Source organism: Aliiroseovarius sp. PrR006, assembly GCF_010500215.1.
GTDB lineage: Bacteria > Pseudomonadota > Alphaproteobacteria > Rhodobacterales > Rhodobacteraceae > Aliiroseovarius.
Genome location: NZ_JAAGOY010000007.1, coordinates 652,501 through 765,770, shown reverse-complemented (window position 1 = coordinate 765,770; position 113,270 = coordinate 652,501). Strand labels below are relative to the sequence as shown.

General features: G+C 59.7%; 107 protein-coding genes and 2 tRNA genes (1 of these 109 running past the window's edge). 59 read left to right on the top strand and 50 right to left on the bottom strand.

Annotated elements, in window-relative coordinates:
* The 4 genes in view from G0Q00_RS12225 to G0Q00_RS12210 are tightly spaced (each overlapping or abutting the next) and all read left to right on the top strand, a layout consistent with a single transcriptional unit that may run on beyond the window.
* A protein-coding gene (locus tag G0Q00_RS12225) for a DUF1538 domain-containing protein (protein WP_163039692.1) crosses the window boundary here: on the top strand, positions 1–91 show its 3' end. 650 nt of this gene lie to the left of the window's left edge; the window shows 91 of its 741 coding nt (coding positions 651–741); its start codon lies beyond the left edge, outside the window; it ends in the stop codon at positions 89–91.
* A complete protein-coding gene (locus G0Q00_RS12220; RefSeq protein ID WP_163039690.1) occupies positions 88–885 on the top strand; it encodes a DUF1538 domain-containing protein in 798 nt (265 codons plus the stop codon). Before G0Q00_RS12225 ends, G0Q00_RS12220 begins: the two co-directional genes overlap by 4 nt.
* Positions 875–1,228, top strand: a complete 354-nt coding sequence (locus tag G0Q00_RS12215; protein ID WP_163039688.1) for a P-II family nitrogen regulator — start codon at positions 875–877, stop codon at positions 1,226–1,228. Before G0Q00_RS12220 ends, G0Q00_RS12215 begins: the two co-directional genes overlap by 11 nt.
* A complete protein-coding gene (locus tag G0Q00_RS12210) occupies positions 1,228–1,632 on the top strand; it encodes a CBS domain-containing protein (protein ID WP_163039686.1) in 405 nt (134 codons plus the stop codon). The genes G0Q00_RS12215 and G0Q00_RS12210 overlap by 1 nt, the downstream gene beginning before the upstream one ends.
* 103 nt (positions 1,633–1,735) lie before the next feature.
* Here the strand turns inward: G0Q00_RS12210 and G0Q00_RS12205 are convergent, their stop codons facing one another.
* The 12 genes from G0Q00_RS12205 to G0Q00_RS12150 all read right to left on the bottom strand — a co-directional run bounded on the left by G0Q00_RS12205 (position 1,736) and on the right by G0Q00_RS12150 (position 17,158).
* Positions 1,736–2,836, bottom strand: coding sequence for a transporter substrate-binding domain-containing protein (locus G0Q00_RS12205; RefSeq protein WP_163039684.1), 1,101 nt, complete (start codon positions 2,834–2,836; stop codon positions 1,736–1,738).
* 39 nt (positions 2,837–2,875) lie between these two features.
* Positions 2,876–4,138: a transporter substrate-binding domain-containing protein gene (locus tag G0Q00_RS12200; protein ID WP_163039682.1), complete on the bottom strand. Its 1,263-nt coding sequence runs from the start codon at positions 4,136–4,138 to the stop codon at positions 2,876–2,878.
* A 33-nt stretch (positions 4,139–4,171) separates the two neighbouring features.
* Entirely contained in the window at positions 4,172–4,957 is a 786-nt protein-coding gene (locus G0Q00_RS12195) for a PP2C family serine/threonine-protein phosphatase (RefSeq protein ID WP_163039680.1), read from the bottom strand.
* A gap of 2 nt (positions 4,958–4,959) precedes the next feature.
* A complete protein-coding gene (locus G0Q00_RS12190; protein WP_163039678.1) occupies positions 4,960–5,880 on the bottom strand; it encodes an FHA domain-containing protein in 921 nt (306 codons plus the stop codon).
* A 197-nt stretch (positions 5,881–6,077) separates the two neighbouring features.
* Positions 6,078–8,102 carry a protein kinase gene (locus tag G0Q00_RS12185; RefSeq protein WP_163039677.1) on the bottom strand — a complete coding sequence of 675 codons (2,025 nt, stop codon included), beginning with the start codon at positions 8,100–8,102 and terminating at the stop codon, positions 6,078–6,080.
* Positions 8,103–8,439: 337 nt separating this feature from the next.
* Positions 8,440–9,756 carry a dynamin family protein gene (locus G0Q00_RS12180; protein WP_163039675.1) on the bottom strand — a complete coding sequence of 439 codons (1,317 nt, stop codon included), beginning with the start codon at positions 9,754–9,756 and terminating at the stop codon, positions 8,440–8,442.
* Positions 9,753–11,789: a dynamin family protein gene (locus tag G0Q00_RS12175; protein ID WP_163039673.1), complete on the bottom strand. Its 2,037-nt coding sequence runs from the start codon at positions 11,787–11,789 to the stop codon at positions 9,753–9,755. Before G0Q00_RS12175 ends, G0Q00_RS12180 begins: the two co-directional genes overlap by 4 nt.
* Positions 11,790–11,866: 77 nt before the next feature.
* Positions 11,867–12,781, bottom strand: a complete 915-nt coding sequence (locus G0Q00_RS12170; protein WP_163039671.1) for a hypothetical protein — start codon at positions 12,779–12,781, stop codon at positions 11,867–11,869.
* 6 nt (positions 12,782–12,787) lie between these two features.
* Entirely contained in the window at positions 12,788–13,195 is a 408-nt protein-coding gene (locus G0Q00_RS12165; protein WP_163039669.1) for a hypothetical protein, read from the bottom strand.
* A gap of 23 nt (positions 13,196–13,218) precedes the next feature.
* A complete protein-coding gene (locus tag G0Q00_RS12160; protein ID WP_163039667.1) occupies positions 13,219–14,877 on the bottom strand; it encodes a dynamin family protein in 1,659 nt (552 codons plus the stop codon).
* A gap of 4 nt (positions 14,878–14,881) precedes the next feature.
* Positions 14,882–16,894 carry a dynamin family protein gene (locus G0Q00_RS12155; RefSeq protein ID WP_163039666.1) on the bottom strand — a complete coding sequence of 671 codons (2,013 nt, stop codon included), beginning with the start codon at positions 16,892–16,894 and terminating at the stop codon, positions 14,882–14,884.
* 3 nt (positions 16,895–16,897) lie between these two features.
* Positions 16,898–17,158: a hypothetical protein gene (locus G0Q00_RS12150; protein ID WP_163039664.1), complete on the bottom strand. Its 261-nt coding sequence runs from the start codon at positions 17,156–17,158 to the stop codon at positions 16,898–16,900.
* A 781-nt stretch (positions 17,159–17,939) separates the two neighbouring features.
* Here G0Q00_RS12150 and G0Q00_RS12145 point away from each other — a divergent pair.
* The gene (locus G0Q00_RS12145) at positions 17,940–18,383 is read left to right on the top strand and encodes a cytochrome c family protein (RefSeq protein ID WP_163039662.1); all 444 of its coding nucleotides are present in this window, start codon (positions 17,940–17,942) and stop codon (positions 18,381–18,383) included.
* A gap of 71 nt (positions 18,384–18,454) precedes the next feature.
* On the opposite strand, the gene G0Q00_RS12140 is transcribed toward G0Q00_RS12145, so the two are convergent.
* A tRNA-Pro gene (locus tag G0Q00_RS12140) sits at positions 18,455–18,531 on the bottom strand.
* A gap of 133 nt (positions 18,532–18,664) precedes the next feature.
* On the opposite strand from G0Q00_RS12140, the gene G0Q00_RS12135 reads away from it, so the two are divergent.
* Positions 18,665–20,260, top strand: coding sequence for a Na/Pi cotransporter family protein (locus tag G0Q00_RS12135; protein ID WP_239058429.1), 1,596 nt, complete (start codon positions 18,665–18,667; stop codon positions 20,258–20,260).
* Here the strand turns inward: G0Q00_RS12135 and leuB are convergent.
* From leuB to leuC, 5 genes are all read right to left on the bottom strand, one after another.
* Positions 20,257–21,360, bottom strand: a complete 1,104-nt coding sequence (gene leuB, locus G0Q00_RS12130) for a 3-isopropylmalate dehydrogenase (protein WP_163039661.1) — start codon at positions 21,358–21,360, stop codon at positions 20,257–20,259. The genes G0Q00_RS12135 and leuB overlap by 4 nt on opposite strands.
* 75 nt (positions 21,361–21,435) lie before the next feature.
* Entirely contained in the window at positions 21,436–22,512 is a 1,077-nt protein-coding gene (locus G0Q00_RS12125) for an endonuclease/exonuclease/phosphatase family protein (protein WP_163039659.1), read from the bottom strand.
* Complete coding sequence (locus tag G0Q00_RS12120; protein ID WP_163039657.1) at positions 22,509–23,351, bottom strand: hypothetical protein; 843 nt, start codon at positions 23,349–23,351, stop codon at positions 22,509–22,511. Before G0Q00_RS12120 ends, G0Q00_RS12125 begins: the two co-directional genes overlap by 4 nt.
* Positions 23,352–23,602: 251 nt before the next feature.
* Positions 23,603–24,208, bottom strand: a complete 606-nt coding sequence (gene leuD, locus G0Q00_RS12115) for a 3-isopropylmalate dehydratase small subunit (protein WP_163039655.1) — start codon at positions 24,206–24,208, stop codon at positions 23,603–23,605.
* 12 nt (positions 24,209–24,220) lie between these two features.
* Positions 24,221–25,630 carry a 3-isopropylmalate dehydratase large subunit gene (gene leuC / locus G0Q00_RS12110; protein WP_163039653.1) on the bottom strand — a complete coding sequence of 470 codons (1,410 nt, stop codon included), beginning with the start codon at positions 25,628–25,630 and terminating at the stop codon, positions 24,221–24,223.
* 254 nt (positions 25,631–25,884) lie between these two features.
* On the opposite strand from leuC, the gene G0Q00_RS12105 reads away from it, so the two are divergent.
* From G0Q00_RS12105 to G0Q00_RS12055, 11 genes are all read left to right on the top strand, one after another.
* Positions 25,885–27,252, top strand: coding sequence for a mechanosensitive ion channel domain-containing protein (locus G0Q00_RS12105; RefSeq protein ID WP_163039651.1), 1,368 nt, complete (start codon positions 25,885–25,887; stop codon positions 27,250–27,252).
* A 125-nt stretch (positions 27,253–27,377) separates the two neighbouring features.
* Positions 27,378–27,794: a ribosome silencing factor gene (rsfS, locus tag G0Q00_RS12100; protein ID WP_370458578.1), complete on the top strand. Its 417-nt coding sequence runs from the start codon at positions 27,378–27,380 to the stop codon at positions 27,792–27,794.
* A gap of 16 nt (positions 27,795–27,810) precedes the next feature.
* Positions 27,811–28,281, top strand: a complete 471-nt coding sequence (rlmH, locus tag G0Q00_RS12095; RefSeq protein WP_163039647.1) for a 23S rRNA (pseudouridine(1915)-N(3))-methyltransferase RlmH — start codon at positions 27,811–27,813, stop codon at positions 28,279–28,281.
* Between the two features lie 87 nt (positions 28,282–28,368).
* Entirely contained in the window at positions 28,369–28,890 is a 522-nt protein-coding gene (locus G0Q00_RS12090; protein ID WP_163039645.1) for a carboxymuconolactone decarboxylase family protein, read from the top strand.
* 76 nt (positions 28,891–28,966) lie between these two features.
* Positions 28,967–30,487, top strand: a complete 1,521-nt coding sequence (gene gpmI / locus G0Q00_RS12085) for a 2,3-bisphosphoglycerate-independent phosphoglycerate mutase (RefSeq protein WP_163039643.1) — start codon at positions 28,967–28,969, stop codon at positions 30,485–30,487.
* On the top strand, positions 30,484–31,650 hold the full coding sequence (locus G0Q00_RS12080) for a murein hydrolase activator EnvC (protein WP_370458568.1): 1,167 nt from the start codon (positions 30,484–30,486) through the stop codon (positions 31,648–31,650). Before gpmI ends, G0Q00_RS12080 begins: the two co-directional genes overlap by 4 nt.
* A gap of 4 nt (positions 31,651–31,654) precedes the next feature.
* Positions 31,655–32,989, top strand: coding sequence for a S41 family peptidase (locus G0Q00_RS12075; RefSeq protein ID WP_163039641.1), 1,335 nt, complete (start codon positions 31,655–31,657; stop codon positions 32,987–32,989).
* A 94-nt stretch (positions 32,990–33,083) separates the two neighbouring features.
* Positions 33,084–33,578: an RNA pyrophosphohydrolase gene (locus tag G0Q00_RS12070; RefSeq protein WP_163039639.1), complete on the top strand. Its 495-nt coding sequence runs from the start codon at positions 33,084–33,086 to the stop codon at positions 33,576–33,578.
* Positions 33,578–34,069, top strand: a complete 492-nt coding sequence (locus G0Q00_RS12065) for a hypothetical protein (protein WP_163039637.1) — start codon at positions 33,578–33,580, stop codon at positions 34,067–34,069. The genes G0Q00_RS12070 and G0Q00_RS12065 overlap by 1 nt, the downstream gene beginning before the upstream one ends.
* Positions 34,070–34,156: 87 nt before the next feature.
* Positions 34,157–34,849, top strand: a complete 693-nt coding sequence (gene rpe / locus G0Q00_RS12060; RefSeq protein ID WP_163039636.1) for a ribulose-phosphate 3-epimerase — start codon at positions 34,157–34,159, stop codon at positions 34,847–34,849.
* A 127-nt stretch (positions 34,850–34,976) separates the two neighbouring features.
* Complete coding sequence (locus tag G0Q00_RS12055; protein WP_163039634.1) at positions 34,977–35,924, top strand: MBL fold metallo-hydrolase; 948 nt, start codon at positions 34,977–34,979, stop codon at positions 35,922–35,924.
* 77 nt (positions 35,925–36,001) lie between these two features.
* Here G0Q00_RS12055 and G0Q00_RS12050 read toward each other — a convergent pair whose 3' ends face one another.
* Genes G0Q00_RS12050 through dapE form a run of 3 tightly spaced genes read right to left on the bottom strand, consistent with a single transcriptional unit; the run spans position 36,002 to position 40,589 of the window.
* On the bottom strand, positions 36,002–37,168 hold the full coding sequence (locus G0Q00_RS12050; RefSeq protein ID WP_163039632.1) for a lytic murein transglycosylase: 1,167 nt from the start codon (positions 37,166–37,168) through the stop codon (positions 36,002–36,004).
* Positions 37,169–37,179: 11 nt separating this feature from the next.
* On the bottom strand, positions 37,180–39,435 hold the full coding sequence (rnr, locus tag G0Q00_RS12045; RefSeq protein ID WP_163039630.1) for a ribonuclease R: 2,256 nt from the start codon (positions 39,433–39,435) through the stop codon (positions 37,180–37,182).
* Positions 39,432–40,589, bottom strand: a complete 1,158-nt coding sequence (gene dapE, locus G0Q00_RS12040) for a succinyl-diaminopimelate desuccinylase (RefSeq protein ID WP_163039629.1) — start codon at positions 40,587–40,589, stop codon at positions 39,432–39,434. Before dapE ends, rnr begins: the two co-directional genes overlap by 4 nt.
* A 165-nt stretch (positions 40,590–40,754) precedes the next feature.
* On the opposite strand from dapE, the gene G0Q00_RS12035 reads away from it, so the two are divergent.
* The gene (locus G0Q00_RS12035; protein WP_163039627.1) at positions 40,755–41,327 is read left to right on the top strand and encodes a hypothetical protein; all 573 of its coding nucleotides are present in this window, start codon (positions 40,755–40,757) and stop codon (positions 41,325–41,327) included.
* Between the two features lie 4 nt (positions 41,328–41,331).
* Here the strand turns inward: G0Q00_RS12035 and G0Q00_RS12030 are convergent, their stop codons facing one another.
* Together G0Q00_RS12030 and G0Q00_RS12025 are read right to left on the bottom strand one after the other, a co-directional pair.
* Positions 41,332–41,961: an HAD hydrolase-like protein gene (locus G0Q00_RS12030; protein ID WP_163039625.1), complete on the bottom strand. Its 630-nt coding sequence runs from the start codon at positions 41,959–41,961 to the stop codon at positions 41,332–41,334.
* Positions 41,958–42,311 (bottom strand): hypothetical protein, encoded by a 354-nt coding sequence (locus tag G0Q00_RS12025; RefSeq protein ID WP_108858316.1) that lies wholly within the window; start codon positions 42,309–42,311, stop codon positions 41,958–41,960. Before G0Q00_RS12025 ends, G0Q00_RS12030 begins: the two co-directional genes overlap by 4 nt.
* Before the next feature lie 162 nt (positions 42,312–42,473).
* On the opposite strand from G0Q00_RS12025, the gene G0Q00_RS12020 reads away from it, so the two are divergent.
* Complete coding sequence (locus tag G0Q00_RS12020; protein WP_239058428.1) at positions 42,474–43,490, top strand: transporter substrate-binding domain-containing protein; 1,017 nt, start codon at positions 42,474–42,476, stop codon at positions 43,488–43,490.
* Between the two features lie 65 nt (positions 43,491–43,555).
* On the opposite strand, the gene dapD is transcribed toward G0Q00_RS12020, so the two are convergent.
* Entirely contained in the window at positions 43,556–44,383 is an 828-nt protein-coding gene (dapD, locus tag G0Q00_RS12015) for a 2,3,4,5-tetrahydropyridine-2,6-dicarboxylate N-succinyltransferase (RefSeq protein WP_163039621.1), read from the bottom strand.
* Between the two features lie 217 nt (positions 44,384–44,600).
* Here dapD and G0Q00_RS12010 point away from each other — a divergent pair, with 217 nt between their 5' ends.
* Complete coding sequence (locus tag G0Q00_RS12010) at positions 44,601–45,443, top strand: TIGR00730 family Rossman fold protein (RefSeq protein ID WP_163039619.1); 843 nt, start codon at positions 44,601–44,603, stop codon at positions 45,441–45,443.
* Between the two features lie 21 nt (positions 45,444–45,464).
* Entirely contained in the window at positions 45,465–46,094 is a 630-nt protein-coding gene (locus tag G0Q00_RS12005) for a LysE family translocator (RefSeq protein WP_163039617.1), read from the top strand.
* A gap of 56 nt (positions 46,095–46,150) precedes the next feature.
* Here the strand turns inward: G0Q00_RS12005 and G0Q00_RS12000 are convergent, their stop codons facing one another.
* The 3 genes from G0Q00_RS12000 to G0Q00_RS11990 form a co-directional block, all read right to left on the bottom strand.
* Entirely contained in the window at positions 46,151–47,029 is an 879-nt protein-coding gene (locus tag G0Q00_RS12000) for a Hint domain-containing protein (protein ID WP_370458567.1), read from the bottom strand.
* 478 nt (positions 47,030–47,507) lie between these two features.
* On the bottom strand, positions 47,508–48,698 hold the full coding sequence (gene rlmN / locus G0Q00_RS11995; protein ID WP_163039615.1) for a 23S rRNA (adenine(2503)-C(2))-methyltransferase RlmN: 1,191 nt from the start codon (positions 48,696–48,698) through the stop codon (positions 47,508–47,510).
* A gap of 106 nt (positions 48,699–48,804) precedes the next feature.
* Positions 48,805–49,332 (bottom strand): invasion associated locus B family protein, encoded by a 528-nt coding sequence (locus G0Q00_RS11990; RefSeq protein WP_163039613.1) that lies wholly within the window; start codon positions 49,330–49,332, stop codon positions 48,805–48,807.
* A gap of 183 nt (positions 49,333–49,515) precedes the next feature.
* On the opposite strand from G0Q00_RS11990, the gene G0Q00_RS11985 reads away from it, so the two are divergent.
* Entirely contained in the window at positions 49,516–50,520 is a 1,005-nt protein-coding gene (locus G0Q00_RS11985; RefSeq protein WP_163039611.1) for an asparaginase, read from the top strand.
* A 69-nt stretch (positions 50,521–50,589) separates the two neighbouring features.
* Here the strand turns inward: G0Q00_RS11985 and G0Q00_RS11980 are convergent, their stop codons facing one another.
* Positions 50,590–51,348, bottom strand: a complete 759-nt coding sequence (locus G0Q00_RS11980; protein ID WP_163039609.1) for a TSUP family transporter — start codon at positions 51,346–51,348, stop codon at positions 50,590–50,592.
* Positions 51,341–52,219: a phosphoserine phosphatase SerB gene (serB, locus tag G0Q00_RS11975; RefSeq protein WP_163039607.1), complete on the bottom strand. Its 879-nt coding sequence runs from the start codon at positions 52,217–52,219 to the stop codon at positions 51,341–51,343. The genes G0Q00_RS11980 and serB overlap by 8 nt, the downstream gene beginning before the upstream one ends.
* Positions 52,220–52,495: 276 nt before the next feature.
* Between serB and G0Q00_RS11970 the strand changes: the two genes are divergently transcribed.
* The 3 genes from G0Q00_RS11970 to G0Q00_RS11960 all read left to right on the top strand — a co-directional run bounded on the left by G0Q00_RS11970 (position 52,496) and on the right by G0Q00_RS11960 (position 56,139).
* Entirely contained in the window at positions 52,496–53,641 is a 1,146-nt protein-coding gene (locus G0Q00_RS11970) for a phosphoserine transaminase (protein ID WP_163039605.1), read from the top strand.
* A gap of 63 nt (positions 53,642–53,704) precedes the next feature.
* The gene (gene serA / locus G0Q00_RS11965) at positions 53,705–55,297 is read left to right on the top strand and encodes a phosphoglycerate dehydrogenase (protein WP_163039603.1); all 1,593 of its coding nucleotides are present in this window, start codon (positions 53,705–53,707) and stop codon (positions 55,295–55,297) included.
* Between the two features lie 95 nt (positions 55,298–55,392).
* The gene (locus G0Q00_RS11960; RefSeq protein ID WP_163039601.1) at positions 55,393–56,139 is read left to right on the top strand and encodes a metallophosphoesterase; all 747 of its coding nucleotides are present in this window, start codon (positions 55,393–55,395) and stop codon (positions 56,137–56,139) included.
* 31 nt (positions 56,140–56,170) lie between these two features.
* On the opposite strand, the gene G0Q00_RS11955 is transcribed toward G0Q00_RS11960, so the two are convergent.
* The 5 genes from G0Q00_RS11955 to G0Q00_RS11935 all read right to left on the bottom strand — a co-directional run bounded on the left by G0Q00_RS11955 (position 56,171) and on the right by G0Q00_RS11935 (position 60,766).
* Positions 56,171–56,641, bottom strand: a complete 471-nt coding sequence (locus tag G0Q00_RS11955) for an aminoacyl-tRNA deacylase (protein WP_163039599.1) — start codon at positions 56,639–56,641, stop codon at positions 56,171–56,173.
* A gap of 194 nt (positions 56,642–56,835) precedes the next feature.
* Positions 56,836–58,983 carry a polyribonucleotide nucleotidyltransferase gene (pnp, locus tag G0Q00_RS11950; RefSeq protein WP_163039597.1) on the bottom strand — a complete coding sequence of 716 codons (2,148 nt, stop codon included), beginning with the start codon at positions 58,981–58,983 and terminating at the stop codon, positions 56,836–56,838.
* Between the two features lie 180 nt (positions 58,984–59,163).
* Positions 59,164–59,880 carry a sterol desaturase family protein gene (locus G0Q00_RS11945; RefSeq protein WP_163039595.1) on the bottom strand — a complete coding sequence of 239 codons (717 nt, stop codon included), beginning with the start codon at positions 59,878–59,880 and terminating at the stop codon, positions 59,164–59,166.
* A 156-nt stretch (positions 59,881–60,036) separates the two neighbouring features.
* The gene (rpsO, locus tag G0Q00_RS11940) at positions 60,037–60,306 is read right to left on the bottom strand and encodes a 30S ribosomal protein S15 (protein WP_163039593.1); all 270 of its coding nucleotides are present in this window, start codon (positions 60,304–60,306) and stop codon (positions 60,037–60,039) included.
* Positions 60,307–60,448: 142 nt separating this feature from the next.
* Entirely contained in the window at positions 60,449–60,766 is a 318-nt protein-coding gene (locus G0Q00_RS11935) for a DUF5665 domain-containing protein (RefSeq protein WP_239058427.1), read from the bottom strand.
* A gap of 194 nt (positions 60,767–60,960) precedes the next feature.
* Here G0Q00_RS11935 and G0Q00_RS15960 point away from each other — a divergent pair, with 194 nt between their 5' ends.
* The gene (locus tag G0Q00_RS15960) at positions 60,961–62,121 is read left to right on the top strand and encodes a calcium-binding protein (protein WP_163039591.1); all 1,161 of its coding nucleotides are present in this window, start codon (positions 60,961–60,963) and stop codon (positions 62,119–62,121) included.
* Between the two features lie 9 nt (positions 62,122–62,130).
* Here G0Q00_RS15960 and G0Q00_RS11925 read toward each other — a convergent pair whose 3' ends face one another.
* On the bottom strand, positions 62,131–62,637 hold the full coding sequence (locus G0Q00_RS11925) for a DUF1643 domain-containing protein (RefSeq protein WP_163039590.1): 507 nt from the start codon (positions 62,635–62,637) through the stop codon (positions 62,131–62,133).
* 88 nt (positions 62,638–62,725) lie between these two features.
* Here G0Q00_RS11925 and deoA point away from each other — a divergent pair, with 88 nt between their 5' ends.
* Entirely contained in the window at positions 62,726–64,033 is a 1,308-nt protein-coding gene (deoA, locus tag G0Q00_RS11920; protein ID WP_163039588.1) for a thymidine phosphorylase, read from the top strand.
* An 87-nt stretch (positions 64,034–64,120) separates the two neighbouring features.
* Here deoA and dapB read toward each other — a convergent pair whose 3' ends face one another.
* Positions 64,121–64,930, bottom strand: coding sequence for a 4-hydroxy-tetrahydrodipicolinate reductase (gene dapB, locus G0Q00_RS11915; RefSeq protein WP_163039586.1), 810 nt, complete (start codon positions 64,928–64,930; stop codon positions 64,121–64,123).
* Between the two features lie 98 nt (positions 64,931–65,028).
* Between dapB and rbfA the strand changes: the two genes are divergently transcribed.
* Positions 65,029–65,451 carry a 30S ribosome-binding factor RbfA gene (gene rbfA / locus G0Q00_RS11910; RefSeq protein ID WP_163039584.1) on the top strand — a complete coding sequence of 141 codons (423 nt, stop codon included), beginning with the start codon at positions 65,029–65,031 and terminating at the stop codon, positions 65,449–65,451.
* Positions 65,451–66,356, top strand: a complete 906-nt coding sequence (truB, locus tag G0Q00_RS11905; protein ID WP_163039582.1) for a tRNA pseudouridine(55) synthase TruB — start codon at positions 65,451–65,453, stop codon at positions 66,354–66,356. The genes rbfA and truB overlap by 1 nt, the downstream gene beginning before the upstream one ends.
* A gap of 122 nt (positions 66,357–66,478) precedes the next feature.
* Here truB and G0Q00_RS11900 read toward each other — a convergent pair whose 3' ends face one another.
* Positions 66,479–66,706: a DUF1674 domain-containing protein gene (locus tag G0Q00_RS11900; protein ID WP_163039580.1), complete on the bottom strand. Its 228-nt coding sequence runs from the start codon at positions 66,704–66,706 to the stop codon at positions 66,479–66,481.
* A 68-nt stretch (positions 66,707–66,774) separates the two neighbouring features.
* On the opposite strand from G0Q00_RS11900, the gene G0Q00_RS11895 reads away from it, so the two are divergent.
* The 10 genes from G0Q00_RS11895 (at position 66,775) to G0Q00_RS11850 (ending at position 79,366) form a co-directional block, all read left to right on the top strand.
* Positions 66,775–68,034: an RsmB/NOP family class I SAM-dependent RNA methyltransferase gene (locus G0Q00_RS11895; protein ID WP_163039578.1), complete on the top strand. Its 1,260-nt coding sequence runs from the start codon at positions 66,775–66,777 to the stop codon at positions 68,032–68,034.
* Between the two features lie 82 nt (positions 68,035–68,116).
* On the top strand, positions 68,117–69,904 hold the full coding sequence (locus G0Q00_RS11890; RefSeq protein WP_163039576.1) for a heparinase II/III family protein: 1,788 nt from the start codon (positions 68,117–68,119) through the stop codon (positions 69,902–69,904).
* Between the two features lie 30 nt (positions 69,905–69,934).
* A complete protein-coding gene (purH, locus tag G0Q00_RS11885) occupies positions 69,935–71,524 on the top strand; it encodes a bifunctional phosphoribosylaminoimidazolecarboxamide formyltransferase/IMP cyclohydrolase (protein WP_163039574.1) in 1,590 nt (529 codons plus the stop codon).
* A 4-nt stretch (positions 71,525–71,528) separates the two neighbouring features.
* On the top strand, positions 71,529–72,005 hold the full coding sequence (gene lspA, locus G0Q00_RS11880) for a signal peptidase II (RefSeq protein WP_370458566.1): 477 nt from the start codon (positions 71,529–71,531) through the stop codon (positions 72,003–72,005).
* Positions 72,006–72,062: 57 nt separating this feature from the next.
* Positions 72,063–72,590, top strand: a complete 528-nt coding sequence (locus G0Q00_RS11875) for a DUF3035 domain-containing protein (RefSeq protein ID WP_163039573.1) — start codon at positions 72,063–72,065, stop codon at positions 72,588–72,590.
* A 139-nt stretch (positions 72,591–72,729) separates the two neighbouring features.
* Positions 72,730–74,064: a pitrilysin family protein gene (locus tag G0Q00_RS11870; RefSeq protein WP_163039571.1), complete on the top strand. Its 1,335-nt coding sequence runs from the start codon at positions 72,730–72,732 to the stop codon at positions 74,062–74,064.
* Positions 74,064–75,374, top strand: a complete 1,311-nt coding sequence (locus G0Q00_RS11865) for a pitrilysin family protein (protein WP_163039569.1) — start codon at positions 74,064–74,066, stop codon at positions 75,372–75,374. The genes G0Q00_RS11870 and G0Q00_RS11865 overlap by 1 nt, the downstream gene beginning before the upstream one ends.
* 51 nt (positions 75,375–75,425) lie before the next feature.
* On the top strand, positions 75,426–77,288 hold the full coding sequence (mutL, locus tag G0Q00_RS11860; RefSeq protein WP_163039567.1) for a DNA mismatch repair endonuclease MutL: 1,863 nt from the start codon (positions 75,426–75,428) through the stop codon (positions 77,286–77,288).
* Positions 77,285–78,514 (top strand): DNA recombination protein RmuC, encoded by a 1,230-nt coding sequence (locus G0Q00_RS11855; protein ID WP_163039565.1) that lies wholly within the window; start codon positions 77,285–77,287, stop codon positions 78,512–78,514. The genes mutL and G0Q00_RS11855 overlap by 4 nt, the downstream gene beginning before the upstream one ends.
* A gap of 66 nt (positions 78,515–78,580) precedes the next feature.
* On the top strand, positions 78,581–79,366 hold the full coding sequence (locus G0Q00_RS11850; RefSeq protein ID WP_163039563.1) for a formate/nitrite transporter family protein: 786 nt from the start codon (positions 78,581–78,583) through the stop codon (positions 79,364–79,366).
* Here the strand turns inward: G0Q00_RS11850 and G0Q00_RS11845 are convergent.
* From G0Q00_RS11845 to G0Q00_RS11820, 6 genes are all read right to left on the bottom strand, one after another.
* The gene (locus G0Q00_RS11845) at positions 79,363–80,139 is read right to left on the bottom strand and encodes a DUF6782 family putative metallopeptidase (protein ID WP_163039561.1); all 777 of its coding nucleotides are present in this window, start codon (positions 80,137–80,139) and stop codon (positions 79,363–79,365) included. The genes G0Q00_RS11850 and G0Q00_RS11845 overlap by 4 nt on opposite strands.
* 53 nt (positions 80,140–80,192) lie before the next feature.
* Positions 80,193–80,780 carry an HD domain-containing protein gene (locus G0Q00_RS11840; RefSeq protein WP_163039559.1) on the bottom strand — a complete coding sequence of 196 codons (588 nt, stop codon included), beginning with the start codon at positions 80,778–80,780 and terminating at the stop codon, positions 80,193–80,195.
* A 68-nt stretch (positions 80,781–80,848) separates the two neighbouring features.
* A complete protein-coding gene (locus G0Q00_RS11835; protein ID WP_163039557.1) occupies positions 80,849–81,991 on the bottom strand; it encodes a saccharopine dehydrogenase family protein in 1,143 nt (380 codons plus the stop codon).
* A gap of 14 nt (positions 81,992–82,005) precedes the next feature.
* Positions 82,006–82,254, bottom strand: a complete 249-nt coding sequence (locus G0Q00_RS11830) for a SemiSWEET family sugar transporter (RefSeq protein ID WP_163039555.1) — start codon at positions 82,252–82,254, stop codon at positions 82,006–82,008.
* Complete coding sequence (locus G0Q00_RS11825) at positions 82,254–83,309, bottom strand: saccharopine dehydrogenase (RefSeq protein ID WP_163039553.1); 1,056 nt, start codon at positions 83,307–83,309, stop codon at positions 82,254–82,256. The genes G0Q00_RS11830 and G0Q00_RS11825 overlap by 1 nt, the downstream gene beginning before the upstream one ends.
* Positions 83,310–83,335: 26 nt before the next feature.
* Positions 83,336–83,986 carry a histidine phosphatase family protein gene (locus tag G0Q00_RS11820; RefSeq protein ID WP_163039551.1) on the bottom strand — a complete coding sequence of 217 codons (651 nt, stop codon included), beginning with the start codon at positions 83,984–83,986 and terminating at the stop codon, positions 83,336–83,338.
* Between the two features lie 146 nt (positions 83,987–84,132).
* Here G0Q00_RS11820 and fdhF point away from each other — a divergent pair, with 146 nt between their 5' ends.
* Both fdhF and G0Q00_RS11810 read left to right on the top strand, forming a co-directional pair.
* A complete protein-coding gene (gene fdhF / locus G0Q00_RS11815) occupies positions 84,133–86,883 on the top strand; it encodes a formate dehydrogenase subunit alpha (protein WP_163039549.1) in 2,751 nt (916 codons plus the stop codon).
* Positions 86,884–87,020: 137 nt separating this feature from the next.
* Positions 87,021–87,998: a sterol desaturase family protein gene (locus tag G0Q00_RS11810; protein ID WP_239058426.1), complete on the top strand. Its 978-nt coding sequence runs from the start codon at positions 87,021–87,023 to the stop codon at positions 87,996–87,998.
* A gap of 12 nt (positions 87,999–88,010) precedes the next feature.
* On the opposite strand, the gene G0Q00_RS11805 is transcribed toward G0Q00_RS11810, so the two are convergent.
* Both G0Q00_RS11805 and G0Q00_RS11800 read right to left on the bottom strand, forming a co-directional pair.
* The gene (locus tag G0Q00_RS11805; RefSeq protein WP_203565001.1) at positions 88,011–88,700 is read right to left on the bottom strand and encodes a response regulator transcription factor; all 690 of its coding nucleotides are present in this window, start codon (positions 88,698–88,700) and stop codon (positions 88,011–88,013) included.
* Between the two features lie 8 nt (positions 88,701–88,708).
* The gene (locus tag G0Q00_RS11800) at positions 88,709–90,631 is read right to left on the bottom strand and encodes a PAS-domain containing protein (RefSeq protein ID WP_163039547.1); all 1,923 of its coding nucleotides are present in this window, start codon (positions 90,629–90,631) and stop codon (positions 88,709–88,711) included.
* A 214-nt stretch (positions 90,632–90,845) separates the two neighbouring features.
* Here G0Q00_RS11800 and G0Q00_RS11795 point away from each other — a divergent pair, with 214 nt between their 5' ends.
* The 7 genes from G0Q00_RS11795 to G0Q00_RS11765 all read left to right on the top strand — a co-directional run bounded on the left by G0Q00_RS11795 (position 90,846) and on the right by G0Q00_RS11765 (position 99,497).
* On the top strand, positions 90,846–93,011 hold the full coding sequence (locus tag G0Q00_RS11795) for an AMP-binding protein (protein WP_163039545.1): 2,166 nt from the start codon (positions 90,846–90,848) through the stop codon (positions 93,009–93,011).
* On the top strand, positions 93,008–93,832 hold the full coding sequence (locus tag G0Q00_RS11790; protein WP_239058425.1) for an ABC transporter ATP-binding protein: 825 nt from the start codon (positions 93,008–93,010) through the stop codon (positions 93,830–93,832). Before G0Q00_RS11795 ends, G0Q00_RS11790 begins: the two co-directional genes overlap by 4 nt.
* 11 nt (positions 93,833–93,843) lie before the next feature.
* Positions 93,844–94,830: a branched-chain amino acid ABC transporter permease gene (locus tag G0Q00_RS11785; RefSeq protein ID WP_163039543.1), complete on the top strand. Its 987-nt coding sequence runs from the start codon at positions 93,844–93,846 to the stop codon at positions 94,828–94,830.
* Positions 94,831–94,833: 3 nt separating this feature from the next.
* Positions 94,834–95,910, top strand: a complete 1,077-nt coding sequence (locus G0Q00_RS11780) for a branched-chain amino acid ABC transporter permease (protein ID WP_163039542.1) — start codon at positions 94,834–94,836, stop codon at positions 95,908–95,910.
* A 102-nt stretch (positions 95,911–96,012) separates the two neighbouring features.
* A complete protein-coding gene (locus G0Q00_RS11775; protein ID WP_163039540.1) occupies positions 96,013–97,299 on the top strand; it encodes an ABC transporter substrate-binding protein in 1,287 nt (428 codons plus the stop codon).
* A gap of 71 nt (positions 97,300–97,370) precedes the next feature.
* Positions 97,371–98,195, top strand: coding sequence for an ABC transporter ATP-binding protein (locus tag G0Q00_RS11770; RefSeq protein ID WP_163039538.1), 825 nt, complete (start codon positions 97,371–97,373; stop codon positions 98,193–98,195).
* An 81-nt stretch (positions 98,196–98,276) separates the two neighbouring features.
* Entirely contained in the window at positions 98,277–99,497 is a 1,221-nt protein-coding gene (locus G0Q00_RS11765) for a phenylacetate--CoA ligase family protein (RefSeq protein ID WP_163039536.1), read from the top strand.
* Positions 99,498–99,644: 147 nt separating this feature from the next.
* Here the strand turns inward: G0Q00_RS11765 and ykgO are convergent, their stop codons facing one another.
* Together ykgO and G0Q00_RS11755 are read right to left on the bottom strand one after the other, a co-directional pair.
* Positions 99,645–99,770 carry a type B 50S ribosomal protein L36 gene (gene ykgO, locus G0Q00_RS11760; RefSeq protein ID WP_005850168.1) on the bottom strand — a complete coding sequence of 42 codons (126 nt, stop codon included), beginning with the start codon at positions 99,768–99,770 and terminating at the stop codon, positions 99,645–99,647.
* Positions 99,771–99,852: 82 nt separating this feature from the next.
* Positions 99,853–99,927: transfer RNA gene (locus tag G0Q00_RS11755), tRNA-Val, on the bottom strand.
* Between the two features lie 154 nt (positions 99,928–100,081).
* Between G0Q00_RS11755 and G0Q00_RS11750 the strand changes: the two genes are divergently transcribed.
* A complete protein-coding gene (locus G0Q00_RS11750; protein ID WP_163039534.1) occupies positions 100,082–100,942 on the top strand; it encodes an N-formylglutamate amidohydrolase in 861 nt (286 codons plus the stop codon).
* Positions 100,943–100,945: 3 nt separating this feature from the next.
* On the opposite strand, the gene G0Q00_RS11745 is transcribed toward G0Q00_RS11750, so the two are convergent.
* A complete protein-coding gene (locus G0Q00_RS11745) occupies positions 100,946–102,199 on the bottom strand; it encodes a DNA polymerase IV (protein WP_163039532.1) in 1,254 nt (417 codons plus the stop codon).
* A 51-nt stretch (positions 102,200–102,250) separates the two neighbouring features.
* Here G0Q00_RS11745 and G0Q00_RS11740 point away from each other — a divergent pair, with 51 nt between their 5' ends.
* From G0Q00_RS11740 to G0Q00_RS11730, 3 genes are read left to right on the top strand one after another with little or no spacing between them, the layout of a single operon-like run.
* A complete protein-coding gene (locus G0Q00_RS11740) occupies positions 102,251–102,685 on the top strand; it encodes an NUDIX hydrolase (RefSeq protein ID WP_163039530.1) in 435 nt (144 codons plus the stop codon).
* A 58-nt stretch (positions 102,686–102,743) separates the two neighbouring features.
* Complete coding sequence (locus tag G0Q00_RS11735) at positions 102,744–103,631, top strand: SPFH domain-containing protein (protein WP_163039528.1); 888 nt, start codon at positions 102,744–102,746, stop codon at positions 103,629–103,631.
* Positions 103,631–103,900: an NfeD family protein gene (locus tag G0Q00_RS11730; RefSeq protein WP_163039526.1), complete on the top strand. Its 270-nt coding sequence runs from the start codon at positions 103,631–103,633 to the stop codon at positions 103,898–103,900. The genes G0Q00_RS11735 and G0Q00_RS11730 overlap by 1 nt, the downstream gene beginning before the upstream one ends.
* A gap of 61 nt (positions 103,901–103,961) precedes the next feature.
* On the opposite strand, the gene pyrF is transcribed toward G0Q00_RS11730, so the two are convergent.
* A complete protein-coding gene (gene pyrF, locus G0Q00_RS11725; protein WP_163039524.1) occupies positions 103,962–104,657 on the bottom strand; it encodes an orotidine-5'-phosphate decarboxylase in 696 nt (231 codons plus the stop codon).
* 178 nt (positions 104,658–104,835) lie between these two features.
* Here pyrF and clpB point away from each other — a divergent pair, with 178 nt between their 5' ends.
* The 3 genes from clpB (at position 104,836) to G0Q00_RS11710 (ending at position 109,144) form a co-directional block, all read left to right on the top strand.
* Positions 104,836–107,451, top strand: coding sequence for an ATP-dependent chaperone ClpB (clpB, locus tag G0Q00_RS11720; RefSeq protein WP_163039522.1), 2,616 nt, complete (start codon positions 104,836–104,838; stop codon positions 107,449–107,451).
* Positions 107,452–107,560: 109 nt separating this feature from the next.
* A complete protein-coding gene (locus G0Q00_RS11715) occupies positions 107,561–108,178 on the top strand; it encodes a hypothetical protein (protein ID WP_163039520.1) in 618 nt (205 codons plus the stop codon).
* A gap of 342 nt (positions 108,179–108,520) precedes the next feature.
* Positions 108,521–109,144 carry a hypothetical protein gene (locus G0Q00_RS11710; protein WP_163038406.1) on the top strand — a complete coding sequence of 208 codons (624 nt, stop codon included), beginning with the start codon at positions 108,521–108,523 and terminating at the stop codon, positions 109,142–109,144.
* Between the two features lie 115 nt (positions 109,145–109,259).
* Here the strand turns inward: G0Q00_RS11710 and G0Q00_RS11705 are convergent, their stop codons facing one another.
* Positions 109,260–109,493 carry an EF-hand domain-containing protein gene (locus G0Q00_RS11705; protein WP_163039518.1) on the bottom strand — a complete coding sequence of 78 codons (234 nt, stop codon included), beginning with the start codon at positions 109,491–109,493 and terminating at the stop codon, positions 109,260–109,262.
* A 356-nt stretch (positions 109,494–109,849) separates the two neighbouring features.
* On the opposite strand from G0Q00_RS11705, the gene G0Q00_RS11700 reads away from it, so the two are divergent.
* From G0Q00_RS11700 to msrQ, 4 genes are all read left to right on the top strand, one after another.
* Complete coding sequence (locus tag G0Q00_RS11700; RefSeq protein WP_163039516.1) at positions 109,850–111,340, top strand: FMN-binding glutamate synthase family protein; 1,491 nt, start codon at positions 109,850–109,852, stop codon at positions 111,338–111,340.
* Between the two features lie 99 nt (positions 111,341–111,439).
* Positions 111,440–112,348, top strand: a complete 909-nt coding sequence (gene msrP / locus G0Q00_RS11695) for a protein-methionine-sulfoxide reductase catalytic subunit MsrP (protein ID WP_163039515.1) — start codon at positions 111,440–111,442, stop codon at positions 112,346–112,348.
* On the top strand, positions 112,348–112,557 hold the full coding sequence (locus tag G0Q00_RS15910) for a GDCCVxC domain-containing (seleno)protein (protein ID WP_239058424.1): 210 nt from the start codon (positions 112,348–112,350) through the stop codon (positions 112,555–112,557). Before msrP ends, G0Q00_RS15910 begins: the two co-directional genes overlap by 1 nt.
* The gene (gene msrQ / locus G0Q00_RS11690; RefSeq protein ID WP_370458565.1) at positions 112,554–113,195 is read left to right on the top strand and encodes a protein-methionine-sulfoxide reductase heme-binding subunit MsrQ; all 642 of its coding nucleotides are present in this window, start codon (positions 112,554–112,556) and stop codon (positions 113,193–113,195) included. The genes G0Q00_RS15910 and msrQ overlap by 4 nt, the downstream gene beginning before the upstream one ends.
* Positions 113,196–113,270 lie beyond the last annotated feature (75 nt).

The following is a 113,270-nucleotide window of genomic DNA, read 5'->3' as shown; positions in this document are numbered from 1 at the left end:
CCCTATGATCGACGGGTTCGGGTTGATCGCCTTTGCCTCGCTGATGCCGATCATCTTCGTGCTGCTGTTCGGATTGGTGGTGGCGACATGATCACGATCCTGACGGACCTTTTGTGGACCTTCCTTAGCGTAGTGCGCGATGTGCTGCCCATCGCGGCGGTGCTTTTGCTGTTCCAGCTCGTGATCCTGCGCAAACCCATTCCCCATCCCAAGAAAGTGGCGATGGGTATGTTCTATGTGCTCTTGGGTCTCGCGCTGTTCCTGTCAGGGCTGGAGCTTGCTCTGTTCCCGCTGGGGCGCGAGATGGCCGCACAGCTGACTGACCCGGCCTTTTTAGGTATCGAGCCCGGCGCCGCAGTCGCGTGGCTGGATTACTACTGGGTCTATATCTTCGCCTTCGCCATCGGCTTTGCGACCACCATCGCCGAGCCGTCCTTGATTGCCGTCGCCCTGAAAGCGCAGGAAGCATCGGGTGGTGCGGTGAAGGCCAATGGATTGCGCATCGCCGTGGCGTTCGGGGTGGCGATCAGCCTTGCGGTGGGGACCTTCCGCATCGTGACGGGCACGCCGCTCTATCAATACATGATCGTGGGCTATGTGATCGTCGTGATCCAGACCCTCATGGCCCCGCGCATGATCATTCCGCTGGCCTATGACAGCGGCGGGGTGACGACCTCGACCGTGACGGTGCCTTTGGTGGCGGCCCTTGGGTTGGGCCTTGCCAGCACCGTGCCGGGGCGCAGTCCCCTTCTGGACGGGTTCGGCCTGATTGCCTTGGCCAGCCTATTTCCCATGATTACCGTGATGGGCTATGCCCAAATCAGCAACTGGTTGTCGCGCCGCAAGGCCGATCAGGACAGCCAAGGAGAGAACCATGAAGTTTAAACTGATCATAGTGATGACACAGGATGAACTGACGGACACCGCCATCGAAGCGGCCCGCGAGAAGGGCGCAACCGGGTGTACCGTCATCACCTCGGCGCGGGGCGAGGGGCTCCACCCGACCAAGAGCTTCTTTGGCCTGACCGTCGCCGGGCAGCGCGACGTGATCCTGTTTATGGTCGAAGAACACCACAGCCGACTGATCCTTGAAAGCATCGGTGCGGCCTGTCGATTTGACGAAGATCCCGGAACCGGGGTCGCCTTCCAACTGGATATCGAGGACGCCATTGGCCTGTCGGGCCAGATCGCCTCGATCCAGGAGGAAATCAGCAAGGAGGACTTGTGATGGACGAGAACAAGAAGAAGGTCCGCGATGTGATGCAGGGCACGATCTATATGATCTCTGGTCTGGCAACTGTGCGCGAAGCCGTGAACGAGATGGAGGCCAAGGGCGTCACCGCGCTGGTGATCGAACGGCGGCACGAGGATGATGAATACGCCATCGTCTCGATCGACATGATCGCTGAACGGGCGATTGCGCTGAACAAGTCGCTGGATCGCACCAATGTCTACGAGGTGATGGACAAGCCCGCCCTGACCGTCTCGGATCATATGGCTGTGAAATACGCGGTACGGCTTCTGTCGCGTCTGGATCACCGCCGCGCTTTGGTGATTGAACATGGCAAAGCCTGCGGGCTGGTCACGCTGCGCGATATGGTACTGAGCTATGCTGCTGAGCCCAAGGAATAGGGCTTTTACCTGACAGCGCGCCGGAAGGATCAGGAGCACCTTTTAAACGAAAATGGCCGGCATATTTGCCGGCCATTCGCATTTTTAGACTAAGCGGTGTGGCTTAGTTCGCGTTCATGCGGTCGTTATGCTCGCGCAGGGTGTCCGAGATGATGGCGTACCATTCACCCGACTCACGCATCTCGTTCAGGCCTTTGTTCATCATGGCGACGTACTGGCGGCCAAACGGGTTGGTGCGGTGTACCAGGAAGGCCAGCGACGACAGGGTCGATACAAAGGGGTTCTCGACCAGATCGTTCTGGGTCAGACCCATTTCGCTCATGGTGTCTGCAGCAAGCTGAACTTCGAACGATGCTGCGTCGGCGGTGCCATTCAGAACAGCATCCAGACATTCGCGCGCGGTCTTGGGGCGAATAACAGTCACGTTGTCTACGTTCAGACCTTGTTCCTCAAGGTCGATCATGCTCCAGCCGTCCATACGGCAGATGGTGGCACCTTCGAATTCCGCAAAGGTGGTCGCGGTCACGTACGAGCTTTCCGGCAGGGTGTAGAAGCCACGCACGGTGTCATAGACGGGGACAGTCGCGTAGAATTGCGTGCAGCGCGTGGTGGTCTCGTCCGACCATTCATACGAGCGGTTGGTACAGTCGGGCATGGTCCATGCAATGGATACGTCGAACGCGCCAAGCGGCAGCAGCGTGCTGAGGTGTGCGCCCCAGTCATCCACAAAGCTGACCGAGTAATCGCGCGAGTTGCCAGCACGGTGAAGGCTGGTGGTTGCGATACGGGTCATGAAACCGCCGCCATTCAGCGATTCATCGGTGAAAGGTGCCCAGCCGTTGCCCGTCACCAGACGGATCGGAGGTTCATAGGCGTTCGAACGACGGGTAGCTTCGAAACGGCTTTCTTCCGCGGCAATCACTTCCTGAGCCGAACGACCGTCGGGCAAGCTGCCATCCTCACAGGGCAGGACCAGCACCAGACCCTGTTCCAGGTCGTTGGGGTTACTTACGATATTGCGGTTGGCGTTGAAGATCTGCTGGTAGTTCGAGGTGCCATACGCTGTGATCGCAATCGTCGCCAGCGTGTCACCGTCAGCTACGGTATAGTTGGTACAGGCCTGCTGAGCGCTTGCCACGCCAGCCGACAAGGCGACGGTGGCGGTTGTCGCGATTGCGAGCTTTTTCGCAGTTTGTTTAAACATTTCCTATCCTCCAGGTATTCTTATCGGCCTGAAACGGCCTTAGCTATTTTCCATTTGATGACGCAGAGCGGTGGACACGATGTCCCGCCATTCTCCAGATTGCTGCATGATGTCCAGACCGCGGTTCAGGATCTCAAGAACAGCTTCCCCGTCAGGGTTATCCACGTGGGTCATGACATTCAGACCCTTGATTGCCGCTAGGTTGGGGTTCTCGATAATCTCGTCCTGATAGCCAAGGCGGCTGATGGCCTCGACGGCGAGGTGCGCTTCGATCGCGACGATATCGACGGTGCCGTTGGCAACGGCGTCGAAACAGGCGTCGGGTTCGATGGGACGGAACAGAGTGATCGCGGGTTCATACAAGCCGACCGCGTCCATATGGGTCAACGACCAGCCTTCCGGGCGGCAAATCGTGGCGCCCGCAAAGTCTGCGTGGCTCATGGCAGTTTCATAACCCGACCCGTTCCGTGCGAAATAGGTATCGACCACTTCGTAGAAGGGGTTCGAGAAGTTATAGGTCTCGCAGCGGGTGCGGTCGCTTTCCGACAGAGCGTCGGCTTCTTCGCAATGGGGGCGAGACCACGGGAAGGTGCCGTCAAACGCAAGCGTTGGCATCAACAGATCCAGATGCGAGCTCCAGTCGTTCACGAACTGAATTTTGTAAGCCTGCTCGGGTGCGGCGCGCAGAAACGCGGTTTCCACCAGCTTGGTATATAGGCCGCGATTGGGCAGGGCTTCGTCGGTGAAGGGGGCATAGTTGCCACCGGTAATCAGCAGGATCTGACGTTCATCGACGGGCGACGCATCTTGCGTTCCAGCCTTGCGGATCAACGCTGCACCTTCCGCGCGGGCGGCTTCGATGGCGGCTGTCGCTTCTGCTTTTGCTGCAGCGACGGCTTCTTCGCTGGCCTTCAGTGCTTCCGCTTCGGCATTCGCAACACGGGCCTCGGCCTCGGCAATGGCGGCTGCTGCGCGGGCTTCGGCATCAGCAATCAGCTCGGCTGACATCTCGCGCGCCATTTTCTCTGCCTCGGTGACGGTCGCGGCGTGTGCCGCTTCGCGTGCCGTCGGGCAGGGGATCTTCAGGGTCATGCCCAAACGAATGATGTTGGGGTCTTTCCCGATGGCATCCTTGTTCGCGTTATAAATCGGGCGGAAATCCGTACTGCCGAATACACGCAATGAAATCTGGCGCAGGCTGTCGCCGCGTTCGACCACATAATTCGAACAAGCCTCTTGAGCGAAGGCGGTACCGGTGATTGCAGTCAGGGCCAGACCGGATGCGAAGAAGAGGTTTCTCATATTTCTTTTGGGTCCTCAGTTAGAAGCGTCGTTTCAAATATTCAGGGGTTTGATCACGGCAATCGTGACGTTGTCCTGATCAGGGTGGGCCTTGGCCCGCAGCGCCTGAACAAGAGCAACGGCAAGATCGCGGGCGGGGTGATCCTTGTAGGAGCTGGCAAGGGTCTGGATCTGTTCATCATCCAGATATTGAAGGCCATCGCTGGCCGCCAAAATCACATCCCCCTTTGCCAGTTCGACCGGCGCGTCCGGGCAGTCCAGCTTGGGCACCGGCGCACCCATGATGACCGAGGTCAGCTGATTGCGGTCGGGATGGGTGCGGGCCTCTTCCTCGGACAGGGTGCCATCCGAGATCTGCGCATCGATCATCGGGGCCATCGAGTGGTCCTCGTTGATCTGCATCATGAAGCCGTTGCGGCACAGATACAGCGGTGAATCCCCGACCGAGACCCAGTTCAGATGCTTGCCGCGCAACAGCACACCCAAAAGGGTTGAACCCATCCGAATTTCGGATCCGTTCTCTTCCAGATAGGTTGCAACGGCGTCGTTGGTGCGCAGCGCGATTTGGGTCAGGTTTTCCGAGACCTGATCATCATCGCACCCACCGTTTTCCAAAAGGCCGTCCAGCTCGGACTGCCACGTGGTTTTCACAAGACCCGAGGCAACGTCCCCAGCATCATGACCGCCCATGCCGTCAGCGACGACGACATATCCTGTATCAAGGGCATCGAAGAAACGCGCAGCAATTGCGTCTTCTTGGGTATCCCGTTTGCCCTGATCAGCCACTAGGGCGATATCATATGCCGGGTTGGCCAACATGTTTAGCTGTCCTGCCAGTCGAAGACGTCATCGCAGAACGCAACAAACCGCAAGGTGGTGTCGCTGATGCGGATCATGTCGCCGTTCGACAGGGGAACAGTGCTAAGAACCGGGCCGCCATTCAGGCGCACCAAATTGGCCTTGCCGCCGTGACCCAGATAGCAGGTCCGATCTTCGACGTTGTATGCCACGACCGCGTGTCCAGCGCGCGAAATGCCGTTGTCGCCAAAGTCCAGCTGAACTGCCTGGTCGTCATTGCGACCGATCTGCGCCAAACCTGCGACCAGCGTGAAGCTGGTGCCGCGACCCGGGCCTTGAGTGACGACCAGCCAGCCGACAGGGAACGAGTTCTGCTCGACCACCTGCTTTGATACCGGAGCAGCTTCCATGCTGTCCTGAACATGTGCGTCTGGACGTTCGAAGCCTAGGAAGGTGGTCTTTACGCGTTCGCTGCGGTCGGCAGCTGGGGCAGGGGCTGCAGCCTCGACAGGTTCTGGCGCGGTGTCGACCGGCTCATCAACCTGCGGAACTTCGGCAACTTCCAGCGTTTCTGTCAGTTCGATGTCAGGCGTCCGTCCGGGCAGATCTTCGGCCAGGATCGTGCTTACGATCGTATCTGCGGCGTCGTCCTCGGACAAGATGCCTTCCTCGACCACCGGGGTCTCTTCGACCTCAAGCGGCGCGATGTCTTCGACGCGGATTTCGTCGATCTGAACGTCTTCGGCAACCAGCTCTTCCGCAGGTTCTTCGGTCTCGGCTTCAGCGGTCTGATTGCCACCGGCCAGAACTTGTCGAAGGGCGTTCAGATCCGCAATCGGCTCTTCCGCGGCTTCATCGCGATCATCCTCGTGGGAATCGTCCTTATTCGCGTGTTTAGCGCTACCTTCGAGCAGCCGGCTCAGGGGGCTTTTGTATTTGAACATGGCAACTTCACCTTTCACTCTCTTCGCCAAGACGGGGGGCTTGGTCCATGACGTATCATTCCAGTCGGGCAGAACACCCTGACAGAATTTGATGTGGATACTCGGTTACTTGCTAATTTCTGCGGCGGGTCCAACATCCGCCCGAGTCACTTAGGCTCGCAGAGAACACAATCTGGCAGTCAGTGTATTGGCTTGTGTCAGGAGCTCCCTGCAAGTTGCATGGTGACCTGAACCTCGGCGCCGTTGCGCAAGGCGGTCAGGCGTGCTTGGGACACGCCATCGGCGACGAGGGTTTCAAGAATACGATCAAGGCTTTCGATGGCGTTGATCTGCTGGCCGGTGGTGTTTTCAGACAGCAGAATATCGCCGACGCGCAGACCGTCTTTATAATCTGCGGGCAAGCGGGTGACGCTTACAGCCCAGTTGCCGTTATCCGCGTTGTGTGCCGTCAATGTTACGCCGTTCTCAAGACCAAAGAAGCGGATTGCAGGCAGAGCCAACAAGCCATTCAGGGGGCGCGCATTGCTGTTCGCACGATACCGGGCGGCGACGCGAATATAGCCGTCGGGATCAACGGTTACATCGTCAAGAATGCGGGTCACAAAGCTGGCGCTGTCGGTGACAGGTTCGCCATTGATCGTATAGATCACGGCCCCGCGGGCGACCCAGTCGCCAATGATCGACATGTCCCGTTTGGGGTCTGTGCCGGTGATCGCGACAGCGCTGCCTGTGGACAGGCGGCGCGTGCTGGTGGCGAAGGGAATTTCAACGTCCCAGTGTCCAAAAGCGATCTGCTTCGGCAGCAGATCCTCGGCCGCGACAGGGGCAGGTGCCGGGACTACCTCAGGTTCTGTTGGGGCGGGAGCTTCAGCGGGTTCAGCTGCAGGAGCAGGCGTCGCATCAACCACGGGTTCGGCTTCCGGTTCTGGGGTGGGCACAGGTGCGACCGGTGCCGGGGTCACAGCCGCCACCGCGACTGGTTCCGAGCCCTCGGATCCGTCCGATCCGCTGAAGGCAAAGTATCCACCGGCACCAAGCACGACCAGAGCGATCACGCCAGCAATGGCCTTGCCGCCTCCGCCCGAGCTGCTTTTGACCACCGTGACCGACGGGTCGCTTTTGGGTTGTGCCCGCGTCAGCCCTTCCGACTGCGCGGTCGTTGCCACGTCATCATTGCTGGACAGAAGCGCGGTGACGATCGCTTCGGCATTTTCCGAGTCCGCTTTGCGCTCTTCCGGGCGTTCCAGCGCCACGATCACCGAGCTGGGGCGATAGCCGAATTCCTCGAATACAACGGTCGGGCCGCGGAACATGCGCAGCCATTCCAGTGCAGATTGCGGACGATTCACGATGTGTACTTCCATCGCCTTGTCCAAGGCTTCGAGGAATCCGTCTGGATAGCCGTCGAAGCGGCCAGCCAGCGGGACATACGGGTCTTCTTCGCCCGCGTTGAATGCGTCCAGACGCGACTTCCCGTCGATCGGGCGTTCACCGCTGATGGCGTGATACAGCGTGGCGGCCAGGACATACAGGTCGCTGGTCGCGTCCTGATCGGCGCCGCGCGCGTAAAATTCGTGCGGAGAATATCCGTCCTTGATCACCCGCAGCGTCAACAGCGCCGCCGAGCGATTTGCAGCCCGTTCCCGCGCTGCACCAAAGTCGATCAGAACCGGCTGGCCGTCTTCGTCGATCAGGATGTTGTCGGGCGAAATATCGCGATGCAGCATCCCGTTGTCGTGGATGAACGACACTGCCGACAGCATCTTTTCCGTGACTTGCACGATGAAGTTCGGGGTCACTGCGTTGCGTTTATCTTGAACGTAATCAAGCAGATCGCCGCCGTTGATCAGGTCCATCGCGATATAGGCGGTCTGGTTGTCTTCGAAGACCTGATGCACGTTCACGATGTTTGGATGCACCAGACGTGCGTGATTTCGGGCTTCCTGAATGAACAGCCCAATGATCGATCTTAGATCTTCTTCATAGGCGGGGTCAGATGCTTCGACATTGCTGCCAACGCGGCGACACAATGCACCCGGGAAACATTCTTTGATGACGACATTCCGGTCCAGACTGTCGCGGGCCAGATAGGTGATGCCAAAACCACCGTTGTTCAGGAAACGAAGGATCTCGTACTGATCGCGCAGCAGTTTTTCACCTGGCTGCAACGCTGCGATCTGGGGACTGTCTGCTGTCTGTCCCGATGCCCGATTATGGCTCATGTAGTCTTACCTGCGTCTCGTTTCCTGGCAGAGAGATTTCCCAACCGTTGGGTCAATTTATCAAGGTAAATTCAACCAGCGATGCCATCGAAGTTAGACTTAGGAATTTAGACCAAACTGTGGCAGCCACATGGCTTCGCTATGACTCGGGGCGACAAAACAGGCGATGTAACCCCTTTGTTGCTGAATCAAAGAAGATAGACCAGCTGCTGACTTAGGGACGGTCGTGGAATCTGTCAAAAATCGAGCTGTTCCTTGGGTCTTCTATAGCGCGAAGTATCAGGTGATTCTGCCTGAAGTTGACGCGATTCTGTGGATAACCTGTCGAAAACGGCGTTTATGCGTCCTTGGCCTGCGTTCCTGCCCAAGACAGGTTGTCGCTGAGCTGAGTCATGATGTTCAAGACCGTCTCGGTTGCGTGCGGCGTGTCTTCGAACTGCATCAACGTCAGTAAATCCGAGGCGTTCTCGAACTCGCCCACGACCCACTCGGCAGAGGAATCAATGCTGCGGCCGGGTTCAAGCTGTTCGATGAAATCGTCGACCAGTTCTTGGCAGCGCTGTAGCAGGTCCGTGATCTCGAGGTCCGGGGTGTCGCGCAGGTCAGTCAGCAAGGCGCGCAAGGCGGCTTTCCAGTTGTCCAGCAGGGGGTTTTCCAGATCAGAGTCTTCAGGTTCCGGTTCGGGTTCAGCCGCCGCGTTCTCTGCCGCCGCTGCTGCCGCAGCAGCAACAGCCGCCGCCGCTTCCTTCAGATCGGTTTTGGCGGGCTCTTCTGCCACACCCAAAGCCGCCAGCGCCGGGGTCAGCTTCGTTTCAAGGTCGCTCTTGGCCCTCTCAAGATCCCGTGTTTTGCGGGTCGCCGCCAGACCAAGCACCTGCTGCGCCAGGTCCTCTCCGCCACATTCGGACCACAGCTCGAAATCCGGTTCCGGCTCTTGCGCCATCGCTTGCACGGCGACGGGCGTGCCGATGGGCACAACGGCCTGAAACATGCCTTCGCTGTCGCGTTCCAGATGCGGCACCAGTTGCGGTAGAGACTCTTGCACCACCGGAAGGTCCGTGTGGGTCACGGCAAGCAAGCTGTTGTCCTGAAGGTCCTTGGTGACATGCGACCATAAGAACCGCTCGGTTTCGCGCCAAGCGTTCGTGCCGTTGGTGCACCAGATCGCGCAATCGACGAATTTCAGAAGCTCCAGTGTCTGCTTATAGCTTTCATCCAAAGCGCCCGAGCCGGGAAGGTCGAACAGTACAAGTTCCTGAAGGGCGTCAGACGGCAACCCGATCGAGATGAAGTCGGGCGCGTATTCGGCCGCTTTTTCCAGATCGACCCCGGCGAAGGTTTCAGGGGCCATGTCCCACCACCCCACCGTGGTCTCGGGCTTGGCGGCGTATTTCACGATCACCAAGGGCAGCTTCAGGTGCTGTGGGCCCGTGGGCAGGATGTCGGTGCCCGCCAGCATATTGGCCAGACTGGATTTGCCCGCCCCGAACTCGCCCGCGAAACCGATGGTCACGGCGCTGGTCAGTTGGTCGATATGACCCCGCGCCAGCGTGCGCATGCCATCCAGCGGGGCCGAGCGTGGCGCGGCCTCGGTTTTCGAAAGAAACGCTTTCAGTTGCCCAAGAACCGAATCTGTTTCTGGAAAGTTGATCACGTTACCGCCTCGAGTTGCTCTACAGGTTCGATACCCTCTTCGAACAACTCTTCCAACTCATTTGCAAGCCTCCTGGCGTTTTCCAACGCTGCGTGTGCATCCGGTCGCGACGCGGACTGGGTCTTGTCCAGCTCTTCAAATCGGGTCGCAAGCACAGCCAGATGATGCTCGATAACCGTCTTCAGACGGCTTGCCAGATCGGAGTGGAACTGATTCACAAGATCAGTGGCGATGGATTGGAACTCGTGCGTGATCACTTGTTCCGCGCGGGTCACGACGGATTGCTGCTTTAGCAGGCGCGCCAGCCACGAAACGCGCAGCTCGACCGTGATGCCGCGGGTTAGGATGCTGGTATCCGGGCGATACCACCTAAGCGCGCTGGCATCCACATTCAGCGGGGCGTCCGTATCCTCTGCGTCGCCATCCGCAAGCGCGGCGTTAGACCGCATGTCCAGTGCGAACAGCTCGTTCAGCATTTTCTGACGCTGGGCATGCGCTGCATCTAGCAGCCGATCGCGCATGATCTGGCGCAGGTCGCTGAAGTTCAGCTCGGTTGCGCCGCCGGTGGACAGCAGCGGTGACACCCCGTCCTCGCCCTGCACCACGGTCGAGACCATGGACCGGACGATGTCATCAAGCTCTTGCCGCAGCGCGACCATGTCATGCTGGGCTCCACTGGTAAGGCTATCCTTGGTATTTATCACCATCTGGCTTAGCTGCGTGCGGATTTGGTCCTCGGCCTGGGCGAAATGGGCGTCCGCGGTATCGTCATCGACGATCTTCAGGTGCACGCGGCGGCGCTCCAGCTCGCTATTGGCGAAGTTGCGCAGATGCTGCGCCGCGATGTGAATGCGTTCGCTGCGGGGGCCGATCGACATTTCGCGCATCACGTGGCTGCGCAGGTCAGGCAGGCCCGAGGCAATCATGGCGGCCAAGCGCAACGCGCTTTCGGCGGCGCCGTCCCGCTTGGTTTGTTTCAGTTGTTCAACGCCCTCAAGGAAACGCTGCATTTTCTGCGGATGGGCTTTCAGCCACGCCAAAATCTGGTCGTGGTCGATGCCGGTTAAGTCCCCGGTCAGCGCATAATGCGCCCACTGCGCGCTGCCCATGATCACCGTCATGCGGCTGCTGTCCAGCGCGCGCTCAAGCCCGGCATGCACGTCCGCGTGCACACTGGCGGCATCCTCGACGCCCCGGTTCAGCTCGTCCACCCGGTTCACGAAAACCACCATCTGCCCCAGCTCAAGCGCCTGCATCAGGCGGAACAGCTTCAGATCCGCCTGCGACAGCGCCTGATGCGCGGACAGAACCACGACGAAAAAGTCGGAATTGCGCAGATATTGATGCGAGATTTCTTCCCGGATCAGCAGCGGATCATTGATGCCCGGCGTGTCTGTTACCGTCAGGGGGAACGCGAAATGGCCCTGTTCAAAGAAGACTTCGGCCTTGCGGGTCAGATCGCTGTAATAGGGTGCGGTGTCACTGTCCATCTGCGCGGGTTCGTCTTCGGGATCGGCACCTGCGCTGACGTAACGGGCTAGATCTCCTTGTGTCAGGCCCTCCAGATCATGGGACGTGCCCAGCAGGTCTTCATAGCGAGCTCCAAGCCGGGCCTTGGCGCGGGCTTTCATCGCCTCGATCTGCTCTTCGATGATCTGCCGTTTATAACCGTCTTCGCCATCCGGCAGCAGGTCGCGGATCTCGTCCCCTTCGGACAAAAGCGCCTGCCATTGTGCGTTGTCGAAGAAATGGAAGATCCCACCATTTGTGCGGCCCGAGGGGTGCCCGAAATGCATGTCGGTTACGACCGTGGTCCACGGGTTCACATCGGAAGGCAAGAAGTTCGCCTGCCCTGTGAAGCCGTTGATCAGGCGCGACTTTCCAGCCTTGATTTGGCCGACAAACGCGACGCCCGGTTTCAACGATTTCAGGTCCGCCAGGATGCGCGAAATGAACGGCTTCGCTTCATCGCTTGCCGTTTGCGACATCTGCTCGGCGATCCGAACTAATTCCTGTCGGCGTACCTCATCCATAATTTGACTTCCAACTCGTTATTCAAAGCAAATCGCTGACCCAAATCCCAACGTGAGAAGCGGGCGTTTCATAGTATTCAGCTAAAATTTTCGTGCGACGTCAATGATTTCCACAACTGCATGACCGAACCCAACCTACGCGTGTGGTGGGCGGCCATTGTTGTTGCTTCCGTGTCGCGACAAATGGTCAAACTGGGCATATCCTGCCCCTGCGACCGCAGAATAATCAGCTGCGGCCCCCAATCTTCTTCGTTACTGTCAGCGTCCCAGGCCGACAGGTCATCCATCAGCTGTTGTACGGAGTCCAAATTTTGCGACAGAACCCCGTCCGGACCGGCAACGGTGGAGTCTGCGTGACGGATCAGGATCCGCTGATCGCTGACCCGCGTTGCGTTCTCATAGAACCGCGCGGCGATGCCGTTGCCAATCTCGTCGTCTGCCTGCGGCTCTGCGTTTGGTTCCGGTGTCGGGACTGGCGCGACGACCTTGGCGACGGGAATGTCGGTCTGGATCTCGGGCTCGACGGCTTCCGGGCCCGAGGGTGCGGACGGTGCGGGCGGCGGGCTCATGGGTTCAAGCGCGCTGATGGCGGCGTCGATGTCGGACATCTTCAGGCCGGTCGCCACGACGTCTTCGCCATCCTCGGGCGGTCTGCTGCGTATCTTTGCGCCAGAGCCAGAGCACACCATGCTGAGGATCTGGGCCACATTCTGGGCGGTGGTCTTGGGCGGGGTGGCGTGTACTCCGTCCATCACGGCCTCGGTCAGGTTGGCGACACGTCCGTTGCTGACCGTCAGGCTGACCGCGTCCTCCTGATCATTGGTGATCTGAATGACGCGTGGCAGGAATGTCGTCCGCACAGCATCAAGTGCGGCCTGGCTGCGGGCCTCGGCCGTGCTGTGGGTCAGCGCAATGCTTTCGCCGCGCCGGGGTTTCGCGTCGTCCACGATGCGTTCAAGCCGGTCAAGGATATCTGATTGGATCACAGTCATCTCTGTCTACACCGCAGCCGAGATCAGTTTCATGTTCGCCGCAGATTTGGCCAGAGCCAGCCCAACATTTGCGCTGTCATCCGAGACATAACAAATCAGGTGATCGGGCTGATCCGGGCGTCTAAGCAGCAGGTACAGGCGCTTGCCTGAACAGATTGCGATCTCGCCAAAGCCTGCGCCTTGGGTGTCGTCACCGGACAAAAGCTCTTCAACGGCGCGCACGCCGCGCCCCAGAATCAGGTTGGCGATCGAGGTCGATATCGCTTCCAGCGCGGCGATGCTGTCATCATCGCGCCCTTGAACGCCCAGAAGAAACCCGGTTTGCATGTCGACATACCCCGCCGCGACGCAGTTCGGTACGGTTCGCATGCTGGCTGAAAGCGCGTCGTCCAAAGACAAAGTCGCGTCAGCCAAAGTGTTTGTATGTATCATCTGATTTATAGCACGTGCCAGACAGTATCGCTGTCGGATGCCGTGTCGCTAAGAGATTGTAGGGTACCTTCAGACTGCTGCGCATGGTGATCGCGGGCGCGGTCGTCGAATAGCTTCAGGAAGCGCTCGAATTCCTCATGCAACGCAGCCGGGTCGTCGATATCCCCAAGGGATGACATGTGTTCGGCCCAGGCATCAAGCGCGCTTAGCGGTTGCGACTCCGGAATGCTGAAGACAGGCTGGCTCGGGGCCAAGGCGATCGTCTCGGAGGTGACAGCCACGTCGGCATCTTCTGCCTGATCTTCATAGTCCTGCCCCCGGTCGGAAACCAAATCGGTGATCGACGCAATTAGCCGTTCGGAATCATCCTCTTCCGTGTCCTGAGCGGGCTCTTCGATTTCATCAATCGCCATATCATCTTGGGCGTCGAGCGGCTCGTCCTCGTCCTCGTCCTCGGTCTTGGCGACTTCGGCCTCGCCCCATTCAGTCGAGGTCTCGTCGGCGATGTTCTCTTGCAGTTCAGAGACATCGTTCACCAGAGTTAAGGGCTCGGGCAGGGCGTCTTCTGCAATCGCATCCTCGTCCAAGCTTTCCTCGACATGAAAGACGGATTTCAGCTCTTGCATGTCCTGGTCTTCTTGGGCGTCGGCCTGCACTTGCGCGCGCAGTTTGTCCGCTTCGTCCGCATCAATGCGCTGTCGGGTCTCGGAGGTATCACTTCCCTGCGTTTCGCGGCGTGGACGGGCAGGGCGGATCCGCACAACATTGTCGGCATTGCCTTCCATCGGAATAGGATCGACCTCATCCGCGATGGACATGACCGGCGGGCTCCAAACGCGGGTAGAGGTTTCCCCACCCAACTGCAGTGCGTTGGTATCCACCTCTTCGCTGGTGCCGTCTTTCTCGTAGCGCGCCAGCATTTCAGCGCGTGCGGCCATGATGTCGGCGGTGATGGTCAGGAAGTTGTCCACCAGCTTGCCGCCTCCGCTTCCAGCCCAAAGATCTGCATGCTCTTCGTTCTCACGTGCAATGATGGCATCGCGGGCGGAAATCATGATCGTACGGCGGAACATGTCGCCTGCTTCGCGGTTGATGCGGCGCAGCACCTTGGCCTGATCCGTTTCGTTCAGCGCATCGGCACGCGTTACCAGCAGAAGCGAATTCTGGCGCAGACGTTTGGGCAGCGAGGCCCACGTCGCGCGTTCGGTCTCGCGCCAGGCTTGCGTCGAGTGGGTGCACCACAAAACGCCATTGGCCTGACCCACGGCGCGTTGCCAAACATTGGACGAGATCTTCGGGTCCGAGATGCCGGGCGTGTCGATCAGGTCCACCGCTTCCAGAATGTCAGCTTCCAGATAAACACGCACAAAATGCGCGCCCTGTACGCCGACTTCGCCGATTTTCTCAAGCTCGATCGGTTCGCGGCTGCCGTCCAGGTTTTGCACATAGGAAGGCTTGTTACCCCACGAGAACCAAATCGGTGGCAATTGCGTCGCCGTGACTTGGGTGGGCAGCGTTTCCTTCTTCAGAAGAAAGTTCAGAAGCGTCGACTTGCCGGCGCTGAATTCGCCCATCAAGGCGAAAACCGGTTTACGGTGCGACCAGCGCTTTAGACGTTTCCATTGCTCTGCTGTGACAATGCGTGGGGGAATGTGATCTTTCATTTTATCAGGCCGCCTCGGTGCCAAGATCCTTCAGGATATCTCCCAAAAGTTCATCCGGAGACTTCGCGGTTTTAAGGCCAGCTGCTTTCAAGGCTTCCTCGTCCATTTGCGCCTGAGCCGACTGCGAAATTCCCAGAAGTGTTTCCTGCTGCTCTACCATGAATTCTGCCAGCGCGGCGCGAACGTTCTCAAGCACTGCCGCGATCTGGTTTTCTTCGATGTCCTTGGTGATCGAACTGGCTTCGGATGCAACCAGTCGAGTGTAATCAGCGGCATACGAGGCCACGCCCCGACGACGCTGCCACCAGCGGCGCCACCATGTGCTTTGCAGGTCCAGCGCGATGGTGCGTCCAATGGCAAGGGGGGGCGGCACGTTGGGCACGATCGGTGGTTCAATCGAGAACTCGCCCAGATGTTGCCCTAGCATGTTGCGGTACACGGTTTCGATGTCATGCGCCGCCGAGGTATAGAGCGCGCCCACGTCTTTGCGCATTGCGCGGGCGAAATTGAAATAGGCGGATTTCTGAAGCGCGCGGAAGCCGGCAGGGTCGTATTGCCATGTACCATCTTCGCCGTTCTGCTCTAGATGCTCAAGCAACGACTCGGTGGCACGTTTGATGAAGTTCTCTTCCGTGCGGGCCAGTCGCTGCATCACCTTGTCCCGCAGAGTGTTTGTCAGTTCGGCCACGCGGTGTTCATAGTCATTCGCGACGGTGCGGATGGCGTCTTCGGGCGTCTTACCGTCCAGATCATAGACCATCGTGCCGGTGTCGGTCAGCGTCTTCGCGACCGAGGTGGCGCGGATCTGGCTGGCCATGTTGCGGGCGCGGTTGCGTACCTTGTTGCACAGACGTGCGCCTGCACCTTCGGCGATCCGTTCGTTGATCGACAGAAGCAGATCCGGAAGACCTGATAGCGCCCAGATATGGTCGAGCGACATGCTTTCGCCGTCGAACCCGGCAGCGGAATAAAGCTTGTTCAAAGACGATGCTGCGTGGTCCGTCAGAAGCTCTGAGTTTCCGGTCAGGGCGGCTTCGGCCCAGAGGGCGCTGCCAAAGATGACGCCCGCATCGGCGTTGATGCTGCTTTGCTTCAGCATTCCATTCACGCGGTCGCGGATCTCCGGTACTTCGCGCACCGGGTCATGCAGTTCGTCGATGCGGTTGATGAACAGGATGATCTGACGGTTCTCAAACTGCGAGATCATGCGCATCAGCGCCAGATCCATTGTGGTCAGTGCCTGACTTGCCGCCATCACAACCACACAGACCTCGGACCCGCGCAGGCTGCGCAGGGTGATCTGTTCGCGGACCATGAATGTATCGTTCACACCCGGCGTGTCGCTCAGGTTGATCGCCATCGGGTATTGCGGGATGTCCAGATACAGCTCGGCTGTTTTGGTCACATCCGCGAAGCGTCCGCTATCGGCGCTGATATCCGGGTCATCTTCGTCGCCCATGCAGACATAGCGCTGCACCAGATCGTCGTCGAAATAGTCATACGAGTGGCTTTGACCCATGATCAGGTCGAAATGCTTGCCCAACCGCTCTTCCGAGCGGGCCTTCATATCTTCAACCTGCTTCCGAATGTCGTCCATTTCGTCATCGGCACCAGCACGGTGGGCCAGCTCGCCCAGACGTCCACCGCCGGCGGTCAGGTTCTGCCATTCATCGTGATCGAAGAAGGTGAACTTGGCCTTGGTGTCACCCGGCGTCCGGGTGTTCACATGCAAGGTGGTCGCCACCGAGGTCCACGGGTTGACGTCCGACGGCAACAGGCCCGGGCGTCCCGCCATGATGTTCACAAGCGACGACTTGCCCGCCTTCACCTGACCCACAAAGGTCACGTTGGCGGTGAATTCATCCATCCGCGACTTCAGCTTGGCCAGTCGGGCCGAACTGCGTGCGTCTGCGATCGCTGTGAGCTGGTCAATAGTCGCGTTCAACCCGCCAAACGCATCGTTCAGCGGGTCCAGAGCTTCGTTACCTGTTGCCAGTAGATGTATGTTTCGCGCCATGGCTTAACCCTCGGTACCGTTCAAGACGTTCCTCAGACCATATTCCGTTTGCAGTTGTCCAGCGGGTAAAGCTGATGGTGTGTCGATCAGCTCGACCAGATTGATGACATCCAGAACCAGCTGCATTTCTGGCAGATTCTGGCGGACGGGGCCGTCCGGAATGTCCGCAAAGACTTGAATGGTCTGAAAGCGCTCGCCGCTTTCCAGTTTGGCGACCTGTTCGCCCTTCGGAAAGCCATCCGCTTTGTTGGCAGGAAGTGCCATTTTGGGATTGGCGAGCAAGTAGTGGTCTCCTCGCTTGGTTGTCAGCGAGACGCCAAAGCCGACCTGGGGGTACTCTGCGCTAAGATACTGCAACCTATCGCTGAGCCCTTTGCGCATGACAAAGGCGGCATTTGCCTGAATATCAACAACATTGGACGATGCGTGCACTGTATGGTCCTCGGCGTTAGGTAGAGTGGGATACCGGACAGACCTCGGGATACAAGAGGTCGAGAACTCATAACTACACCTCAACGAGTGTGACCCAGAACGGGGCGTAATTGAGACACAATTGAGGGTTGTTTAGGCCTCAAATGGGGCGCAATTATGGCGCATGAAAAATGCTTTAGTTTCTACCGTTAAGGGAGAGCACCTGCGCGCGCGCGATGGCAGAAATCTTGTCTCTGCGGTGATGCGCAAGCCCAGATATGCATAAAACACAAGTAACTAAGGCAATTTAGGGTGCAGAATCACCCCTGTGCAGCGATTCGCACACTGCGGGTTTGCGCATTTGAGGGTCGAATTCACCTTTATGGTTGTATGAGGGCGAAGGTTCGGACCTGTTTGTTCAGATATTATGACGATATGCCCTGCCGGAAATCCCCCCGAATTGCGGTGTCAAACGGGGAGAATCACCGGCAACAGAAGCGCCAAGAGTGAGTGCGAGTCGGTACGATGCCAAACAACCCTGTGGTGAAAAAAATCGCCTCGTTTGATCTGCGACAAATTGCGCCTCCGCCTCGTCAGCTAGGTAACAGGCGAATCCATCACATGAGGCTCTCAAATGACCAAGTTGTACCGCGCACTGGCAGCACTGCTTCTCTTTCCCGGTTTGGCGGGGGCAGAAGGTGATCCGGCCAAGGGCGAAAAAATGTATAATCGTTGCTCGGCATGCCACGCCATCATCAGCCCCGAAGGCGAAGTGCTGGTCAAAGGCGGCATTACTGGCCCGAACCTGTATGGCGTCGTTGGCCGCGTGGCCGGAACTGAAGGCGACTATCGCAACGGCAGCGAGCGGCTTCCGGTCGGGATGTTCACCGATGACATGATCCGTGCAGGCGAAGAAGGTCTGGTCTGGACCATCGAAAACCTGATTGAATACACGAAAGACCCCATCGGGTTTATTCGCACGTTCTTGGATGATCCCAAAGCGCGTCCGAACATGGGTGTGAAACTGCGCAAGGGTGCTGACGATATCGTCGCCTACGTCGCGACCTATTCGGAATAATGTCAGGGCGGGATGACGCCCTTTTCGATGACCCAAAAACAACAAAAGGCCCCGTGAGGGGCCTTCGTCATTGGTCGGGCTGAGAGGATTCGAACCTCCGACCCCCTGCTCCCGAAGCAGGTGCGCTACCAGGCTGCGCTACAGCCCGACCGTGGCGGGTGAATTATACCTCGTTGGGCTGATTTGCAAGCGCCTTTTCCACACGGAAAGACCTTATCGCGGCTTCTTGTGAACTTAGAGCGATTGGGCCAGACTAAAGTGAAACAAAAAGGGGTAAGCCCTTGCAGGTCTACTATGCCATTGGTGGTGTCGGAATGTTCTTGGTCGGAATGGAGATCCTGACCAATGCTCTACGTGACGCCGCGGGATCAAACCTGCGCCGGATGCTTGGTCGGTTCACAACCACCCCCATGCGCGGCGTGTTGACCGGGGCGTTCGGCACCGCAGTCATCCAATCCTCAAGCGCAACAACCGTGCTGACCGTGGGCTTCGTCGGGGCCGGGCTTCTGACGATGGTGCAGGCGCTGGGGATCATCTATGGCGCCAATATCGGTACGACTGCGACGGGCTGGTTGGTGTCCTTGGTGGGGTTCAAGCTGGATCTGGATATCGCCGCGATGGCCTTGCTTCTGCCGGCAAGTCTTCTGGATCTGCTGGGCAAAGGTATGTGGAAGCGGATCGGGCGCGGGCTGGCGGGGCTGTGCTTGCTGATCATCGGACTTGAGATGATGCAGACTGGGCTCGGTGGTTTCAAGGATACGGTGACCCCCGACATTCTGCCCGGCAGCGGGATAGCTGGGCTGCTGTTCCTGATCGGGGCTGGGCTGGTCATGACCATCGTCATGCAGTCCTCAAGCGCCGCGATGGCCTTGGCCTTGGTGCTGCTGCAAAGCGGCGCAATCGAGCTGGTACAGGCCGCAGCCCTTGTGATCGGCATGAACATCGGCACCACCTTCACGGCCATTCTGGCCTCGGTCGGAGGCTCGCTTCCGATGCGGCAAACAGCGATTGCCAACTTGATCTTCAATTGCGTGACGGCCGGGTTTGCCTTCCCCCTGCTTTTGCTGATCCTCCCGATGCTGAGCGTGTTGGCGCAGAGCTTTGACAACCTCACGGCACTTCTGGTGTTCCACACTGGGTTCAACCTGATCGGCGCGGCGGCGTTCCTGCCCGTGACGCCCAAGTTCGCAGCGATGGTTGCGCGACTGGTACCCGAGAAAGAGGAAGACAAGTTGATCGCTTTGGATCGCAGCCTTCTGAAAGATACGGACGCGGCGTTGGTGTCCGCGCAGGGCGCCAGCGAGAAGATCGCGAACCGGCTGTTCGGTGCCTTGGGTCAGGCGATGGACACGCCGCCGGATTATCGCGGTATCTCGGCCCTTGCTCCGTTTCAGGGCGCGCTGGATGAACTGTCCGAGTTCCTGTCACATATCCATCCGGAACGGGACAATCAGGTCGAGGAAGACACCTATTCCGCGCTTCTGCACCAGACGGACCACATGTCGCGCTTGATCAATCGGGCCGGCAAGACCGCACATGTAAACGAGCTGCTTGCGGATCATGTGTTGCGTCGCCCAACCTTGGCGCTTGGGGCCACGTTGCGGCGGTTCGCGGACGCCGAGTTCGACCCGCACGAGGCCGCGCGCCTGACCCGGCTGCATGACATCGTCAAGCAGCGTAAAAGCAAGCACCGCCGTGGGCTTTTGCTGGGCGAACATGCGGGGATTTATAGTCTGCAGGAAGTGTTCGCGCATACGGACGCAATGCGCTGGCTGGACCGAAGTCTGCACCATGCCGAACGTGTCGCCCATTATCAGGCCATCGCGCGGCGGGGGTTCCCCTCGGCCCCGGAAAAGGCCGAAGGGAAAGATACTTAGAGGCTGGCGTCCAGCGCGGCGATGACGGCATCACCCATTTCGCTGGTCGATACCGGGGTCTTGCCTTCTTCGTTCAGCAGGTCGCCGGTGCGAACGCCGTCGGCCAGAACCTTCTCAACCGCTGCTTCCAGACGGGTTGCTTCTTCACCCATGTCAAAGCTGTAACGCAGGGCCATCGCGAAGCTGAGGATACAGGCGCAGGGGTTGGCCTTGCCTTCGCCCGCGATGTCCGGGGCCGAGCCGTGGACGGGCTCGTACATGGCTTTCGGACGGCCGTTCTCCATCGGGGCACCCAGCGAGGCCGAGGGCAGCATGCCCAGCGAACCGGTCAGCATGGCGGCACAATCCGACAGGATGTCGCCGAACAGGTTGTCGGTATAGATCACGTCAAACTGCTTAGGCGCGCGGACCAGCTGCATGGCGCCGTTGTCAGCATACATGTGCGACAGCTCGACCTCGGGATAGTCTTTCGACACCTCGGTCACAACGTCGCGCCACAGGATGCCCGATTCCATCACGTTGGCTTTTTCCATCGAGCACAGACGCTTGTCGCGCTTCATGGCCAGTTCGAAAGCAGCACGTGCGCCGCGTTCGATCTCGGCTTCGGTGTAACGCTGGGTGTTCACGCCCACACGCTGGCCGTCCACTTCGGAAATGCCGCGCGGCTCGCCGAAATACACGCCCGAGGTCAGTTCGCGGACGATCATGATGTCCAGACCGGACACGATGTTCTTTTTCAGGGACGAGAAGTCGGCCAGAGCGTCAAAGCACTGCGCGGGACGCAGGTTTGCAAACAGGTCCATTTCCTTGCGCAGACGCAGAAGGCCGCGTTCCGGCTTCACCGAGAAGTCCAGATCGTCGTACTGCGGGCCACCCACGGCGCCCAGCAGAACGGCGTCGACTTCTTGCGCCTTCGCCATGGTTTCGTCGGCCAGCGGAACGCCGTGTTTGTCATAGGCGGCACCGCCCACCAGATCCTCGCTGACGTCGAAGGTCACGCCGCGTTTCGCGCCGATCCAGTCGATCACTTTGCGCACTTCGGCCATCACTTCCTGACCAATGCCGTCGCCGGGCAGAATAAGCAGAGAGGGGTTCGTCATGAGGGCATTCCTTGCACTGAATTCGTCGCAGATGGGCCTAGCCTGACGCGGGCGCAGGGTCAAGAAAACAAAGGCTCAAAACGCAATATCGACCCAGACAAGCCGGTGACGGGACGCGGTTTCGACCGTTTGCGCAAACGGATCACCGGGCAGGGGCCAGATGACGCCGCTGTCTGTAACGCGCAGGCGGGCGTCGGGCAGCACATAGCTGACCCGCAGGTTGCCCGGTTTCTGGTCGGGCCAGTCGGCGGTATCCAGCGCCGGGTCGGCGCGATGGTTGGTATCTGCGGTCGCCACTCCCCCGGCGCTTTGCGGGCGGGGGTCTTGCAGCTGCGGATGGGTGAGAAGCAGTTCAATCGCGTCGTGCCGACCGTCTCCGTCCAGCGGGTCCAGATTGGCATTTCCGGCGATCACCACGGGGGCGTCAGGGGCTGGGAAGGGCAGGGTGCCGTCTAGATACTTGGCCCAGAACGTGACCTCGTCATGGTTGCGGCGGCCGTTGCGATCTTCGGGGCCGTCGAATACGGGGGTGTTGGCGTGGAAAGTCAGAAGGTGGAATGCAGGACCGTTTTCAGGGCGCAGTTCGACATCCCAATGCGCCACGCTGCTGAGGCGCTGGATCGTCAGGGCTTCGGGTGCGGGGAAGGGGATCTCGTCCCCGCTGGGCAGAAGCGCGCCGGGCAAGTTTGTCCACAGAAGGTCCGAGAAATCGCGGACCGCACCAATCGGCACGCGCGACAGCACTGCCATCCCGCCTTCTCCGGTATAGCGGCCAAAGCTTTGCATGTCCTCGGGCTCGGCCAGCCGACCGTCGCCATCCACATCAAACCCGGTGTCGATCCCGGTATTGGGGGCGGCGGTGAAGCTGTGCGGCATTGCGTGACCGGCAGCCTTCAAAACGTCCTGAAACGCGGCCAGCGCGTGGCCTTCCAGATCGTAATCAAAGCCCTGAAGCGCCAAGACGTCCGGCTTGGCGTGGGCTATCACCTGCGCCAATGCCACGATTTGCGGATCGTCCTTCTGGATGTCCCGCAAAAGCAGCCCCGGCCCCTTTTTACGAATGTCGGCGTGATAGGTCGCGATGCGCAGCGCCTCGGCCAGAGCAGTGCAGGGAACAAGTGCCAGCCACAGCGCCAGAAGGGTTCGTTTCATGCGGTTGCGGGATATCCGTTGCGGGGCAGGGCCTCGCTCTGCTTGCGGCCATCGCTGATCATCACAGCAACCCGCCGCATCGCGATCCCGCGCATGAACAGGCTGGCAGGCAGGAAGGCCCACGCGGCGACTGTCCAGATTATCGTCTGGGTTTCGATCGTTTCGAACGTGTCGAACAAGGCTGCAGTTTCGAGCACAAGCATTGGTGTCAGGAAGGGCAGTAGGAAACCAAGCGCAATGTTCCAGCGGGCGTCCCGTTTCAGGCGGCGCACGATGTCGCCACTGCGGGTGGGGCTGAACGTGGGCAAATTGACCCACAGATTAAAGCTTTCTTGCCGGAAGAATGGCCAGTTGGTCAGGCGCAGCGCGATCAGGAAGACCGCGACCGACAGAAGCGAGATCAGATAGCTCATCCCGGCAAAGGCGCGCAGTTGAACCAGATCCGCGAACGGCGCATCCGCTGGTAGGATCGCCACCACAGCGTGAACCGGGCTGTAGGGGAAATCAATCGCCTGCCCGATCAGAATGCCGATCGAGGTCAGAAACTCGACCGTGATTGACGGGTCGGTCTGCGAGCGGGCAATGATCGACAGGCACAGGATCGAGGCAAACAGCGACAGGAAGCGGATGCGGTTGAAGGGTGGGGCGTTCCGAAACTCGACAATGCTGGGGTAAGTTGTTGCGTATTCAAATGTTGTCAGTGCGGCAGCGGCAAGCGCCAGAATTGCCACGACTTGCCCACCCTCGGCGCTTACTCCTGGAACCAGGACCGAAGGTGTTGCGACCAACATCACCATAAGACCGGCGCGCAAGATGGCGCCGAACAGTCGTCTAACCATGCCTCTTCCTCCGCTATACGGACGGTGCGGTTCATGCCGCATCCTTGTTCCGCCGCTTGTCCCCTCGCCAGGGTCAAACCAGGGTGGTTTTGTCCAGATTGCGCGGGAAAATGGGGGGCAGCAAGGGTTGAGAGGGTTTGAGCGCGAAAAACGCCCCAAAAAAGCCATAAATGATGCGGGAATGCACCAAGTCGCACAAAAAAAGGGCCAGTCGCGCGGACCGGCCCCTACTTTTAGTTGATTCTAAGCGCTCAGACCCAGGGACGAGCTGCCGCTGCCTTGGCTTCAAAAGCGTCGATCGAGGCTTTCTTTTCCATGGTCAGACCGATGTCATCCAGCCCTTCCAGCAGGCAGTGTTTCTTGAACGCATCGACTTCGAAGGCGATGGTTTCGCCGTCCGAGGTGGTGATTTCCTGCGCTTCCAGATCCACGGTCATGCGGGCGTTTGCGCCCTTTTCCGCATCTGCCATCAGCGTATCGACCTGTTCTTGCGGCAGGACGATCGGCAGGATGCCGTTCTTGAAGCAGTTGTTAAAGAAGATGTCCGCGAAGCTGGTCGACACGACGCATTTGATGCCGAAGTCGGCGATGGCCCAAGGGGCGTGTTCGCGCGAGGAGCCACAGCCGAAGTTGTCGCCAGCGATCAGGATCTCGGCGTCACGGTATTGCGGCTTGTTCAGCACGAAATCTTCGATCTCGGTGCCGTCGCGGTTATAGCGCATCTCGTCGAACAGGTTCTTGCCAAAGCCCGTGCGGGCGATCGACTTCAGGAACACTTTCGGGATGATCATATCCGTGTCGATGTTCACCAGCGGCATGGGGGCCGCGATACCTTGGAGTTTTTCAAACTTTTCCATTTTGCGGTCCTCTTAGATCAGGTCACGAACGTCGGTCAGGCGACCGGTCAGCGCGGCAGCGGCGGCCATGGCGGGCGACACCAGGTGGGTGCGGCCTTTGTAGCCCTGACGACCTTCGAAGTTACGGTTCGAGGTCGAGGCACAGCGCTCGTTCTCGGACAGCTGGTCGGGGTTCATCGCCAGACACATCGAGCAGCCAGCCAGACGCCACTCAAAGCCAGCGTCCTTGAAGATGTCCGCCAGACCTTCTTCTTCAGCCTGAGCACGGACCAGACCCGAACCGGGTACGATCATGGCACGCATGCCGTCCTTGATCTTCTTGCCTTTCACGATCTCGGCCACAGCGCGCATGTCTTCGATGCGGCCGTTGGTGCACGAGCCGATGAATACGGTGTCGATCTCGATGTCGGTCAGTTTCTGGCCCGGGGTCAGACCCATATAGTCAAGCGAGCGTGCAGCCGCGTCGACCTTACCGCCTTCGAAATCCGACGGGCTGGGAACGACAGCCGAAATCGGCAGAACGTCCTCGGGCGAGGTACCCCAGGTGACAACCGGCTCGATCTCTTCGCCTTTCAGCGTGACGACCTTGTCGAAATGCGCGCCTTCGTCGGTGAAGAGCGTTTTCCAATAGTCCAGAGCCTGCTCGAACTGGCCACCTTTCGGGGCGTGCGGGCGGCCTTTGACGTATTCAAAGGTGGTCTCGTCAGGCGCGATCAGGCCAGCGCGGGCGCCGCCTTCGATGGCCATGTTGCAGACGGTCATGCGGCCTTCCATCGACAGATCGCGGATCGCTTCACCACAATACTCGATGACATAGCCGGTGCCGCCACCGGTGCCAGTTTCGCCGATCACGGCCAGCGTGATGTCTTTGGCGGTCACGCCCGGCTTCAGCTTGCCGGTGATCTCGACCTTCATGTTTTTGGACTTTTTCTGGATCAGCGTTTGCGTCGCCAGAACGTGTTCCACTTCCGAGGTGCCGATGCCGTGGGCCAGAGCACCAAACGCGCCGTGGGTCGCGGTGTGGCTGTCGCCGCACACAACGGTCATGCCGGGCAGGGTCCAGCCCTGTTCCGGGCCAACGATGTGCACGATGCCCTGACGGACGTCCGAGACCGGATAGTAATGCACGCCGAATTCCTTGGCGTTTTTGTCCAGTGCAGCCACCTGAATGCGGCTTTCCTCGGTCATCTGCGAAGGATCTTCACGGCCCGCAGTGGTCGGAACGTTGTGGTCCGGTACAGCGATGGTCTTGTCCGGTGCGTGCACCTGACGGCCGGCCATGCGCAGGCCTTCGAACGCCTGTGGGCTGGTCACTTCGTGAACCAGGTGGCGGTCGATATACAGCAGGCAGGTGCCGTCTTCAGCTTCGTGGGCTACGTGGGCATCCCAGATTTTATCATAGAGTGTCTTCGGGGCGGTCATGTCGCTCTCCGTGGATGGTCATTGGGGTAAGGTGACAGGGATTGCTCGCCCGCGGTAACGGGCGTCAAAGGCTTATAGGCAGGCAAGCACCGCGTTCTGGGCGCCGAAGAAGCGCCACGGCAAGAACGCGTGGTCATCCATGTCAAAAATCCGAGTCATGCCGACCAGATACCCCGTCCCGCCCTTCAGGGCAAGGGGAGAGGCTCTGGACGTTGCGCATTGGACCATGCCATGCTGCCAAAAAAGGAGAGGGAATGGAGCAGGATCCCGCAGCAGAGGTCAAACCAGAGACGCCCGCAGAACCCGCGGAAGCAGTGGGGCCGTCCCTGACCGAACAGCTTTGGGCGCTGTGGGAAGACGGCGGCGACTTCGTGATCAGCCTTGGCCAGACATGGCGCCTGTATCAGGTTCTGATCATGCTGGGGCTGGCGGTGGCCGCGTTTGTCATTTCCCGGTTGCTGGTTCCACGGGTCGAGGCTTGGCTGCGCACCCGTGAAGGGTGGTCCAAACGTAAGCTGCGCTTTGCCATCCACCTGCGCAATCGCATCGCGATGATGACCTATATCGTGCTGTCATGGGGGACTGTGTCCGTGATGCGCGAAGTCACATGGCCATCGCGCAGCTATCTGATTGCGCTTGTGGCCACGATGGTCACCGCGTGGTTGCTGGTTGGCCTTGCCGCATTCGTGATCGAGAACCGTCCGCTGCGCCGCATCGCTATGTGGGGGATGTGGATCTATGTGACGCTCTACTTCCTTGGCATCACCGAAGAAACAGCCAGCGTTCTGGACAACCTCGCGCTCGAGGTCGGGGATTTCCGCGTATCTCTTTGGACCATCCTACGTGTGGCGGTTATTTTGGGCATCCTCTTTGCGTTGGCACGCATGCTCAGCCGAGGGTCTGCCGCACGCATTCAGGATAACGAGGATATTTCGCCATCCATGAAGGTGTTGGCGGTCAAGTTCCTGCAGATGGGGCTTTACGGTGCCGCGTTCTTTATCGCGCTGAAAGCGGTGGGAGTGGATCTGACCGGTCTTGCCTTCCTGTCCGGTGCGATCGGTCTGGGCCTTGGTTTTGGTCTGCAGAAGGTCGTGTCGAACCTTGTGTCGGGGGTGATCATCCTTCTGGACAAGTCGATCAAACCCGGTGACGTGATTAGCCTTGGCGACACGTTTGGCTGGATCGAGCAACTGGGTGCGCGCTATGTCTCTGTCGTTACACGGGACGGGCGCGAATACCTGATACCGAACGAAGACCTGATTACCGGGCAGGTGGTCAACTGGTCCCACACCAACGCCTTTGTGCGCCTGGATATCTTCTTTGGCACCGCCTATCACGACGATCCCCACCAGGTTCGAAAGATCGCGATCGAGGCCGCCCATAGCGTGGACCGCGTGCTCAGCTTCCGCCCACCGGTCTGTCATATCGTGGGCTTCGGGGACAGCTCGGTCGACTATATCCTGCGGTTCTGGATCGATGATCCGTCCGGAGGGCTGACCAACATTCGCGGCAATGTCTATCTGGCGCTCTGGGATGCATTCAACGAGAACGGCATCTCGATCCCATTCCCGCAGCGCGAGGTGCGGATGTTGGAAGATGCGGGCCCCAAAATCGATCCGTGACCCGTTTACACACCCTTCACACAGGCTTGAAACACTGTGGATTGAGCTTATGTGCTCGCGGTGATACGATTCTTTCATGCCCAGCACCGGGGCGGAACGGTGTGTAATGTTAGGAGGACAATGTCCTGTCTTTGCAAACAGAGGCTGCATCAGGCGCAGCCGCAGGGGATCCCGAAATGACGGCTAACCCCGGAAAAACCGCCAGCGAGCAGATGCTGGCCCTTGTCCTGAAGTCCCTTGAAGATGACAAAGCCGAAGACGTTGTGGTGATCAGCCTCAACGGCAAGTCGCAGATGGCCGATAATATGGTCGTGTGCTCTGGCCGTTCGACACGTCAGGTGGGTGCCATTTCTGAAAAGCTGGCAGATAAGCTGAAGCAGGAAATGGGCGTCTTCTCGAAGATCGAAGGTAAGGGTCAGGGCGACTGGGTTCTGATCGACGGGGGCGACGTGATCGTCCACGTGTTCCGCCCGGAAGTGCGCGAGTTCTATCAACTCGAAAAGATGTGGATGGAACCCGGCGCAGCAGACGCCACGACCTGATCAAGGGGGCGATAGGATGCGCGTGCATGTCTGCGCGGTCGGACGGCTGCGCAAATCGCCCGAGCTTGAGTTGATCGACGATTATACCACCCGGTTCGACCGGACTGGGCGGGCGCTGGGCCTCGGACCTCTTTCAATCCATGAAGTCGAAGACAAGAAGGGCGGCGGCATGTCTGCCGAAGCCCCCTTGTTGGAACGTGCCATTCCGAAGGGCGCGCTGATCTGCACGATGGATGAGCGCGGCAAGGTGATGTCCTCGCCCGATTTCGCCAACCTTCTTGGCCGTTGGCGGGATGAAGGACGCGGCGACGTTGCCTTTGTCATCGGTGGGGCGGACGGTATTGACCCGTCCCTACGTGCCAAGGCGGATGCCAGCCTGTCCTTCGGCAAAATGGTCTGGCCCCATATGCTGGTCCGCGTCATGCTGTCCGAACAGCTCTATCGCGCGACGAGCATATTGGCGGGCAGCCCGTATCACAGAGTGTAGGTGGTTCACCTTCCGGTGAACCCGCACCCGCGCCCTTGAACCTTCTGGTCCCGCCCCGCACCTTCTCTGGAAAGAAGGACCGATCACATGCCCCGATTGCCTGAAATATCCGACAGTGATTTCGACACTCAGACCCGCGCGGCTTTCGACCGAATGGCCGCCTATGGCGCGTTCGAGAACTGGTCGCGCGTGGCCGCCCATCACCCGCCAGTGCTGGATCAGGTAGGGGCGATGCTGACCGCTCTGCGCGATGGCACGACCCTGCCCACGCGTCTGTCGGAACTGGCGATGGTCACCGTGTCGAAAATCAATGTCTGCGATTACTGCACCGCGAACCACGGCCCCAAATTGCAGGTCACGGGCCTGAGTGCCGAGGGGGTCGAGCGGCTGCCCGACGCCGAAAACCACCCCGAGCTGACCGAGCTTGAGCGCCTTGTAGTGCACTATGCCGAGGCCGTCACAACCCGCCATGGAAAAATGCGGGATGGTGAGGTTGACGCCCTCCGCGCCCATCTATCCGATGCCCAAATCGTCGAGCTGACATGGCGTATTGCCCTGACTGGCGCGTTCAACCGGTTCAACGATGCGCTGCAAGTCGCGCCCGAGTAGCGCGGGCGGCGCCTCAACCGTTGCACACGCCCCCCTGACCCCATAGATAGAAGGCGAGCAGACAGAGGACCCCGCTATGACCACCCCAAAACCCGTTGTTTTGTGCATTCTGGATGGATGGGGCCTGCGCGAGGAGACCGCCCATAACGCGCCTGCCTTGGCGAAGACGCCGAACTTTGATCGGCTGATGGCGACCTGTCCGAACAATACCCTGATCACCCATGGCCCCGATGTTGGTCTGCCCACGGGCCAGATGGGCAATTCCGAGGTCGGCCACACCAATATCGGTGCGGGTCGGGTGGTGGCGATGGATCTGGGGCAGATTGATCTGGCGATCGAAGATGGTAGCTTCTTCCAGAACGCCGCCCTTCAGGAGTTTGCCGCGAAAGTCAAAACCGCAGGCGGCACCGCTCATATCGCGGGCCTTGTCAGCCCCGGCGGCGTGCACAGCCATCAGGATCATATGGTTGCAGCTGCAAAGGCACTGACCGAGGCGGGTCTGACGGTCGCCATCCACGCCATCACTGACGGACGCGACGTGGCCCCGCAATCTGCCCGCGAACAGCTGGCTGCATTTCAGGCGGACCTGCCCGAAGGTGCCCGCATCGTGACCCTATCGGGCCGTTACTTTGCGATGGATCGTGACAACCGGTGGGAGCGTGTCTCGCTGGCTTACGAAGCGATTACGCACGGCACTGGAAACATCTTCAGCTCGGTCGATGCGGCGATTGCATCTGCGTATAACAACGAAACCACGGACGAGTTCATCCGCCCGGTGATCATCGACGAACATGCAGGCCTGCAAGATGGCGATGGTCTGTTCTTCATCAACTTCCGCGCTGACCGCGCCCGTGAAATCCTGCGTGCCATTGGCGAGCCGGGCTTTGAGGAATTCGCTGTCGGCACCCGCCCGACCCTGTCCGCGCTTCTGGGTATGGTCGAGTATTCGGATGCCCATAACGGCTATATGACCACCTGCTTCCCCAAGCGCGACATCGTGAATACGCTGGCCGAATGGGTCGCCAAGCATGGCAAGACTCAGTTCCACACCGCCGAGACCGAGAAATATCCGCACGTCACCTTCTTCCTGAACGGCGGCAAGGAAGACCCGGTCGAAGGCGAGACCCGCTATATGGCCGCCAGCCCCAAAGTCGCGACCTATGACCTGCAGCCCGAGATGTCGGCCCCCGACGTGACCGAACATTTCGTGCAGGCGATCCATGACCGCTTTGACCTGATCGTCACCAACTTCGCCAACCCCGACATGGTCGGCCATACCGGAGACCTCGACGCGGCGATTGCAGCCTGTGAAGCCGTGGATGACGGCTTGGGGCAGGTGGTTGCTGCGCTGGAAGAGGTCGGCGGCGCGATGATCGTCACCGCGGACCACGGCAATTGCGAAACCATGTGGGACGATGCGACGAACGGACCGCACACCGCGCACACGACGAACCTTGTGCCTGTGGTTCTGATGGGCGGGCCCGAGGGGATCTCGCTGGCGCATGGGCGTTTGGCAGATCTTGCCCCCACGGTGCTTCAGCTGATGGGGCTTGAGAAACCGGCCGAGATGACCGGCGAAAGCCTGATCCGTTCGTGAGCCTGCGCCGCGCCCTCCTGCCCCTTCTGGCGGGCCTTGCCTTGGCGATCGCTGCCGGGCCGCTGGCGGCGCAATCCGACCCGACGCTGACCGCCCGCGCGGCGATGGTTCAGCTTGAGGTCGCAACTCAAGCCCTGCAAGACGCCGAGAAATCCGGCGACCGCATCGCGGCCCTGACCCAGACCGTGCAAGCGTATGAGGAAGGCCTGTCTGCCCTGCGCGACGGGCTGCGTCGGATCAACTTGCGCGAAGCGGCCTTGCAAGCGGCATTCGACGCGGAACGTGACCGTCTGGGCCAGCTTCTGGGCGTGTTGCAAGCCATTGGCAAAGCACCCGAGCCTGCGCTGTTGGTCCACCCCTCTGGCCCCTTGGGCACAGCACGGTCCGGCATGATCCTGTCCGAGGTAACGCCCGCCCTGCAAGCGCAGGCCGAAGACCTGCGCGCCCGACTTGAAGAGCAACGCACCCTGCGTGCGCTTCAGGAAAATGCTGTGGAAACCCTGCAAACGGGCCTGACCGGTGTGCAGGAAGCCCGCTTTGAGCTAAGCCTTGCGCTTGCCCGCCGGACAGAACTGCCCCGCCGCTTTGTTGCGGACGAGGCGCGGATGAAAACCCTGCTGGAAAGCGCTGACACGCTGGCCAGCTTTGCGCAAGGCTTGATGTCTGACCCGAAAGCTACTGCCAGTGCTACTGCTCTTCCGGATTTCGCATCCGTGCGTGGACGACTTGCGATGCCGGTTCTGGGCCGCGTGCTGCGTGGTTATGGTGAACGCGACGCCGCAGGCATTCAGCGCCCCGGCCTGATTGTCGCCACCCGCCCGCTGTCCATCGTCACAACCCCGTGGCCCGCCACGATCCGCTATCTGGGACCACTACTGGATTATGGAAACGTCGCCATTCTGGAACCGGGTGACGGCTATCTGCTGGTGCTGGCCGGGCTTGGGCAGCTGTACGGAGATGTGGGCGAAGTGTTGGCCCAAGGTGCGCCTGTCGGGCTGATGGGTGGGGCGGATCCGGCAGTCAGCTCTAACGACGATCAAGCGTTTTTGATCGCGGCAGAGGAAGGAACTGGCGCAGAACGCTCGGAAACGCTTTATATAGAGCTAAGATATGACGGAAAGCCCGTGGATCCTACGAACTGGTTCGCGGCAGGCAAGGATTGATGGAATGAAGAAATTCGTAATGGCCGCGCTGGGCGGAACCTTGGCAGGCGCCATTCTGACCACACAGGTTGCCGGCCCCTTGATCGCGCAGGACGCCAGTGAAAACGCAACCGTGTACGAGCAGCTTGACCTGTTTGGCGACATTTTCGAACGAATCCGTGCGCAGTATGTCGAAGAGGTTGAACCCGGCGATTTGATCGAGGCCGCGATTGACGGCATGCTGTCTTCGCTTGATCCGCACTCTAGCTATCTGTCGCCCAAAGATGCCGCCGATATGCGCGTGCAGACCCGTGGCTCGTTTGGCGGTCTGGGCATCGAAGTGACGCAGGAAGAGGGCTTCGTTCGCGTCGTCTCGCCAATGGATGGCACCCCTGCCGATGATGCGGGCATGGAGACCGGCGACTATATCACCCATGTGGATGGCGAAAGCCTGCTGGGTCTGACGCTGGACGAGGCGGTGAACAAGCTGCGCGGCCCGGTTGGCTCGGAAATCATCATCACCGTGGTGCGCGAAGGTGTGGACGAGCCGTTCGACGTCTCGATCATCCGCGACACGATCAAGCTGACCGCTGCCACTGCCCGCACCGTGGGCAACACGGTTGTGCTGCGCGTCACCACCTTCAACGACCAGACCTATCCCAACATGGCAGACGGTCTGGCCCGCGAGGTCGAAGCGCTGGGTGGATTTGAGAACGTCGAAGGCGTCGTGCTTGATCTGCGCAACAACCCCGGCGGTCTGCTGACCCAAGCCATCGCCGTGTCGGATGCGTTCCTGAACAGCGGCGAAATCGTGTCGACCCGCGGTCGCAACCCGGAAGAAAGCGAGCGTGTGAACGCGCAGGCTGGTGATCTGGCCGAAGGCAAGCCGATCGTGGTGCTGATCAATGGCGGCTCGGCCTCGGCGTCCGAGATTGTGGCCGGTGCCCTGCAGGACCACCGCCGCGCCATCGTCGTGGGCACGAAGAGCTTCGGAAAAGGCTCGGTCCAGACGGTGATGCCGGTGGCGTCCGAAGGCGCAATGCGCCTGACCACCGCGCGTTACTACACACCCTCGGGCCGCTCGATCCAAGCGCTGGGCGTGTCGCCCGACATCGTGGTGGAACAGCCACCGCGTCAGCCCGAAAGCGAAGAGAACGAGGAAGGCAACAGCCGCACCCGCAGCGAAGCCGATCTGCGCGGCAGCCTGAACAATGACAGCCTGTCCGATGACGAACGCCGTCAGATCGAGGAAGAGCGCGAAGCCGCCGAAGAGGCCGCCAGGCTGCGCGACGAGGACTTCCAACTGTCCTACGCGGTCGATTTGATCAAGGGCCTGTCGGCGATCAAGGGAACCGAGTAATCCCAGTTGCATGACCATCAAGGGCCGCCCTCTCGGGTGGCCCTTTTCCTTTTCTACGCCGCCCGTTAGGGTCGCGAAAAAAGACGAGGCCCCGATGACCCCCGAAGAGATCTTAAAACTTCCCTATCGCCCCTGCGTGGGCATCATGATCCTGAACGCCGACGGCAAGGCGTTTGTCGGCCAACGTCTGGACGCGCCGAAGTTGGGTACACAAACTGCGTGGCAGATGCCTCAGGGTGGGGTGGATGACGGAGAAGACCCCCGCGAAGCCGCCCTGCGCGAGCTGTGGGAAGAAACCGGCATCACCGCGGATCTTGTGACGATCGAGGCCGAGCTGGAGGACTGGCTGCCCTACGACCTGCCCCACGACATCGTGCCGAAGATCTGGAAGGGGCGCTATCGCGGCCAGAAACAGCGCTGGTTCCTGTTGCGCTTCCACGGCGACGACGCGCAGGTGAACATCGAAACCGACCATCCCGAATTCAGCCGTTGGCAATGGATGGCCACAAACGAGGTCGTCGATAATATCGTGCCCTTCAAACGTGAAATCTATGCCAAGGTGATGGAAGGATTTCAGGAGTATCTGTGATGCGTGCTTTGGCGTTGGCGATTTTTATGGTGGTGCCCTCTGCGGCCTCGGCCTTGTCGTGCATGCCGTATAACGCCATCGCTGCGTACAACGACGCTGCCAAGTCCGAGGATAGCTATGTGGTCGCCCACGGCACGTTGCGCTTCGATGAAAGCAAGCTGCCCAAGGTGGATTGGGACCATCAGGAAGACGTGCAGCCCGACAACTTCCTGACCGGGCGCATCGACGGCCAAGCCCTGACCCGCGCGGGCTTTACCGCGCAATTTGTGCGCGACATCGACATCAATGTGCAATGCGCCGGGCCGTGGTGCTCGGGGCTGAGCAATGGGGCGGACTATCTGGTCTATCTGAAGAAAATGGGCGACGGCTATCTGCTAGAGGCCAACCCATGCGGCGGCTTCGCCTTCCAAGACCCTGACAAAGAGACCCTTTCCAAAGTCACCGCTTGCATTCAAGGCAAGCGCTGCGACCCGGAATTGCCTTTCCGCTGACCATAACGGGCAGGGCGCGCTTTCACCCTTCGCAAACGCGCGAAACACTCTATAAGGGCGGCAAATCCATGCTGCCCGGAGGCCCCCATGTCCTTTGATCGTTCCATCAAGATCGCGCCGTCGATCCTTTCTGCTGATTTCGCCAACTTTGGCCAGGAAATCCAAGCCATCGAAGCGCAGGGCGCGGATTGGGTGCATGTGGATGTGATGGACGGCCATTTCGTGCCGAACCTGACCTTCGGCCCGCCCGCCGTCAAAGCCTTCCGTCCGCATGTGAAAACCTTCATGGACGTGCACCTGATGATCGCCCCGGTCGATCCCTACATTCAGGCCTATGCCGACGCGGGCGCCGACATGATCGTCGCCCATTACGAGGCCGGCCCCCACCCGCACCGCACTCTGCAAGCCATCAAAGCCACCGGCGCCAAGGCGGGCATCAGCCTGAACCCCGGCACGCCTGCATCCGTGATCGAACACCTGCTGCCGCTTTGCGACATGGTGCTGGTGATGAGCGTAAACCCCGGGTTCGGTGGTCAGAAATTCATCCCCTCCTCGGTCGAGAAAGTGCGCCAAGTGCGCGAGATGATCGGCGATCGCGACATCCACATCCAAGTGGACGGCGGCGTTGACCCCACCACCATCGGCCCGCTGGTCGAAGCCGGCGCGGATTGCTTCGTCGCAGGCTCGGCCGTGTTCAAAGGTGGTTCGGTCGACACGCCCGAGGTCTATGGCGACAACATCCGCGCCCTGCGCGCCGCCGCGGCAGCCGTGCAAGGCTGACCTCTTTTTCTTGTCGAAAATATCCCCGCCGGAGGCTTAAAATCTCCCGGCGGGATGCGTTCTCTTTTTGCTAGAACAACACATGCGAATGTGACAATCTATTTGGAACTGATTTCCGGAGGATCCCATGTTTCGCATCACCACCGCCATCCTGATCTGTCTCGCTCTGCCCGCGCTGGCGGACGAAGACATTGCCGACCAGTACCCGGACTCGGTCCTGTACGAAAAGCCGGTCGAGGTGATCCCGGATGTCTGGTCTGCGATCGGTGCGACAGCCCCTCCCACCTATGAGAACGCGGGCCATAACAACAACCTCAGCTTCATCGTGACGGGCGATGGGGTGATCGTGGTGAACGCGGGTGCAAATTACAAATTGGCCGAAGCGCTCCACGCCGAAATCAAGACCATCACCGACCAACCCGTGAAGCTTGTGATCAATGAAAACGGTCAGGGCCACGCGATGCTGGGCAACAATTACTGGATCAATCAAGGTGTCGAGGTGCTCGCCCATGTGGACGCCGCCCACGAGTTTGAAGAATACGCAGGGCAGCTGTTCGAAGGCATGAAGCGCTATGCACAGGAAAACTGGGAAGGCACCGAGCCGATGGGCCCGACCCGCACGTTTGAGGAAAAAGAGGTCATCACGATGGGTGATAAAACCATCGAGGTCCTCTATTCCGGCCCCGCCCACAGCCCCGGCGACATTCAGGTCTGGTTGCCCGAAGACAGCCTGATGATCGCGGGTGACATGGCCTTCCACAACCGTATCCCGCCGATTTTCGAAGACACCTGCACCAGCTGCTGGATCGAAACATGGGAAACCGTCTTTGCACCCATCGGCGCGGCCTATGTGATCCCCGGCCACGGTTATCCGACCAACATGGCGCAAGTGGAAGAGCACACGATCGGCTATCTGAAACATCTGCGCGGTGAGGTTGGCAAGCTTCTGGAAGGCGGCGGTACGCTGGACGAAGCCTATTACGTCGACCAGTCCCCCTTCGCGCACCACGACACGTTTGAAGAACTGGCCACCAAGAATGCGGGTCAAGTCTATGCCGAGATGGAATTCGAATAGGCGCGGCTGGACAGGGGCTCTGCCCCTCGCGCTGCGCGCTCACCCCGGGATATTTCTGACAAGAAAAAGCGTAGGGGTCAGGCAGAGGGGGCGAGTCCGTTCAGCAAGGCGAGTGTTGCGAACCCATCCGGGATCAAACCTATGTCATTCTGATAGGCCCGTAGGGCCGTGCGCGTGTTGGGGCCGGTGAACCCGTCTGCCCCTTGCGTGTCATACCCGGCAGCCGTCAGGCGCATTTGAAGCTGGGCCATCTGACCGCGGGTCAGGGGCGTCAGGCCCTCGGGGCAAGGGGTGATCTTGGCGCGCGAGCCGGCCAGCCGATCCGACAGATACCCAACCGCGATGCCGTAAGCCTCGGCCCGGTTATAGGTTAGAATGACGTGGAAGTTGTGGTTGACCAAAAACGCCGGACCTGTCGCGCCCGAGGGGCACAGCACCGAGGCATCGCCATAATCCGGTAGCGCCGTTCCCTCTATCGTGCACACGCCCATGCCGTTCCAATCGGCCGTGGGGAGGCGGTGTTCGGGACCTGCTTGGGTGAAATCAAATCCGTCAGTCAGCTGCACCTCGATCCCCCAAGGCTGGCTTTCATGCCAGTCGTGCTGGGCCAGATAGTTCGCGATCGAGGCCAACCCGTCGGTCGGATCGTTCGACCATATATCTCGCCGTCCGTCCTGGTCGTGATCCACAGCGAAATTCAGGAAGCTCGAGGGCATGAACTGCCCATGTCCCATCGCCCCCGCCCAGGATCCGAGCATCGCATCGGCATCCACGTGCCCCCCATCGATGATCGACAAGGCAGTGGTCAATTCGGCTTCAAAGAAACTGGCGCGGTGGCCGTTATGGGCCAGATTGCCAAGTGCGGTCAGAACGGAATGCGCGCCCCGAACCCGGCCATAGTCAGTCTCGACCCCCCAAATCGCCAGAATGACCTGAGGGTCCACGCGGTATGCCTCGGCGATGTCGTTCAGGATTTGTCGCTGGTTGCGAAACGTGGCGCGGCCTTTGCTGACTCGCTCAAGGGTGACGGCGCGGTCGAGGTATTGCGAAATGTTCAGGGCGAACTCGGATTGATTGGATTGCTGCGCGTGAATGCTGGGATCCAGCACCAGAAAGGGCATTGCATGCTTAAGTGTCTCATCCGAGATCCCAACCTGCGTTGCCTTTTCAATGTAGCTATCGCGCCACTGATCAAAGCTCTTCTCTGCGTCCCCAAATGTATCCGTCACAATCGACCTCGCCATCCCATCCGACATTAATGCCGGGATCGTTTCACCTTTCGATTGAGTTTGGCCTTTTTCCGCGCATTGTTCACGGGTTTTCGCCGGCCAGATTTCCCCCCCTTGCGCACCGATGTGCGGGGCAGCTTGCGGCCTTCGACTTCAAGCAGCTCCAACGCCAGCCCGCCGGTGGTGGGAATGGCTTCGGTCAGGCGCACGACAACGCGCTGGCCCAGCCCAAGTGTAAGCTTCGACCGTTCACCCGTCAGGGTCTGATCATCGGCATTGAAGTTGAAGTACTCATTGCCCAACGTGCTGAGCGGCACCAGCCCGTCCGCCCCGCTGTCGTCCAGCTTTACGAACATACCAAAGCGGGCAATGCCGGAAATCCGACCGGTGAATTCTCCGCCGACGCGCTCGGACAGATAGGCCGCCAGATAGCGGTCAGTGGTATCGCGCTCGGCCAACATCGACCGGCGCTCGGTTTCCGAGATGTGCTTTGCGGTTCCTTCCAGATTATCCACGTCCTGCGGCGACAGCCCGTCATCTCCCCAGCCATGCCCAGACACCAGCGCGCGGTGCACGATCAGGTCGGAATAGCGCCGGATGGGCGAGGTGAAGTGGGCGTAGGACCGAAGCGACAGCCCGAAATGCCCGAAGTTCTCTGGAAAGTAATAGGCCTGCGTCATCGACCGCAGGGTCGAGATGTTGATCAGCTCGTCAAACTCGCTGCCTTCGGCCTGTGCCAGTAGGTTGTTCAGATGGCGGGTTTGCAGAACCTGCCCCTTGGCCAGCGTGAAGCCCGATGCCTGTGCGACTTCGCGCAGGGCTTCCAGCTTTTCGGGGCTGGGTTCTTCGTGCACACGGAACAGAAGCGGGCGCTTCAGGCGCATCAGCTCTTCCGCGGCCGCGACATTGGCCAGGATCATGAACTCTTCGATCAGTTTGTGCGCGTCGAACCGGTCGGCGAAGTCGATCGAGGCGACTTTGCCGTCCTCGCCCAGTACGATCTTGCGTTCGGGCAGGTCCAGGTCCAGTGGTTGTCGGGCCGCGCGGCCCAGTTTGGCGGACCGATAGGCGGCATAGAGCGGCGCGATGACGTCCTCCATCAGCGGCGCGCATTTTTCGTTCGGCTGACCGTCTTGCGCGGCCTGCACCTCGGCATAATTCAGCGAGGCATGGGACTGCATCAGCCCGCGAATGAAGCTGTGGCTTTTTTTGTTGCCCTGCGCGTCCAAGACCATGCGCACGGCCAGACAGGCGCGCGGGACGCCTTCATGCAGGCTGCACAGATCGCCCGACAGACGGTCGGGCAGCATCGGCACCACGCGGTCGGGGAAATAGCTGGAGTTGCCGCGCTTGCGCGCCTCGTTGTCCAGCGCAGATCCGGGCGTGACGTAATGCGCCACATCGGCAATCGCGACCCAGACCACATGTCCGCCGGGATTTCCGGGCGTGTCATCGGCATGGGCGTAAACCGCGTCATCGTGGTCGCGCGCGTCTGCCGGGTCGATGGTGATCAGCGGCAAGTGCCGCAGGTCTTCGCGGTTCTTCAGGCCCGCGGGTTTCTGGGCATCTGCTTCCTCGATCACGCGATCTGGGAAAGCGTCGGGGATGCCGTGTTGGTGGATCGCGATCAAGCTGACTGCTTTGGGGGCGGTGGGGTCGCCCAGACGGGCCACGACGCGTGCGCGGGGCAGGCCCATGCGGGCCTTGGGCCCCGAGCGCTGTGCTTCGACCAGTTCGCCATCCTTGGCGCCGTCTTCCGCGCCGGGCTCGACCATCCATTCCTTGTCCGCACCCTTATCAATTGGCACGATCCGCCCGCCTTCCGAGCCTTTGCGGAAGATCCCGAGAATGCGTTGGGGGTTGGTGCCGATGCGCCGGATCAGGCGACCTTCATAGGCGTGAGATTCGTCCTTCACCTCGGTCAGGCGGGCCAGAATGCGCTCGCCCTCTGCCAGCGCGGGGTCGCCATCTTTTGCCACCAGAAGCACGCGCGGGGCCGCGCCTTCGCCGGTCCATTCGGTGGGATATGCAAACATATCGCCATCCGCGTCCGGGCCTTTGACGCTCAGAACAGAGACCGGAGGCAGCTTGTCTGCGTCGCGATAGGTCTTTTTGCGCTTTTGCAGATGACCCTCGGCTTCCAGTTCTTTCAGGATGCGTTTCAGGTCGATCCGGGCGGCGCCGCGAATCCCGAAGGCCCGCGCGATGTCGCGTTTTGCGGTTTGGGTCGGGTTCTCCGAAATCCAGTCCAGAATGGCCTTCTTTGTGGGCAGTTTGCTCATGCGAAATAATCCTGGATGATGCGGCTGTAGATGGATTTAAGCTGCGGGATCAGGGCAACTTCGACCCGTTCATCCACCGCATGCATGGTTTTGCCGACAAGACCAAATTCGACCACCGGGCAGTGATATTGCACGAAGCGCGCGTCCGAGGTGCCGCCGGATGTGGACGCTTCGGGCACCAGCCCCGTTTCCGCCTGCACGGCGTTCGAGATCAGTTCGGACAACTCACCCGGAGGCGTCACGAAGCTTTCGCCTGAGACGGTCACGACCATCTCGATATCCACGCCGGTGTCGTTGCCGACGCGCTCGGCTTCCGCCTGTAACCACTTGGTCAGGCTGTCCGAGCTATGGGCGTCGTTGAAGCGGATGTTCACGGTCGCGCGGCTTTCGGCGGGGATCACGTTGGTCGCCGGGTTGCCGGTATCGATGGTGGTGACAGCCAGTGTTGAGGCATCAAAATGGTCGGTGCCTGTGTCCAGCTCATGCGCGGCCAGATCGGCCATCAGGCGGGCCAGCGCAGGCACCGGGTTCAGCGCGCGATGCGGATAGGCCGCGTGGCCCTGTACGCCGCGGGCGGTGAAGTACGCGGTCATGGACCCACGCCGCCCAATCTTCATCATCTCGCCCATTTCATTGGGGCAGGTGGGTTCGCCGACAACGCAGTCGGTCATCTTTTCGCCCTGTGTCTCCATCCAATCCAGAATGGCGACGGTGCCGTCAGTGGCCGGGCCTTCCTCATCACCCGTGATGGTGATCACCAATGACGCATCCTCGGGCGCGTGGCGGGTGAAATCCACGGCGGCGGCCACCCACGCAGCCACGCCTGATTTCATGTCGGTCGCACCCCGACCATACAGGTATCCGTCACGGATTTCCGCGCCGAAGGGGTCGACGCTCCATGCGCCTACATCGCCCACGGGGACCACGTCCGTATGCCCATTGAAGCCCAACGTGCGGGCGTTCTTGGACCCCCAGCGGGCAAACAGGTTCGATACCTCGCCACGATCCACGCGGGTGCAGGTGAAGCCCGCCCCGGTCAGGATGCCCTCAAGCAGCGTCAAAGCTCCGCCTTCGTCCGGCGTGACCGACGCGCAGCGTACGAGTCGTTGGGTCAGATCCACAGGATCAAGCGGGGCAGGTTGGGTCGTCGTCATCAAATTCTCCATTCCCCCCACCCTTAACAGGTGCCGCGACCGGTGGAAACGTCCCTTGCCCGCGAAACCCTGCCCGTGAGGGACCAATGCGCCCTGTCGCGCTGGACCCTGCGCCACGTGGCCGCTAACCTGCCTGCATATTGCAATCCCTGATTGGAGCGCCCGATGCGTAAACTCTTGTTCCTTCTATGCCTTTTGCCCCTATCTGCCTGTGTTGATATGGATTTGACCCTGAAGATTGACGGCGACAATGCAACCGTCTCGTCCACGGTGACGATGGGACCTGAGGGGTCTCAGATGATGGCATCCAGCGGCGAAGATATGTGCGAGGACGGTGTCGCGACGACGCTGGACAACGGCGACTATCAGTGCACGACCGAGATGTCCGGCACGATTGACGAAATGATCGCCGAGCTGGAGGCCTCTGACGAAGGCATGGACCCGGATCAAACCGCCCAGATCGAGAAGCTGGAGGACGGCAATCTGCGTATCACCTTCGACCTGGCCGAGATGAAGGCCAGCGTGGGCGAAGGTGGCATGGATCCCGGCATGTTGGCGATGATGCAGCAAATGCTGGTGGGGCGTAACTTGACCTTCACGATCGAAGGTCAGATCGTCGAAACGACCGGCACGCTGTCGGATAGTGGCGACAAGGCGACGCTGGTCATCCCCTTGGACAAGTTCGCGATGCAGGATCGGTCAATCCCGGACAGTTTTGTTACGATCGTGACGCCCTGACGTCTTATCCGATCAGAGCCTCAATAACGCCCGGCAAATCGTCGGGCGTTTGTACATGGGCATCTGCGTCTGACAGATCGTCCGGCCCGCCATAGCCCCAGCCCACCGCGATGAACGCCATGTTGTTGGCGCGGGCTGCTTTTAGGTCATAGTGCCGATCCCCGATCATCACGCAGCGCGCAGGGTCGTCCCCGGTGATCGTCAGCGCGTGGGCCAACAGCTCGGCCTTGTCATTGCGGGTGCCGTCCAGTTCGGGTCCGAACTCGTGCGCCATGTGCTGGGCCAGCCCAAAATGCGCGGTGATCTTGCGGGCATAGGTGTGGGGTTTCGCGGTCGCGATGCTCATCTGATGCCGCGTGGCCAGATCGTCCAGCACGCGTAGAATGCCGTCATAAACGGTGCAATCATACATGCCGCCGCCGTGATTATAGTACTTGCGATACGCGTCGAGCGCGGCGTCTGGATCCGGGGCGCCGAGCTTTTCGAAGCTCCACAAAAGCGCGGGGCCGATCACCCATTCCAGATCATCTGCACTGGGGGCAGGCAGGCCAAGATCATGCAGTGCCTTGATCACGCTGCCGGTGATGCCCGGTTTGGGATCCGTCAGCGTGCCATCCAGATCCCAAAAGATCATTGAAGGGGCCGTTTTTCGTCGTCAAAGAATGGGGTCATCTGGGCGACGATCACGCTGTTTTCAGCCAGCGCGCGACCCATCAGCTTGCGTTCTTCGGCAGGGATGTCGTGGCCCTCGGCCAGACGGTCATCCAGCGATCCGTATCCGCTGACATCCAGCGGGGCCAAATCGGCCTGTTTCAGAATGGCAACGGTCTCGCGCACGGCTTCGGCTTCGTCTACGCCAGAGGCGTAACACACCAACGCGGCACCCGTGGCGCCATCGGGCAGCCCGTCATCGTCTTTGCGTCCCACCTCAACCAGCAGTGTATACACTTTGTGAGGCTTCTTGGTCTTGGTTGTTTTGGTCATGAAAAATGCGTGGCAGATCGCCCCGAAAAGCGCAAGGGACAAACGCTAGCAGTTGGCACACCCGGCGCGCCGGGGTATGTGGAAAGAGTAGTTTTGGGGAAAAGCGCGATGATTGCACAAAGGCTCCGCCACTTGGCCGCTGTGTGTCTGGCAACGATTTGTATGACTACCGAGTCATATGCTCAGGCATCTGATCTTGAATTTGTAACGGTCGAGCGACCACCATTCGCGATGTCGGGCGAGGACGCCCCATCAGGTTTTGCCATCGATCTGATGACCGAGATTGCCACCGAGATGGGGCAAACCGTCAGTTTCGAGGTCGTCGACAGCTTCCCCGCGATGTTGCAGATGGTCGAAACCGCGCAGGTCGACGGGGCGATCGCCAATATCTCGATCACGCGCGACCGGGAAAGCCGCATGGATTTCTCGCAGCCGATCTATCACGGCGGATTGCGGATCATGGTGCCGCGTGACCAAGAGGGGGTCAGCATCTGGTCCACCCTGATCAGTCTTGATCTGGCGCTTGCCATTCTGGCGGCCTTCGCGCTGCTTTTGGGTGGTGGCATGCTGATGTGGTTCTTTGAACGCGACAAGCAACCCTACTTCGAAGGGGATGCCAAACAGGCGATGTTCCCGGCGTTCTGGTGGGCGCTGAATCTGGTGGTGAACGGCGGCTTTGAAGAGCGTATGCCGCGGTCAGTCTTCGGGCGGTTGTTCGGCACGTTCCTTGTGATTTCAAGCCTGTTTGTCGTGTCGGTCTTTGTCGCCCATATCACTGCGTCCATCACGGTCAGCGCGATTTCGGGCTCGATCCATTCGGTGACTGATCTGGATGGCAAACGCGTGGGGACGACCGAGGAGTCGACCGCGTCGATCTTCTTGGAAGATCGCGGCATGGTCTATTCGGGCTATGACTCGCTGGACGCTCTGCTGGGCGATTTCGAGCAAGGCGAACTGGACGCCGTCATCTTCGACGGCCCCATTCTGGCCCATTACGCCCAGAACGATGGCGCCCGTTATGGCGAGGTGCTGGACAGCGTGTTCCGCCCGGAAAGCTATGGCATCGCGCTTCCCACAGGCACACCTTTGCGCGAAGACATCAATGTCGCGCTACTGCGCCTGATCGAAACCGGCGTCTATTCTGACCTGTCGGTGAAATGGTTCGGCGGCCCGCGATAACCATCGCATGACCGCCGAATAAAGCTGTCCGGCCCAGCAAGGTGTGGGCCGGATAATGTGTCAGATCAGTCGCGCAGCAGGTCGTTGATCGAGGTTTTCGAGCGGGTCTTGGCGTCCACGCGCTTTACGATCACGGCGCAATACAGGTTGATGCCGTTCTTCGAGGGCATCGAGCCAGCAACCACAACCGAACCGGAAGGCACTTCGCCATACATCACTTCGCCGGTCTCGCGGTCGACAATCTTGGTCGACTGGCCGATGAACACGCCCATGCCCAGAACCGAGCCTTCGCGCACGATACAGCCTTCAACGACTTCCGAACGGGCGCCGATAAAGCAGTTGTCTTCGATGATGGTCGGGCCGGCCTGCATGGGCTCCAGCACGCCACCGATGCCAACGCCACCCGACAGGTGTACGTTCTTACCGATCTGGGCACACGAACCAACGGTGGCCCAAGTGTCAACCATGGTGCCTTCGTCAACATAGGCGCCAAGGTTTACAAAGCTCGGCATCAGAACCGCGCCGGGGGCGATGAAGGCCGACTTGCGGACGATACAGTTGGGCACGGCACGGAAGCCGGCCTCGGTCCACTCAGCGTCGCCCCAGCCTTTGAACTTGCTGTCGACCTTGTCCCACCAGTGACCACCCTGCGGGCCGCCATCTTGCTGTTCCATGTCCTTCAGGCGGAAGCCCAGCAGTACGGCTTTCTTGGCCCACTGGTTCACATGCCAGTCGCCGCTTTCCTGCTTCTCGGCTACGCGCAGCTTGCCGCTGTCCAGAGCGTTCAGCGTGGCTTCGATGGCTTCACGGGTTTCACCGCCGGTGGATGGGGTGATGGTATCGCGCGCCTCCCAGGCGGCTTCGATGGCGGCTTCCAATTGGGCGTTCGACATGTCGGTATCTCCGTAGGCGCGTCAATGTTTCACAAGGCCTATAAGGCCCACGACCCTTTTTCGCAACGATGATTGGGCCGGGTGCGCCCATCTGCGGCGACAAGCGTCACCCAAGCGACGTTTTCATCGCGCGAAGGTGACCATCAGGCTCTGGTCCTCTCGCGGTAAAGCCGTTACGCCTTGGGGTAGAGACGCAAACTGTGACAGGACCAGTGCCATGAAAGACGACCGCAACCATCCGCTTCGTGACAGTCATCAGGACCGCGAAACCGCGCATCAGACGCCCGATACAGCACAGACCCGCGCGCCAGCCTATAAGCTGGCCTATGACGATCAAGATTTCATGTGCCGGGACGAACTGCGCCCGGTGCGCCTTCAGCTGGAACTTCTGAAGCCGGAGCTGATGATGCAGGAATATGGCGTGGAAAGCACCGTGGTCCTGTTCGGCGGCGCGCGTATCCCCGAACCGTCGAAAAAGGACGGCGCCCGCACCCAGACATTGGCCGACCTGTCCAAGTTCTATGACGAAGCGCGCGAGTTTGCGCGTCTGCTGACCCTGCGCTCGAAGGTGAATGGCCATCGCGAGAACGTCGTCGTCACCGGCGGCGGCCCCGGCGTGATGGAGGCTGGCAACCGTGGTGCAGAAGACGCGGGCGGTGTGTCCATCGGTTTGAACATTGTGCTGCCGCACGAACAGGCACCCAACGAATACGTCACGCCGGATCTGTGCTTCAACTTCCACTATTTCGCCATCCGCAAGATGCATTTCCTGATGCGCGCAGAGGCGATCGCAATCTTCCCCGGCGGCTTCGGCACGCTGGACGAGCTGTTCGAGAGCCTGACCCTGATCCAGACCGGCCGCATGAAGAAGGTCCCGATCCTATTGTTCGGACGCGAGTTCTGGACCAAGATCGTGAATTGGGAGGCCCTGTCCGACGCCGGCACCATCAGCGCCGAGGATCTGGACCTGTTCAAATTCGTCGAAACCGCACAGGAAGCGGTGGACGCGATCGACAACTGGCCAAGCCGCGAGGCGCGGGACGAACTTCCGGGACGGTGAGGGCACAGCACGAGGTGATACATGACATTCGATAGCTGGACTCTCTATATCGGAACGGTGTTGGCATTGATGATCACTCCGGGTCCAAGTCAGCTATTGATGATGTCAAACAGCGGAGCGCATGGCTTTCGGCGCGCTTTGTCCACCGCGTCCGGCGACCTGTTTGCAAATGTACTGCATATGCTGGCCGCCGGTCTGGGATTGGCGGTTCTGATCGCTGCGTCTGCCACCGCGCTGGCCGTCATCAAATGGGTGGGCGTTGCCTATCTTTTGTGGCTTGGTGTGCGAATGTTCCTGCGCGCAAAGACGGACGGGATCGGAGCGCCCAGCGCGCGCGCTTCTGTGTCGCTTTATGCGCTGTGGATGCAGGGATTCCTAACATCGGCCGCCAATCCCAAGGCCGTTATGTTCTTTGCGGCGCTGTTTCCGCAGTTCATCTCGGCAGACAGCGCTTTCTGGCCGCAATTCCTGATCCTGTCGGCGACCTATATCATCATGGATGGGATGTTTCTGTCCGTCTACGGGCTGGGTGCAAGCTGGATCGCCTCCCGCTTTAAGGGGTCTGCAAAGCTGTGGGTCGACCGCGTTGGCGGCGGCTTCATGGTTCTGGCCGCCATTCTTCTGGGCTTTAAATCCGTTGTGCAGCAATAGGCCAAGTCACGCGTGATTGCCCTTGTCCTGCGAGAACAATCTTGCCCAGATAGTGGTCAGCCGCCGATCAGCTCTTTATCGTTCTTGATGTGCCGTTCGATCATGCGCTTGATCTTTGTGTTGGACGGAACCAAGGCGGCCGGGCCTTGTGTGGCGATCCGTTCCAGAACCGCGGGGAAGAGGGTTTCGATCTCGTCGAGCGCTTCGGGCGACAATGATTTCAACGCTTCTGGCCCGGTGAACAGGCTTTCGGCCGGTGCGCCGTTTGCCAGAAGAATCTCATGGTCATCGAGAAGGATGTGGAAGTATTCCAGCGCTCTCGGCTGATCTTCGACCTCGATGCCCGTGCATCCGACAAGTTTGATGGCGGGGATCAACACCTCTTTCGTGCCAAACATACGCTCGGCAATCTTCGAGCGGATCAGGATCCTGTGCTGTCGGCTGACCAGCAGGTCGCATTCGGGCAGGTGGTTGCCCAAGGCACCAGCGCGTATACGCACGGGGCGCAGTTTCGGGGCGTGCAGCATCTCGAACATCGAGACTTCGCGGCGTCCGATCCAGCGTATCGTGCAACTGTCGCCATCGGCGGTCAGTACCTTGTTCCCTTCGGACAGCGTCTCGATCCGCTGTGGGCCGGTGGGGGTGGCGATCCGTGTCCCCTTGGCGAAGCAGACAATGGCCGAGACGTCCGCTTCGAAATGGTTCGACATCGCCGTGCGAATATCGGTGACGTTCTGGCCAACGGTAAAGGTGGTAGTGCCGTCCGTTGAGTACAGAAAACCAGAGGTGCCTTGGCCCTGATAAAGATAGCCACCATCCCCAATATCATTGCCATCCCCGGATATGGCTGCATCCCATTCGTCATTCGAAATGGTTCCGTCGTTATTCAAATCCTCGACGACGATGACCACTTCGGTTGTGTTGACGGAATCCACGATCCAATCGCCTTGCGATTTGGAAATGGATGCAACAGTCCCCGGAGGAAACGTAAGCGTTAATGACGCCATGGTTCAGTTCCCCACGCCCTCCCTTTAAGGTTGAGCCAATCTCGCCCCAGTAGCTTAGAAGGCAACTTTATTTAGCCAATCTGTTCTGGTTGTGTCAAATTCCCTTAAAAATCATCCAATATTGCCGGGTATCTCTTGAAAGGCGAGCGCTCTCAGCTGGGATTCATGGGGTGCAGTCGTTCAAATAACGAGAGCCCCAAACGAACAAAGCGCAGGTCAATCCTGCGCGTTGCCACGTGTTCATGAGGCAAATTTGTCCGGGGCGACGGGAATGCGGGTGGTGTCAGTTTGTGTGTTCGCGTTTCTTAGGCGCAGGCGCACCCGATACTTGGGGCTGTTAAATATCCAAGTCACAGCAAGTCAGCTGCTGAGTGTGTAAGAATTCTGCAAACAGCCTTGAGGGGGGTTACCCCCTTAGCCCGGCCTCGGCCTCGATCTGCTTGCGCGATTTGCGTGCGCGTTCGGTGGCCGATTTCAGCTGACCGCAGGCGGCCATGATGTCTTCGCCGCGCGTCTTGCGGATCGGGCTGGCGTACCCGGCCTGATAGATGATGTTCGCGAAGGCGCGGATGCGGTTGTTGGACGAGCGCTTATAGGGCGCACCGGGCCATTCGTTGAATGGGATCAGGTTGATCTTGGCCGGGATGGTGTGGCGCTTGATGTGCTCGATCAGACGATGCGCGTCTTCGTCCGAGTCATTCACGCCGTTCAGCATCACGTATTCAAACGTGATCCGTTCGCTGTTCGAGGCTTTGGGGTAGGCCGACAGCGCGCCCAGAAGCTCTTCGATGTTCCAGCGCTTGTTGATCGGGACCAGCACGTCGCGGGTTTCGTCCGTGGTGGCGTGGAAGCTGATGGCCAGAAGGCAGCCGATTTCCTGCGCCGTGCGGGCGATTTCAGGGACAACGCCGGAAGTCGACAGGGTGATCCGGCGACGTGACAGCTGGATGCCTTCCGGGTCCATCGCGATCTTCATCGCGTCACGTACGTTGTCGAAGTTATACAGCGGTTCGCCCATGCCCATCAGGACGATGTTGGACAGCAGGCGCGTTTCGTCTTTCGGCTCGCCCGGAACGGGCCATTCGTCCAGATCGTCGCGGGCCATCATCACCTGCCCTACGATCTCGGCCGCTGTCAGATTGCGCACCAGTTTCTGCGTGCCCGTGTGGCAGAAGGAACAGGTCAGCGTGCAGCCAACTTGGCTGGAAATGCACAGTGTGCCACGACCTTCTTCAGGGATATACACGACCTCGACCTCGTGACCGCCGGCGATGCGGCAGAGGTATTTACGGGTGCCGTCCTCGGACACCTGACGGGTCACAACCTCGGGGATTTCGATCACGAAATGCTCGGCCAGTTGGGCACGGTAGGCCTTGGCAAGGTTGGTCATGTCAGCGAAGTCGCGTTTGCCCCACTGATAGATCCACTGCCAGATCTGGCCCGTACGCATTTTGGCCTGTTTTTCCGGCGTGCCCATCTCGATCAGCGCATCGCGCATTTGGTCGCGCGTCAGCCCGACAAGATTGCGCTTGTCGCTGGGCGTGTCCTTACGAGGGATGGTCATTACATCCTGAGTGATCGGGGCCTTGGGGTCCATGTCGCGTTCCTTACCGTGCAGGGCGGCAGTCTATAGGGCAACATATATAGCTTGTCACGCGAAGGTTTTCACCCCCGCGTGGCAGATCACCCAAATTGGATCAGCTTTAGTTGGCGCAGCGCTTTCCGGCTTCATCCACGGCGGCGGTGAAGCCCAGCAGGCTGAACGTGTCCTGCGTTTTGGTGCCGCGTGCGGATTCTGCTGACAGAACGGCCTTCGCGCCACCCTTCATCGACTTGACGATCTTGGCATCATCGGCGGGGCTGGCTGCCCACGCCCATTCGCCGTCGGTGAACAGCTGATAGCTGTTGCTTCCGATGGTCATAGCCACGGTCGAGCCGGGCGCGAAAGGATAGCCGCCGGTGAACGAGACTTCGCCCTTCACGTTGCTGCCGGGGCGATAGCTAACGAACAGCAGGATGTCGCTGCGTTTCACCGCCACGGCGCGGCCGTTCTTGGTGTTTACGGTTTCCTTCGGGCTGGAGACGCTCCAGCACTCGGCCGGGTTATTCTCTACGAAAACGCTCCAATCGGTGTTTGCCGACACCCGGTTCGTGCTTTCTTGTGCCATGACACCTGTCGCTGCCATCGACAGGCCAAAGGCGCCAATCGCACCCAAGATCAAACGGTTCATGTCTAATACAGCCTCCGCTGCCTCTGCCTCGGACCGTTGCGCTGGCCCGGCCATCTTAAGTGGCTCTTGACCAAACTGCTCAGGTCGTTTCCATGTCTGCACGCGCAGTCTAGCGCCAAAAGACAGGGTAATGAAAGCCCCGGTGGCGGATTTCCGCGTGTTTCCCGGGTGAAGGAGAGCGATATGAGTAAGGCAGAACGTCTGGTCGAGGTCTGGCGTGGCGACATTCTGGAAAGCCAGCACCGTGGGCACGCTGTTGTCGTGGATAAAACCGGTCAGATTGTACATGCTTGGGGCGACCCTGATCAGGTGATCTTGCCACGCTCATCGGCCAAGATGTTGCAGGCCTTGCCGCTGGTGGAAAGCGGGGCGGCGGATGCGGCTGGGTTGACGACCGAGCAGCTTGCGTTGGCCTGTGCCAGCCATCAGGGCGCGGCCATTCACACCGACCGTGTGTCGCGTTGGTTGGCGGATATGGGGCTGGGCAATGACGACTTGCGGTGTGGCCCGCAATGGCCCGACGACAGGCCTGCCAAGATCGGGTTAATCAAGACCGATGACAGCCCGTGCCGTATTCACAACAACTGTTCGGGCAAGCACGCGGGGTTCCTGACACTCAGCCGCCATATGGGTGTGAGCGATCCGGAGTATGTCGAGCTCGACCACCCCATTCAGGTGGCAATCAAGCAAGCGTTTGAGGAAGTCACGGATGAAGTTAGCCCCGGTTTCGGCATCGACGGGTGTTCGGCCCCGAACCATGCTAGCACGCTCTTGGGCATGGGGCGCGCGATGGCTGGGTTTGCGTCTGCGAACGAGGATGGGGATATGCGACAGAAGGCGTCGGCCCGTCTGCGCGAGGCGATGATGTTGCATCCCGAGCTTGTGGCCGGTGAAACCCGCGCCTGCACCGAGCTTATGCGCACGGCCCCCGGCAAGGTGGCTTTGAAAACCGGAGCCGAGGCATTCTTTGTTGCCATCATCCCAGAGCTTGAGATGGGTGTCGCGCTGAAGATCGAGGATGGTTCGACCCGCGCGTCTGAATGCGCCGTGGCAGCGATCTTGGTGAAGCTGGGTGTGCTGGATCCGGCGCATCCTGATGTGAAGAAGCGTCTGAACCCGGATGTTTTGAATCTTATGGGTCTGAACACGGGCTTCATCCGCCCGAGTGAGGCGGTGCTGGCGTTGTAAGGGGCTTTACCCCCGCGTGAAGCCCGTGCGGGCTTCACGCTCCCCCAGGATATTTGGAACAAGAAAAAGCTAGAGCAAGTCGGTGATCAGCTTCAGCGCCATGGCGGATGAGGCGATCACCAGAAGCGGTTTGATAAGCTTGGCGCCAATCCGCGAGGCCAGCGACGACCCGACATAGGCCCCCGCCATCTGCGCCACGCCCATTGCCAGTCCGATCATCCAAAGCGGGGACAGCACCAGCAGGAATCCGGCCAGCCCGCCCACGTTCGATGCGAAGTTCAGAAGCTTTGTGTGGGCGGTCGCTTTCAGGATGCCGTGGCCTGCCATCGCAACGAAGGCGAGCATATAGAAGGCGCCAGCCCCCGGTCCTAAGAGGCCGTCATAGAACGCGACCGCTGGCACAAAGGTCAGCGCGAACAGAACAGGTGTCAGCCGTTGATGACGGTCCACGTCGTCCAAGCCGGGTTTCAGCGCGAAGAAGAGCGCGATTGCCACCAGCAATATAGGTAGCACCATGCGGATTAGCTCGGTCGGCAGGGCGTTGACGGACAGCGCGCCCAGAAGGGCGGCGACAAAGGCGATGGCAGCGGATTTCAACTGCCTGCGTAGATTCACGTGGCCTTTGCGGGCATAGGTCACCGCCGCCATGCCCGCGCCGAACAGCCCCTGCACCTTGTTGGTAGCTAGCGCCGTCACTGGCGGCACACCGGCGATCAAAAGGGCGGGGAGCGTGATCAGGCCGCCTCCGCCTGCGATGCTGTCGATGAATCCGGCTACAAACCCGGCGGCGAGAAGGAACAGCAGGATTTCCGCTGAGAACTCAGCCATCTACGAAATCTGTCTGCGCGTAGCCTTGGATATACAGCAGCGCCGTCAGGTCGCCGTGGTTGATGCGAATATCGCACTCTGCCGCGACGGACGGCTTGGCGTGCAGCGCAACGCCTGCACCCGCCAGACCCAGCATGCCAAGGTCGTTCGCGCCGTCACCCACGGCCATCACATCGTCATGGGACAGGCCAAGGCGGGCAGAGATTTCCTTCAATGCCTGCACTTTCGCCTCGCGCCCCAGAATGGGCAGGCCGACGGTGCCGGTCAGCGCGCCGTCCGCGACGTTCAGCGTGTTGGCGCGGTTTTCGTCAAAGCCCAGCGTGGCGGCGACATGGGCGGTGAAGGCGGTGAAGCCGCCGGACACCAGCGCCGCATAGGCCCCGTTGGCTTTCATCGTGGACAGCAGCGGCGTGCCGCCCGGCATCAAGGTGATGCGATTGGCCAGAACGTCGCCGATGACGCTTTCCGGCAGACCTTTCAAAAGCCCCACACGCTCGGTCAACGCGCCTTCAAAGTCCAGCTCTCCATTCATCGCGCGCGCGGTGATGTCTTTCACACGCTCGCCGACGCCCGCTTCGTCCGCCAGCTCGTCGATGCATTCCTGCTGGATCATGGTCGAGTCCATATCCGCCAGCAGCATCTTCTTTTTCCGCCCCTCGGCAGGCAGAACGATCAGGTCGACGCCCATTTGCTGCAGATCGTCCCAGACCTCCCATTGGTTGCCGGGCAGCGCGTCCAGCGAGAACTCGGCGGCCTCGTCCGGCGCCAGCCAGACCGCATCCCCGCCGCCCCACGCGTTGCGCAGGTTTTCGACCAAAGCGGGCTCGAGGTTGCGGGCAGAGGGCGATGCGATCAGCGTGGCGAAATACATGGGGTGGGCCTTTGTTGGGCAAATTGAAGCTGTCCGTTTCATGCGGCAGATCACGCCTGTTTCACAAGGCCGAATCCTAAGATTTGCCGCGCCAACTGCGTGAATTCCCCGTTTCCAACCGCGTCGCAAGTTTCCGATAGTGGTCATTTTGCGCCCGTTTTCGACCTATCACATGTCAATTCCGACGCTTTTTTGCTTGTGCAGCATCAAAACGCCCCTTACTTCGGTCAGTGGGACACCCTTCCCCAACGAAGGGCACATATCTGCGAGGGTATCATGACTGATATTGCACAACCGGCAACGCGGCCGGCCAATCCGCGTTTTTCCTCTGGCCCCTGCGCCAAACCCCCCACATGGAATCTTGATGCCTTGGCCGACGCCGCCTTGGGTCGCTCGCACCGTGCCGCCATCGGCAAGGACAAGCTGAAAGCGGCCATTGAAGGCACGCGCGAGGTGCTGGGCATCCCCGCTGACTATAAGATCGGCATCGTTCCTGCGTCCGACACTGGCGCGGTTGAAATGGCACTATGGTCGCTTCTAGGCGCCCGCGGGATCGAGATGCTGGCTTGGGAATCCTTCGGTTCGGGCTGGGTCACCGATGTTGTGAAACAGCTGAAGCTGGACGCCGTCGCCAAGACCGCCGATTACGGCCATCTGCCTGATCTGGCATCGGTCGATTTCGCAAATGATGTTGTCTTTACGTGGAACGGCACCACCTCGGGCGTGCGTGTTCCGAACGGTGACTGGATTGCCGACGACCGCGAAGGTCTGACCATTTGTGACGCGACCTCGGCCGCGTTTGCGATGGACCTGCCGTGGGACAAGCTGGATGTGACCACGTTCTCTTGGCAGAAAGTGCTGGGCGGTGAAGCGGCTCACGGCATTCTGATCCTGAGCCCGCGCGCTGTTGAGCGTCTGGAAAGCTATACCCCCGCATGGCCGCTGCCGAAAATCTTCCGCCTGACCAAAGGCGGCAAGCTGATCGACGGCATCTTCACCGGCGCAACCATCAACACGCCGTCGATGCTGGCGGTCGAGGACTATCTGTTCGCGCTGGACTGGGCGCGTTCGGTTGGCGGGCTGGAAGGGCTGATCCACCGCGCGGATGCCAACACCAAGGCTGTCGCCGATTTCGTTGAGATGCGCGATTGGGTCGACTTCCTTGCCGAAGACGCAACCACGCTGTCGAACACTTCGGTCTGTCTGAAGTTCACCGACGACCGCATCAAAGACGGCGCGAGTTTCGCCAAGGCTGTAGCCAAGCGTCTGGAAGCTGAAGGCGTGGCACTGGATGTTGGCGCCTATCGCGACGCCCCCGCCGGTCTGCGCATCTGGTGTGGCGGCACGGTCGAGACGTCGGACGTCGAGGCGCTGATGCCGTGGCTGGATTGGGCGTTCAACGCCGAAATCGCAGCACAGTAAGACATTTGCCCTGCGCGCTGATGCGCGGGGCCTCCCCATCATCTTTGAAGAAGGACCAACACCATGGCCCCCAAAGTACTCGTATCCGACAAGCTTTCGGAAACCGCCGTTCAGATTTTCCGCGATCGCGGCATCGAAGTTGATTTCGAACCCAACCTTGGCAAAGACAAGGACGCTCTGGCTGCCAAGATCGGCGACTATGACGGTCTGGCAATCCGCTCGGCCACCAAAGTGACCGAGAAAATCCTTGAAGCCGCGACCAACCTGAAGGTTGTTGCCCGCGCCGGCATCGGCACCGACAACGTCGACAAGGTTGCTGCCTCGAAAGCCGGTGTGATCGTGATGAATACGCCGTTTGGCAACATGATCACCACCGCCGAGCACGCCATCGCGATGATGTTCGCCGTGGCGCGTCAGATCCCGGAAGCCTCTGCCTCGACCCACGCTGGGAAGTGGGAAAAGTCGAAATTCATGGGTGTTGAACTGACCAACAAGACGCTGGGCGTCATTGGTGCAGGTAACATCGGTGGCATCGTCTGCGACCGTGCGCTGGGTCTGAAGATGAAAGTGGTCGCCTATGACCCCTTCCTATCGGAAGAGAAAGCCGCCAGCATGGGCGTTGAAAAGGTCGAGCTGGACGAGCTTCTGGCCCGCGCTGACTTCATCACCCTGCACGTGCCGCTGATCGACGCGACGCGCAACATCCTGAGCCGCGAGAACCTGCTGAAAACCAAAGCCGGTGTGCGCATCATCAACTGTGCCCGTGGTGGTCTGGTGGACGAAGAAGCCTTGGCTGACTTGCTGAAGTCTGGTCACGTAGCCGGTGCTGCCTTCGACGTCTTCGCCCAAGAACCCGCAACCGAGAACCCGCTCTTTAACCTGCCCAACGTCGTCTGCACCCCGCACCTTGGCGCGGCAACGACCGAAGCGCAGGAAAACGTGGCGCTTCAGGTGGCTGAACAGATGTCGGATTATCTGCTGACCGGTGCCGTTCAAAACGCGCTGAACATGCCGTCGGTGACCGCTGAAGAAGCCAAGGTCATGGGACCGTGGATCAAACTGGCCGAGCATCTGGGTGCTTTCGTGGGTCAGATGACCGACGAGCCGGTGAAGGCTGTGAACATCCTTTATGATGGTGTCGCGTCCGAAATGAACTTGAAGGCGCTGGACTGCGCTGTGATCGCTGGCCTGATGAAGCCGCAAACGCCTGACGTGAACATGGTGTCGGCCCCGGTTGTAGCGGCTGATCGCGGCATCAAGACCTCGACCACCACGCAAGCCAAGGGCGGCACATTTGATGGTTACATCAAGGTGACGGTCGTGACCGAAAACCGCGAGCGTTCGATCGCTGGTACCGTCTTCTCGGACGGCAAGCCGCGCTTCATCCAGATCAAAGGCATCAACATCGACGCCGAGATCGGAAACCACATGCTGTACACCACCAACGACGACGTGCCGGGCATCATCGGCACACTGGGTAAAACCATGGGCGAGAACGGCGTGAACATCGCGAACTTTACCTTGGGCCGCAAGGAAACCGGTGGCGATGCGATTGCTCTGCTTTATGTGGACAATGCGATTCCGGAGCCGGTTCTGAAAAAGCTCTGCGACACGGGCCTGTTCAACTCGGTCAGCCCGCTTGAGTTCGACGTTTAAGCGTCACGCATACACAGGAAAGCCCCGGTCATGTGCCGGGGCTTTTCTTTTTGCGTCATATGCCTAGGGTGGCCGCAAGAGAAGGAACACTGCCCATGCGCGCCTATGCGATCGGAGATATTCACGGCCATCTGGACAAGCTGGAAGCGGCCCACGCGCTGATCGCGGAAGACCGCGCGCGCTGTGGTGATACGGATGCGCCAGTGGTGCATATCGGAGACCTCGTTGACCGAGGTCCGAACAGTCCCGGCGTGATCCAGTTCCTGATCGACGGTCAGGCGCGTGGGGAGAATTGGGTGGTGCTGAAAGGCAATCACGACCGGATGATGGAGATGTTCCTTCGCAAACACCCGATGGTCGATACCCAGCTTCTGTATGACCACAACTGGCTGCATCCGCGGATCGGCGGGACCGAAACGCTCGCCAGCTATGGGGTGGACGTGCCAGATGGCATCCGCACCTATCAGCTGCACCCACAGGCGCGCGCTGCAGTGCCGGAAAGCCACCGCGACTATTTGGCGAACCTACTGGCACATTACCGGCTGGGGGATCTGTACTTTGCCCATGCCGGTATCCGCCCGGGCGTTCCCTTGGACCAACAGACTGAAGATGACTTGTGCTGGATCCGCAATGAGTTCCACCAGTCCGACGCCGATCACGGCCCGCTGATCGTGCACGGCCATACGCCGGTGGATGAGGTCACACATTACGGCAACCGACTGAACATCGACACCGGCGCCGGACACGGCAAAGCCATCTCGGCCGTGGTGATCGAAGGGCGGGAAGCGTGGTTGCTGACGGGTGACGGGCGGAAAGAGATCCTGACGCAGAAGCCATATTGATCCCCTGACGGTTCGTCTCAGCTGTCTGATTTTAGTGCAGGCAGCAGAATGAGCCGTGATCAGCGCGTTTCATCAGATTGTCAAAATCCCGACCGCGCATTTCGACAAGCGTCTTGTGATCGCCCGCTTCAAACCAAACTTTGTCCAGCCCTGTCAGGCTGTTATCGACAATGGTCGGCACCCCATAGGCTTGACCCACCGGGGGGGCAGCACCCATGTCACAATCGTCAAAGAACTCGGCAATTTCGGTTTCCGCGGCCAGCCCAAGACGGCGACCCATCATGGCTTGCAAGGTACTCAGATCGACTTGGTGATTGCTGGGAACCACCGCGAGCATCGGTCCTTCTTCCATGTGGATGAGCACAGATTTGGCCAGATGATCTCCGGGTATGTGCGCGGCTTCGGCGCATTCGCTGGCGGTCACCGCAAAGGGGTGCGGAACCGTGTCATACGGCAACCTCTTGGCCTTCAGGTGATTTTCCAAACGTGTAGCAATAGTCATGGTCTCCTCCAATTCTGAAGGCGTCCCGGCAATTGCGGAACCTGTCACCATTTACGCACCGGGGCGCAATGTCATGCATGTACTTATTCTGCGCCTGTTCAGCGATTCCGGCAAGGGGGTCGAAATTCCCGTTCCCGCCCAACAAAAAAGCCCCGGTGTTTCCACCGGGGCATTCTGTTTCGAAAGACTAAGATTTACTCTTCGTCTTTTTTCTTTTTCGGCTCAGGAGCGATCTCTTCGCCGGTTTCCTGATCAACGATTTTCATCGACAGGCGAACTTTACCGCGGTCGTCGAAGCCAAGCAGTTTGACTTTGACTTCCTGGCCTTCCTTCAGAACGTCCGAAGGATGGTTCAGGCGGCGGTTTTCGATCTGGCTGACGTGCACAAGGCCGTCGCGCTTGCCGAAGAAGTTCACGAAGGCGCCGAAGTCGACGATCTTCACAACTTTACCGGTGTAGATCGCGCCTTCTTCCGGCTCTGCAACGATCGCGTGGATCATTTCGTAAGCCTTGGCGATGGCGTCGCCGTTGGGCGATGCGATCTTGATGACGCCGTCGTCGTTGATGTCGACCTTGGCGCCCGACACTTCAACGATTTCGCGGATGACCTTACCGCCCGAGCCGATCACTTCACGGATCTTGTCGGTCGGGATGTTCATGGTCTCGATGCGCGGAGCGTGAGCCGAGAATTCCTGACGGCCTTCCGACAGAGCTTTGTTCATCTCTTCCAGAATGTGCAGGCGGCCTTCCTTGGCTTGTGCCAGGGCTTTCTCCATGATCTCGGGCGTGATGCCTGCGACCTTGATGTCCATCTGCAGCGAGGTGATGCCGTCTTCGGTACCAGCCACTTTGAAGTCCATGTCACCCAGGTGATCTTCGTCACCCAGAATGTCGGTCAGAACAGCGTACGAACCGTCATCTTCAAGGATCAGACCCATGGCCACACCAGCAACCGGGGCTTTCAGCGGAACAGCCGCGTCCATCATGGACAACGAGCCACCACAAACCGATGCCATCGAGGACGAGCCGTTCGACTCGGTGATCTCGGACACAACGCGGATGGTGTAGGGGAAGTCGGTTGCTGACGGCAGAACCGCCTGCAGCGCACGCCAAGCCAGCTTACCGTGACCGATTTCACGACGGCCAGTGAAGCCAAAGCGGCCCACTTCGCCGACCGAGTAGGGCGGGAAGTTGTAGTGCAGCATGAAGTTCGACTTGTAGGTGCCGGTCAGCGCGTCGATCATCTGTTCGTCGTCGCCGGTGCCCAGAGTGGTCACAACCAGACCTTGGGTCTCGCCACGCGTGAACAGGGCCGAACCGTGCGTACGGGGCAGGATGCCTGCCTCAGATACGATCGGACGAACGGTGTCCAGAGCACGACCGTCGATGCGCTTGCCGGTTTTCACGACGTCGCCGCGTACAACCGAGCTTTCCAGCTTCTTCAGGGCCGAACCAAGGTTCTCGTCTTCCTGCTGCTCTTCGGTCAGAGCGGCAATGATGTCTTCCTTGGCAGCGTTCACGGCAGCGACACGTTCTTGCTTGTCGGTGTTGCCGTAAGCAGCGCGGATTTTGTCTTCGCCAGCGGCTTTTACAGCAGCGTAGAGGTCCGAGTAATCAGCAGGCTGGAAGTCGAACGGCTCTTTTGCAGCTTCTTCGGCCAGATCAATGATCAGGTCGATAACCGGCTGGATTTCCTGATGCGCGAAGTTCACAGCGCCCAGCATTTCAGCTTCGGTCAGTTCGTAGGCTTCCGATTCCACCATCATCACGGCGTCTTTGGTGCCAGCTACAACAAGGTCCAGACGCTGGTCGGGGTTGTTGCGCAGCTGGTGCATGTCGTCGCAAGTCGGGTTCAGAACGTATTCGCCGTCTTCAAAACCAACGCGTGCAGCAGCGATCGGACCCATGAACGGAGCGCCCGAAATGGTCAGAGCAGCCGAAGCAGCGATCATCGCAACGATGTCGGGATCGTTGACAAGGTCGTGGCTCAAAACGGTACAGATCACCAGAACTTCGTTTTTGAAGCCGGGGACGAACAACGGGCGGATCGGACGGTCGATCAGGCGCGAGGTCAGCGTCTCTTTTTCGGTCGGACGCGCTTCGCGTTTGAAGAAGCCACCGGGGATCTTACCAGCGGCATAGTATTTCTCGTTATAGTGAACCGTCAGCGGGAAGAAGTCCTGACCGGGCTTCTGTGCCTTCGCAAAGGTCACGTTGGCCATTACGGAAGTTTCGCCCAGAGTGGCGATCACGGTACCGTCGGCCTGACGGGCAACCTTGCCCGTTTCCAGAGTGAGGGTTTCTTCGCCCCACTCCATCGATTTTTTAGTTACGTCAAACATCATGTTTTCCTAGTTGGAAGCACTCCCGGCCCTCCGGGTCTTCCGTTTTCGTGGTGGCCCCATTGCCACCGACCCCTCTACCTTTTTCATGCGCCGGGGTCGAAGCGTCACGTCTCAGATGCGTGCGCCTTACAGGAAAACAAGGGGTTTGGAAAGCAAAACCGTTAGCGCTGATGTGCCCTAGCTGTGGCGGCGGCGCGGGTGCTTGGTGATACCGAAAGCCTTGCGGGCGGTGACAAGGCGCAGATCCTCGGGGTCCATGCCCATCGACAGGATCGTTTCGCGGTCAAAGCGTTCGCGTGCGACCTGCGCGTCGTGCTTGGTGCCGAACAGTCGGTCGATCCAGTTCATGCCAAAGCTGACATGGAACGTGGCCTCGTGATCCTGAAAATGATGCGCCAGATGGGTGCGCGTCACGCGTTGCCCGAACCAACCTTTCGGTACGTTCACATGTGCAAGCGTGTGGCAGTATTCATAGAAGGTGAAGGCGCTGACAGATCCGACAAACAGGGCCACATAGGAAAACAGCGCCGCCGGCCCCAGCCCAAGAACGGGCCAAAGCACCAACGTGTGCGCCACGAAGGACAATGCCCCAAAGCGCAGTGGATACCAGTGATCGCCGCTGGTGAAGAATTCGGGATCGTTCGGAAACTCGTGATGGCCGATATGGCTGCGGTAAAGTTCGTTGAACACGCCCTGATCTGTGGGCGGCTCGCGATGCAGAAGGAAACGGTGCATGGCGTATTCGACAAAGAACTGCGCCAGCACGCCATAGGCGATGGCCAGCAGAAGCCACGGGGTGAACCAGACCCCCAGCACAATCAGGCCCGAAAGCCAGAATGGAAACAGCCGTTGCAAGCTGCCCATATTCATTAGGACGCGGATGGTTTCTTTCATCGGTTTCTCCTCACCTGTGCATAGGGTGAGCGATGACCGCCGGTCATTTCAAGCCAGACCACACGTAAAGCAAATGGGATAAGCGTCAGGGCGGCCCCACAAAAGAAAACGCCCGCCTTTTGCAAGACGGGCGCTTCTATCTAAACGGGGCAGGTCTTAGCGACGCAGACCCAGACGCTTGATCAGGTCCTGATAGCGCGCTTCGTCTTTGGCACGGGTGTAGTCCAGCAGCTTACGGCGCTGAGCAACCATTTTCAGAAGACCACGGCGACCGTGGTTGTCTTTCTTGTGCGTTTTGAAGTGCTCGGTCAGGGTCGCGATGCGCGACGACAGGATGGCAACCTGAACTTCGGGCGAACCGGTGTCGCCTTCTTTGGTGCCGAATTCCTTGATCAGGCGGTTCTTTTCTTCAGTAGTAATCGACATCGGGGTCTCCTTCATAGGTTAGAGTGGATGGCGCAGGCCGGGATGTCGTCCAGCAAGGCCCATGGAGATACCCGCCATTTTCAGACGGATGGGGGCGTATAGAAGGATTCTGCCTTAAACGCAAAGGAAATCGCCAAAGCCCTTACTGCTCGGTCGGCATGACTTGGATTTCGTCGATGATCTGGCTGGCCCAGTCGCCCAGCACCGGGATGAAGTCGATCGAGCCCAGCATATAGATCACCCAAGACACAAGGATCGTGGCCCCCAGCACGGACCCCAAGCCAAAGGCCAGTCCGCGATACAGTTGAAACATGCCCAGTTTGAACAGGCTGTCATGCAGGCGAATGAAGCGGTGGTTGTTCATACGCTCGACTTCGGCCCGCAGGGCGCGCACCTCGAGCGAGAGCTGTTCTTCGCGCTCGGCCAACGGATCTATCGCGTCACTGTCCTTTTCTTGCATCATCTGATCCTTGTTTTGCGCTGGGGCGCGGACGTTAACACTTTGTTAACTTTGGGTTTGAATAAACTTGTCCGCAAATACCCGCCAAAGAATGCGTGGTGTTTCATACATTCGCAAGCGGTGATCGCCATCATTGTAGCGAATGTTATGCGGGCAAGTAAAAACAGGCGGCGTATCGAATGCTATTTGGTTTATTGTTTCTAAGTCTCCTGCCGGTGGCAGTGTTGGCGGACAGCTTCACCGACGATGTGAGCAATGATCTTGAAGGAAACGGGGCTGGTTCCGGCGATGACGATGTGGGGGGTGGTGTTCTGATCCCCAATGATGGGTTGGGGGACGATGACAGTCCGGACAAAGATCAGACCCTGTTGGATCAGCTTCTTAGCACTGAAACCGATTGCCACTACGGGCGCGAAGATCTGGATAGCTTTGTGTCCGGCACAACCGAACATGTGCTGAGCGGCGGGGACGATGACGTGACCCTTGGCGCATCTGGTGCCGGTGCCGATTTGGGGGCGATCTCGACCTTCCGAGGGACCGCAGTTGTTACTGGAGATGGGTCAGTTGACGTATATGATGCGGGCGCGGGCGACGACACAATCCGGGCGGGTGATGACGCAGCCTATGTTTTTGGCAATGACGGGGACGACACGATCATTGCGGGCGCTGGCGCGCTTGCTGCCTATGGCGGGCAGGGCGACGACCATCTGGACGGATCGGACAGCATCGACAGTTATCTGTATGGTGGTACTGGCGACGACATTTTGACGGGTGGCGACGGGGACGACCAGCTTTTCGGTGGCAGGCATGAACATCAGCCGTCGGGCGATCTGGACTTTACCGATAACGACATTCTGGATGGCGGCGACGGAGATGACATCCTGAAAGGTGGGCTCGGAGCCGATTGGTTGCTGGGCGGCGATGGGGATGATGTGATTGATCACTTCGGCCACGCCATGGAGGAAAGCGGAGCCGAGCAGTATGACTATGCGTGGCATAACGATCACGCGTCGGATGTGCTGGACGGTGGGGACGGCAATGACACCATGATCTTCGGGGCGTCGGATATGGCGACCGGTGGGGACGGCAATGATATTTTCTGGCTGTACCCTGATGGTGAAGACGGCATGCCGGTGGCGCAGGTCATGGATTTCGAAACCGGCCGGGATTTCCTGCGTATCTCGTTGGACGAGGATGAGGGCCATTCCGACCTGACCTGCGAAGTCCACCCCTCGGACGATGGGCAGGATGGCGTGGTCACGGTTGGCGGTCAGGTGGTTGCCATCCTGAAGGGGACTCCGGATGCCACGGCGCGCGATGTCTATGTCGAAGTCCGTGAGAACATATTTGCCTGATATGCGGGTTTAGAACCAGCGTTCCGGTTGTTGGACATAGGCAATGTAAAGTGGATGTTTGGGATGCCCATCCTTGGTCAGGCCCAGGTGAAACGTCGGCTGACTGGCCTGTCGAAGAAGATGTTCAACTTCCGGCCCGCGTGACAGATGTGCGCCATGGGTACCCCACCCGCAGATAACCTGATCGGCCCAGGGGCAGCTCTCTAGAATGGCGGCGTCATTCGCCGGACCAACAGGATCCGCAGCGGCCCGCATTTTGCGCGGATCCGTGTCGCGCCATGCGAAAATATTGGTGACCCGAAACGCCCCGAAGCCAAGAGTGCGCGCGCGCCGTTCGCAGCGTTCGACCGTGGGATCGTTTTGCACTTCGGTCGCCGTTGATGGGTTCAACATGATGAACAGCGCCTTGCGTCCGGCGGGTTCCCACACACGTGTCAGCGTATAGCGGTACTTCTCGCAATCCGAATAAACGGCGGTGGAATGGGCGTCGCCCTTTTGAAACTCACGCGTGATCATGAACGCTTTCTGAGCCGAGACCTGCCCCTTGGCAACCCCTTGCGTTACGCTGGGATTGGTCGGAAGGTGAAAGAAAACGGAGCAGAGTATGCTGATATCCGAAGTGATCCGAAAAAAACGCGATGGTAAGGATTTGAGCGACGCCGATATCGTCGCAATGGTCGACGGCATTGCTGGCGGAGGGGCGAGCGATGCTCAAGTTGCGGCCTTTGCAATGGCATCGTGGCTGCAGGGGTTGTCGCCGGACGAGACCGCCGCGCTGACCTTGGCGATGCGCGACAGCGGCGATGTGTTTGACTGGCCAGACATGCCCGGCCCGGTGGTGGATAAGCATTCAACCGGCGGAGTGGGCGACAATGTCAGCCTGATGCTCGCACCGATTTTGGCTGCCTGCGGGGCCTATGTGCCGATGATTTCGGGCCGCGGATTGGGACATACCGGTGGAACGTTGGACAAGATGGACGCGATCCCTGGCTATACCTCGCAACCGGACAATGCACTGTTCGACCGGGTTGTGCGCAATGTAGGCTGTGCCATTATTGGTCAGACAGGGGATCTGGCCCCCGCAGACAAGCGGCTTTATGCGATTCGTGATGTGACGGCGACGGTTGAAAGCATCCCGCTGATCACGGCCTCGATTCTCTCGAAGAAACTGGCGGCGGGACTGGAATCGCTGGTGATGGATGTGAAATTCGGTAACGGCGCGTTCATGTCGAATTTCGAGGATGCGCGAGATCTGGCTGCTTCTATCCAGCGCGTCGCGCAGCTGGCGGGGCTTAAATGTCATGCGCTGCTGACCGATATGAACGAGCCCCTGGCCGACGCGGCGGGCAATGCGGTCGAGACGTTGAATGCCATCGAGTTTCTGACTGGCGCGCGACGCACGTCTCGGTTGGACGAGGTCGTGACCGCGTTATGTGCGCAGATGCTGGTTGCGTCGGGTGCTGAAGCGGACGGAGAGGCGGCGAAAGTACGGGTGCGTGACACGATGGAGAGCGGACGTGCCGCCGAAAAGTTCGGACAGATGGTGGCCGCGCTGGGTGGCCCATCGGATATTGTCGAACGCCCCGAAGCCTATCTGGCCAAAGCGCCGGTGATTACCGAACTGCGTGCGGCTAAAGCTGGATATGTCAGCGCCATCGACACCCGCGAAGTTGGGTTGTGCGTGGTCGAACTGGGCGGGGGGCGCCGTCGTGCCGCAGACAAGATCGACCCAGCGGTGGGCCTGACGCGGTTGGCTCCGTTGGGCGCGAAGCTGGGAAAAGGGGATCCGATTGCGGTGATCCATGCGGCCTCGGACGCGGAGGCCGAAGCGGCGCAGGCGCAGCTTTCAGCGGCCTATCACATCGGTGACGCGCCAACGCCCGGACAGGTGGTGGCCGAGGTCCTGACCTAAGCGACCGCCCGTGCCGCAGGCACGGGCCACCCCCAACCAGCGCGGCCCGACAGGGCGGGCGCTGGGCGGGAGTACTTTGTCACTGAGTTACAGGCCCAGCACGTCCAGCATGCTGTATTCACCGGGCTTTTTATCTTGTCCCCACAGGGCGGCCTTCAACGCCCCGCGTGCGAAAATGGCACGGTCGGTGGCCAGATGGCGCAGCACGATGCGCTCACCGGGGGCGGCAAACATCACGTCATGTTCGCCCACGATGTCGCCGCCACGCACTGCGTGAAAGCCAATGTCGCCGCGTTTACGGGCACCCGTGATGCCGTCACGGCCCCGGTCCGAGACCTCGGACAGATCTACACCGCGCCCTTCTGCGGCGGCTTCACCCAGCATCAACGCGGTGCCCGAGGGCGCATCGACCTTGTGGTGGTGGTGTGCTTCGACGATCTCGATATCGAAATCTTCATCCAGCGCGGCGGCGACCTTTTTGGTCAGCTGTGTCAGCAAGTTCACACCAAGGCTCATATTTCCAGCGCGCACGATGGTGGCGTGACGGCCAGCAAGTGCGATCTTTTCCAGATCTTCGTCGGTCAGGCCGGTGGTGCCGATCACATGCACGGCGCGGGCTTGGGCGGCGATCTCGGCCATGTCCACGGTCGCGGCAGGTGCGGTGAAGTCGATCACTGCCTGCGCCTTGGCCATGGTGTCCAGTGCGTCGTCAGTTACTGTGACGCCCACGGGTTGGCCACCCATGCATTCACCCACATCGCGTCCGACCCAGTCGTTGCCCGGACGTTCCAGCGCGCCCACAAGGCGTGCCTTGTCGTTGGCCAGCACCTCTTTGATCAGCATCTGACCCATACGGCCCGAGGCCCCCATCACCACAATGCCCGGCAAATCGCTCATGTCTGGTCTCCGAATTTCGTTTGAGGGTGTCTAACCCGAGTGCGCCCGCTTGGCAAAGCCCTGTTGCGCCCAAGCGCATCAAGGAATACATGGCGGATATGGCAAAGAACCGTTTTGAAGACCAACGTGGCCCCAACCAGCGCCAGCTGCGCGTGGCTGAACTGATCCGCCGGACCCTGTCCGAAGCCCTGATGCGTGGCGATGTGCACGACCCTGACCTGTCGCGCATGTCCATCACCATCGGCGAAGTGCGTCTGTCCGCAGACCTGTCGATTGCAACCGTCTATGCGCTGCCGCTTGGTGGAAAGGGCGGAGCCGAGGCCGTAAAGGCGCTGGCCCGCAATAAGGGCGAGCTGCGCCGCATTGTCGGCCGCGCGATCAAGATCAAGCACACGCCCGAGCTGCGCTTCATGGTGGACGAGACGTTTGACCAGATGGATCACACCCACCGCCTGTTGCAGCAGGAAGACGTGCAGCGTGATCTGCGCAAATCGGACACCGACGAGGCCGGAGACGACTGATGGGACGCCGCAAGAAGGGGCGCGATATCCACGGCTGGCTGGTCGTGGACAAGCCAGCTGGTATTAGCTCGAACGCTGTTGTGAACAAAGTGCGCTGGGCGATGGACGCCAAGAAGGCGGGCCATGCGGGCACGTTGGACCCTGAAGCGACTGGCGTGTTGGCCGTGGCTTTGGGCGAGGCGACGAAGACCGTCCCCTATATCACCGACGCGCTGAAAGCCTATGAATTCACCGTGCGGTTGGGGCAGGCGACCAACACCGATGACGCCGAGGGTGAGGTAATCTTGGAAAGCGACGCCCGCCCATCGGACGAGGATATTCAGGCTGCTCTGGCGCAGTTCACCGGCGACATCATGCAGGTGCCGCCCAAGTTTTCTGCCGTGAAAATTGATGGCGAACGTGCGTATAAGCTGGCCCGCGATGGCGAAGACGTCGAGATCGCTGCACGCCCGTTGTGGGTCGAGGAGCTGGTGATGATGTCCCGCCCGGATACCGATCACGTCACGCTGGAAATGACCTGTGGCAAGGGCGGATACGTGCGCTCGATCGCCCGCGATCTGGGCGAGGCGCTGGGCTGTCATGGTCACGTGCGCAACCTGCGCCGAATCTGGTCGGGGCCGTTTGATGCGGAAGATGGTGTGACCATCGAGCTGATCGAAGAGCTGGCCAAAACCGGAGAGCTGGACGCCTATCTGCGTCCGCTTGAGGAAGGTCTGCAGGATCTGCCCGAGCTGAAAGCCAGCGCCGAGGGCGCGACGCGTTTGAAGCACGGCAATCCGGGCATGGTTCTGACGTCGGACGTGGAATATGGCGACGAAGCCTGGGCGTCTTACGAGGGCAAGGCGGTTGCCGTGGGCACCTACCGAGCGGGTGAATTGCATCCCAGCCGGGTGTTCAACCAGTAACGCTCCCGCGCCTTTATGACCTGACAGTCAACTGGCTTGGGGGTGGCCGCGCTGACGCGCGGTGGATTTCATGCCTTCGGCGAGGATACTTCTGACAAGAAAATGCGGGCTTGGAGCATCGATCAAAAGTCGATGGCGATGCCTTTCTTTTCCCAGTCACCGAAACGGACCGGTTCGGGCCCATCACGGCCGCCCAGCTCTGTTGGCAGAGATTTCGCCTCGGCTTCCGCTTTCTTGCGACGTTCTTCGGCCTCGGCCAGCGCGCGGATGGCTGCGGGAGGAAGCTCGCGCTTCGGGGTCTCGGGCGCGGCTTCTTTCGATTGGTCGGCCTTGGGGCTATCGTCTGACATGCGGCGCTCCTTGTTTCGGTGTTGGGGATGATATAGGGCGCAAAGCAGCGAAACGCAAAGGACGTGAGATGAGCAACCCGAAAGACGTGCGGCATGTGGTGGTGGACCTTCTGGATGATGTGACCGTTGAAAAGCGGCTGTTGTCCGAGGCATTGCCCAAACGTCTGGCAAAATTGCCTGCCGAGGATCGCGCCCGCGCCCAGCGCCTGGTGATTCAGACTTTGCGGGGCATGGATCGCTGCGACCGTATGCTTGGGCCGTTTCTGCGGCAACGTCCTGCGCCGCGTGTGTTGAACATTCTGCGGCTTGGCGTTTCTGAGATCTGCAATGGCGGGGCCGCGCATGGCGTGGTGAATGCCTGTGTGGAGATCGCGAAAGCGCAGGCGGAAACCGATCATGCACGTGGCTTGGTGAATGCCGTTTTGCGCAAGATCGATCGCGAGAAAGCCAAGTGGGACACGCTGCCCATCCCGCGTTTGCCGAAATGGCTGCGCAAGCCGTTGCTGGCGGATTACGGGAAAGAGGCCGTGGCCGCGATGGAAGCTGCGCAGTTTGCGGGGGCTCCTGTCGATTTGACCGCGAAAGGCGATGCCGCCGCGCTGGCGGAGGCTGTGAAGGGCGAATTGCTGGCCATGGGCTCGGTCCGTTTGTCAGATGCCGGCCAGATCACCAACTTACCGGGCTATGCCGACGGCGATTGGTGGGTTCAGGACGTCGCCGCCACTTTGCCGGCCAAGGCGTTGGCCGCGGAGGCGGGCGAGTCCGTTCTGGATATGTGTGCAGCCCCCGGCGGGAAAACCATGCAGCTTGCCGCCGCTGGCGCGCGGGTCACGGCCTTGGACGTGTCCGAGGGACGGATGAAGCGGGTGGAAGAAAATCTGACGCGTACCAAGCTGGCAGCCGAACTGGTCACGGGCGACGCTCTGGAATTCGAAGGTGGGCCGTTTGATGCGATCCTGCTGGATGCCCCTTGTACCGCCACCGGCACCATTCGTCGTCACCCTGATCTGCCCTATGCCAAGGATGGCGGCGAGTTTCCGGGTCTGTTCGAGCTTCAGGAGTACATGATCGACCGGGCGCTGGGGCTTTTGAAACCCGGCGGACGTCTGGTCTATTGCACCTGTAGCCTGCTGATCGACGAAGGTGAGGAGCAAGTGCGCGATGCTTTGGCCCGTCACGAGGGTTTGACGGTCGATCTGGATGCTGTGCGCCTGCCGGGTGTCGATGCCGACTGGATCGGCCCCGAAGGGCTGCGCCTGTTTCCGCATTACATGGCGGATCAGGGCGGCATGGACGGGTTCTTTATCACCTGTCTGCGCCGGAAATAATCACGCGCCCCAGATTTCGCCATGACAGGCGCAGGCCGTCTTGGTATGCTTTGCCAAAGCCCACACAGAGGGGCGGGTCAAAATGACCACGAGCAAGTTACATGAGGCGAGGCGCGCTGTGGCTCCACAGATCGGTTCTTCCGGGTTAGGCACCCGATTTTCAAATCGTTGGCACGCAAAACGGGCGGCGCGGGCGCGGCCTGCGGCGGGGTTTGTGTCGCAACCGGAACCGCGCACGATCGGATCGTTTGCGCGTGGCAAACAGCTTTTGGCGGGGAATTTCTTGTTCGCCGGGCATCTGGTGAATGCGCCAGACTACATGCTGTGGGATATTTCGCCGCCCAATCCTGCGTTTATCGAAGAAACCCAAGGCTTCGCCTGGCTGGATGATCTGGCCAGCGTTGGTGACACCGAGGCCCGCGAGCGTGCGCAAGAATGGATGTTTGGCTGGATCGATGCCTATGGCGCCGGGCGCGGTGAAGGGTGGACTCCGGATTTGACCGGGCGGCGACTGATCCGCTGGATAAGCCATGCGTTGTTTCTGATGCGGGGCATGTCATCCGAACAAAGCAAGTGGTTTTTCCGATCCCTGGGGCAACAAACCCTGTTTCTAGCCCGCCGTTGGCGCGGCGCGACACCCGGCCTGCCGAGGTTCGAGGCTTTGACGGGGCTGATCTATGCCGGGTTCAGCCTGACCGGTGTTGATGTTCATGTGGAGGCCGCCATTCAGGCCTTGGCGCGGGAATGCACCGACCAGATTGATGATCAGGGTGGTATCCCGACCCGGAACCCCGAAGAGCTGCTTGAGGTCTTCACCCTTCTGAATTGGGCCGCGCTGACCCTGCGCGAAAGTGATCGCGAGCCGGAACCCGCCCATCTGGAGGCCATCAACCGGATCGCGCCGACCTTGCGCGCGCTACGGCATGCCGATGGCGGGCTGGCCCGTTTCCACGGTGGCGGACGCGGGTTGGATGGCCGTTTGGATCACGCGCTGGCGAATTCGGGCGTGCGGGCTGGCGTGAACGAAGGATTGGCGATGGGCTATGCCCGCCTATCTGCCGGACGCACCAGTGTGATCATGGACGGCGCGCCGCCGCCTGTTGGGAATGCCTCGGCCAATGGGCACGCGTCGACCTTGGCGTTTGAGCTGACCTCGGGCCGGCGCCCTGTGATCGTGAACTGCGGATCTGGTGTGCAGTTTGGGCCTGAATGGCACAAAGCGGGTCGCGCCACGCCATCGCATTCCGTGTTGGGTGTGACGGGCATGTCATCTTCGCGGCTGACCGCGCCACAGGTGCTGGACGGGATCGAGCGGACTTTCCTAGTGCAGACCCCAAAGCAGGTGCCACTGGAGCGCGTTGTTGGTGTCGGAACAAACGGCATTGTGGCTGCCCATGATGGATATGTCGCGACCCACGGTTTGACCCATATGCGCAAGTTGGAGCTGAACGTGTCGGGGCGCGAGTTGTCTGGCGAAGACACCTTGGCCGCGGTCACCGACGCCGATCAAAAGGTATTTGACGCTGCACTAGACGATACCTCGCTGCAAGGCGTGCCCTTCACCTTGCGATTCCACCTACACCCCGAGGTTGACGCAACTCTTGATATGGGGGGCACGGCGATTTCCTTGGCGCTGCGCTCTGGCGAGATTTGGGTCTTCCGCTTCGAAGGGGGCGGTGAACTGATGCTGCAAAGCAGCATTTATTTGGAAAAGTCACGTCTGAAGCCCCGAAAAACAAAACAAGTGGTTCTCTCGGGCGTCGCAATGGACTATGCGACACGCATCCGCTGGACGCTGGCCAAGGCGCAAGACACCCCAACGGTTTTGCGTGACCTTGAAACGGGCGACCGGTCGGAGCTGCCAAATTAACAGATTTCAGGCCTTGGGGGGCCAACTGACATGACCGACCTTCATCCCGTGCGCCGCGCGCTGATTTCCGTATCCGACAAGACCGGCCTGATCGAATTGGGCCAGGCGCTGGAAGCCCGCGGGGTCGAGATCCTGTCGACTGGCGGTTCCGCCAAAGCCCTGCGCGACGCTGGCGTCGCCGTGAAAGACGTGGCTGATGTCACCGGTTTTCCCGAAATGATGGACGGCCGCGTAAAGACGCTGCATCCGATGGTGCATGGCGGTCTGCTGGCGCTTCGCGACAACGACGCGCATGTCGCCTCGATGGATGAACACGGGATCGGCGCGATCGATCTGCTGGTGGTGAACCTCTATCCGTTTGAGGAAACCGTCGCCAAGGGTGCTGACTATGACACCTGCATCGAAAACATCGACATCGGTGGCCCGGCCATGATCCGCGCAGCTGCCAAGAACCATGCCTTCGTGAACGTGATCGTGGACGTGCAGGATTATGACACGCTGCTGGCCGAGCTGGATGGCAACGAGGGCCAGACCTCGTACGCATTCCGTCAGCGTCAGGCCCAAATCGCCTATGCCCGCACCGGTGCGTATGACGCGGCTGTGTCGTCGTGGATGGCTGGTGCGCTGGAGCTGGAAGCTCCGCGCCGTCGTGCCTTTGCAGGCGAGCTGAAGCAGACTTTGCGCTATGGCGAGAACAGCCACCAGAAAGCGGCCTTCTATACCGACGGATCGAACCGTCCCGGTGTGGCGACCGCGACCCAGCTGCAGGGCAAGGAACTGTCCTACAACAACATCAACGACACTGACGCTGCCTTTGAACTGGTCGCCGAATTTGATCCCGCTGTCAGTCCCGCCGTTGCCATCATCAAGCACGCCAACCCCTGTGGTGTGGCCCAAGGCGCGACGCTGGTCGAGGCCTATCAGAAGGCGTTTGACTGCGACCGTACCTCGGCATTCGGGGGCATTGTTGCGCTGAACCAGCCGCTGGACGCGGAAACCGCCACCAAGATCGTCGAGATCTTTACCGAGGTCGTGATTGCCCCGGGTGCGTCGGATGAAGCCAAAGAAATCTTCGCAGCTAAGAAGAACCTGCGTCTGCTGCTGACCGATGGTTTGCCTGACACGCGTGCGGCTCTGACTGCTTACAAACAAGTGGGCGGCGGCGTTCTGGTGCAGGATAAAGACGTAGGCTATGTCGGCATGGATGACCTGAAAGTGGTGACCGAGAAAGCGCCGACCGACGCGCAGATGCAAGACCTGCTGTTTGCCTGGAAAGTTGCCAAGCACGTCAAGTCGAACGCCATCGTCTACGTGAAAGACCAAGCCACCGTGGGCGTGGGTGCGGGCCAGATGAGCCGTCTGGACAGTGCCAACGTTGCCGCTTCGAAAGCCGAGCGTATGGCGGCTGAGCTGGGTCTGGATGAAAGCTTGGCCAAGGGGTCTGCCGTGGCTTCGGATGCGTTCTTCCCGTTCCCCGACGGTCTGCTGGAAGCAGCCGCTGCGGGTGGTACTTGCGTGATCCAGCCAGGTGGATCGATGCGCGATCAGGAAGTGATCGACGCGGCCAACGAAGCTGGGCTGGCCATGGTCTTCACTGGCATGCGCCACTTCCGGCACTAAGCCCATGATGCGCGTGATTGGCATATCGGCACTGGTGGCGTTCCTGCTGGATCAGCTGACCAAGTATCATGCGCTATACATCCTTGATTTGGACCACGTTAAGGTGGTCCAGATTTGGCCACCCTATCTGGTCTATCAGATGGGTTGGAACACCGGCATCAACTTCGGCCTCTTTGGCGGTGCAGATCCAAGCGTCACCCGCTGGATCCTGATCGCAGTCGCTGTGATCATTGCCGTCTGGGTTATCTGGTGGGTCGTGAAAGAACAGGTCGGGAAGCTGGGCCAGATCTCGGTCGGGTTGCTTGTCGGCGGCGCGCTGGGCAACGTTGTGGACCGTATCTATTACGGCGCGGTTGTCGACTTTCTGAACACCTCGTGCTGCGGAATCCAGAACCCCTATTCCTTTAATGTCGCGGATATTTTCGTCTTTGCGGGGGCCATCGGCCTGGTTCTTTTCGCCTCGTCCAACAAGACCCCGTGACGCGGCTTTCCAGATGGGCTAATAAACCCATAGATTACCTTGGGGATTGGGCGTGAAATGCGTGTTTCGTCTGTTAAATTTCTGACTATTGGCGCCATCATTATTGGGCTGGCTGCATGTTCCAAAGGCGAACCATCGCTAATGAACCTGCGTGCAACTCAGGATGGCCCGGACGAGTTTGCGATTCTGCCGACGAAACCCCTGCAAGAACCGAAAAACTATACCGATCTGCCAGCACCTACGCCGGGTCAGTCGAACCTGACCGATCCGACACCGCAGGCAGATGCGATTGCAGCACTGGGTGGCAATCTGGGTTCGGGCAAGCTTCGTCGCGGAGAGGGTGCGCTGGTCAGCGCGGCCAGTCGTTATGGCGTGTCGGCGAATATCCGCGAGGTTCTGGCCGCATCAGACCTTGAATGGCGCCGCGACAACAAAGGCCGCGTGCTGGAGCGCCTGTTCAACGTGAACGTCTATTACCGCGCATATGAGGCCATGCATCTGAACCAGCATCTTGAACTGGAACGCCTGCGCCGTCTGGGTATCTGGACCCCGGCTGCCCCGCCCGAGGCGGTGACTGATCGCTAAAGCGTGACAGAATCGGGCCTTCGGGCCCTTTTTCGTTTTCGGGTCGTGCGCGGGGTTAACCTCGATCACATCTGCGTTGCCAAGGCTTGAAGCGGGTGCAGGGGTGGATAATTCTAATCCGACACGGAAGGAGCATTATATGCGTTTCATTCTTGCAGGATTGTTGGCAATCGGGCTGGGTGTACCCGCGGTTGCCAAGGACGATGTCAGCCATTTCACGCTGGATAACGGGCTTGAGGTCGTCGTGATCGAAGATCACCGCGCCCCCGTCGTTGTCCACATGCTGTGGTATCGTGCCGGGGCGGCAGATGAACAGCCCGGCGTGTCTGGCGTCGCCCATTTCCTTGAGCACCTGCTGTTCAAAGAGACCGAGAATTATGAAGCTGGTGCGCTCAGCCGTGTGGTGGCAGAAAACGGAGGGTCGGACAATGCGTTCACTTCGCAGGACTATACGGCCTATTTCCAGCGCGTCGCGGCGGATCGCTTGGGTCTGATGATGGAAATGGAATCGGATCGCGTGCGCAATCTGATTCTGTCCGAAGACGACATCGCCACCGAGCGCGACGTGATTTTGGAGGAACGCGCGCAGCGCACCGACAGTGACCCCAGCGCCCTGTTTCGCGAGCAGCTTCTTGCTGCGGCTCATCTGAACCACCCCTATGGCATCCCGGTCATCGGTTGGCGGCACGAGATGGAGAACCTGTCGCGCGAAGATGCTTTGGCGTTTTATGAAAGATTCTATGCCCCCAACAATGCTGTTTTGGTGGTGGCGGGTGACGTTGCCCCGGACGAGGTGCTGAACCTGGCGAAGACCCATTACGGCCCGCTGGCACCCACGCCCAATCTGGTTAAACGCGCGCGCGTGCAGGACCCCCCACAACTGGCCGAACGCCGTCTGCGCTTTGCAGATCCGCGCGTGGCGCAACCCTATTTGCTACGCCGTTATCAAGCGCCCGAGCGTGACAGTGGCGCGCAGGAAGAGGCCGCCGCGCTGGTCTATCTGGCCGAGATCCTTGGCGGCAATGGCGCGACCTCGGTCCTTGGGCGGGCGTTGCAGTTTGACGAACAGATCGCGGTTTATGCGGGGGCGGGCTATGGCGCGGTGTCGTTGGATGACACCAGCTTCACGCTCGTCGTCATGCCCACTGCGGATGTATCGATGAAAGACGCAGAGGCCGCGCTGGATCGCGAGATCGCCGCGTTTCTTGAGACCGGCATCGACGCGGAGCAATTCGAGCGGGTGAAATTCCAGATCCGTGCGGGCGACATTTATGCGCAGGACAACGTGATGGCGCGCGCCGAACGCTATGGCGAAGCGCTGACCTCGGGCCTGACGATCGAAGATGTGCAGGCGTGGCCCGAGGTGCTGCAGGCGGTGACGCCCGAAGACGTGATGGAGGCCGCGCGGAACCTGTTTGACGACCGCCGGGCCGTAACCGGCTGGCTGGTGCCCGAAGGCGGAGAGGACATGTAATGAAACGAATCGCTCTTGTTCTTGCGGGGCTAATCGCCCTGACCTTTCCCGCCCGCGCCGAAGTCGCCATTCAGGAAGTGACCTCGGAAAACGGTCACGTCGCATGGCTGGTTCATGAGCCGGCCCTTCCGTTCACCGCGCTTGAAATCCGTTTTCAGGGCGGCACTGTGCTGGATCGTCCGGGCAAACGCGGGGCCGTGAACCTGATGGCGGGCCTTCTGGAAGAGGGCGCTGGCGAAATGGACGCGCAGGGCTTTGCCGAAGCGCGCGAGGCACTGGCGGCCTCGTTCGGGTTTGAAGGCGGGGAAGACAGCATTGGGATCTCGGCGCAGTTTCTGACGGAAAACCGCGATCAGGCCGTGGCCCTGCTGCACGAAGCCCTGACCGCACCTTCGTTTAACGAAACAGCGCTGGAACGCGTGCGGGGTCAGGTTCTGTCGCATCTGGCGTCCCGCGCCACGGAACCGCGCTCGCTTGCCGCAGATGCGTTTGACGCTGCGGCCTATGGTGATCACCCCTATGGCAGCTACGATGGCGGTACGGTCGACAGCGTTACTGCGCTAACCCGCGAGGATATTGTGAACGCCTATCGCGACACCATGGCGCTGGACCGGGTCTATGTGGCTGCTGTCGGGGACATCACCGCCGACGAGCTGGGCCCGCTGATGGATCAGCTGTTCGAGGGCTTGCCTCTGACGGGTGCCAATATGCCAGAGCGGGTCGAATTTGGTCTGCCCGGAGGCACCACCGTCGTGCCCTTCGATACGCCGCAATCTGTCGCTCTGTTTGGCCATGATGGCATCAAACGCGAAGACCCAGATTTCTTCGCAGCCTATCTGGTGAACACGATTATGGGCGGGCCAAGTTCGCTGTCGCGCCTGATGAATCAGGTCCGGAACCAGCGCGGGCTGACCTATGGAATCGGGTCCTATCTGATCCCGGCGGATTGGACCGAAAGCGTGGTTGGGCAGTTCTCAAGCCAGAACGCGGTAATGGGTCAGGCCATCGACGTGGTGCGCGAGGAATGGGTGAAGATCGCCAATGAAGGTATCACGCAGGAAGAGTTGACCGCCGCGCAGACCTATCTGACGGGGTCCTATCCGCTGCGCTTTGACGGCAATGCCAACATCGCCAACATCATGGCGTCGATGCAACTGATTGGGTTGCCAATCGACTATATTGCGACCCGGAATGATCAGATCATGGCGGTCACGTTAGAGCACGCAAACCGTGTCGCATCCGAGCTGTATCAGCCCGATGCGCTGCACTTTGTGGTGGTCGGTCAGCCCGAAGGCGTCGTGTCGAATTAAGCCCATTTGCGGAATGGTCGAATCGGACGCAGATATGCTAGTTCTTGTGGTATGCCCGAAGATAGCCCCCATATAAGCCCGGATCAGCTGGTCCGCCGCCCCGTTATCCGCCAGTTGGATGATGCTGCAATCAACCGGATTGCGGCGGGTGAAGTGGTTGAACGCCCGGCCTCGGCCGTGAAGGAATTGGTCGAGAACGCCATTGATGCAGGCGCCACAAGGATCGAGGTCGCCTATGCTGATGGTGGCAAGACGCTGATCCGTGTGAGTGATGATGGCTGCGGCATCGCGCCCGACGATCTGGCGCTGGCCATGTCGCGCCATGCGACCTCGAAGATCGACGGATCGGACCTGTTGGACATCCACACCTTTGGTTTCCGGGGCGAGGCGCTGCCCTCGCTCGGTGCCGTTGGCCGCTTGACCATCACCTCGCGCGCGCAAGGCTTTGACGCCGCAATGATCCGCGTGGCGGGTGGACAGATGGACCCGGTGAAACCCGCGGCCCTGTCTGGCGGCACCGTGGTCGAACTACGCGACCTTTTCTATGCCACGCCCGCGCGTCTGAAATTCCTGCGCACCGACCGGGCCGAGGCGCAGGCGATCAGCGACGTGGTCAAACGCCTCGCGATGGCCGAACCGCAAATCGGCTTCACTCTGCGCGATGTGTCCGGTGGCGGCGAAGGTCGCGTGACCTTCCGCGCAGATCCGGAAACCGGCGACATGTTCGATGCGCTCTCGGGCCGATTGGCGACGATCCTTGGACGAGATTTCGCGGAAAACGCCATCCCGATTGATGCCGAACGTGAAGGGCTCCGACTGACGGGCTTTGCCGCGCTGCCGACCTATTCACGTGGGGCTGTCGTGGCGCAGTTCCTGTTCGTGAATGGCCGCCCGGTGAAAGACAAGCTGCTGACCGGCGCGTTGCGGGCGGCGTATTTCGATTTCCTGTCCCGCGACCGCCACCCGGCTGCGGCGCTGTTTGTCAGCTGCGATCCGCATCTGGTCGACGTGAACGTCCACCCTGCGAAATCCGAGGTCCGCTTTCGCGAACCCGGAGTGGCGCGTGGGTTGATCGTGTCGGGGCTGCGGCACGCGCTGGCGAATGCGGGCCACCGCGCGTCGACGACTGTGGCAGGCGCGACTCTGGGTGCGATGCGGCCCGAGCCGACCGAGCCCCGCGTCTATCAGATGGACCGCCCCAGCCTTGGCGCGATGCGCTCGTCCTATCAGGCGCAGATGCCCGTGCAGGAAGCACCCGGTTTCGCCGAAATGTCCGCGCCCTCGGCCCGGTTCGATCCGGTGGTCGAGCCCGAACAGGAAGCCCCGCAAGAGGCGCTTCCTTTGGGTGCCGCCCGTGCACAGGTGCATGAAAACTACATCATCGCTCAAACCGAAACCGGCATGGTCATCGTCGATCAACACGCCGCCCATGAACGGTTGGTCTATGAAAAACTGAAACGCCAGATGGCGGAAAATGGAGTCGCCCGTCAGGCGTTGCTGATCCCCGAGATCGTGGAATTGTCAGCGGGCGATGTGGCCCGTTTGCTTGAAGTTGCAGACAACCTCGCCACTATGGGGCTGGTCATCGAGCCCTTCGGCGGAGACGCCGTCGCCGTGCGCGAAACCCCCGCCATTCTGGGCGAGATCAACGCGACTGCGATGATCAAAGACGTGCTGGACGAATTGGCCGATCTGGGCGACAGCAACATGGTGCAGGCCAAGATCGAGGCCGTCCTGTCCCGCGTCGCCTGCCACGGCTCGATCCGGTCTGGCCGCTGGATGCGCCCCGAAGAAATGAATGCCCTGCTGCGCGAGATGGAGGCCACGCCCCATTCCGGCCAATGCAACCACGGGCGCCCCACTTATGTCGAGCTGAAGCTCGCAGATATCGAAAGGCTGTTTGGACGCACATGATCCAGATCGGTGACATGACCTATGACCTCTCGGATCCGCTGGTGCTGTTGACGCTGGGCGGCATCGCGCTTGCGGTTCTGATGTTTATCCTGCTGGTGGTGGTCCTGCGCCGCGCTGGCCGTTCGACCCGCGTGGCCGAGGATTTGGCGCTTCAAATGGGCGGTCTGGGGCAGGCGGTGCAGGTGTTGGGTGCCGGACAGGATCAATTGTCGGGCGGGCTGCGGACCGTGTCTGACGCGCAGGCCAGTGGGCAGGCGCAGGTGCTGCAAGCGATGGAGACCCGCTTGGCCCATGTGCAGCAGCAGATGAATGACCGCCTGCACGACAACGCGATGAAATCTGCCCGCGCCATGTCCGAGCTTCAAGACCGGATGAAGGAAAGCCTTCAGGGCAACACGGTGAAGACCACCGAAAGCCTGACGCAGCTGCAGGAACGGCTTAAGGTGATCGACAAGGCGCAGGACAATATCACCCGGCTGTCTGGCGACGTTCTGAGCCTTCAGGATATTCTGTCGAACAAGCAAACCCGCGGGGCGTTTGGAGAAATCCAGCTGACCGATATCGTGTCAAAGGCGTTGCCGAAAGATAGCTATGACCTGCAGGCGACGTTGTCGAACGGCAAACGCGCGGACTGTCTGATCCACCTGCCGAACCCGCCCGGCCCCATCGTGATCGACTCGAAATTCCCGCTGGAAGCTTACGAGGCGCTGCGCCGGGCGGAAACGCAGGAGGCGCTGGCGCTGGCCGCCCGCGCGATGAAAACCGCCGTGCGCGCCCACATCAAAGCGATTTCCGAGAAATACATCATCGAGGGCGAAACCGCCGACGGCGCGCTGATGTTTCTGCCGTCCGAAGCCGTCTATGCCGAACTGCACGCCAACTTCTCGGAGGTGGTCCGCGAAGGGTTCGAGGCCCGCGTCTGGATCGTCTCGCCCACCACCTGCATGGCGACCCTGAACACCATGCGCGCGATCCTGAAAGACGCGCGGATGCGTGAACAGGCCGGCGCGATCCGCAAGGAACTGCACCTTCTGTCCGCCGATGTGGGGCGCTTGGGAGACCGCGTGGCGAACCTCGACCGGCATTTCCACCAAGCTTCCAAGGACATCTCGGAGATCAAGATTTCGGCCGAGAAAGCAGGCAACCGCGCGAAACGGTTGGACAATTTCGATTTCGAAGAGGTCACGGAAGAGGATCAGACCGTGGTGCCGATTGGGAAGGGGTAACTCCCCAACCTTGACGGATCATTAAACAGATGCTGGTCTAATCCCAACGGATAGGACACGGACCGCATGACTGACCGCCCCTCTTTTGACGCCTACAAACCCGCCGAGATTGCCGAATTGATCGAAACTGCGGGCGTGGCGAAGGCCCATTTGCCGTGGAAACAGATGTTGGTTCTGGCGATGCTGGCCGGGGCGTTTATCGGGTTCGGGGCAGCGGCTTATTCGATGGTCATGACCGGGGTGGACGCCAGTTATGGTCCCGCGCGGTTCTTGGGCGGGGTGGTGTTTTGCCTTGGGCTGATCCTTGTGATCGTCGGCGGGGCCGAGCTGTTTACCGGCAATGCATTGATGATCATGGCAACGGTGGACGGCAAGATTTCGGTGCATGAGTTGCTGCGGAACTGGGGCGTTGTCTATGTCGGAAACCTGATCGGAGCCGTGGGGTTGGCGGTCGCGTTCGGCCTGTCGGGGCTGCTGGATGCGCCGATGGGGGCGACGGCGGTCAAATTGGCCGAGGCGAAGGCGAACCTGCCGTTTTTAGAAGGCGTCATGCGCGGCGCGTTGTGCAATGCGCTGGTTTGTCTGGCGGTCTGGCTGACCTTCGCGGCCCGGACAGCGGCGGGTAAAATCCTTGCGATCATCTGGCCGATTTCAGGCTTCGTACTTCTGGGGCTCGAGCACTCGGTCGCCAACATGTACTTCTTTCCGCAAGGCTGGGCGGCAGGGGGCGAGGTGAATGTCAGCGGCGCCCTGACCAACATGATCAGCGTCACGATCGGCAACATTCTGGGCGGCGGCGCGGGGGTCGCGTTGGCCTATCAGTTTGCATTCCACGGGCCAAAAGCGGGCTAGTTGTCTTTCGCCTCTAGCGGATTCGCGCAAAGGTATCTGCGACCGTCCGGCAGCCTGCACAAACTTTCGTAGAACTCGGTATCAAGCGTGCCATAGCGCGGGATCTGATGCTCGGCGTCTTGGCGGTCCAGATATTCGCTGCAGGCTTCGATATAGTAGCGATCCTTGCGCGCGTCTGATGCGTACCACTGGTAAAACGCATAGGACACGGCCAGTTCTTCGTCCTGCGTGGACAACAGGGTCTCTTCAAAGGCAGCGGCAATGTCCGTATGCGAGGCCCAGTTGGACAGCGCGGTCCATGCGGCGTCCTGGCCCTGTTCTTTCATGTGCCACGCGATCAGCAGCGACACCGCGCTGGCGTCCGCCTCGAGCGCGAAGGTCGCCCGCGCATATTCCTTCATGGATAGGCTGTTGGTCGGGCACATGGCATGGGTGAACTGCCAAAGGTGGCGCAATTCGTGCAGCAGAATTCCGCTCTTCAGATCCTGGGAAGCCGCTTCGCTGATGACGATCTTGTTCTGCTCGACGTCCAGATAGCCAAGCGCGGTGTTCATCTGATCCGAAAAGCACAGCTCGGTCCCTTCGGTTTGGAGGGTCTCTTGCAGGAACGGTAGGTCCTCTGCGATCGGACGCACGTTGTCCAGCAGCTCTGACAGCGCTTGCTGGTCATCCGTCTGGGGCGCCGGATGGTGCAGGCTGATGCAGATTTCCCCCGCAGATGCGATTCCGGACCCGAGCAGACAGGCCAGTGTGAATGTGGCAAGACGCAGCATGGACAGAATGGTGTCCGCTATCGGCGCCCTTGTCCAGTGTTGTGCGGATTGGCCTATCCCTCGCGGGTTTCGTTCAGTTCCATATGCCCGTCTGACTTGCTGAACACGCGGCGGAGCATCGGTTCGAAAAACTCGAGCGGCTTTGTGGGATAATCCGGATCGAACGAGCTCTGGTCGTACTCGTGGCAGAACTTCACGCAGGCGTCGTAGTGTGGGCTGTCTTTGTATTTTTCGCGGGCGTGGCGGTCTCCGCCAAGGTGGTGGTTGTAGTAGTAGCCTTGAAAAACACAGTGGTGTTTCAGGATCCAGTGGGTGCACTCGCTGACATAGGGTTTCACGATGGCGGCGGCCAGTTCGCCGTGGTTGAATGGCGAAAGCGTATCGCCCAGATCGTGCAGAAGGGCGGCGATGACAAGGTCATCGGGTTCGCCTGCTTCATGGGCGCGCGTGGCCGATTGCAACGAGTGCTGATAGCGGTTGATCGGATAGGGGGTGTCTTCCTCGTCCAGCTCTTTCAAAGCGACGAGAAGCCGGTCGGCGACGGCGTTTGCATAGGCCTCGTCATAGTCCATGACGGCAAGGAAATCTTCCTTGGTGGCGGTCTCGAAACTTGTCCATTTCGGCTTTGGTTTGTCCAGCATGGCGGCCTCCCTTTTTGGGAAGCCTAACACGGCTTCTCCGCCATGCTGGTTCGTTTGCGACGTCGCGATCAGGCGCTGTGATCGACCACCGCGACGTGTTGGGCCAGTTCTTTGACGTGGCCCATCCAAGTTTCGATCAGCTCGGGATCGGCAGTCGCGGCCGAGACACCCGCCGGGGCTTTGCCGTCCAGCACCATGTCGATGGCTAGCGATACAGGGGTCGAGACCAGACGTGCCATCGCAGTGCCGCGGTCGTCGCCCCACGCGTCCATCACATAGGTCTTGTGATAGGCATCTGCGCCGTCGTTCTCGGCCTTCAGCTCTACACACATGATCACGCGGTCGGGTTCGCCGTCGTCATACGAGTTTTCGTCCCAGAACTGGTCCGACATTTCTTTTAGTCGTGCGTCACCGGTGTCACCTTCCAGCGTTTCAACCTCGGCAAACACGTCGCTCCACGCGTCCGCCCAGCCATTCAGACGCAGGGTGCCGCGCACGAACAGGTCGACATCCCATGCGGGGTCGAACTTGTAATCTTCCATGAAGGGGATCGAGTCGCGGTTCGGGTAGACCTCGAAGGTTTCCGCCTCGGGCAGGGGCGCGGTGTAGGCGCTGATCGCATCCCACGGGCGGGCCACGTCGAATGGCGCGCCGTCCTTGATGGATTTCGAGGGCGAGCGGAGCGCTTTCAACACGCCCAGCGGCGACCAGCTGAATTTATAGCGGAACGGGTTCGCGATCTTCGGAACACCGCCGCAATAGCTGCGGAAACTCAGTTTGTTACTCACATCGTAGGCATCGGAGGCGCGGTAATCCGCAACCAGCCAATGGGCCATCAGGTGGTCGATGCCGGGGTCCAGCCCGATCTCGTTCACGCAGGCCAGTCCGGCCTCTTTGAACTCTGCGTCCAGCGCCTTCATCTCGGGGGCGATATAGCTGGACGACACGAAATGCGCTTTATTTTCAAGGCACAGCTTGGCGACGGGGACGTGCAGGTCGCCGGGCAGCATCGACACGGCGATGTCACCGGGCTTCAGCGCGTCGGCCAGAGCCTCCAGCGAAAATGCACGGATGTCTTTGGTCAGGTCGCCTACGGCTTCCTGAGCTTTCTCGACGGTCCGGTTCCAGACGGTAACCTCGCGCCCGTTTTCGATCAGGCGACGCAGGCCGGGGATGGCCGACAGGCCGGTGCCACACCAGTGGATAGTCATAACAGGGCTCCTTTTCAGCCGAATTTCAGTTTCGCGACGATGATTGATCCCACCAAAGCGATCGCGATTGCGTTGGCGACGACCATGGGCCACGCGGCCAGCATGATGCCGTAGACAAGCCAGAGCGTGACCGACAGCAGAACCAGAAGGTTGGTCGGCAGCGACAGGTCTTTGGTCTGCCGCGTACGCCATGTGCGGATGGTTTGGGGCATCCAACAAATCGTGCTGACGATGCCTGCAAGTGTGCCGATCAGCGTCTCCATCAGATGTCCTTCATATGGGTGCGGAAGGTGTCTTCCGCGCGGCCCCAGACGCCTGATGTCAGGTCGGTCAGGGTCGCGAGCGAGGCCAGAAGTTGCCCCGCATAGTCGATTGAACTTTCCAAGGGCAGCATCGAAGGTAGGTTGTCGATGGCCATGACATCCAACACGGGATCATCCGCCACGCGCAGGGCGGGTGCCTCCCAGCTGGTTGCTTTGTTGTAGACCGGCACCGGGTTGTAATCGCTGTCGGGGTCGCAGGCGACGTCGCCAATGGCGGTCAGCTTGCGGTCTGCGTCTACGGCGTCTTTCGGCACGAATACTGGCGTTTGCGGGCCTGCTAGAATGCAGTTGATGAACAGGTCGTGGTCCAGAATTTCCGGGAACGGGCCACCATGGGCGGTCTCGGCCATGTCCCATTTGGTGACGGTGACGCCCATCGCCTCCATCAGGTCCGAGGCGCCCGTGCCGACGCGGCCAAGCGCGCCGATGACGATGGCGTTGGGGCGGGCGGTGCCGGTGGCGTCCAGTTCCGCGCGCAGCTCGTCCATCATGGCGTCTTTGTTTTTATAGGCGCCGACCGGACCACAGAGCTTGCCGTGTTGTTGCGCGGCCCACGCTTTCAGCGTCACGGCTGCCCCTGCAAACCCGGCCCAGTAGCCAAAGGCAGCGACTCGACGGCCGGTCTCGTCCACCAGATATTCAAGGTCATAGAGCGTCCCTCCGCCTGCCTTGAACCGTTCCAAGAGTGCGCGGCCCGAGTGCTGGCCCTTGAAGGCGTGACCAAACATGATGTGGCGGTGGGGCAGGGGGGTGCCGTCTTCGGGAAGTTCTTTCAGGCCGAAGATGATCGCGTCCAGCGGCGCGTCTGGCCAGCTGTTCTCGGCCGCGATTTCGCACCCAGCATCCTTGTAGCCATCAATGCCGATGGCGCGGACGCTGCTTTCCTCGACCGTCACGCGGATGCCCGCTTTGATCAGTTCAGCGGCACCCTCGGGCGTCAGCCCAACCCGGTCTTCGTTTTCGCGCTGCTCAGCGCGGACCCACAGATGTGTCATGGGGTGAACTCCTTAGAAATGCGCCCTTAGAAATGTGTCTGCGCGTGGTGGCGGTCTTTGTGTTCCAGATGCGGAACCGCGTTGAACTGTGTCAGCGTCAGCCCGGCAGGCATCAGCCGCATCCGGTGGATCGAGCTGTTCATGATCGGCAGGATCGCGCGGGTGAACGGGCCAAGATCCAGCCCCATCACCACCCGCGTGGCCATGCCGATAAACCCGCCCGAGGTGAAGATGATCGCGTCTTCGCCGCCTTCGGCGATCTCGTGAATCACTTCGGACACGCGGGTTTGGAAGTCGTGGAACGTTTCCGGCGCACCTTCGATCTTGCCTTCCTGCCACGCGGCGAAGGTCAGCGGCAGGTGGTCGATGAAATCGCCATGACCAGTTGGGTGCGGAATGCCGAACTGGGCGTGCATCCGCTCGGACAGGTCGAAATAGCGGACCTCGTCCAAACGAGCGTCGGCGGTGAAATCCTCGGCACCCCATTCTTGCGCGGTTTGCTGGTGGCGCGTCAGCGTGCCCGTGTAAACGCGGGCATATCGCTGCCCCGTGTCGCGCATATGATCGCCCAACCACCGCGCCTGCTGGCGGCCAAGATCGGAAAGCCGGTCATAGCCCGCTTCGTCCGTGGCGGTGTTGTTCGCTTGTCCGTGCCGGATCAGGGTGATGGTGGTCATTGGCGACTCCTTTCCGCCCATTGCTAGAGAATTGGATCCAATTCGAAAAGGGGGGCTGGCGCAAAAACGATGCCTTGCGTCGGGAATGGCGAACTGACGACGGGGATAGCATGGTTTATACTGTTGCTCGGAATACGGAGGTACGGATGAGCGACGGTATCAAATTCACCCTTGATGGGCGCGAAGTTATTGCGCGTGATGGCGAAAGCATCTGGGATGTGGCCAAGCGTGAAGGCACGCTGATTCCGCACCTGTGCCACAAGGATGTGCCCAACCTGCGCGCCGACGGCAACTGTCGCGCCTGCGTGGTCGAGATCGAGGGCGAGCGCACGCTGGCCGCCTCGTGCATCCGCGAACCTGCCGAGGGCATGGTGGTCACCACCGACAACGCCCGCGCCAAATCCGCCCGTAAAATGGTGATCGAGCTTCTGGTCTCTGACCAGCCGGAAGAACGCCATGACGCGGCTGCGCATTTCTGGGATATGGTCGATCTGAACGGGATCGAGCAAAGCCGCTTCCCGAAGATGGACGAGGGCCGCGTGCCGCTGTTGGATGACAGCCACGTCGCGATGAGCGTCAATCTGGATGCCTGTATTTCCTGCAACCTCTGCGTCCGCGCGTGCCGCGAAGTGCAAGTGAACGACGTAATCGGCATGGCTGGTCGCGGCCACGATGCGTTCCCGACTTTCGACATCGCCGACCCGATGGGGGCGTCGACCTGTGTGGCCTGTGGCGAGTGCGTTCAAGCCTGCCCGACCGGTGCGCTGATGCCTGCGAAGGTGCAGGACACCTCGGATTACGACAAAGAGGTCGAAAGCATCTGCCCCTTCTGTGGTGTTGGCTGTCAGGTCAGCCTGAAGGTGAAGGGCGACAAGGTTGTCTATGCCGAGGGCATCAACGGCCCCGCAAACGAAGGCCGCCTGTGCGTTAAAGGCCGCTTTGGCTTTGACTACATTAACCACCCGCATCGCCTGACCAAACCGCTGATCCGCAAGGAAGGCGCTGAAAAGGGCATGAACGTGGACCCGGCCAACCCGCTGACCCACTTCCGCGAAGCGACATGGGATGAAGCGCTGGACGTTGCCGCCAAAGGCTTGACGCGCCTGCGCGACGAACATGGTGGCGAAGCTGTGGCCGGTTTCGGCTCGGCCAAATGCACCAACGAAGAAGCGTACCTGTTCCAGAAGTTCATCCGTCAGGGCTTTACCCACAACAACGTCGACCACTGCACCCGCCTGTGCCACGCCTCGTCTGTGTCGGCGCTGTTGGAGAACGTCGGCTCGGGCGCTGTGACTGCGACCTTCAACGAGATCGAAAACGCCGATGTGGCGATCGTCATCGGCTCGAACCCGATCGAAAACCACCCGGTTGCCGCGACCTATTTCAAGCAGTTCACCCAGCGCGGTGGCAAGCTGATCGTCATGGACCCACGCGGCGTGGGCATGGGCCGTTTCGCAACGCACCGTCTGCAGTTCAAACCCGGCGCGGACGTGTCGATGCTGAACGCGATCATGCATGTGATCGCCGAGGAAGGCCTGCAAGACGACGCCTATATCGCCGAGCACACCGAAAACTGGGAGGCGATGCGCGAGCATCTGAAAGCCTTCACGCCGGAAGCCATGGCCCCGATCTGCGGTATCGACGCGGACGAACTGCGCGCCGCTGCCCGTACCTTTGCCAACGGCAAGAACGGCATGATCTTCTGGGGCATGGGCGTCAGCCAACACGTGCATGGCACCGACAACTCGCGCTGCCTAATCGCGCTGGCGCTGATGACCGGCAATGTGGGCCGCCCCGGCACGGGTCTGCACCCGCTGCGTGGTCAGAACAACGTGCAAGGTGCGTCGGACGCGGGCCTGATCCCGATGTTCTACCCGGACTATAAATCGGTGAAGGACGAGGGTGTTCAGGCGCTGTATCGTGACGTTTGGGGCGTGGACGAGCTGAACCCGAACCCCGGCCTGACCGTGGTCGAAATCATGGACGCCGTCTATGATCGCAAGATCAAGGGCATGTATATTCTGGGTGAAAACCCGGCCATGTCCGACCCGGATGTGAACCACGTCCGCGAAGCGCTGCGCCGGATGGAGTTCCTCGTGTCTCAGGACATCTTCCTGACCGAAACCGCGGGCTATGCCGATGTGGTTCTGCCTGCTGCGGCACTGGCTGAAAAGACCGGCACAACCTCGAACACCAACCGTCAGGTGCAGATGTGTCGCCCGGCTGTTCCTGCGCCTGGTGAGGCAATGGAAGACTGGCAGATCACGACCGAGCTGGCCAAGCGTATGGGCATGGGGTGGACCTATGATCACCCCAGCCAAGTCTATGCCGAGATGGAACTGGTGATGCCGTCGCTGGCCAACATCAGCTGGGATCGTCTGGAAAACCAGAACGCCGTGACCTATCCGTCGCTGTCGCCCGAGGACCCCGGTCAAGCCGTTGTATTTGGGGATAAATTCCCGCGCGAAGGTGGCCGTGCACGCTTTGCACCTGCCTCGATCATTCCGCCCGCCGAGACCCCGGATGACGAATACCCGATGGTTCTGACCACTGGCCGTCAGCTGGAGCACTGGCACACTGGCTCAATGACCCGTCGCTCCACCGTGTTGGACGCAATCGAGCCCGAGGCGAACTGTTCGATGAACCCGAAAACCCTGCGCGAGATGGGCGTTGAGCCGGGCGACATGATCCGCCTGACCACCCGCCGCGGCACCATCGACGTGATGGCGCGGGCGGACTATGCGGTGGCCGAAAACATGGTCTTCCTGCCCTTCGCTTATGTGGAAGCGGCGGCAAACTTGCTGACCAACCCGGCGCTGGATCCCTATGGCAAAATCGCCGAGATGAAGTTCTGCGCGGTGAAAGTTGAAACTATCGAGGCGATGGCAGCGGAGTAACTTCCTAAACCGTTGTCCTGTGTTTGGGCGACCGCCTAGGTCGCTTTTATGATAGAAATATCTGGTCAGTAGTTTTGGCTGGTCTTGTAATCGCAAGCGGAGGAATGCGGATGCAAGACCGGCCAACTGACACACCCATGAGCCGGGAGTGGAATTACCATCCCGACCTTCCACTTGCTGACACCTCCGTCTTTCGATGGCCGCCAAATCCTCGATATCTTGTGGATTGGTTCGGACGCAACTGGCTGACGCTAAGCGAGCGTGTGATGATGGTCATTCTGGCGGGCTTGCTTTGGTTATTCGCCTATCCGTCGCTTGAGGTAACCAAGCACTTTGCGCATGCGTGGGTTATGCAGGTTTGGGCAGTGAACCTGCTGCTGTTGATTGTGATCGCTGGCGGCTTGCACTGGTACTTCTACATGCGGCGTGGACAAGGCAAGAAGCTGAAGTTTGATCGCCGGGACATGGCCACGGGAAATCGGCTTTGGAGCTTTTCGGATCAGGTGCATGACAACATGTTCTGGTCGCTCACAAGCGGAGTGACACAGCTGTCGGCCTTTCAAGCGCTCACAATGTGGTTGATGGCGAATGAGTACATCCCGACGCTTACTTTCGCCGAACATCCGATCTGGTTTGTTCTAGGGCTGATACTCTTGCCGATCTGGTCAGCTTTCCACTTCTATTGGGTGCATCGACTTCTGCATGCGCCAATTTTGTATAAGCACGTGCATTCATTGCATCATCGGAACGTGAATGTCGGTCCTTGGTCTGGGTTCTCGATGCATCCAGCAGAGCACTTGCTCTATCTGACATCCTTGTTGATTCATTGGGTCGTTCCGACGCACCCGATCCATCTATATTTTCATGTGATCTATCTTGGGCCGGGGGCCGCGATGACTCACACAGGGTACGAAGACCTGCTGATCAAGGACAAACGTCGACTGGCGCTTGGTACGTTTTATCACCAGCTGCACCACCGTTACTATGAATGTAACTACGGCAACCAGGAAATGCCTTGGGATCGTTGGTTCGGGACTTTCCACGATGGAAGCGACGAGGCGACGAAAGAGACGCGGCAGCGAAAGAAGGTGATGTATCAGAAATCGAGCGGGTAAGCCGCCGCCAGATTAACCCCAGCGCACATCGCCCAAGAAGATGTAACCTGCCCCATAGATCGTCTTGATTAGACGCGGGTTCTTGGGATCCTCGCGCAGTTTGGTGCGCAGGCGCGAGATGCGGACATCCATCGCGCGGTCAAAGCTTTCACCGGCCACGCCTCCTAGTGTTTCCTGCATTTGTGCACGTGAAATCAAACGCTTAGGGGCATCAAGGAATAGGCGCAATACTTCGCCCTCGGCATGCGAAAACGCGGTTTCGGTGCCGTCTTCGTCTTCCAGAACATAGCGGTCGAAATGGGCGGTCCAGCCATTGAAATGCGCCGTGTTCGACGCCGTGTTGCCGGGCTTCTGATCCCGCAGACGGGCGCGAACGCGGGCGACGACCTCGGCTGGTTCGAACGGTTTGACGATATAGTCATCGGCCCCCAGTTCCAGCCCGGTCACGCGGTCCTGCACCAAGGTGCGGCCCGAGATGATGATGATCGACGCCCCACTTTCCAGCGCCAGACGGTGCACCAAGGTCAGTCCGTCGCGGTCCGGCAGCCCAAGATCCACAAGGCAGACATCCGGCGACATGGTGTTCAGCGCGGCCTCGAACTCGGTCGCGCGGGCGAAAGCGGCGGTGCGAAACCCTGCCTCTTCCAATGCGTGAGACAGCATGCGGCGGATTTCTGGTTCGTCATCCAGGATGGCGATCATGTGTTGGGTCACGATGGAACCTCTTGCGACAGGAATGTGGCCAGCTCACCGGTGGTGAATGGCTTGGGCAATACGGGGAACCCGGCGCTCTTGCGGCGCGGGTCGTCAAGCGGCAGCGATGTCATCAGCAGCATCGGCACATCCAACCCGGTCTGGGATAGCGCGGCCAGAAACTCGGGCCCAGTCTGCGCACCTTCCAGTATAACATCAGACAGGATCAGGCCCAGCCCCTCGATCCCGGTCAAGGACAGGGCATCCTCGGCCGAGGTCGCCTCGATCACCTGATGGCCCATGCTGATCAGCATTTCGCGGACAGATGTGCGGATGGCTTCGCTGTCTTCGATCAACAGAACAAGGCGGGGCGAAATGGGTTGGGCGGGGATGCGCAGGGGCAGGCGCATGGAGACGACGGCACCGCCCGTGTCGGCGCTATTGAAGATCTTGACCTGCCCCCCGGCCACTTTGGTCTGGTCATAGACCATCGACAGCCCCAGCCCCGATCCTTCGCCGCCCTTGGTGGTAAAGAACGGGTCCAGCGCGTGCTCGAGCGCCTCTGTCGAGAAGCCCGGCCCGGTGTCGGTGACGCGGAATTCGACCCAAGTTTCGCGGATCGGGCGGGCGGTTAGGTGGATGTCTCCGCCCGCATCGCCAAGGGCGTGAGAGGCGTTGATGATCAGGTTCAGAAGCCCGTCCTGCACGGCGCCAGAATCAAGGACAACACGCTGGTCCAGATCGAATGCCTCGACCTTCAGATTAATTTTGGTGGGTAAGGTTGGCCCCGCAAGGCTTTCCAACCCTTTCAGCATATCGGGGACGTTCACCGGCTCCATGTGCACATCGCGCCGACCCGAGATCGTGGCGATGCGTTCCAGAAGCGTGCCCCCCCGGCGCACGGCGGCGTTGGTGGCTTGCACCAGTTCCTGCGCATCGTTGCCAATCGGCATCTGCGCCAAGCGGCTTTGCAGGCCCATGATGATGGTTAGAAGATTGGAAAAGTCATGCGCGACGCCGGATGTCAGCTGTGCTGCCAGCTCGCGTTTGCGGGTTTGGGCAAGGGCAGCGCGGGACTGGGCTTCCTCGGTAACGTCCATCGACAGGATGTAGACGCCGGTGATCTGGTCTTCGCCCTTGTCCGGGGTCAATGCCACGCGGATACGGCGGCCCGAGGTTTCGTGTGTAAATTCGAACACGCTGCTTTCGCCATGAAAGGCGCGCGCGAAATAGGGGCTGATCCGTGCAAAAGCCTCGTCTCCCAACGCTTCGCTCGCATGCAGGCCCAGCAGGTCTGTCGGACGGCCTGGAATAACCTTGCCCAGACGACGGTTCGAGAATGTATAGTACAGATCATGGTCGATCCGCGCGATGTGCGCGGGCATCATTTCCGCGGTCAGACGGGTGCGACTTTCCATTAAGGTCAATTGCCGCTTGGTTTCTTCCAAGGCGGTATTGGCCGAGGCGAGCGCCCGGTTGGTCTGGCCCAGTTCCTCGGTATACGAAAGCACCTGATCGGACAGCTCCTCGGACCGGGCACGCAGAAGTGATTCCTGACGTTTGATCGGCGTGATGTCGGTGTACACCGTAACCCAGCCCCCCTGCGGCAGCGGGTGCCCTTCTACCGATATCACACGTCCATTGGCACGGGTGCGCTCCATGTAATGGGGTTCGAAATCCAGCGCCTGATCGACACGCGATTGGACAAATGCGTCGATATCTCCGACCGCTCCGTAGTCGCCACGCTCAGCAAGGTAGCGGATAGTTTCGGAAAATGGCGCGCCGGGTTGCACCAGATGATCGGGCAGATCGAACATATCCTGAAACTGCCGGTTTCCGATGACCAAAGAGAGCCGTCGATCATAGATGGAAAGCGCCTGTTGAATCAGGTTCAGCCCGGCTTGGGTCAACGCGGCTGTTTCTGAAGATTGTAGTGGCAAGCAATCCCCTCCTGCCCCTATCGCTAGCACCTGATTTGCCTAGGGAAAAGAGGAATGAGACCCGCGGTAAGGATTTCAACTGAACTTGTAACAATTCGATAGAATTGGGAAAAAGTGCCGAAACCTTTGACCGCGAGGTTTTTATGGTCAGGGTTGTCGAACAAGATTCGTCCGACAGCCACGTACGTCGGCGGACCGACGGTGGGAGGAAAATTTGGCACAGGATCTAGCCACAGCAGGCGCATTCGCTTCAATTCCGGAGCTACTTGCCCGGAATGTGAAGGAATTTGGTGATCGCCCGGCTTATCGGGAGAAAGAATTCGGGATCTGGCAAAGCTGGACCTGGGCAGAGGCGGCTGAAGAAATTCAGAACCTTGCTCTGGGTCTATTGGCTTTGGGGATCAACCGTGGAGACCACGTGGCCATCATTGGCCGAAACCGTCCGGCCCACTACTGGGCGATGGTTGCAGCACAGAAGGTAGGCGCCGTTCCGGTGCCGCTTTACCAAGATGCGGTCGTGGAAGAGATGGAATACGTGCTGGACCATTGCGGCGCACGTTTCGTCATCTGCGGAGATCAGGAACAAGTCGACAAAGTGATCGAGGTGCAGGACAAGATCCATCACATCGAACACGTGTTGTACTATGACAAGCGTGGCTTGCGGAAATACGACCACAGCCACCTGCATTGGTATGTCGACATTCAGGAAGAAGGCCGCGTGGCCCATGCCCGTCTGGAAGACGACATGGCCGCCCGCGAAGCCGAGCTGGACTACGACAGCACCTGCGTGATGTTGTACACTTCGGGCACCACGGGTCGCCCCAAAGGTGTGGTTCTGTCGAACCGCAACATCATCGAAAGCGCGAAGAACTCGTCCGAGTTCGACAATCTGGGTGTGAACGAAGACATTCTGGCCTATCTGCCGATGGCATGGGTTGGTGACTTCATCTTCTCGCTGGGTCAGGCCATGTGGACTGGTTTCTGCGTGAACTGCCCGGAAAGCGCTGACACGCTGATGTCGGATTTGCGCGAAATCGGGCCGACCTACTACTTCGCTCCGCCGCGCGTGTTCGAAACCCAGCTGACCAACGTGATGATCCGCATGGAAGACAGTGGCGATCTGAAATACGCCATTTTCCATCACTTCATGGACTTCGCAAAAGGCGGTGCCGGTGAAAAGCACGGCATGCCGAAGCGCAAGGTCACAACCCAGAAGAAAACTCTGGAACAGAAGATCCGTCACGGCTTCAACTATGCGATGGGCATCGGCTTTGCGGCTGAGACCATCATCGAAAACGGCATCCGTCTGGCCTTTGCCAAGCTGCGTCACGGCAAGAACGTGCGCAAGCACTTCAAAGCCAAGGACCCGATTGGTCTGAACCTGTATGGCGGCGCGCTGAAGGAATACTTCAAGTACCGCTGTGGTGACGTGCTGGTCTACGGCCCGCTAAAAGACACGCTGGGCTTTGGCCGCATTCGTGTTGGCTATACCGCTGGTGAAGCGATTGGTCCGGAAATCTTCGCGTTCTATCGCTCGATGGGGATCAACCTGAAGCAGCTGTACGGTCAGACCGAAGCGACCGTGTTCATCACTGTCCAGCCGGATGGCGAAGTACGCAACGACACTGTTGGTGTGCCTGCACCGGGCGTGGAAGTGCGCATCGAAGACAATGGCGAGATCTTCTATCGTTCGCCGGGTACCTTTGTTGAGTACTACAACAACCCGGAATCGACGGCTGACACCAAAGATCCTGAAGGTTGGGTTGCAACCGGTGACGCTGGCTTCTTCGACAAGAAGAACGGCCACCTGCGCATTATCGACCGTGCCAAGGACGTGGGCAAAATGGCCGATGGCCGGATGTTCGCACCCAAATATGTTGAGAACAAACTGAAGTTCTATCCGGACATTCTGGAGGCAGTTGTCTTCGGTAATGACCGCGACATGTGTACGGCCTTCATCAACATCGACCTGACCGCCGTAGGTAACTGGGCCGAGCGTAACAACGTGGCCTATGCCTCGTATCAGGAACTGGCCGGCCACCCGGAAGTGGTGTCGACCATTCAGGAACACGTTGAAACGATCAACAAGTCGGTTGCTGAAGACGAGATGCTGTCGGGTTGTCAGATCCACCGCTTCTTGATCCTGCACAAGGAACTGGATGCGGATGACGGTGAAATGACCCGTACCCGTAAGGTGCGTCGTAAGATCGTGGAAGAGAAATACGCTCCGCTGATCGACGCGCTGTATGGCGGCAAGTCCGAGCAATATATCGAAACCGAAGTGACCTATGAAGATGGTCGCAAGGGGTCGATCAACGCCACCCTGGAAATCCGCGATGCGGCTGTGGTGGGTAACACTCAGGGGATGGCGGCAGAATGACGACCGATATGAACGCCGACAGCTACGTCACTGAAGACGGGCGCACCATTGGCCCCGTTGTCATGGACCTTAAAAACATCACACTGCGCTTTGGTGGTGTGGTTGCGATCAAGGACATCAGCTTTGATATCCGCGAAGGCGAGATCCGCGCGATCATCGGCCCGAACGGTGCTGGTAAATCCTCGATGCTGAACGTCATCTCGGGGTTCTATAAACCCCAAGAAGGCGAGGTTTGGTTCCGCGGATCGAAACGCCCTCAGATGCGCCCCTATCAGGTTGCGCGTCAGGGCTTGGCACGGACCTTCCAGAACATCGCGCTGTTTGACGGCATGACTGTTCTGGACAACATCATGACGGGTCGCCTGAACAAGATGAATTCCAACCTGCTTCAGCAGGCCATCTGGAAAGGCAAAGCCGAAAAGGAAGAGCTGGAGAACCGCGAAGCGTGCGAGAAAGTCATCGACTTCCTTGAAATCCAGCACATCCGCAAAACGCCCGTTGGGCGTCTGCCTTACGGTCTGAAAAAGCGTGTTGAACTGGCGCGTGCCTTGGCCGCTGAACCGTCGCTGCTTTTGCTCGACGAACCGATGGCCGGCATGAACGTCGAGGAAAAAGAGGACATGTCCCGCTTCATCCTCGACATGAATGACGAGTTCGGCACCACCATCGCCCTGATCGAGCACGATATGGGCGTGGTTATGGACCTGTCCGACCGCGTCGTCGTCATGGACTACGGCAAGAAAATTGGGGACGGCACGCCCGACGAGGTGCGCAACAACCAGGATGTGATCGACGCCTATCTCGGCGTGTCACACGACTAAGGGGGGAGACTATGCCTGAACAACTACTCTTTGCGATGGAAGTCACCCTGAACGGCCTGATGGCCGGGGTACTCTACGCACTCGTCGCGCTGGGCTTCGTCTTGATCTTCAAGGCATCCGGTATCTTTAACTTTGCCCAGGGTATGCTGGTGGTGTTCGCCGCCATGACCTTGGTGGGTGTGCAGACGGGGCAAATCCCCTTCGCACACCTGATCAACACGATTTTCGGTACTAAAATCCACCACTTCGGATGGACCGTGCCGACGATCTTGGCGATCATCGTGGCTGGCGCAGCCATGGTGTTCGTTGCCTGGATCATCGAGAAATACATCCTTCAACACCTGATCGGTCAGCCTGACATCATCCTGTTCATGGCCACGATCGGCATGTGGTACTTCATGCACGGTTTCGCGCCGCTGATGTGGGGTTCGGAAGTGATGAAGCTGGACGTGGGTCTGGCGCAGGGTATCAACGAAACGATTGATACGACCACCTATAACTGGTTCGGCTATGGCTTCTTTATCGACAACCTCGATATCGTTGCGGCCATCGTTGCAGCCCTTCTGGTGACCGCGCTGGTTCTGTTCTCGCAATACACCAAGCAAGGCCGCGCCCTGCGCGCTGTGGCAGATGACCACTCGGCAGCTCTGTCGGTCGGTATCTCGCTGCGCTTCATCTGGGTACTGGTCTGGTCGATTGCTGGCTTTGTGGCACTTGTTGCCGGGATCATGTGGGGCTCGAAATCGGGCGTGCAGATCTCGCTGGCTGAAGTTGCACTGAAAGCACTTCCGGTTCTGATGCTGGGTGGCTTCACCTCGATCCCGGGCGCCATCATTGGCGGTCTGATCATCGGTGTGGGCGAGCAGCTGTTCGAATTTGCCATCGGTCCCCTTGTGGGCGGCGCAACCCAAGCCTGGTTCGCCTATGTGCTTGCACTTGTCTTCCTCATCTTCCGCCCGCAGGGGCTGTTTGGTGAGAAAATCATCGAAAGGGTCTGATCAATGTTTTACCGCGAAGCTGGTGATTTCAAAACGTCCTACCGTGACGACAACCAGACCTTTCCGATTCGCCTTGATCGGGCTGGATATTGGATCGTCCTGTTCGTCGCCTTCTGTGTGATCCCGTTCTTTGTGAACGACTACTGGGTGAACTCGATCTTTGCTCCGTTCTTCATCTACGCCATTGCGGCGCTGGGGCTGAACATTCTGACGGGTTATGCCGGTCAGGTCTCGCTGGGTACGGGTGGCTTCATGGCTGTAGGGGCTTACTCCGTCTATAAGCTGATGGTGGCCTTCCCGGACATCAACATCGTGTTCCACGTGTTGATCGCTGGCGGCATCACTGCCGCCGTGGGTGTGGCCTTCGGTCTGCCGTCGCTGCGCATCAAAGGGTTCTACCTTGCTGTTGCAACGCTGGCCGCTCAGTTCTTCTTGGTGTGGCTGTTCAACAAAGTGGCGTGGTTCTACAACTACTCGGCCTCGGGTCAGATCAACGCACCTGAGCGCAGCGTGCTGGGCGTCGTTGTGACCGGCCCCAACACCGAAGCCTGGGCAAAATACATGATCTGCCTGGTGTTCCTGGTGGTTCTGGCCTGGGTGGCACGTAACCTGACACGCGGCATGACTGGCCGTAAGTGGATGGGCATCCGCGACATGGACATCGCAGCCGAGATCATCGGGGTGAACCCGCTGATGGCCAAGATGTCGGCCTTCGCTGTCTCGTCTTTCTTTGTCGGTGTTGCTGGCGCTCTGTTCTTCGCCGTCTATCTGGGCGCTGCAGAAGCTGGTGAAAGCTTCGGTATCACCAAGTCGTTCCTGGTGCTCTTCATGATCATCATCGGAGGCCTGGGCTCGATCTTCGGATCCTTTGCTGGCGCGGCCTTCATGGTCCTGATGCCGGTTATTCTGAAGAACCTTCTGGTTGGCACGATGGGTTGGCCCACTGAGATCGCTGCTGAACTGGAATTCATCATCGTTGGTGGTTTGATCGTGATCTTCCTGATCCTCGAACCCCATGGTTTGGCCCAACTGTGGCGTCTCACAAAAGAGAAGCTGCGCCTGTGGCCCTTCCCGCACTAAGCGGGCAAAAAGATCCGGACATCCGGCCAGAGGAGGGTCGGGTGTCCAAACGCAATGCTGCCCATAAGGGCACAATATTTTGCTAATCTAGGGAGGAAGCAAATGACTTTTAAACGTGTTGCCGCGGCGTCTGTAGCCGCACTGATGGTAGCCTCGCCGGTAATGGCGGATCTGGTATTCCCATCGCTCAGCTATCGGACCGGTCCGTTCGCTGCGGGTGGTATTCCTTACGCTGACGGTTTCGCCGACTACATGACTCTGCTGAACGAACGTGACGGCGGTATTGGCGGTGTAGCTGTCAGCACTCCGGAGTGTGAGACGGCCTATAACACCGAAAAAGGTGTGGAATGCTACGAAGCCACCAAAGGCGAAGGCGCTCTGGCCTATAACCCGCTGTCGACCGGTATCACCTATCAGCTGATCCCCAAAGCGACCGCAGACGACATTCCGCTCTACACCCCCGGTTACGGCCGTACCTCGGCTGCAAACGGTAACGTGTTCAGCCACGTGTTTAACTTCCCGGCCAACTACTGGAACGGTGCTTCGGCTGCGATCAACCACGTACTGGACTTGAACGGCGGCGACCTGAAGGGCAAGAAGATCGTTCTGCTGCACTTCAATGGCGCATACGGTAAAGAACCGATCCCGACCCTGACCAAACTGGGCGAGAAGCACGGCTACGACCTGACCACCATTCCGATCGACTATCCGGGCCAAGAGCAGAAAGCTCAGTGGCTGCAGATCCGTCGTGAAAAGCCCGACTACGTTCTGTTCTGGGGCTGGGGCGTAATGAACCAGGTTGCCATTCAGGAAGCCGCGAACATCCGTTACCCGATGGACCAGTTCATCGGCGTATGGTGGTCCGGTGCCGAGCATGACGTGAAGCCTGCTGGCGAAAAAGCCACCGGTTATAAGGCGATGACCTTCCACGGTGTTGGCTCGGACTATCCGGTCTTTGGTGACCTGCAGAAATACGTTGTAGACGCTGGTAAAGCAGCTGGCGACGGCTCCAACGTTGGTACCGTTATCTACAACCGTGGTGTTTACGCCGCGATGATGCTGGCTGAAGCTGCAAAGAATGCGCAGGAAATCCACGGCGTAAAAGACATCACCTCGGCTCAGATGCGTGATGGTCTGGAGCAGCTGGAAATCACCAACGCACGTATGGCCGAACTGGGCATGGAAGGCTTTGGTCCTGAGTTCAAAGTAAGCTGTGCGAACCACGGTGGCCCGGGCGCGATTGCGATCCAGCAGTGGGATGGAGCTGCCGGCAAGTGGTCGCTGATCACCGACTTCTCGGGATCGGACATGGATGTGATCCAGCCGCTGATCGACGCTGACTCGGCTGCTTATGCTGCTGAAAACAAAATCGATCCGCAGTGTAACTAATACACCGGAACGCGTTCGGGCCTTCGGGCCCGGACGACCCCTAGAAACGATTACGAACAGGACGACCTGATATGCTGGACACTGTTAAGACCGAAGAGACCCTGCTTGAGGTCAACAATATCGAGGTCATCTACAATCACGTGATCCTCGTGCTGAAAGGCGTAAGCCTGTCTGTTCCCAAGGGCGGCATCACTGCGCTTCTTGGTGGTAACGGTGCAGGGAAAACGACGACCCTCAAGGCCATTTCGAACCTGCTTCAGGCAGAGCGTGGCGAAGTGACCAAGGGCACGATTGACCACATGGGCGAGAACATCGCCGAACTGAACCCGGCCGCTCTGGTGAAACGCGGTGTCATTCAGGTGATGGAAGGCCGTCACTGCTTTGAACACCTGACCGTGGAAGAGAACCTTCTGACCGGTGCCTATACCCGCACCGATGGCCGCGCCGCGATCGCGAAAGACCTGGAAATGGTCTATGAATACTTCCCCCGACTGGCCGAGCGTCGCAAGTCGCAGGCTGGCTATACCTCGGGTGGTGAGCAGCAGATGGTTGCCATGGGTCGCGCAATGATGTCGCGCCCCGAGATGATTCTGCTGGACGAACCGTCGATGGGTCTGGCCCCGCAGCTGGTGGAGCAGATCTTTGAGATCGTGAAACGTCTGAACGAAGAGCAGGGCACCACGTTCCTGCTGGCTGAACAGAACACCAACGTGGCGCTGAGATATGCCCACTACGGCTACATTCTGGAAAATGGTCGCATCGTGATGGACGGCCCTGCCGCCGAACTGCGCGAGAACCCGGACGTTAAAGAATTCTACCTGGGTATGTCGGATGAAGGTCGTAAGAGCTTCCGCGACGTGCGCTCGTATCGCCGCCGCAAGCGTTGGCTGGCCTAATCAGGCCCGCCACCTTTTAGGCGACCCAACTTTATCATGATTTAACGCCGATCCCGGTCGGCGCAGACAGAGGTTTTGCCCATGTCCAACTATTTTGATGCGCTCGAGACCCGTTCGGAAGATGAACGCGCCGCTGGATTGGCCGCGTCCCTACCCGAGCAGATCGCCCGCGCCAAGGCACTGTCCGGCTATGCTAGCCTTCTGGCAGATGTCGATGCGGCAAGCGTTACCTCGACCGAGGCATTGGCGACGCTGCCGGTTCTGCGCAAGTCCGAGATTGGCAAGGCGCAGGCGGCTGACGGTCCTCTGGGTGGGTTCGGAGGTCTACCGACCCACGAATTCGCGCATATCTTCCAAAGCCCCGGCCCGATCTATGAACCCGGTGGGGTAGGCCATGACTGGTGGCGCATGGGACGTTTCCTGAGCGCCTGTGGCATCGGCAAGGGCGACATCGTGCAGAACTGCTTTGGCTATCACCTGACGCCAGCTGGCATGATCTTCGAAAACGGCGCACGCGCTGTAGGCGCGGCTGTCATTCCCGCGGGTGTCGGCCAGACCGAGCTTCAGGTTCGCGCTGCTGCCGATATCGGCACCACGGCCTATGCCGGGACGCCTGACTATCTGAAGATCATTCTGGACCGCGCCGATGCAGATGGCGTGAAGCTGAAGATCACCAAGGCTGCCGTAGGCGGCGGGGCGCTCTTCCCCAGCCTGCGTCAGGAATATGCTGATCGTGGCATCACCTGCCTGCAAAGCTATGCCACCGCTGATCTGGGCAACGTGGCGTATGAAAGCGACGCGATGGAAGGTATGATCGTGGATGAAGGCGTGATCGTCGAGATCGTCCGCCCCGGCACCGGCGATCCCGTTGCGCCGGGTGAGGTGGGAGAGGTTGTCGTGACCACGCTGAACCCCGACTATCCGCTGATCCGTTTTGCTACCGGTGATCTGTCGGCCGTGCTGCCGGGCGTCAGCCCTTGTGGCCGCACCAACATGCGGATCAAGGGCTGGATGGGGCGCGCCGACCAGACTGCCAAGATCAAGGGCATGTTTGTCCGTCCCGAGCAGGTCGCCGATTTTGTCGCCAAACACGCCGAGATCGCCAAGGCCCGCGTCATCGCAACGCGTGAAGGCGAGATGGACGCGATGACCGTTCAGGTCGAGGCCAATGGCGGCGATGCCAATGCGTATGCCAAGTCGGTCGCAGATACGTTGAAGCTGAAGGGCAAGATCGAACTGGTCGCGCCGGGCAGTCTGCCGAATGACGGCATCGTCATCGACGACCAGCGCGTCTACGACTGAAGACTTTCAAAGTTTCCTCCCGGATGGGGCTGGGGCAACCCGGCCCTTTCTGCGTTTCTGGAAATGGCCTTGGTCGCGCAAATCCAAACCTCCAAACACAAAAAAGCCGCCCAATGGGCGGCTTCTTCTGTAACGCTGCTGAAGCGATTAACCCTGACGGGCTTTGAACCGGCGCTGCGTCTTGTTGATCACGTATACGCGGCCTTTACGGCGCACGACGCGGCAATCGCGGTGACGGTTTTTCAGCGAGCGGAGCGAGTTGCGAACTTTCATGGTCCTTCTCCTTCTACGCGGCGCTGCGGTTGCGCCTAGGCTTCAGTTATACCTTCTGACCTTTCGGTCATCTGGCGGTTCATGGTGGGCGATACTGGGATCGAACCAGTGACCCCTTCGATGTCAACGAAGTGCTCTACCGCTGAGCTAATCGCCCGAAAATCTGTGTCGAAACAACCTTTTCAGGCCGATCCAAACGATGAGACGCGGGAAACCCCGCGCCGGTTCGCGTTGCTATAAAAGGAGTCGGGGCTGCGCGCAAGGGCTTTTGGCAAGAGTTTTTTACTTTATAAAGAGCTTAGGAGGCAAAGATGCAGGCGCAGACATTTTCGTTGTATCGTCCAAGGTTCGAAGACACGAGCGTCGTTTTCGCGTCGCCGCATAGTGGGTCCCACTATGATGAGGTGTTTCTGAAGCAGACTGTTCTTGATGAGCGCACGATCCGTTCATCTGAAGATGCCTATGTAGACAGGCTTTACGCCTTTGCCACGGAATGCGGTGCCCCCTTTCTCTGTGCCAACACACCCCGCGCCTATGTGGATCTGAACCGTGGCGCGGACGAGCTGGACCCCGCGCTGATTTCGGGCCTGCGACGTTCGACGTTGAACCCGCGCATCTCATCCGGGCTGGGTGTGATTCCTCGCGTTGTTGCAGGGGGGCGCGCGATCTATCGCGGCAAGATGACCCTTGGGGCGGCGCAGAAACGTCTGAACGCCCATTGGCATCCCTATCACAATGCATTGCGGCAGCTGATGGATACCAACGTGTCACGCTATGGGCAGGCGATCTTGCTGGATTGCCATTCCATGCCGCACGAGGCCTTGGCCAGCCTGCGTCGCAGCGCCTCGGACATGCCTGAAATCGTGTTGGGGGACAGATTCGGGGCCTCGGCCAATGCCGATATTGTCGACGCAGTCGAGGCCGCCTTTCAGGATGCTGGCTTCCGCACCGCGCGCAATATGCCCTTTGCGGGCGCGTTCATGGTGCAGCACTATGGTCGTCCTCAGGCCGGGCGCCATGTGGTGCAGATCGAGATCGACCGCTCGCTTTATATGGACGAGGCGTCGATCACGCCGAACTATCGTTTTACCGAGGTGCAGAGCCGCCTGCGGACCGTCATCGCGCGGATTGCCGACATTGGACGGCGTGATACGGCGCTGGCTGCCGAATAGGGCTTAGCGCAATCCACGCCCCTTCTTGATTGCATCCTTCCCGAAACGCGCGCGGATCTTGTCTGTCGCCTTCTCCGCCTGACGTCGCTGCTCGGCGTTGGGGTCCAGCAAATCCTGTGTCGTGTCGGTCTGGGTTGCAGGGCCGATATGGCTCAGCCCGACACCAATCAAGCGAAACGGCCCCTTGTCCAGAACCGTGTCCAGCAACGCGCGGGCGGTGCGATAGATGCGATCCGCGGATTGGGTCATATCCCCCAGATTGCTCTGGCGGCTCATCGCACGAAAGTCGGCGCGTTTCAGTTTCAGCGTCACAACCTGTCCCGCCATGTCCCGCGCCTTGGCGCGGTCCGAAACATTCTCGGCCAGACGCCAAAGGTGGCCGTCCAGCAGGTCGGGGTTTGCCGTATCCTCGAGGAACGTGGTTTCGTTTGAGATCGACTTGATCGGTGCATGGGCCGAGACGCGGCGTTTGTCCTGACCACGCGCCAAATGCCACAGGCGTTCCCCCATGCCCCCGAACCGGGCCACAAGGTCTTCCTTGTCCCAGCGCAACAGGTCCTCGAACGTGTGGACGCCCGCCTTGTCCAGCTGCGCCTGACTGACGCCCCCCACGCCCCAAATCAGGCCCACGGGTTTGTCGCGCAGGAAGTCCATCGTCTCGGCCTTGCCGATCACCGAGAACCCCTTTGGTTTGTCCAAATCGGACGCGACCTTGGCCAGAAACTTGTTGTGACTGAGGCCAATCGAGCCGGTCAGGCCCAGCTCGACCTCCATCCGGTTGACCAACCGGGCCAGCATGACTGCAGGCGGCACGCCATGCAACTGGGCCGTGCCGGTCATGTCCAGAAACGCCTCGTCTAGTGACAGGGGTTCGATGGCGGGGGTCAGCTCGTCCATCATCGAGCGGATTTGTTTCGAGACGGCCGCATAGTGGCTGCCGCGCGGACGGATCACCACCGCGTCCGGGCACAGTTTCAACGCCTGAAACATTGGCATGGCAGAGCGGACGCCGCGAATGCGCGCGACATAGCAGGCGGTGGAAACCACGCCGCGTTTGCCGCCGCCAATGATTACCGGTTTATCCGCAAGCTCGGGATTGTCGCGCTTTTCAACCGAGGCATAAAACGCGTCGCAATCCATATGCGCAATCGACAGGTCAAACAGTTCCGGATGCGACAGCACACGGGGACTGTTGCAGGACGGGCAGCGACGGCCCGTGTCGAACTGGGTCAGGCATTTGCGGCATAAGGACGGCATGGCGCGAAATTAGCGGATGCGACGGGTGGGGAACAGGCCTAGTCTGCCCCTATGACTACAGACGACTTCATCGGTGCGAAATTGGTTCTGCTGATCAGCGGGCAGCTTGTGACCATCTTGCGGGATGATCGGCAGGATATCCCCTACCCAAATATGTGGGACATGCCCGGCGGTGGGGCCGAGCCGGGGGAAACACCCGAAGACTGTGTGCTGCGCGAGACGTGTGAGGAGCTTTCTTTGGTGATCGCACCGGATCAACTGATCTGGAAGCAGCGTTTTGAAAGCCCGCATGAACCGGGTCGATTTTCGTGGTGGTTTGGGGCGATTCTGCCCGATGGGGCCGAGGCGCAAATCCAGTTAGGAAACGAAGGCCAATGTTGGCGCTTGGTGCCCCCTGAAGACTGGCTTTGCGACCCGCGCGCGATCGCGCATTTCAAGCCGCGCGCACGGGTGGGACTGGCTGCACTTTCGCGCATTAACAGTTGAAATTCGGGCATTTCATCCCCATCTATCAACCAATCGTGGACAGTGAAAGGCTTTCTTAATGGATGAGATTTTGATCGGTATCGGCGGCGGCAACATTGTGTTGCTCCTGCTGGCCGCATTCTTGATTTTGACAGTTTTCCGGGGCGTAAAGATCGTTCCGCAAAGTGAAAAATACGTGGTCGAGCGTTTCGGCCGTTTGCAGTCGGTCCTTGGGCCGGGCATCAACTTTATCGTACCGTTTCTGGATCGCGTACGCCACAAGGTGTCGATCCTTGAGCGCCAGCTTCCGACGGCCAGTCAGGACGCCATTACCTCGGACAACGTGTTGGTGCAGGTCGAGACCTCGGTGTTCTATCGCATACTTGAGCCGGAGAAGACGGTGTACCGTATTCGCGACGTTGACGCCGCGATTGCGACGACCGTGGCCGGTATCGTGCGTGCTGGGATTGGTGAGATGGAGCTGGACGAAGTTCAGTCCAACCGCCAGCAGCTGATCTCGCAGATCAAGCAGCAGGTTGCGGATGCCGTGGATGATTGGGGCATCGAAGTGACCCGTGCCGAAATCCTCGACGTGAACCTTGATGCGGCCACCCGCGAAGCGATGTTGCAGCAGCTGAACGCCGAACGCGCCCGTCGTGCGCAGGTGACCGAGGCAGAAGGCACGCGTCGTGCCGTCGAGCTTCAGGCAGACGCGGAGCTTTACGCCGCGCAGAAAGAGGCTGAAGCGCGTCGTGTATCTGCAGACGCTGAAGCCTATGCGACCGAGGTCGTGGCAAAGGCGATCAAGGAAAACGGTATCGAGGCCGCGCAATATCAGGTCGCTCTGAAACAAGTTGAAGCGTTGACCGCCGTGGGTGCTGGTGACGGCAAGCAGACCGTTATTCTGCCCGCCAATGCGCTGGATGCTTTTGGCGATGCGTTCAAAATGTTGAAAGGAAAAGCGTGATGCTTTGGTCCGTCTGGTGGGCGTGGATCGGTGGGGCGATCGCGCTTGTGATCCTCGAAATCCTCGCGCCCGGCTATATCTTCCTGGGCTTCGCGATTGGCGCAACGGCTGTTGGCGTATTGTTGGCCTTGGGTGCCAGTCTTAGCCTGCCAATTCTGCTGGTAATCTTCGCCGCGGTGTCTCTGGCGTCATGGCTGGTTCTGCGCATGGCCTTTGGTGTGCGCAAAGGACAGACCAAGACCTGGGACACGGACATCAACGAGATGTAGGGCCCATGCCAGCTGTTGAAACGAAAACACCCCGCTCTGATCCGAGCGGGGTGTTTTACTTTTAGATTGCTGCCAGTTCCGCCAGCACCGCTTGGGCTGCGGCGCGGGGATCGGGGGCGTTTCGGATCGGGCGGCCCACCACGATGTGATCGGCCCCGTCCTTGATGGCCTGTGCGGGTGTCGCCACGCGTTTCTGGTCGCCTAAGGCCGCGCCTGCAGGGCGCACACCTGGGGTGACGATCAGTTTGCCTTCAGCTTCGGGCAGGGCGCGGATCAGCTTGGCCTCTTGCGGCGAGGCGATGACGCCATCGGCACCCGCCTCCATCGCGCGGGCGGCGCGTTCCAACACCAGATCCTGCACGTCACCCGGTTTGATCAAGCCCGCATCCAGATCCGAGCGATCCAGCGAGGTCAGGATGGTCACGGCCAGGATCTTCATATCCTTGCCACCTTTGCCTTCGGCAGCGGCGCGCACCACATGCGGGTCGCCGTGGACAGTCAGGAAATCCAGATCGAACTGCGACAGGCCGCGCACTGCGGCCTCGACCGTGTTGCCGATGTCGAACAGTTTCATGTCCAGAAAGATCTTCTTGCCGAACTCGTCCTTCAGCTCGTTCGCCAAAGCCAGTCCGCCTCCGGTCAGCATCCCCAGCCCGATCTTGTAGAAATTCACCGCATCTCCAAGCGTTTCGGCCAGTTTCAACCCTTCCAGCGCGTTGGGCACATCGAGGGCTACAATCAAACGATCATCGGTCATGTCTGGGGTCTCCGTTCCGGTTCGCGAGTTCCTACGCCGAAGCGGCGAAAAACGCAAATCTGTCACGGTTGATCGGCTTGAATTTTCGCCCCGAAACCCCAAATTAATCCCGAGGCCCAATAAGATGTGCTGCAAGGGCGGGCATCTGAACACTAGGGCGCTTGAAAAGGAGAGTGACATGGATTTGTCGAAGTTCACTGAACGGTCACGCGGCTTCATTCAGGCTGCACAGACCATCGCCATGCGCGAAAACCACCAGAGACTGGTTCCCGAACATTTGCTGAAAGCCCTCATGGATGACGAAGAGGGCATGAGCGCCAACCTGATCACCAAGGCGGGCGGCGCGCCGGATCGCGTGCGCGCGGCTGTGGATGCGGCCATTGGCAAGCTGTCCAAGGTGACGGGCGATGGCGCTCAGGTCTATATGGATAACAAGACGGCCAGCGTGATTGATGAGGCGCAGAAGCTGGCCAAAAAGGCTGGCGACAGCTTTGTGCCGGTCGAGCGGTTGCTGACGGCCTTGGCCGTGGTGAAATCCGGTGCGCGCGATGCGCTGGATGCCGGTGCTGTGGACGCCAAGAAGCTGAACGCCGCGATCAATCAGATCCGTCAGGGGCGCACGGCTGACAGTGCCAGCGCCGAGGACAGCTATGAAGCGCTGTCGAAATATGCGCGCGACCTGACTGAAGCGGCTGCCGAGGGCAAGATCGACCCGATCATTGGGCGTGACGAAGAAATTCGCCGCACGATGCAGGTTCTGTCGCGTCGCACCAAGAACAACCCGGTTCTGATCGGTGAACCCGGCGTGGGTAAAACCGCGATTGCCGAGGGTTTGGCTTTGCGCATCATCAATGGCGACGTGCCGGAAAGCCTGCGCAACAAAAAACTGATGGCGCTGGACATGGGGGCCTTGATCGCCGGTGCGAAATATCGTGGTGAGTTCGAGGAGCGCCTGAAGGCGGTTCTGAACGAAGTGACCGCCGCCGCCGGCGAGATCATCCTGTTTATCGACGAAATGCACACGCTTGTGGGCGCCGGTAAATCGGATGGCGCGATGGACGCGGCCAACCTGATCAAGCCTGCGCTGGCTCGCGGCGAACTGCACTGTGTGGGCGCCACGACGCTGGATGAATACCGTAAATACGTGGAAAAAGACGCGGCTTTGGCCCGTCGTTTCCAGCCCGTGATGGTCGAAGAGCCGACGGTGGAAGACACGATCTCGATCCTGCGGGGCATCAAGGAAAAGTACGAGCTGCACCACGGCGTGCGGATTTCGGACAGCGCCTTGGTGGCGGCGTCGACCCTGTCGCATCGCTATATCACCGACCGCTTCCTGCCGGACAAAGCCATCGACCTTGTGGACGAAGCGGCCAGCCGTTTGCGGATGGAAGTGGACTCGAAGCCCGAGGAGCTGGACGCTTTGGACCGTCAGATCCTACAAATGCAGATCGAGGCCGAAGCGCTGCGTCTGGAAGACGATAAGGCGTCGAAGGACCGACTTGAAAAACTGGAAACTGAGCTGTCAGCCTTGAACGAGAAGTCCGCTAGCCTGACCGCCAAGTGGCAGTCGGAACGCGACAAGCTGGAAGGTGCGCGCGAGCTGAAAGAGCAGCTGGACCGCGCCCGTGCCGAACTGGACGTTGCCAAACGTGAAGGCAATTTGGCCAAGGCGGGTGAGCTGTCTTACGGAGTCATTCCGGGGCTGGAAAAGAAGCTGGAAGACGCCGAAGGCGCCGAGGCCGAGATGATGGTCGAAGAAGCCGTGCGCCCCGAACAGATCGCATCCGTGGTCGAGCGCTGGACGGGCATTCCGACCTCGAAAATGCTGGAAGGCGAACGTGAAAAGCTCTTGCGCATGGAAGAAGAGCTTGGCCGTCGTGTGATCGGTCAGGATCTGCCCGTGACCGCCGTCTCGAACGCCGTGCGCCGCGCACGTGCCGGTCTGAACGACGAGAACCGCCCGCTTGGCTCGTTCCTGTTCCTCGGGCCAACCGGTGTGGGTAAAACCGAGCTGACCAAAGCCGTGGCCGACTTCCTGTTTGACGACGACAGCGCCATGGTGCGCATTGATATGTCCGAGTTCATGGAGAAACACGCGGTCGCCCGTCTGATCGGCGCGCCTCCGGGCTATGTCGGCTATGATGAAGGCGGCGTGTTGACCGAAGCCGTGCGGCGCAGGCCCTATCAGGTCGTGCTGTTCGACGAGGTCGAAAAAGCGCACCCGGACGTGTTCAACGTGCTTTTGCAGGTTCTGGACGACGGTGTCCTGACCGACGGGCAGGGGCGCACCGTGGACTTCAAGCAGACGCTGATCATCCTGACGTCGAACCTTGGCGCGCAGGCGCTGAGCCAGCTGCCGGACGGGGCCGATGCCTCGGACGCGAAGCGCGATGTGATGGACGCGGTGCGGGCGCATTTCCGCCCCGAGTTCCTGAACCGTCTGGACGAGACGATCATCTTCGATCGCCTGACCCGCGAGGATATGGACGGCATCGTCGATATCCAACTGGGTCGCCTGACCAAGCGTCTGGGCCGCCGCAACATCGCGCTGGATCTGGATGCGGCGGCGAAGAAGTGGCTGGCGGATGAAGGCTATGACCCTGTCTTCGGCGCACGTCCGTTGAAGCGCGTCATCCAGCGCGCGTTGCAGAACCAACTGGCCGAGATGCTGCTGGCGGGTGATGTGATGGACGGAGATACGATCACCGTCAGTGCTGGCGCCGACGGGCTGTTGGTCGGGGATCGGGTGTCGAGCTCGAACCGGCAACCGCCCGAGGACGCGGTGGTGCATTAACCAGAAAACTGCAAGAGCCCGCTATCAGGCGGGCTCTTGCTTAATTTAGCGGAGTAGCGGCTTCGAGCCCGAAGCGAAATTTGAGCGTGCTCAAGGACAACAATGGCCCATGTCATTAGAGTGGTTGCAGGAGGACGAGAATCCAATGCCGCGAATGTTTTTGCTGTTTCTTCTCATGTCTGCTGCCCTGCCCGCAGCAGCAGAAAGCCTTTCGAACACGGAGTTGGACTTCGGATTTGGGAGAGTGACGCTTCCACCTGCACTTAATTGGTCAACAGATAAAGGTGCTGGCAATCATGTTTTTGCCCATAGGGTTATAAAGGACGATCATTCAATTGTGGCTGGTGTTAGATGGTCAACCCAGTTTTCAAATGAGACTGCTTACCTCTTGCTTTCGCAACCAGAGAACATCCTGCAGTCTAGGGTTTCAGAGATTCACAACGAACTTGATCAGGGCCGCTTCCCAGTACAAGCCTTCGAGCAACTCGTTTGGAATCATGCGGGTGCCAGCTGCAAGAAATATCAGGTTAATGCAGTGGACAGCCACGTGAGAGACGACAGCGGGGTTTCCTATCCCTTCCGTGCCATTGGCGTCATTTGCATCGTATCAAAATACCCCGCCTACTTTGAAATGGACTACAGTGAAAGGCATGCCCCATCTGAGCCAGCCTACGGGAATCTGGATAAAGAGGCGGATGCATTTTTCAAGAGTTTGCTGTTGAAGTAGCGGCCCAGAGGCTCACCACTCTACGAGTGGCTGTTTTGTCCGCAAATCCACCGTAGGCGTGGGAAGGGTTCCCACATCGCTGCACATTCGCCCCCACCAACAAAACACGCCTGCCGATCTTCATCGGCGGGCGCTTTTTCGGAGAAGTGAGCCTGAACCCTCGGCAAAACCTCGAAGAATTCCGCTGTGCTATTGAATAACACGCGCGGGGGGAGTTAGCTGGAAGGGTACAAGATTTGCACAGGTGGTATGGCAATGCCGTCACTGAGCGGCAAACGGAAATTGATAGCTGTCGCGAACGCTATGGCAGATAGCTGCGACTTGCAGAAAAGGAGCAAGACCATGAAAATTCTGACAACGGTGGCAGCGTCTGTTCTGATGGCATCCCAGGCCTTCGCTGGATCTTATGAAGTAAGATGCCAGACGACTTCTGTCCCCTACGAAGAGACCGTCAAAGGTGGAGAGCCTGAAAAAGTCATCGGTGGCGCGATTATTGGTGGGGTGATCGGCCAAGTCGTCACGGATGATGCTGGAGGTGCGGCCGCTGGCGCGATCATCGGTGGGGCAATCGGCCATAACAACAGCCAGCAGACGGTCACCAAATACAAAGAGGTCGAGACCTGCCGGAATGTATTCATCCCTGAGCGGATCACAGATGCCGACGTTGTTACGCGGGCTATCGCTGATTTGAACGGCGGTCGGTCCGTCAGCAAAGAAATGACGATGGATGTACAGTATACAATTGGCGTCGCATATGACGGCAAATGGGGGCCGATGTCTCGACGTGCTGCAGATGAGTATCTGGCTAGCCTCACACCCGATGCGCAGCCAGAAGCGGATCTGTATTCGCTGGTCGTCAATGACGTTGTCATTGTCAGCTCAGCCGACGCAAATTCGATCGACGAAATCTCGAAGGCTCTGCTGCAAGCGGGTGTTGAATCGCAGATTTTCGTTAATCTGCAGTGATCCGTCCGGATCGATAGATTGCTGTCTGAGAGATTGCTCGCAGACCCGACACCAAAATTGCGCCCGCCGATTTTCACCGGCGGGCGCTTGCTTTTGTGAGTGGTGGGGTGGGGAATTAGGTTTCGTTGGGGATCAGGCCAGCCTCTTGCGCGGCGGCCAGTTCCTCGGCGTCCAATACGCCGTCGTCGTTGGTGTCGGCGGTCGAGAAGGTCTCGGCGGTGACGTCCGGATACATGGCAACGGTTTCTTCGATCGTCACCATGCCGTCGCCATTCGCGTCCAAACCTTCCGCAAAGGCGGCGGTTGCGGCGGTCAGGACGATGGCGCTGGTCAGAGTCGCGAGTTTCATATGGTGCTCCGTGAGTTTTAAATTCTGTCTGCGTCGGAATGAACGCAGTGGCAGAGAAACACGGGGGACTGGGCGGCACAGCGTCCATCGACAGAATGGGCCGAAACCAGCAGAGCGCCGCGAATTTCGCGTCTACCCATAGGCGAGGAATGGTGCATGCAAGAGGGGTGGGGCAGGGGGTGGCGAAGCTTCTCCGACGCTGCGCGCGGATTTCGGCGGAGCATTGCTCAGAAAACCAGAACTGTGCCTCTCGGCGGAATTTGTCTGCGCCGAATCTTCTGCACATAAATGTCAGTGCCCGTGACTTTCCCTTCCGACCATCTGCGCTACACTCGGCCTGAAACGGAGGGAACAGTATGCAGTCGATGTTCTGGGCAATCGAGCTTCTGGCTCAGGTGTTGGTCTTTGCGGTTGGGGTTATCCTCGTGGTGATCGCGACACTTTATATAATAGACCGTCTGCAGACCCATGACGCGGTGCGCCGGAACTATCCAGTGATCGGGCGTTTCCGGGCGCTGTTCTCGAACCTGGGCGAGTTCTTTCGGCAGTATTTCTTCGCGATGGATCGGGAAGAGTTACCGTTCAACCGGGCGCAGCGCCATTGGGTCGAACACACGGCGGCAGGCAAGGGGAATACGCTGGCCTTCGGGTCGACGCGGAACCTGAGCGTGGTGGGCACGCCGATCTTCGTGAATGCCGCCTTTCCTCCGCTGGACACGCAATTTGCCCAGACCGCCCCGATGATCATTGGCCCGCATGCGCGTACGCCGTTTGAGGCGAAGTCGATCTTCAACCTGTCCGGCATGAGCTTTGGTGCCTTGTCCCGTCCGGCGGTCGAGGCGCTGTCGATTGGCACTGCCAAAGCGGGCGTCTGGATGAACACTGGGGAAGGGGGCTTATCGCCCTATCACCTGAAAGGTGGGGGCGATGTCGTGTTTCAGATCGGCACCGCAAAATATGGCGTGCGCGATCATGACGGGAACCTGTCCGACGAGAAGCTGCGCGAAGCTGCGGCCCATCCTGAAGTGAAGATGTTCGAGCTGAAGCTGGCGCAAGGGGCGAAGCCGGGCAAGGGGGGCATTCTGCCGGCCGAGAAGGTCTCGGACGAGATTGCGAAGATCCGGGGGATCCGCGTGGGAGAGGCCTCGATTTCCCCGAACCGTCACCCAGAGATCGATGACTGGGACGATCTGCTCGATATGCTGACACATATACGAGAGGTCACCGGCAAGCCTGTCGGCTTCAAAACTGTGATTGGTGCGATCGAGCCATTTGAAGAGCTGTTCGACCGGATCGTCGCGCGTGGGCCGGACGCCGCGCCCGATTTCATCACCATTGATGGCGGGGAAGGGGGCACCGGTGCCGCGCCCATGCCGCTGATGGATCTGGTCGGCATGCCGATCCGCGAGGCGCTGCCGCAGATCGTCGACCTGCGCGACGCGCGGGGGCTGCATGACCGCATCCGGATCATCGCCTCGGGCAAACTGGTGAACCCGGGCGACGTCGCGTGGGCGATCTGTGCGGGTGCGGATTTCGTCGTGTCAGCGCGGGGGTTTATGTTCTCGCTGGGCTGTATCCAGGCGCTGAAGTGCAACAAGAACACTTGCCCGACCGGCATCACCACCCATGATCCCCGGTTCCAGAAAGGTCTGGTGCCGGAAGACAAATGTGTGAAGGTCGCGCGCTATGCCAAGGGCATCGTGAAAGAGGTCGAAACCATCGCGCACTCCGTCGGCGTGGCCGAACCCCGCCAGATGCGCCGTAGACACGTACGGTTGGTGCAGGACAGCGGGCGCTCGGTCCCGATGAACGAGATTTATCCCTCGGTCCAGATGCCCGCGGAATGAATTGTTACAGTCCTCTGGCGCGGACGTGAGCCATTGTGCTTTGGCTTTGCGCGTCCGCCGTCTTAGATCAGAATAAGATCAGAAGACGAGGTGCCCGTGATGGCCTATAAGAATGTGCTGAAATACTCGGACGTGACGCCCAAGGCGGACTACATGAACCGCCGCCAGTTGATGGGCGGTGCCGCCGGGTTGTTTGCAGGTATGGCCATGGGGCCGGCGTTGGGCGCTTCGAAATACTCGACCGACGCAACGCCCAACACGTTCGAAGAGATCTCGAGCTACAATAACTTCTACGAGTTTGGCACCGGCAAGGACGATCCCGCCCGCCACGCGCATCAGCTGACCATCGACCCGTGGTCGGTGCAGATCGACGGGATGGTCGACAAGCCGGGCAGCTATGGGCTTGAGGATATTCTGAAGAAGGTCAGCCAAGAGGAACGCATCTATCGCTTCCGCTGTGTTGAAGCGTGGTCGATGGTGATCCCGTGGTACGGGTTCGAGCTGAACCAGTTGCTGGATATGGCAGGCGTGCAGCCGGGCGCGAAGTATGTGGCGTTTGAAACGCTGGTCCGCAAAGAAGAAATGCCCGGCATCCGCACCGTGAACGTCGACTGGCCCTACCGCGAAGGTCTGCGTCTGGACGAAGCCATGCACCCGCTGACCATCATGGCCACTGGCATCTACGACAAGCCTATGCCGAAACAGAACGGTGCGCCGCTGCGTTTGGTGGTTCCGTGGAAGTATGGCTTCAAATCGATCAAGTCGATCGTGCGCGTCACACTGACGGATAAGCAGCCGCTGACCACGTGGAACATGCTCCAGCCGCGCGAGTATGGCTTTTATTCAAATGTGAACCCAGAGGTCAGCCACCCCCGCTGGTCGCAGGCCACGGAACGCACCATCGGTGGCGGTCTGTTTGCCAAGCGTAAAGAGACGCTGATGTTCAACGGATACGAAGAAGAGGTCGCCGGGCTGTACTCTGGTATGGATCTGGCGAAGAATTTCTGATGCAGATCGAGAGCATCTCTGAGCTGACCTGCCCCCATTGCGGACACACGTCGCGCGAAGAAATGCCCGATGACGCCTGCATGTTCTTCTACGAATGCAAGGGCTGTCACGAAGTCCTGCGCCCGAAACCCGGCGACTGCTGCGTGTTCTGTTCCTATGGGACTGTCGCGTGCCCACCAATCCAAAGCGGAGAGGGCTGTTGTTCGTGAAACTTGTTGACCATCTAAATCATGGCCTGCGCAAAGTTCCGGTCTGGCTTGTCTATACGCTCGGTGCGGCGTTGCCCTTTTGGTACCTCTATCTGGGATTGACCGGAGGTCTTGGTGTCGAGCCGATCAAGGCACTGGAGCACGAACTGGGCGAGCTGGGATTGCAAACGCTGATCCTTGGGCTGGCAGTTACCCCGCTACGCGCCATTACAGGTGTGAACCTGATCCGGCTGCGTCGCGTGATCGGCGTGCTGACCTTCTTCTATGTCGCGGCGCATCTACTGGTCTGGCTGGTGCTGGATGTGCAGATCCTGTCCGAGATCTGGAAGGACATCCTGAAGCGTCCCTATATTACGGTTGGCATGGCGGCGTTCATTCTGATGACTCCCCTTGCGATCACCTCGAACAACTGGTCCATCCGCAAACTGGGTCCGCGGTGGGGCAAGCTGCACAAGCTGGTCTATCCGACCGCAGCACTGGGCGGCATCCACTATATAATGGTGGGCAAAACCTGGGAGGCTGAATCACTCCTCTATATGGCCGTGATTCTGGTTCTACTGGGGTGGCGGGTGAACGACTCGCGGAAAAAACAGCGGTCTCGTGCGATTCATCAGAGAAATTCGGCGAGACCGGCCTAGAATCCTTCTGAAATACGAAGGTGACTCGGAAAATTGCCCGGCGATTCATCTGAATCGGCCGGGAATTTTCATTGA

What these genes read in the sequence shown, in the direction of transcription:
- G0Q00_RS11830 (WP_163039555.1), bottom strand. Translation starts at nt 82,254, where the DNA reads ATGGAGACGCTGATCGGCACACTTGCAGGCATCGTCAGCACGATTTGT.
- rlmN (WP_163039615.1), bottom strand. Translation starts at nt 48,698, where the DNA reads ATGGACCCCAAGGCCCCGATCACTCAGGATGTAATGACCATCCCTCGT.
- G0Q00_RS12005 (WP_163039617.1), top strand. Translation starts at nt 45,465, where the DNA reads ATGACATTCGATAGCTGGACTCTCTATATCGGAACGGTGTTGGCATTG.
- G0Q00_RS11770 (WP_163039538.1), top strand. Translation starts at nt 97,371, where the DNA reads ATGCTGGACACTGTTAAGACCGAAGAGACCCTGCTTGAGGTCAACAAT.
- G0Q00_RS11925 (WP_163039590.1), bottom strand. Translation starts at nt 62,637, where the DNA reads ATGATCACGCGTGAGTTTCAAAAGGGCGACGCCCATTCCACCGCCGTT.
- G0Q00_RS12215 (WP_163039688.1), top strand. Translation starts at nt 875, where the DNA reads ATGAAGTTTAAACTGATCATAGTGATGACACAGGATGAACTGACGGAC.
- G0Q00_RS11980 (WP_163039609.1), bottom strand. Translation starts at nt 51,348, where the DNA reads ATGGCTGAGTTCTCAGCGGAAATCCTGCTGTTCCTTCTCGCCGCCGGG.
- G0Q00_RS12190 (WP_163039678.1), bottom strand. Translation starts at nt 5,880, where the DNA reads ATGTTCAAATACAAAAGCCCCCTGAGCCGGCTGCTCGAAGGTAGCGCT.
- G0Q00_RS11820 (WP_163039551.1), bottom strand. Translation starts at nt 83,986, where the DNA reads ATGACCACCATCACCCTGATCCGGCACGGACAAGCGAACAACACCGCC.
- G0Q00_RS11960 (WP_163039601.1), top strand. Translation starts at nt 55,393, where the DNA reads ATGCGCGCCTATGCGATCGGAGATATTCACGGCCATCTGGACAAGCTG.
- G0Q00_RS12010 (WP_163039619.1), top strand. Translation starts at nt 44,601, where the DNA reads ATGAAAGACGACCGCAACCATCCGCTTCGTGACAGTCATCAGGACCGC.
- G0Q00_RS11945 (WP_163039595.1), bottom strand. Translation starts at nt 59,880, where the DNA reads ATGAAAGAAACCATCCGCGTCCTAATGAATATGGGCAGCTTGCAACGG.
- leuD (WP_163039655.1), bottom strand. Translation starts at nt 24,208, where the DNA reads ATGGAAAAGTTTGAAAAACTCCAAGGTATCGCGGCCCCCATGCCGCTG.
- G0Q00_RS11850 (WP_163039563.1), top strand. Translation starts at nt 78,581, where the DNA reads ATGACTGACCGCCCCTCTTTTGACGCCTACAAACCCGCCGAGATTGCC.
- clpB (WP_163039522.1), top strand. Translation starts at nt 104,836, where the DNA reads ATGGATTTGTCGAAGTTCACTGAACGGTCACGCGGCTTCATTCAGGCT.
- G0Q00_RS12090 (WP_163039645.1), top strand. Translation starts at nt 28,369, where the DNA reads ATGCCCCGATTGCCTGAAATATCCGACAGTGATTTCGACACTCAGACC.
- G0Q00_RS12170 (WP_163039671.1), bottom strand. Translation starts at nt 12,781, where the DNA reads ATGACTGTGATCCAATCAGATATCCTTGACCGGCTTGAACGCATCGTG.
- G0Q00_RS12065 (WP_163039637.1), top strand. Translation starts at nt 33,578, where the DNA reads ATGCGTGCTTTGGCGTTGGCGATTTTTATGGTGGTGCCCTCTGCGGCC.
- truB (WP_163039582.1), top strand. Translation starts at nt 65,451, where the DNA reads ATGGGACGCCGCAAGAAGGGGCGCGATATCCACGGCTGGCTGGTCGTG.
- purH (WP_163039574.1), top strand. Translation starts at nt 69,935, where the DNA reads ATGACCGACCTTCATCCCGTGCGCCGCGCGCTGATTTCCGTATCCGAC.
- dapD (WP_163039621.1), bottom strand. Translation starts at nt 44,383, where the DNA reads ATGTCGAACGCCCAATTGGAAGCCGCCATCGAAGCCGCCTGGGAGGCG.
- ykgO (WP_005850168.1), bottom strand. Translation starts at nt 99,770, where the DNA reads ATGAAAGTTCGCAACTCGCTCCGCTCGCTGAAAAACCGTCACCGCGAT.
- G0Q00_RS11710 (WP_163038406.1), top strand. Translation starts at nt 108,521, where the DNA reads ATGAAAATTCTGACAACGGTGGCAGCGTCTGTTCTGATGGCATCCCAG.
- lspA (WP_370458566.1), top strand. Translation starts at nt 71,529, where the DNA reads ATGATGCGCGTGATTGGCATATCGGCACTGGTGGCGTTCCTGCTGGAT.
- G0Q00_RS11870 (WP_163039571.1), top strand. Translation starts at nt 72,730, where the DNA reads ATGCGTTTCATTCTTGCAGGATTGTTGGCAATCGGGCTGGGTGTACCC.
- G0Q00_RS11900 (WP_163039580.1), bottom strand. Translation starts at nt 66,706, where the DNA reads ATGTCAGACGATAGCCCCAAGGCCGACCAATCGAAAGAAGCCGCGCCC.
- leuC (WP_163039653.1), bottom strand. Translation starts at nt 25,630, where the DNA reads ATGACCGCCCCGAAGACACTCTATGATAAAATCTGGGATGCCCACGTA.
- G0Q00_RS11855 (WP_163039565.1), top strand. Translation starts at nt 77,285, where the DNA reads ATGATCCAGATCGGTGACATGACCTATGACCTCTCGGATCCGCTGGTG.
- G0Q00_RS11735 (WP_163039528.1), top strand. Translation starts at nt 102,744, where the DNA reads ATGGATGAGATTTTGATCGGTATCGGCGGCGGCAACATTGTGTTGCTC.
- G0Q00_RS11805 (WP_203565001.1), bottom strand. Translation starts at nt 88,700, where the DNA reads ATGATCGCCATCCTGGATGACGAACCAGAAATCCGCCGCATGCTGTCT.
- G0Q00_RS12205 (WP_163039684.1), bottom strand. Translation starts at nt 2,836, where the DNA reads ATGTTTAAACAAACTGCGAAAAAGCTCGCAATCGCGACAACCGCCACC.
- G0Q00_RS12075 (WP_163039641.1), top strand. Translation starts at nt 31,655, where the DNA reads ATGAAGAAATTCGTAATGGCCGCGCTGGGCGGAACCTTGGCAGGCGCC.
- G0Q00_RS12155 (WP_163039666.1), bottom strand. Translation starts at nt 16,894, where the DNA reads ATGGCGCGAAACATACATCTACTGGCAACAGGTAACGAAGCTCTGGAC.
- gpmI (WP_163039643.1), top strand. Translation starts at nt 28,967, where the DNA reads ATGACCACCCCAAAACCCGTTGTTTTGTGCATTCTGGATGGATGGGGC.
- G0Q00_RS12050 (WP_163039632.1), bottom strand. Translation starts at nt 37,168, where the DNA reads ATGGCGAGGTCGATTGTGACGGATACATTTGGGGACGCAGAGAAGAGC.
- fdhF (WP_163039549.1), top strand. Translation starts at nt 84,133, where the DNA reads ATGAGCGACGGTATCAAATTCACCCTTGATGGGCGCGAAGTTATTGCG.
- G0Q00_RS11895 (WP_163039578.1), top strand. Translation starts at nt 66,775, where the DNA reads ATGAGCAACCCGAAAGACGTGCGGCATGTGGTGGTGGACCTTCTGGAT.
- G0Q00_RS11955 (WP_163039599.1), bottom strand. Translation starts at nt 56,641, where the DNA reads ATGACTATTGCTACACGTTTGGAAAATCACCTGAAGGCCAAGAGGTTG.
- G0Q00_RS12175 (WP_163039673.1), bottom strand. Translation starts at nt 11,789, where the DNA reads ATGGATGAGGTACGCCGACAGGAATTAGTTCGGATCGCCGAGCAGATG.
- pnp (WP_163039597.1), bottom strand. Translation starts at nt 58,983, where the DNA reads ATGTTTGACGTAACTAAAAAATCGATGGAGTGGGGCGAAGAAACCCTC.
- G0Q00_RS11875 (WP_163039573.1), top strand. Translation starts at nt 72,063, where the DNA reads ATGCGTGTTTCGTCTGTTAAATTTCTGACTATTGGCGCCATCATTATT.
- G0Q00_RS12125 (WP_163039659.1), bottom strand. Translation starts at nt 22,512, where the DNA reads ATGAAACGAACCCTTCTGGCGCTGTGGCTGGCACTTGTTCCCTGCACT.
- dapB (WP_163039586.1), bottom strand. Translation starts at nt 64,930, where the DNA reads ATGAGCGATTTGCCGGGCATTGTGGTGATGGGGGCCTCGGGCCGTATG.
- G0Q00_RS11740 (WP_163039530.1), top strand. Translation starts at nt 102,251, where the DNA reads ATGACTACAGACGACTTCATCGGTGCGAAATTGGTTCTGCTGATCAGC.
- G0Q00_RS11700 (WP_163039516.1), top strand. Translation starts at nt 109,850, where the DNA reads ATGCAGTCGATGTTCTGGGCAATCGAGCTTCTGGCTCAGGTGTTGGTC.
- G0Q00_RS11705 (WP_163039518.1), bottom strand. Translation starts at nt 109,493, where the DNA reads ATGAAACTCGCGACTCTGACCAGCGCCATCGTCCTGACCGCCGCAACC.
- rpsO (WP_163039593.1), bottom strand. Translation starts at nt 60,306, where the DNA reads ATGTCGATTACTACTGAAGAAAAGAACCGCCTGATCAAGGAATTCGGC.
- serB (WP_163039607.1), bottom strand. Translation starts at nt 52,219, where the DNA reads ATGTATTTCGCCACGCTGATCGCATCGCCCTCTGCCCGCAACCTCGAG.
- msrP (WP_163039515.1), top strand. Translation starts at nt 111,440, where the DNA reads ATGGCCTATAAGAATGTGCTGAAATACTCGGACGTGACGCCCAAGGCG.
- G0Q00_RS12210 (WP_163039686.1), top strand. Translation starts at nt 1,228, where the DNA reads ATGGACGAGAACAAGAAGAAGGTCCGCGATGTGATGCAGGGCACGATC.
- pyrF (WP_163039524.1), bottom strand. Translation starts at nt 104,657, where the DNA reads ATGACCGATGATCGTTTGATTGTAGCCCTCGATGTGCCCAACGCGCTG.
- G0Q00_RS11765 (WP_163039536.1), top strand. Translation starts at nt 98,277, where the DNA reads ATGTCCAACTATTTTGATGCGCTCGAGACCCGTTCGGAAGATGAACGC.
- G0Q00_RS12020 (WP_239058428.1), top strand. Translation starts at nt 42,474, where the DNA reads ATGACTACCGAGTCATATGCTCAGGCATCTGATCTTGAATTTGTAACG.
- G0Q00_RS11750 (WP_163039534.1), top strand. Translation starts at nt 100,082, where the DNA reads ATGCAGGCGCAGACATTTTCGTTGTATCGTCCAAGGTTCGAAGACACG.
- G0Q00_RS11865 (WP_163039569.1), top strand. Translation starts at nt 74,064, where the DNA reads ATGAAACGAATCGCTCTTGTTCTTGCGGGGCTAATCGCCCTGACCTTT.
- G0Q00_RS11715 (WP_163039520.1), top strand. Translation starts at nt 107,561, where the DNA reads ATGTCATTAGAGTGGTTGCAGGAGGACGAGAATCCAATGCCGCGAATG.
- serA (WP_163039603.1), top strand. Translation starts at nt 53,705, where the DNA reads ATGGCCCCCAAAGTACTCGTATCCGACAAGCTTTCGGAAACCGCCGTT.
- G0Q00_RS11790 (WP_239058425.1), top strand. Translation starts at nt 93,008, where the DNA reads ATGACGACCGATATGAACGCCGACAGCTACGTCACTGAAGACGGGCGC.
- G0Q00_RS12035 (WP_163039627.1), top strand. Translation starts at nt 40,755, where the DNA reads ATGCGTAAACTCTTGTTCCTTCTATGCCTTTTGCCCCTATCTGCCTGT.
- G0Q00_RS11745 (WP_163039532.1), bottom strand. Translation starts at nt 102,199, where the DNA reads ATGCCGTCCTTATGCCGCAAATGCCTGACCCAGTTCGACACGGGCCGT.
- G0Q00_RS12185 (WP_163039677.1), bottom strand. Translation starts at nt 8,102, where the DNA reads ATGAGCCATAATCGGGCATCGGGACAGACAGCAGACAGTCCCCAGATC.
- G0Q00_RS12150 (WP_163039664.1), bottom strand. Translation starts at nt 17,158, where the DNA reads ATGGCACTTCCTGCCAACAAAGCGGATGGCTTTCCGAAGGGCGAACAG.
- G0Q00_RS11840 (WP_163039559.1), bottom strand. Translation starts at nt 80,780, where the DNA reads ATGCTGGACAAACCAAAGCCGAAATGGACAAGTTTCGAGACCGCCACC.
- rpe (WP_163039636.1), top strand. Translation starts at nt 34,157, where the DNA reads ATGTCCTTTGATCGTTCCATCAAGATCGCGCCGTCGATCCTTTCTGCT.
- G0Q00_RS11775 (WP_163039540.1), top strand. Translation starts at nt 96,013, where the DNA reads ATGACTTTTAAACGTGTTGCCGCGGCGTCTGTAGCCGCACTGATGGTA.
- G0Q00_RS12055 (WP_163039634.1), top strand. Translation starts at nt 34,977, where the DNA reads ATGTTTCGCATCACCACCGCCATCCTGATCTGTCTCGCTCTGCCCGCG.
- leuB (WP_163039661.1), bottom strand. Translation starts at nt 21,360, where the DNA reads ATGACGAACCCCTCTCTGCTTATTCTGCCCGGCGACGGCATTGGTCAG.
- rnr (WP_163039630.1), bottom strand. Translation starts at nt 39,435, where the DNA reads ATGAGCAAACTGCCCACAAAGAAGGCCATTCTGGACTGGATTTCGGAG.
- G0Q00_RS15910 (WP_239058424.1), top strand. Translation starts at nt 112,348, where the DNA reads ATGCAGATCGAGAGCATCTCTGAGCTGACCTGCCCCCATTGCGGACAC.
- G0Q00_RS12145 (WP_163039662.1), top strand. Translation starts at nt 17,940, where the DNA reads ATGACCAAGTTGTACCGCGCACTGGCAGCACTGCTTCTCTTTCCCGGT.
- G0Q00_RS12120 (WP_163039657.1), bottom strand. Translation starts at nt 23,351, where the DNA reads ATGGTTAGACGACTGTTCGGCGCCATCTTGCGCGCCGGTCTTATGGTG.
- G0Q00_RS11935 (WP_239058427.1), bottom strand. Translation starts at nt 60,766, where the DNA reads ATGCAAGAAAAGGACAGTGACGCGATAGATCCGTTGGCCGAGCGCGAA.
- G0Q00_RS12030 (WP_163039625.1), bottom strand. Translation starts at nt 41,961, where the DNA reads ATGATCTTTTGGGATCTGGATGGCACGCTGACGGATCCCAAACCGGGC.
- G0Q00_RS11835 (WP_163039557.1), bottom strand. Translation starts at nt 81,991, where the DNA reads ATGACTATCCACTGGTGTGGCACCGGCCTGTCGGCCATCCCCGGCCTG.
- G0Q00_RS11985 (WP_163039611.1), top strand. Translation starts at nt 49,516, where the DNA reads ATGAGTAAGGCAGAACGTCTGGTCGAGGTCTGGCGTGGCGACATTCTG.
- G0Q00_RS11825 (WP_163039553.1), bottom strand. Translation starts at nt 83,309, where the DNA reads ATGACACATCTGTGGGTCCGCGCTGAGCAGCGCGAAAACGAAGACCGG.
- G0Q00_RS11730 (WP_163039526.1), top strand. Translation starts at nt 103,631, where the DNA reads ATGCTTTGGTCCGTCTGGTGGGCGTGGATCGGTGGGGCGATCGCGCTT.
- G0Q00_RS11990 (WP_163039613.1), bottom strand. Translation starts at nt 49,332, where the DNA reads ATGAACCGTTTGATCTTGGGTGCGATTGGCGCCTTTGGCCTGTCGATG.
- mutL (WP_163039567.1), top strand. Translation starts at nt 75,426, where the DNA reads ATGCCCGAAGATAGCCCCCATATAAGCCCGGATCAGCTGGTCCGCCGC.
- deoA (WP_163039588.1), top strand. Translation starts at nt 62,726, where the DNA reads ATGCTGATATCCGAAGTGATCCGAAAAAAACGCGATGGTAAGGATTTG.
- dapE (WP_163039629.1), bottom strand. Translation starts at nt 40,589, where the DNA reads ATGACGACGACCCAACCTGCCCCGCTTGATCCTGTGGATCTGACCCAA.
- G0Q00_RS12160 (WP_163039667.1), bottom strand. Translation starts at nt 14,877, where the DNA reads ATGAAAGATCACATTCCCCCACGCATTGTCACAGCAGAGCAATGGAAA.
- G0Q00_RS11890 (WP_163039576.1), top strand. Translation starts at nt 68,117, where the DNA reads ATGACCACGAGCAAGTTACATGAGGCGAGGCGCGCTGTGGCTCCACAG.
- G0Q00_RS12200 (WP_163039682.1), bottom strand. Translation starts at nt 4,138, where the DNA reads ATGAGAAACCTCTTCTTCGCATCCGGTCTGGCCCTGACTGCAATCACC.
- G0Q00_RS12070 (WP_163039639.1), top strand. Translation starts at nt 33,084, where the DNA reads ATGACCCCCGAAGAGATCTTAAAACTTCCCTATCGCCCCTGCGTGGGC.
- G0Q00_RS11810 (WP_239058426.1), top strand. Translation starts at nt 87,021, where the DNA reads ATGAGCCGGGAGTGGAATTACCATCCCGACCTTCCACTTGCTGACACC.
- G0Q00_RS12220 (WP_163039690.1), top strand. Translation starts at nt 88, where the DNA reads ATGATCACGATCCTGACGGACCTTTTGTGGACCTTCCTTAGCGTAGTG.
- G0Q00_RS12105 (WP_163039651.1), top strand. Translation starts at nt 25,885, where the DNA reads ATGGAGCAGGATCCCGCAGCAGAGGTCAAACCAGAGACGCCCGCAGAA.
- G0Q00_RS12025 (WP_108858316.1), bottom strand. Translation starts at nt 42,311, where the DNA reads ATGACCAAAACAACCAAGACCAAGAAGCCTCACAAAGTGTATACACTG.
- rbfA (WP_163039584.1), top strand. Translation starts at nt 65,029, where the DNA reads ATGGCAAAGAACCGTTTTGAAGACCAACGTGGCCCCAACCAGCGCCAG.
- G0Q00_RS11780 (WP_163039542.1), top strand. Translation starts at nt 94,834, where the DNA reads ATGTTTTACCGCGAAGCTGGTGATTTCAAAACGTCCTACCGTGACGAC.
- G0Q00_RS11845 (WP_163039561.1), bottom strand. Translation starts at nt 80,139, where the DNA reads ATGCTGCGTCTTGCCACATTCACACTGGCCTGTCTGCTCGGGTCCGGA.
- G0Q00_RS11785 (WP_163039543.1), top strand. Translation starts at nt 93,844, where the DNA reads ATGCCTGAACAACTACTCTTTGCGATGGAAGTCACCCTGAACGGCCTG.
- G0Q00_RS11970 (WP_163039605.1), top strand. Translation starts at nt 52,496, where the DNA reads ATGACTGATATTGCACAACCGGCAACGCGGCCGGCCAATCCGCGTTTT.
- rlmH (WP_163039647.1), top strand. Translation starts at nt 27,811, where the DNA reads ATGCGCGTGCATGTCTGCGCGGTCGGACGGCTGCGCAAATCGCCCGAG.
- G0Q00_RS12195 (WP_163039680.1), bottom strand. Translation starts at nt 4,957, where the DNA reads ATGTTGGCCAACCCGGCATATGATATCGCCCTAGTGGCTGATCAGGGC.